At 68.7% G+C, this 111,969-nt stretch carries 111 protein-coding genes and 5 tRNA genes (2 of these 116 only partly in view); 84 read left to right on the plus strand and 32 right to left on the minus strand.

Annotated elements, in window-relative coordinates:
- From GGQ87_RS12640 to GGQ87_RS12720, 17 genes are all read left to right on the plus strand, one after another.
- Nucleotides 1–186, plus strand: partial view of a biotin--[acetyl-CoA-carboxylase] ligase gene (locus tag GGQ87_RS12640; protein ID WP_168048309.1) — the 3' end only. Its footprint begins 564 nt before the window's first position; only the last 186 of its 750 coding nucleotides appear in the window; the start codon falls outside the window, past its left edge; it ends in the stop codon at nt 184–186.
- Complete coding sequence (locus GGQ87_RS12645; protein ID WP_168049256.1) at nt 183–965, plus strand: type III pantothenate kinase; 783 nt, start codon at nt 183–185, stop codon at nt 963–965. Before GGQ87_RS12640 ends, GGQ87_RS12645 begins: the two co-directional genes overlap by 4 nt.
- Nucleotides 962–2,635 carry a ribonuclease J gene (locus GGQ87_RS12650; protein ID WP_168048311.1) on the plus strand — a complete coding sequence of 558 codons (1,674 nt, stop codon included), beginning with the start codon at nt 962–964 and terminating at the stop codon, nt 2,633–2,635. The genes GGQ87_RS12645 and GGQ87_RS12650 overlap by 4 nt, the downstream gene beginning before the upstream one ends.
- Before the next feature lie 54 nt (nt 2,636–2,689).
- Nucleotides 2,690–3,433 carry a UMP kinase gene (pyrH, locus tag GGQ87_RS12655; protein ID WP_168048313.1) on the plus strand — a complete coding sequence of 248 codons (744 nt, stop codon included), beginning with the start codon at nt 2,690–2,692 and terminating at the stop codon, nt 3,431–3,433.
- A gap of 28 nt (nt 3,434–3,461) precedes the next feature.
- Nucleotides 3,462–4,019, plus strand: coding sequence for a ribosome recycling factor (frr, locus tag GGQ87_RS12660; RefSeq protein WP_168048315.1), 558 nt, complete (start codon nt 3,462–3,464; stop codon nt 4,017–4,019).
- 32 nt (nt 4,020–4,051) lie between these two features.
- Nucleotides 4,052–4,807, plus strand: a complete 756-nt coding sequence (gene uppS / locus GGQ87_RS12665; protein ID WP_168048317.1) for a polyprenyl diphosphate synthase — start codon at nt 4,052–4,054, stop codon at nt 4,805–4,807.
- A complete protein-coding gene (locus GGQ87_RS12670) occupies nt 4,807–5,619 on the plus strand; it encodes a phosphatidate cytidylyltransferase (protein ID WP_168048319.1) in 813 nt (270 codons plus the stop codon). The genes uppS and GGQ87_RS12670 overlap by 1 nt, the downstream gene beginning before the upstream one ends.
- Entirely contained in the window at nt 5,619–6,815 is a 1,197-nt protein-coding gene (gene dxr, locus GGQ87_RS12675; RefSeq protein WP_168048321.1) for a 1-deoxy-D-xylulose-5-phosphate reductoisomerase, read from the plus strand. Before GGQ87_RS12670 ends, dxr begins: the two co-directional genes overlap by 1 nt.
- A 23-nt stretch (nt 6,816–6,838) precedes the next feature.
- Complete coding sequence (locus GGQ87_RS12680; RefSeq protein ID WP_168048323.1) at nt 6,839–8,053, plus strand: M50 family metallopeptidase; 1,215 nt, start codon at nt 6,839–6,841, stop codon at nt 8,051–8,053.
- 32 nt (nt 8,054–8,085) lie between these two features.
- Nucleotides 8,086–10,515 carry an outer membrane protein assembly factor BamA gene (bamA, locus tag GGQ87_RS12685; RefSeq protein ID WP_168048325.1) on the plus strand — a complete coding sequence of 810 codons (2,430 nt, stop codon included), beginning with the start codon at nt 8,086–8,088 and terminating at the stop codon, nt 10,513–10,515.
- Between the two features lie 34 nt (nt 10,516–10,549).
- Entirely contained in the window at nt 10,550–11,131 is a 582-nt protein-coding gene (locus tag GGQ87_RS12690) for an OmpH/Skp family outer membrane protein (RefSeq protein ID WP_168048327.1), read from the plus strand.
- 1 nt (nt 11,132) lies between these two features.
- On the plus strand, nt 11,133–12,161 hold the full coding sequence (lpxD, locus tag GGQ87_RS12695; protein WP_168048329.1) for a UDP-3-O-(3-hydroxymyristoyl)glucosamine N-acyltransferase: 1,029 nt from the start codon (nt 11,133–11,135) through the stop codon (nt 12,159–12,161).
- Nucleotides 12,158–12,637: a 3-hydroxyacyl-ACP dehydratase FabZ gene (gene fabZ / locus GGQ87_RS12700; RefSeq protein WP_168048331.1), complete on the plus strand. Its 480-nt coding sequence runs from the start codon at nt 12,158–12,160 to the stop codon at nt 12,635–12,637. The genes lpxD and fabZ overlap by 4 nt, the downstream gene beginning before the upstream one ends.
- Nucleotides 12,634–13,419, plus strand: a complete 786-nt coding sequence (gene lpxA, locus GGQ87_RS12705) for an acyl-ACP--UDP-N-acetylglucosamine O-acyltransferase (RefSeq protein WP_168048333.1) — start codon at nt 12,634–12,636, stop codon at nt 13,417–13,419. The genes fabZ and lpxA overlap by 4 nt, the downstream gene beginning before the upstream one ends.
- 13 nt (nt 13,420–13,432) lie before the next feature.
- Complete coding sequence (gene lpxI / locus GGQ87_RS12710) at nt 13,433–14,263, plus strand: UDP-2,3-diacylglucosamine diphosphatase (protein WP_168048335.1); 831 nt, start codon at nt 13,433–13,435, stop codon at nt 14,261–14,263.
- Nucleotides 14,260–15,423: a lipid-A-disaccharide synthase gene (lpxB, locus tag GGQ87_RS12715; protein WP_168048337.1), complete on the plus strand. Its 1,164-nt coding sequence runs from the start codon at nt 14,260–14,262 to the stop codon at nt 15,421–15,423. Before lpxI ends, lpxB begins: the two co-directional genes overlap by 4 nt.
- Before the next feature lie 115 nt (nt 15,424–15,538).
- Nucleotides 15,539–15,874: an EF-hand domain-containing protein gene (locus GGQ87_RS12720; RefSeq protein WP_168048339.1), complete on the plus strand. Its 336-nt coding sequence runs from the start codon at nt 15,539–15,541 to the stop codon at nt 15,872–15,874.
- Here GGQ87_RS12720 and lepB read toward each other — a convergent pair.
- The 3 genes from lepB to gltX form a co-directional block, all read right to left on the minus strand.
- Nucleotides 15,871–16,653: a signal peptidase I gene (gene lepB / locus GGQ87_RS12725; RefSeq protein ID WP_168048341.1), complete on the minus strand. Its 783-nt coding sequence runs from the start codon at nt 16,651–16,653 to the stop codon at nt 15,871–15,873. The genes GGQ87_RS12720 and lepB overlap by 4 nt on opposite strands.
- A 124-nt stretch (nt 16,654–16,777) precedes the next feature.
- Nucleotides 16,778–18,079, minus strand: coding sequence for a citrate synthase (gene gltA / locus GGQ87_RS12730; RefSeq protein ID WP_168048343.1), 1,302 nt, complete (start codon nt 18,077–18,079; stop codon nt 16,778–16,780).
- 65 nt (nt 18,080–18,144) lie between these two features.
- Nucleotides 18,145–19,569 (minus strand): glutamate--tRNA ligase, encoded by a 1,425-nt coding sequence (gene gltX / locus GGQ87_RS12735; protein WP_168048345.1) that lies wholly within the window; start codon nt 19,567–19,569, stop codon nt 18,145–18,147.
- On the opposite strand from gltX, the gene GGQ87_RS12740 reads away from it, so the two are divergent.
- Entirely contained in the window at nt 19,568–21,736 is a 2,169-nt protein-coding gene (locus GGQ87_RS12740) for a ComEC/Rec2 family competence protein (RefSeq protein WP_168048347.1), read from the plus strand. The two genes, gltX and GGQ87_RS12740, sit on opposite strands and share 2 nt — an antisense overlap.
- On the opposite strand, the gene lexA is transcribed toward GGQ87_RS12740, so the two are convergent.
- The 4 genes from lexA to GGQ87_RS12760 form a co-directional block, all read right to left on the minus strand.
- Entirely contained in the window at nt 21,717–22,409 is a 693-nt protein-coding gene (gene lexA / locus GGQ87_RS12745) for a transcriptional repressor LexA (protein ID WP_168048349.1), read from the minus strand. The genes GGQ87_RS12740 and lexA overlap by 20 nt on opposite strands.
- A gap of 112 nt (nt 22,410–22,521) precedes the next feature.
- The gene (trpC, locus tag GGQ87_RS12750) at nt 22,522–23,313 is read right to left on the minus strand and encodes an indole-3-glycerol phosphate synthase TrpC (RefSeq protein WP_168048351.1); all 792 of its coding nucleotides are present in this window, start codon (nt 23,311–23,313) and stop codon (nt 22,522–22,524) included.
- Nucleotides 23,310–24,344 carry an anthranilate phosphoribosyltransferase gene (trpD, locus tag GGQ87_RS12755; protein WP_168048353.1) on the minus strand — a complete coding sequence of 345 codons (1,035 nt, stop codon included), beginning with the start codon at nt 24,342–24,344 and terminating at the stop codon, nt 23,310–23,312. The genes trpC and trpD overlap by 4 nt, the downstream gene beginning before the upstream one ends.
- A gap of 1 nt (nt 24,345) precedes the next feature.
- Entirely contained in the window at nt 24,346–24,936 is a 591-nt protein-coding gene (locus GGQ87_RS12760) for an anthranilate synthase component II (protein ID WP_168048354.1), read from the minus strand.
- A gap of 103 nt (nt 24,937–25,039) precedes the next feature.
- Between GGQ87_RS12760 and GGQ87_RS12765 the strand changes: the two genes are divergently transcribed.
- Nucleotides 25,040–25,234, plus strand: coding sequence for a peptidoglycan-binding protein (locus GGQ87_RS12765; protein ID WP_168047506.1), 195 nt, complete (start codon nt 25,040–25,042; stop codon nt 25,232–25,234).
- On the opposite strand, the gene trpE is transcribed toward GGQ87_RS12765, so the two are convergent.
- On the minus strand, nt 25,210–26,724 hold the full coding sequence (trpE, locus tag GGQ87_RS12770) for an anthranilate synthase component I (protein WP_168048356.1): 1,515 nt from the start codon (nt 26,722–26,724) through the stop codon (nt 25,210–25,212). The two genes, GGQ87_RS12765 and trpE, sit on opposite strands and share 25 nt — an antisense overlap.
- Entirely contained in the window at nt 26,721–28,634 is a 1,914-nt protein-coding gene (locus GGQ87_RS12775; RefSeq protein WP_168048358.1) for a peptidylprolyl isomerase, read from the minus strand. Before GGQ87_RS12775 ends, trpE begins: the two co-directional genes overlap by 4 nt.
- Nucleotides 28,635–28,776: 142 nt before the next feature.
- On the opposite strand from GGQ87_RS12775, the gene tpiA reads away from it, so the two are divergent.
- From tpiA to GGQ87_RS12795, 4 genes are all read left to right on the plus strand, one after another.
- Nucleotides 28,777–29,529, plus strand: a complete 753-nt coding sequence (tpiA, locus tag GGQ87_RS12780; RefSeq protein WP_168048360.1) for a triose-phosphate isomerase — start codon at nt 28,777–28,779, stop codon at nt 29,527–29,529.
- Between the two features lie 80 nt (nt 29,530–29,609).
- Nucleotides 29,610–30,038, plus strand: a complete 429-nt coding sequence (gene secG, locus GGQ87_RS12785; protein ID WP_168048362.1) for a preprotein translocase subunit SecG — start codon at nt 29,610–29,612, stop codon at nt 30,036–30,038.
- A gap of 89 nt (nt 30,039–30,127) precedes the next feature.
- A complete protein-coding gene (locus GGQ87_RS12790) occupies nt 30,128–31,780 on the plus strand; it encodes a CTP synthase (RefSeq protein WP_168048363.1) in 1,653 nt (550 codons plus the stop codon).
- A 197-nt stretch (nt 31,781–31,977) separates the two neighbouring features.
- The gene (locus tag GGQ87_RS12795) at nt 31,978–35,028 is read left to right on the plus strand and encodes a calcium-binding protein (protein ID WP_168048365.1); all 3,051 of its coding nucleotides are present in this window, start codon (nt 31,978–31,980) and stop codon (nt 35,026–35,028) included.
- A 239-nt stretch (nt 35,029–35,267) separates the two neighbouring features.
- Here GGQ87_RS12795 and GGQ87_RS12800 read toward each other — a convergent pair whose 3' ends face one another.
- From GGQ87_RS12800 to GGQ87_RS12815, 4 genes are all read right to left on the minus strand, one after another.
- A complete protein-coding gene (locus GGQ87_RS12800; protein ID WP_168048367.1) occupies nt 35,268–35,828 on the minus strand; it encodes a fasciclin domain-containing protein in 561 nt (186 codons plus the stop codon).
- Nucleotides 35,829–35,850: 22 nt separating this feature from the next.
- Nucleotides 35,851–36,840: a hypothetical protein gene (locus GGQ87_RS12805; RefSeq protein WP_168048369.1), complete on the minus strand. Its 990-nt coding sequence runs from the start codon at nt 36,838–36,840 to the stop codon at nt 35,851–35,853.
- Nucleotides 36,841–36,902: 62 nt separating this feature from the next.
- A complete protein-coding gene (locus tag GGQ87_RS12810) occupies nt 36,903–37,307 on the minus strand; it encodes a response regulator transcription factor (RefSeq protein ID WP_168048371.1) in 405 nt (134 codons plus the stop codon).
- 48 nt (nt 37,308–37,355) lie between these two features.
- Nucleotides 37,356–40,748, minus strand: a complete 3,393-nt coding sequence (locus GGQ87_RS12815) for an EAL domain-containing protein (RefSeq protein WP_168048373.1) — start codon at nt 40,746–40,748, stop codon at nt 37,356–37,358.
- Between the two features lie 127 nt (nt 40,749–40,875).
- Here GGQ87_RS12815 and GGQ87_RS15480 point away from each other — a divergent pair, with 127 nt between their 5' ends.
- Both GGQ87_RS15480 and GGQ87_RS12825 read left to right on the plus strand, forming a co-directional pair.
- A complete protein-coding gene (locus tag GGQ87_RS15480) occupies nt 40,876–41,307 on the plus strand; it encodes a response regulator (RefSeq protein WP_168048375.1) in 432 nt (143 codons plus the stop codon).
- A gap of 28 nt (nt 41,308–41,335) precedes the next feature.
- Nucleotides 41,336–41,749, plus strand: coding sequence for a hypothetical protein (locus tag GGQ87_RS12825; protein ID WP_168048377.1), 414 nt, complete (start codon nt 41,336–41,338; stop codon nt 41,747–41,749).
- A gap of 46 nt (nt 41,750–41,795) precedes the next feature.
- On the opposite strand, the gene GGQ87_RS12830 is transcribed toward GGQ87_RS12825, so the two are convergent.
- On the minus strand, nt 41,796–43,046 hold the full coding sequence (locus GGQ87_RS12830) for a pilus assembly protein TadG-related protein (protein WP_168048379.1): 1,251 nt from the start codon (nt 43,044–43,046) through the stop codon (nt 41,796–41,798).
- A gap of 300 nt (nt 43,047–43,346) precedes the next feature.
- A tRNA-Ser gene (locus tag GGQ87_RS12835) sits at nt 43,347–43,436 on the minus strand.
- Between the two features lie 69 nt (nt 43,437–43,505).
- Between GGQ87_RS12835 and GGQ87_RS12840 the strand changes: the two genes are divergently transcribed.
- The 5 genes from GGQ87_RS12840 to GGQ87_RS12860 are packed head-to-tail and all read left to right on the plus strand — an operon-like array spanning nt 43,506 to nt 47,620.
- Nucleotides 43,506–44,390 carry a septal ring lytic transglycosylase RlpA family protein gene (locus GGQ87_RS12840; protein WP_245161595.1) on the plus strand — a complete coding sequence of 295 codons (885 nt, stop codon included), beginning with the start codon at nt 43,506–43,508 and terminating at the stop codon, nt 44,388–44,390.
- Between the two features lie 38 nt (nt 44,391–44,428).
- The gene (gene tmk, locus GGQ87_RS12845) at nt 44,429–45,055 is read left to right on the plus strand and encodes a dTMP kinase (RefSeq protein WP_168048381.1); all 627 of its coding nucleotides are present in this window, start codon (nt 44,429–44,431) and stop codon (nt 45,053–45,055) included.
- Nucleotides 45,052–46,029, plus strand: a complete 978-nt coding sequence (locus GGQ87_RS12850) for a DNA polymerase III subunit delta' (RefSeq protein ID WP_168048383.1) — start codon at nt 45,052–45,054, stop codon at nt 46,027–46,029. Before tmk ends, GGQ87_RS12850 begins: the two co-directional genes overlap by 4 nt.
- Nucleotides 46,029–46,817 (plus strand): TatD family hydrolase, encoded by a 789-nt coding sequence (locus tag GGQ87_RS12855; RefSeq protein WP_168048385.1) that lies wholly within the window; start codon nt 46,029–46,031, stop codon nt 46,815–46,817. The genes GGQ87_RS12850 and GGQ87_RS12855 overlap by 1 nt, the downstream gene beginning before the upstream one ends.
- The gene (locus tag GGQ87_RS12860) at nt 46,814–47,620 is read left to right on the plus strand and encodes an MBL fold metallo-hydrolase (protein ID WP_168048387.1); all 807 of its coding nucleotides are present in this window, start codon (nt 46,814–46,816) and stop codon (nt 47,618–47,620) included. The genes GGQ87_RS12855 and GGQ87_RS12860 overlap by 4 nt, the downstream gene beginning before the upstream one ends.
- Nucleotides 47,621–47,901: 281 nt before the next feature.
- Here GGQ87_RS12860 and hemB read toward each other — a convergent pair whose 3' ends face one another.
- Complete coding sequence (gene hemB / locus GGQ87_RS12865) at nt 47,902–48,906, minus strand: porphobilinogen synthase (protein ID WP_168048389.1); 1,005 nt, start codon at nt 48,904–48,906, stop codon at nt 47,902–47,904.
- Between the two features lie 92 nt (nt 48,907–48,998).
- Between hemB and GGQ87_RS12870 the strand changes: the two genes are divergently transcribed.
- The 18 genes from GGQ87_RS12870 (at nt 48,999) to GGQ87_RS12950 (ending at nt 65,385) form a co-directional block, all read left to right on the plus strand.
- Nucleotides 48,999–50,138, plus strand: coding sequence for an isobutyryl-CoA dehydrogenase (locus GGQ87_RS12870; protein ID WP_168048391.1), 1,140 nt, complete (start codon nt 48,999–49,001; stop codon nt 50,136–50,138).
- Nucleotides 50,135–50,473, plus strand: a complete 339-nt coding sequence (locus GGQ87_RS12875; protein ID WP_168048393.1) for a DUF6968 family protein — start codon at nt 50,135–50,137, stop codon at nt 50,471–50,473. Before GGQ87_RS12870 ends, GGQ87_RS12875 begins: the two co-directional genes overlap by 4 nt.
- Complete coding sequence (locus tag GGQ87_RS12880; protein ID WP_168048395.1) at nt 50,470–51,522, plus strand: enoyl-CoA hydratase/isomerase family protein; 1,053 nt, start codon at nt 50,470–50,472, stop codon at nt 51,520–51,522. Before GGQ87_RS12875 ends, GGQ87_RS12880 begins: the two co-directional genes overlap by 4 nt.
- Before the next feature lie 64 nt (nt 51,523–51,586).
- The gene (locus tag GGQ87_RS12885) at nt 51,587–52,372 is read left to right on the plus strand and encodes a class I SAM-dependent methyltransferase (RefSeq protein WP_168048397.1); all 786 of its coding nucleotides are present in this window, start codon (nt 51,587–51,589) and stop codon (nt 52,370–52,372) included.
- Between the two features lie 25 nt (nt 52,373–52,397).
- On the plus strand, nt 52,398–53,159 hold the full coding sequence (locus tag GGQ87_RS12890) for a class I SAM-dependent methyltransferase (RefSeq protein WP_168048398.1): 762 nt from the start codon (nt 52,398–52,400) through the stop codon (nt 53,157–53,159).
- Between the two features lie 632 nt (nt 53,160–53,791).
- Complete coding sequence (gene mmsB, locus GGQ87_RS12895; RefSeq protein WP_342448389.1) at nt 53,792–54,733, plus strand: 3-hydroxyisobutyrate dehydrogenase; 942 nt, start codon at nt 53,792–53,794, stop codon at nt 54,731–54,733.
- 131 nt (nt 54,734–54,864) lie between these two features.
- The gene (gene hemA / locus GGQ87_RS12900) at nt 54,865–56,091 is read left to right on the plus strand and encodes a 5-aminolevulinate synthase (protein WP_168048401.1); all 1,227 of its coding nucleotides are present in this window, start codon (nt 54,865–54,867) and stop codon (nt 56,089–56,091) included.
- Between the two features lie 19 nt (nt 56,092–56,110).
- Entirely contained in the window at nt 56,111–56,266 is a 156-nt protein-coding gene (locus tag GGQ87_RS15690) for a DUF6898 family protein (RefSeq protein WP_425339289.1), read from the plus strand.
- 36 nt (nt 56,267–56,302) lie between these two features.
- On the plus strand, nt 56,303–57,616 hold the full coding sequence (gene glyA, locus GGQ87_RS12905) for a serine hydroxymethyltransferase (RefSeq protein WP_168048403.1): 1,314 nt from the start codon (nt 56,303–56,305) through the stop codon (nt 57,614–57,616).
- Nucleotides 57,617–57,623: 7 nt separating this feature from the next.
- Complete coding sequence (gene nrdR, locus GGQ87_RS12910) at nt 57,624–58,094, plus strand: transcriptional regulator NrdR (RefSeq protein WP_168048405.1); 471 nt, start codon at nt 57,624–57,626, stop codon at nt 58,092–58,094.
- Nucleotides 58,094–58,723, plus strand: coding sequence for a RibD family protein (locus GGQ87_RS12915; RefSeq protein ID WP_168048407.1), 630 nt, complete (start codon nt 58,094–58,096; stop codon nt 58,721–58,723). The genes nrdR and GGQ87_RS12915 overlap by 1 nt, the downstream gene beginning before the upstream one ends.
- Nucleotides 58,724–58,896: 173 nt before the next feature.
- Entirely contained in the window at nt 58,897–59,487 is a 591-nt protein-coding gene (locus GGQ87_RS12920) for a riboflavin synthase (protein ID WP_168048408.1), read from the plus strand.
- Nucleotides 59,487–60,620: a 3,4-dihydroxy-2-butanone-4-phosphate synthase gene (gene ribB / locus GGQ87_RS12925; protein WP_209282561.1), complete on the plus strand. Its 1,134-nt coding sequence runs from the start codon at nt 59,487–59,489 to the stop codon at nt 60,618–60,620. The genes GGQ87_RS12920 and ribB overlap by 1 nt, the downstream gene beginning before the upstream one ends.
- On the plus strand, nt 60,587–61,078 hold the full coding sequence (ribH, locus tag GGQ87_RS12930; protein WP_209282562.1) for a 6,7-dimethyl-8-ribityllumazine synthase: 492 nt from the start codon (nt 60,587–60,589) through the stop codon (nt 61,076–61,078). Before ribB ends, ribH begins: the two co-directional genes overlap by 34 nt.
- Entirely contained in the window at nt 61,075–61,602 is a 528-nt protein-coding gene (gene nusB, locus GGQ87_RS12935; protein WP_168048410.1) for a transcription antitermination factor NusB, read from the plus strand. The genes ribH and nusB overlap by 4 nt, the downstream gene beginning before the upstream one ends.
- Nucleotides 61,602–62,591 (plus strand): thiamine-phosphate kinase, encoded by a 990-nt coding sequence (gene thiL / locus GGQ87_RS12940; RefSeq protein WP_168048411.1) that lies wholly within the window; start codon nt 61,602–61,604, stop codon nt 62,589–62,591. The genes nusB and thiL overlap by 1 nt, the downstream gene beginning before the upstream one ends.
- 38 nt (nt 62,592–62,629) lie before the next feature.
- Nucleotides 62,630–63,052, plus strand: coding sequence for a hypothetical protein (locus tag GGQ87_RS12945; protein WP_168048413.1), 423 nt, complete (start codon nt 62,630–62,632; stop codon nt 63,050–63,052).
- Nucleotides 63,053–63,231: 179 nt separating this feature from the next.
- On the plus strand, nt 63,232–65,385 hold the full coding sequence (locus GGQ87_RS12950; RefSeq protein ID WP_168048414.1) for a sodium-translocating pyrophosphatase: 2,154 nt from the start codon (nt 63,232–63,234) through the stop codon (nt 65,383–65,385).
- A 105-nt stretch (nt 65,386–65,490) separates the two neighbouring features.
- On the opposite strand, the gene GGQ87_RS12955 is transcribed toward GGQ87_RS12950, so the two are convergent.
- Complete coding sequence (locus tag GGQ87_RS12955; RefSeq protein WP_168048416.1) at nt 65,491–65,967, minus strand: outer membrane protein assembly factor BamE; 477 nt, start codon at nt 65,965–65,967, stop codon at nt 65,491–65,493.
- A gap of 82 nt (nt 65,968–66,049) precedes the next feature.
- Here GGQ87_RS12955 and GGQ87_RS12960 point away from each other — a divergent pair, with 82 nt between their 5' ends.
- The 7 genes from GGQ87_RS12960 (at nt 66,050) to GGQ87_RS12990 (ending at nt 70,175) form a co-directional block, all read left to right on the plus strand.
- Nucleotides 66,050–66,583, plus strand: coding sequence for a ubiquinol-cytochrome C chaperone family protein (locus tag GGQ87_RS12960; protein ID WP_245161596.1), 534 nt, complete (start codon nt 66,050–66,052; stop codon nt 66,581–66,583).
- Nucleotides 66,580–67,092 (plus strand): YceD family protein, encoded by a 513-nt coding sequence (locus tag GGQ87_RS12965; protein WP_168048418.1) that lies wholly within the window; start codon nt 66,580–66,582, stop codon nt 67,090–67,092. Before GGQ87_RS12960 ends, GGQ87_RS12965 begins: the two co-directional genes overlap by 4 nt.
- A gap of 91 nt (nt 67,093–67,183) precedes the next feature.
- Nucleotides 67,184–68,257, plus strand: a complete 1,074-nt coding sequence (plsX, locus tag GGQ87_RS12970; RefSeq protein WP_168048420.1) for a phosphate acyltransferase PlsX — start codon at nt 67,184–67,186, stop codon at nt 68,255–68,257.
- Nucleotides 68,254–69,231, plus strand: a complete 978-nt coding sequence (locus tag GGQ87_RS12975) for a beta-ketoacyl-ACP synthase 3 (protein WP_168048422.1) — start codon at nt 68,254–68,256, stop codon at nt 69,229–69,231. Before plsX ends, GGQ87_RS12975 begins: the two co-directional genes overlap by 4 nt.
- A 75-nt stretch (nt 69,232–69,306) precedes the next feature.
- Entirely contained in the window at nt 69,307–69,615 is a 309-nt protein-coding gene (locus tag GGQ87_RS12980) for an integration host factor subunit alpha (RefSeq protein ID WP_168048424.1), read from the plus strand.
- 2 nt (nt 69,616–69,617) lie between these two features.
- Nucleotides 69,618–70,043 (plus strand): MerR family transcriptional regulator, encoded by a 426-nt coding sequence (locus tag GGQ87_RS12985; protein ID WP_168048426.1) that lies wholly within the window; start codon nt 69,618–69,620, stop codon nt 70,041–70,043.
- A gap of 55 nt (nt 70,044–70,098) precedes the next feature.
- A tRNA-Pro gene (locus GGQ87_RS12990) sits at nt 70,099–70,175 on the plus strand.
- A gap of 63 nt (nt 70,176–70,238) precedes the next feature.
- Here GGQ87_RS12990 and GGQ87_RS12995 read toward each other — a convergent pair.
- Both GGQ87_RS12995 and GGQ87_RS13000 read right to left on the minus strand, forming a co-directional pair.
- A complete protein-coding gene (locus GGQ87_RS12995) occupies nt 70,239–70,439 on the minus strand; it encodes a DUF2842 domain-containing protein (RefSeq protein WP_168048427.1) in 201 nt (66 codons plus the stop codon).
- Nucleotide 70,440: 1 nt separating this feature from the next.
- Nucleotides 70,441–70,692 (minus strand): transglycosylase, encoded by a 252-nt coding sequence (locus GGQ87_RS13000; protein ID WP_168048429.1) that lies wholly within the window; start codon nt 70,690–70,692, stop codon nt 70,441–70,443.
- A 136-nt stretch (nt 70,693–70,828) separates the two neighbouring features.
- Between GGQ87_RS13000 and GGQ87_RS13005 the strand changes: the two genes are divergently transcribed.
- Nucleotides 70,829–71,896, plus strand: coding sequence for a COX15/CtaA family protein (locus GGQ87_RS13005; RefSeq protein ID WP_168048431.1), 1,068 nt, complete (start codon nt 70,829–70,831; stop codon nt 71,894–71,896).
- Here GGQ87_RS13005 and GGQ87_RS13010 read toward each other — a convergent pair.
- Nucleotides 71,865–73,280, minus strand: coding sequence for an alkaline phosphatase PhoX (locus GGQ87_RS13010; protein ID WP_168048433.1), 1,416 nt, complete (start codon nt 73,278–73,280; stop codon nt 71,865–71,867). The genes GGQ87_RS13005 and GGQ87_RS13010 overlap by 32 nt on opposite strands.
- A gap of 767 nt (nt 73,281–74,047) precedes the next feature.
- Here GGQ87_RS13010 and rplM point away from each other — a divergent pair.
- The 5 genes from rplM to msrB all read left to right on the plus strand — a co-directional run bounded on the left by rplM (nt 74,048) and on the right by msrB (nt 76,853).
- Entirely contained in the window at nt 74,048–74,524 is a 477-nt protein-coding gene (gene rplM / locus GGQ87_RS13015; protein ID WP_168048435.1) for a 50S ribosomal protein L13, read from the plus strand.
- 2 nt (nt 74,525–74,526) lie between these two features.
- Nucleotides 74,527–75,051 carry a 30S ribosomal protein S9 gene (gene rpsI / locus GGQ87_RS13020; RefSeq protein ID WP_168048437.1) on the plus strand — a complete coding sequence of 175 codons (525 nt, stop codon included), beginning with the start codon at nt 74,527–74,529 and terminating at the stop codon, nt 75,049–75,051.
- A gap of 73 nt (nt 75,052–75,124) precedes the next feature.
- Complete coding sequence (locus GGQ87_RS13025) at nt 75,125–75,370, plus strand: hypothetical protein (RefSeq protein WP_168048439.1); 246 nt, start codon at nt 75,125–75,127, stop codon at nt 75,368–75,370.
- Nucleotides 75,367–76,296, plus strand: coding sequence for an N-acetyl-gamma-glutamyl-phosphate reductase (argC, locus tag GGQ87_RS13030; RefSeq protein WP_168048441.1), 930 nt, complete (start codon nt 75,367–75,369; stop codon nt 76,294–76,296). Before GGQ87_RS13025 ends, argC begins: the two co-directional genes overlap by 4 nt.
- A gap of 62 nt (nt 76,297–76,358) precedes the next feature.
- Nucleotides 76,359–76,853, plus strand: coding sequence for a peptide-methionine (R)-S-oxide reductase MsrB (gene msrB, locus GGQ87_RS13035; RefSeq protein ID WP_168048443.1), 495 nt, complete (start codon nt 76,359–76,361; stop codon nt 76,851–76,853).
- A 4-nt stretch (nt 76,854–76,857) separates the two neighbouring features.
- Here msrB and GGQ87_RS13040 read toward each other — a convergent pair whose 3' ends face one another.
- The gene (locus GGQ87_RS13040) at nt 76,858–77,229 is read right to left on the minus strand and encodes a hypothetical protein (RefSeq protein ID WP_168048445.1); all 372 of its coding nucleotides are present in this window, start codon (nt 77,227–77,229) and stop codon (nt 76,858–76,860) included.
- Nucleotides 77,226–79,211, minus strand: coding sequence for a class I poly(R)-hydroxyalkanoic acid synthase (gene phaC, locus GGQ87_RS13045; RefSeq protein ID WP_168048447.1), 1,986 nt, complete (start codon nt 79,209–79,211; stop codon nt 77,226–77,228). The genes GGQ87_RS13040 and phaC overlap by 4 nt, the downstream gene beginning before the upstream one ends.
- A 90-nt stretch (nt 79,212–79,301) precedes the next feature.
- Between phaC and GGQ87_RS13050 the strand changes: the two genes are divergently transcribed.
- The 11 genes from GGQ87_RS13050 to GGQ87_RS13100 all read left to right on the plus strand — a co-directional run bounded on the left by GGQ87_RS13050 (nt 79,302) and on the right by GGQ87_RS13100 (nt 86,368).
- Nucleotides 79,302–79,745 carry a hypothetical protein gene (locus tag GGQ87_RS13050; RefSeq protein WP_245161597.1) on the plus strand — a complete coding sequence of 148 codons (444 nt, stop codon included), beginning with the start codon at nt 79,302–79,304 and terminating at the stop codon, nt 79,743–79,745.
- Nucleotides 79,746–79,805: 60 nt separating this feature from the next.
- A complete protein-coding gene (gene glpX / locus GGQ87_RS13055; RefSeq protein ID WP_168048451.1) occupies nt 79,806–80,762 on the plus strand; it encodes a class II fructose-bisphosphatase in 957 nt (318 codons plus the stop codon).
- Nucleotides 80,762–82,570: a single-stranded-DNA-specific exonuclease RecJ gene (recJ, locus tag GGQ87_RS13060; RefSeq protein WP_209282564.1), complete on the plus strand. Its 1,809-nt coding sequence runs from the start codon at nt 80,762–80,764 to the stop codon at nt 82,568–82,570. Before glpX ends, recJ begins: the two co-directional genes overlap by 1 nt.
- 85 nt (nt 82,571–82,655) lie before the next feature.
- Nucleotides 82,656–82,730 (plus strand) — tRNA-Glu (locus GGQ87_RS13065).
- A 216-nt stretch (nt 82,731–82,946) separates the two neighbouring features.
- Nucleotides 82,947–83,507 carry a cold-shock protein gene (locus GGQ87_RS13070; protein ID WP_342448364.1) on the plus strand — a complete coding sequence of 187 codons (561 nt, stop codon included), beginning with the start codon at nt 82,947–82,949 and terminating at the stop codon, nt 83,505–83,507.
- Between the two features lie 109 nt (nt 83,508–83,616).
- A complete protein-coding gene (locus GGQ87_RS13075) occupies nt 83,617–84,090 on the plus strand; it encodes a DUF192 domain-containing protein (RefSeq protein WP_245161599.1) in 474 nt (157 codons plus the stop codon).
- A 56-nt stretch (nt 84,091–84,146) separates the two neighbouring features.
- Nucleotides 84,147–84,223: transfer RNA gene (locus GGQ87_RS13080), tRNA-Pro, on the plus strand.
- A 369-nt stretch (nt 84,224–84,592) separates the two neighbouring features.
- Entirely contained in the window at nt 84,593–84,898 is a 306-nt protein-coding gene (locus tag GGQ87_RS13085) for an ETC complex I subunit (protein ID WP_168048456.1), read from the plus strand.
- 94 nt (nt 84,899–84,992) lie between these two features.
- A tRNA-Arg gene (locus GGQ87_RS13090) sits at nt 84,993–85,069 on the plus strand.
- Nucleotides 85,070–85,114: 45 nt separating this feature from the next.
- A complete protein-coding gene (locus GGQ87_RS13095) occupies nt 85,115–85,888 on the plus strand; it encodes an exodeoxyribonuclease III (protein ID WP_168048458.1) in 774 nt (257 codons plus the stop codon).
- A gap of 3 nt (nt 85,889–85,891) precedes the next feature.
- Nucleotides 85,892–86,368, plus strand: a complete 477-nt coding sequence (locus tag GGQ87_RS13100; RefSeq protein WP_168048460.1) for a hypothetical protein — start codon at nt 85,892–85,894, stop codon at nt 86,366–86,368.
- On the opposite strand, the gene metC is transcribed toward GGQ87_RS13100, so the two are convergent.
- Nucleotides 86,358–87,530, minus strand: a complete 1,173-nt coding sequence (gene metC / locus GGQ87_RS13105; protein WP_168048462.1) for a cystathionine beta-lyase — start codon at nt 87,528–87,530, stop codon at nt 86,358–86,360. The genes GGQ87_RS13100 and metC overlap by 11 nt on opposite strands.
- Before the next feature lie 129 nt (nt 87,531–87,659).
- On the opposite strand from metC, the gene GGQ87_RS13110 reads away from it, so the two are divergent.
- Together GGQ87_RS13110 and GGQ87_RS13115 are read left to right on the plus strand one after the other, a co-directional pair.
- Entirely contained in the window at nt 87,660–88,730 is a 1,071-nt protein-coding gene (locus tag GGQ87_RS13110) for an amino acid ABC transporter substrate-binding protein (RefSeq protein ID WP_342448365.1), read from the plus strand.
- 30 nt (nt 88,731–88,760) lie between these two features.
- Nucleotides 88,761–90,071 carry a dicarboxylate/amino acid:cation symporter gene (locus GGQ87_RS13115; RefSeq protein ID WP_168048466.1) on the plus strand — a complete coding sequence of 437 codons (1,311 nt, stop codon included), beginning with the start codon at nt 88,761–88,763 and terminating at the stop codon, nt 90,069–90,071.
- On the opposite strand, the gene sseA is transcribed toward GGQ87_RS13115, so the two are convergent.
- Entirely contained in the window at nt 90,068–90,907 is an 840-nt protein-coding gene (gene sseA / locus GGQ87_RS13120) for a 3-mercaptopyruvate sulfurtransferase (protein ID WP_168048468.1), read from the minus strand. The genes GGQ87_RS13115 and sseA overlap by 4 nt on opposite strands.
- A 20-nt stretch (nt 90,908–90,927) precedes the next feature.
- Nucleotides 90,928–92,148 (minus strand): SAM-dependent methyltransferase, encoded by a 1,221-nt coding sequence (locus GGQ87_RS13125; RefSeq protein WP_168048470.1) that lies wholly within the window; start codon nt 92,146–92,148, stop codon nt 90,928–90,930.
- A gap of 173 nt (nt 92,149–92,321) precedes the next feature.
- Here GGQ87_RS13125 and kdsA point away from each other — a divergent pair, with 173 nt between their 5' ends.
- From kdsA to GGQ87_RS13145, 4 genes are read left to right on the plus strand one after another with little or no spacing between them, the layout of a single operon-like run.
- Nucleotides 92,322–93,185 (plus strand): 3-deoxy-8-phosphooctulonate synthase, encoded by an 864-nt coding sequence (gene kdsA / locus GGQ87_RS13130; protein ID WP_425339283.1) that lies wholly within the window; start codon nt 92,322–92,324, stop codon nt 93,183–93,185.
- Nucleotides 93,186–93,203: 18 nt separating this feature from the next.
- Nucleotides 93,204–94,658: a D-glycero-beta-D-manno-heptose 1-phosphate adenylyltransferase gene (gene rfaE2 / locus GGQ87_RS13135; RefSeq protein WP_168048472.1), complete on the plus strand. Its 1,455-nt coding sequence runs from the start codon at nt 93,204–93,206 to the stop codon at nt 94,656–94,658.
- Entirely contained in the window at nt 94,655–95,656 is a 1,002-nt protein-coding gene (gene rfaD, locus GGQ87_RS13140; protein WP_245161600.1) for an ADP-glyceromanno-heptose 6-epimerase, read from the plus strand. Before rfaE2 ends, rfaD begins: the two co-directional genes overlap by 4 nt.
- Nucleotides 95,653–96,756, plus strand: a complete 1,104-nt coding sequence (locus GGQ87_RS13145) for a DUF3089 domain-containing protein (protein WP_168048474.1) — start codon at nt 95,653–95,655, stop codon at nt 96,754–96,756. The genes rfaD and GGQ87_RS13145 overlap by 4 nt, the downstream gene beginning before the upstream one ends.
- Here GGQ87_RS13145 and recG read toward each other — a convergent pair.
- Nucleotides 96,753–98,840, minus strand: a complete 2,088-nt coding sequence (gene recG, locus GGQ87_RS13150) for an ATP-dependent DNA helicase RecG (RefSeq protein WP_168048476.1) — start codon at nt 98,838–98,840, stop codon at nt 96,753–96,755. The genes GGQ87_RS13145 and recG overlap by 4 nt on opposite strands.
- 133 nt (nt 98,841–98,973) lie before the next feature.
- Here recG and GGQ87_RS13155 point away from each other — a divergent pair, with 133 nt between their 5' ends.
- On the plus strand, nt 98,974–99,279 hold the full coding sequence (locus GGQ87_RS13155) for a succinate dehydrogenase assembly factor 2 (protein ID WP_168048478.1): 306 nt from the start codon (nt 98,974–98,976) through the stop codon (nt 99,277–99,279).
- On the plus strand, nt 99,279–102,731 hold the full coding sequence (gene mfd, locus GGQ87_RS13160; protein ID WP_168048480.1) for a transcription-repair coupling factor: 3,453 nt from the start codon (nt 99,279–99,281) through the stop codon (nt 102,729–102,731). Before GGQ87_RS13155 ends, mfd begins: the two co-directional genes overlap by 1 nt.
- Here mfd and GGQ87_RS13165 read toward each other — a convergent pair.
- The 3 genes from GGQ87_RS13165 to GGQ87_RS13175 are packed head-to-tail and all read right to left on the minus strand — an operon-like array spanning nt 102,728 to nt 105,426.
- On the minus strand, nt 102,728–103,468 hold the full coding sequence (locus tag GGQ87_RS13165) for an SRPBCC family protein (RefSeq protein WP_168048482.1): 741 nt from the start codon (nt 103,466–103,468) through the stop codon (nt 102,728–102,730). The two genes, mfd and GGQ87_RS13165, sit on opposite strands and share 4 nt — an antisense overlap.
- Before the next feature lie 5 nt (nt 103,469–103,473).
- Nucleotides 103,474–104,070 carry a winged helix-turn-helix domain-containing protein gene (locus GGQ87_RS13170; protein ID WP_168048484.1) on the minus strand — a complete coding sequence of 199 codons (597 nt, stop codon included), beginning with the start codon at nt 104,068–104,070 and terminating at the stop codon, nt 103,474–103,476.
- A 42-nt stretch (nt 104,071–104,112) separates the two neighbouring features.
- On the minus strand, nt 104,113–105,426 hold the full coding sequence (locus tag GGQ87_RS13175; protein WP_168048486.1) for a GGDEF domain-containing response regulator: 1,314 nt from the start codon (nt 105,424–105,426) through the stop codon (nt 104,113–104,115).
- A gap of 171 nt (nt 105,427–105,597) precedes the next feature.
- Between GGQ87_RS13175 and GGQ87_RS13180 the strand changes: the two genes are divergently transcribed.
- Nucleotides 105,598–106,539, plus strand: a complete 942-nt coding sequence (locus GGQ87_RS13180) for a YihY/virulence factor BrkB family protein (protein WP_168048488.1) — start codon at nt 105,598–105,600, stop codon at nt 106,537–106,539.
- Here the strand turns inward: GGQ87_RS13180 and GGQ87_RS13185 are convergent.
- Nucleotides 106,502–106,732, minus strand: a complete 231-nt coding sequence (locus tag GGQ87_RS13185; RefSeq protein WP_168048489.1) for a sulfurtransferase TusA family protein — start codon at nt 106,730–106,732, stop codon at nt 106,502–106,504. The genes GGQ87_RS13180 and GGQ87_RS13185 overlap by 38 nt on opposite strands.
- A complete protein-coding gene (locus tag GGQ87_RS13190; RefSeq protein WP_168048491.1) occupies nt 106,729–107,220 on the minus strand; it encodes a CinA family protein in 492 nt (163 codons plus the stop codon). Before GGQ87_RS13190 ends, GGQ87_RS13185 begins: the two co-directional genes overlap by 4 nt.
- Nucleotides 107,221–107,303: 83 nt before the next feature.
- On the opposite strand from GGQ87_RS13190, the gene GGQ87_RS13195 reads away from it, so the two are divergent.
- Nucleotides 107,304–109,634, plus strand: a complete 2,331-nt coding sequence (locus GGQ87_RS13195; RefSeq protein ID WP_168048493.1) for a fused MFS/spermidine synthase — start codon at nt 107,304–107,306, stop codon at nt 109,632–109,634.
- Nucleotide 109,635: 1 nt separating this feature from the next.
- On the opposite strand, the gene GGQ87_RS13200 is transcribed toward GGQ87_RS13195, so the two are convergent.
- Nucleotides 109,636–110,787 (minus strand): bifunctional 2-C-methyl-D-erythritol 4-phosphate cytidylyltransferase/2-C-methyl-D-erythritol 2,4-cyclodiphosphate synthase, encoded by a 1,152-nt coding sequence (locus GGQ87_RS13200; RefSeq protein ID WP_168048495.1) that lies wholly within the window; start codon nt 110,785–110,787, stop codon nt 109,636–109,638.
- A gap of 63 nt (nt 110,788–110,850) precedes the next feature.
- Here GGQ87_RS13200 and dusB point away from each other — a divergent pair, with 63 nt between their 5' ends.
- Both dusB and GGQ87_RS13210 read left to right on the plus strand, forming a co-directional pair.
- On the plus strand, nt 110,851–111,903 hold the full coding sequence (dusB, locus tag GGQ87_RS13205; protein WP_168048497.1) for a tRNA dihydrouridine synthase DusB: 1,053 nt from the start codon (nt 110,851–110,853) through the stop codon (nt 111,901–111,903).
- Nucleotides 111,900–111,969: the start of a sensor histidine kinase NtrY-like gene (locus GGQ87_RS13210; RefSeq protein ID WP_168048499.1), read on the plus strand. Its footprint extends 2,222 nt past the window's final position; only the first 70 of its 2,292 coding nucleotides appear in the window; its start codon is at nt 111,900–111,902; the stop codon falls past the right edge of the window. The genes dusB and GGQ87_RS13210 overlap by 4 nt, the downstream gene beginning before the upstream one ends.

Consider the following 111,969-nt stretch of genomic DNA (forward strand, 5'->3'; position numbering starts at 1 on the left):
ATCCTCGACGCATGGCAGGCGCGAACCGCGGGGCTGAACGGACCCGCCGTCGCCCGGCTGGGTCATGAGACGGTCGAGGGGCGGGCCGAGGGCGTGGCTCCTGACGGGGCGCTGAAGCTCAGGCTGGCTGACGGGACGCTGCGGCTGATCTCGGCCGGCGACGTATTCTTCGGGGAGGCGGCCTGATGCTTCTGGCGATCGAACAGGGCAACACCAATACGCTGTTCGCGGTCCACGACGGGGCTGAGTGGTCGGCGCAGTGGCGCACCGCGACCGAGGCCAGCCGCACGGCCGACGAATACGCCGTCTGGCTGAGCCAGTTGCTGACCATGCGGGGGCTGAGCATCGGTCAGCTGGACGGGTGCATCATTTCCAGTGTCGTGCCGCAGTCGATCTTCAACCTGCGCAACCTGTCGCGGCGCTATCTGAACGTCGAGCCGCTGGTCATCGGCGACAATGTCGATCTCGGCATCGCCGTGCGCATCACCAAGCCGAGCGAGGCGGGGGCCGACCGACTGGTCAACGCCATCGGGGCGCATCTGATCTATCCGGGCGACCTGATCATCATCGATAGCGGGACCGCCACCACCTTCGACGTGGTCGCCGCCGACGGCGCCTTCGAGGGCGGCGTGATCGCGCCGGGCATCAATCTCAGCCTGCAGGCGCTGCACGAGGCGGCGGCCATGCTGCCCCGCATCGCCATCCAGAGGCCCGACCGGGTGATCGGCAAGGACACCGTCTCCAACATGCAGTCCGGAGTCTTCTGGGGCTATGTCGCCCTGATCGAGGGCCTGGTCGCGCGCATCAAGGCGGAGTGGGGCAAGCCCATGACCGTCATCGGAACCGGCGGCGTCGCCTCGCTGTTCGAAGGCGCAACAGACTCGATCGACCGGTTTGATCCGGACCTGACTATCCGCGGCCTGCTCGAAATCTGGCGGCGGAATACCCACATCAAGGACATATGAAAAAGCAAACCACTGACGAGCTCGTCTTCCTGCCGCTGGGCGGGTCAGGCGAGATCGGGATGAATCTCAACCTTTACGGCTACGGACCCGAGGCCAACCGCGAATGGATCGTGGTCGACGTCGGCGTGACCTTTGGTGACCTGTCGACGCCCGGCGTGGACGTGATCGTGCCTGATCCCGCCTTCCTCGAGGGCGAGACGATCCGCGGCATCGTTCTGACCCACGCCCACGAGGACCACATCGGCGCCCTCGGCTGGCTGTGGAGCCGCATGAAGGCGCCGCTGTACGCCACGCCGTTCACCGCCTTCCTGATCCGCGAGAAGCTGCGCGAGGCGGGCATTCTGGGTCAGGTCGAGATCAACGAGATACCGCTAGGCGGCACAGTCGACCTCGGCCCGTTCACGGTCGACTTCATCACCATGACCCACTCCATCGCCGAGCCGAACGGCCTGGCGATCCGGACGCCTCTGGGCACGGTGCTGCACACCGGCGACTGGAAGATCGACGACGAGCCGATCGTCGGGCAGGTCACCGACGCCGGCGCCATCAACCGCCTCGGCGACGAGGGCGTGCTGGCCATGGTCTGCGATTCGACAAACGTCTTCGTCGAAGGCGTGGCGGGGTCGGAGGGCGACGTACGCGATCGGCTGAGCGAGCTGATCGGCTCGCTGAAGGGGCGGATCGCCGTCGGCTGTTTCGCCTCCAACGTCGCGCGCATGGACAGCGTCATCCGGGCGGCGGAAGCGGCCGGCCGCCGGGTGTCCCTCGCCGGCCGATCGATGCATCGCATCACCTCGGCGGCCAAGCATGTCGGCATGCTGCAGGACATCCAGCCTTTCCTGTCGGAAGGAGAGGCGCGGGTCTGGCCCGCCGACGAGATCCTCTACCTCTGCACCGGCAGCCAGGGCGAGGTTCGCGCGGCCCTCTCGCGGGTGGCCGAAGGCACTCATCCCTACATTTCGCTGAGCCGCGGCGATCACTGCATCTTCTCGTCGCGCGTCATACCGGGGAACGAGCTGTCGGTCGGCCGCCTCCAGGACAAGCTCTCCGACCGCGGGGTGCGCATCTACACCGAGAAGGATCACCCGGGCATCCACGTGTCCGGACATCCCTGCCGTGAGGAGCTGCGCCAGATGTACGCCTGGGCGCGTCCGCAGATCGCCGTCCCCACGCACGGCATGCGCCGCCATCTCGCCGAGCACGCTAACCTGGCCAAGGACCTCGGCGTGCCTGAGACGGTGACGCCCCGCAATGGCGACATGGTGCGTCTGGCGCCCGGGCCCGCGGCCATCATCGACGAGGTCCCGAGCGGCCGCCTCTACGTCGACGGCGGCCGGCTGGTCACCGAACAGGGCGAGGCCCTGCACGAGCGGCGTCACGCCTCGACCAATGGGGTGCTGATCGTCAGCTTCGCAATGGACAAGCGTGGCAAGATCGTCAGCGACATCGACGTCCGCGCCATCGGCCTGCCCGGCGACGCAGAGTCCCCGCTGGGTGATGCGCTCGACGATCTGGCCGAGCGCGCCGAGGCGGCGGTGATGAAGCTCAAGGGCGAGGCGCTGGAAGACGAGATGGTCATCGAGCAGGCGGTGTCCCGCGCGCTCAAGAAGGCCAGTCAGCAGATCTGGGATCGTCGTCCGATCGTCGAGACCATCATCCTCAGGCTTTGAACCCGTCGCCGGGCTTCCTATAAGGAGCCGATTCCTCCGCCCAAGGACTGCTCCATGCCCGATGCCTCGCCCGAGTTCCGCTACAAGCGCGTCCTGCTGAAGGTGTCGGGCGAGGTGCTGATGGGCGATCAGGCCTACGGCATCGATATGAAGACGGTCGCCGGCGTAGCCCAGGCCGTGGCCGATGTCGCGCGCGAGGGTGTCGAAATCTGCCTCGTCATCGGCGGCGGCAACATCTTCCGCGGTCTGTCCAAGGCGGCCGGTGACATGGATCGCGCCACGGCCGACTACATGGGCATGCTGGCTACGGTCATGAATGCTCTCGCCATGCAGGCCGCGCTGGAGAAGATCGGGGTCCAGACGCGGGTGCAGAGCGCCCTGACCATGAACGCTGTGGCTGAGCCCTATGTGCGTCGCAGGGCGCTGCGCCACCTCGAGAAGGGGCGGGTGGTGATCTTCGCCGCCGGCGTGGGCGCGCCATTCTTCACCACCGACTCGGGCGCCGCGCTGCGCGCCGCCGAAATGGGCTGCGACGCCCTGCTGAAGGGCACCAGCGTCGACGGCGTCTACACGGCCGACCCCAAGAAGGACGCCACGGCGACGCGCTACGACAGCCTGAGCTACCACGACGTGCTGGCGAAGGATCTGAAGGTCATGGACGCTTCGGCCATCGCCCTGATGCGCGATTCCGGCATTCCGATCGTTGTGTTCTCGATCCGCGAGGACGGCTCGCTGCGCAAGACCCTGACCGGCGAGGGGACCTTCACGGTCATCACGTCAAAAGCTAAATCAGCCTGACAAGCCATTCGAGAACGAGAGAAAACCCATGGCCAAGCCTGATCTGAAAACCTACCGCGACCGGATGGACAAGGCGGTCGCCGCCCTGCGGGAAGAGTTCTCCGGCCTGCGCACCGGCCGGGCCAACGCAGGCCTGCTGGAGCCGGTCCAGGTCGAGGCCTACGGCTCGATGTCGCCGCTGCACGCAGTGGCCGCCATCAGCGTGCCGGAGCCGCGTATGATCTCGGTCAGCGTCTGGGACAAGAGCATGGTCACGCCGGTCGAGAAGGCCATCCGCGCCGCCGGTCTCGGCCTCAACCCGATCGTCGACGGCCAGACCCTGCGCATTCCGGTACCGCCGCTGACGGAAGAGCGCCGCAAGGATCTGGCCAAGCTGGCGGGCAAATACGCCGAGCAGCAGAAGATCGCCGTGCGCAACGTCCGCCGCGACGCCAACGACGATCTGAAGAAGGCCGAAAAGGCCTCCGACATCAGCCAGGACGAGCAGAAGAAGATGGAAGCCGAGGTCCAGAAGGACACCGACGCGGCCATCAAGCGCATCGACGAGACCTTGAAGGCCAAGGAAGTTGAGATCATGCAGGTTTGACGGCGGGTTTTGCCGTAGGATACCCGCAGGTCATGCCCGTCGAACCCCTTGAGCACACGCCCGCGTCCGACGGGCCTCGCCACGTCGCCCTGATCATGGACGGCAACGGGCGCTGGGCGCAGGCGCGTGGGCTGCCGAGGGCGCTCGGCCACCGCGAGGGCGTTCAGGCGCTGAAGCGCACCGTGCAGGCGGCGCCGGCGCTGGGCATCAAGTGCCTGACCGTGTTCGGCTTTTCGACCGAGAATTGGCGCAGGCCCGCCGAAGAGGTGTCGGATCTGATGGGGCTGGTCCGCACCTACGTCGCCAGCGACCTCAGGAAACTGGAGCGCGAGGGCGTGCGTGTGCGAATCCTCGGACGCCGGGCGGGCCTGCCTGCCGACATCGCGCAGATCATCGAGCGCACCGAGGCGAGCACCGCCCACAACGACAGATTCCTGCTGCAGGTGGCCTTCAACTACGGTGGCCGGGCCGACATCGTCGACGCTGCGCAGCGCTACGCGGATCGGGTGAGGGCCGGGGAGGCCACGGGTCCGCTCGACGAGGAAACCCTGGGTCTGGGCCTGTCGACCGCGGGCGGACCGCCCGTCGACGTGATCGTGCGCACCTCGGGCGAGCAGCGGCTGTCGAACTTCCTGCTGTGGGAAGCCGCCTACGCCGAGTTCGTCTATCAGAACGTGCTCTGGCCGGACTACGGAGCCGAGGCCTTGGCCGACGTCGTCGAACAGTATCGCAATCGCGACAGGCGCTTCGGGGGACTCACGTCCGCTCCCGCGCTCGCGGCCGGCTGATGGCTATGCGCCCCGGCGAGATCGCCCTCAGGGCCGCGTCGGCCGTGGTGCTGGCTCCGGCGGCTGTTCTCGGCATCTGGGCCGGCGGCCTGTGGTTCCTGGGTTTGATGCTGCTGGCCTGCGCCCTGCTGGCGATCGAGTGGGCGATGATGAGCGCGGCCTCCGCGTGGCGGCTGATGGCCGGCGCCGTCGCCTTCGGCCTCTTCGCAGCGATGATCTCGGCCCATGTCGAGCAGCTGTCCCTCGCACTGGTGATGCTGGTGTTCTGCGCCGCGGCCGCGGGACTGTTCGCCCGAAGCCGGGGACAGGAGGCGCTCGACGCTTCGTACGGCGTTCTCTATCTCGGCTGGCCCGCCGTGCTGCTGATCTGGCTGCGGGACGGGACGGAGCCCAGCGGCCTCGCCTGGACGGTCTCCGCCTTCGTCATCGCCTGGGCGTCGGACATCATGGCCTATATGGTCGGCAGCCTCGTCGGTGGCCGCAAGCTGTGGCCCCGGTTCTCGCCCAACAAGACCTGGTCCGGCTTCATCGGCGGTCTGGCGGCCGGAACCATCGCCGGCGTGCTCTTGGCGACCTTCCTCGACATGGGCATCGGGCCGGTCTGGGGCGGCGTGCTCGGCCTGGCGGCGGCCTTGGCCACCATGGCGGGCGACCTGTGGGAGTCGGCTCTGAAGCGGCGCTACGGGGTCAAGGACGCAGGCAAGCTGATCCCCGGTCACGGCGGCCTGCTGGACCGGGTCGACGGGCTGATGTTCGCGGTGGTGGTCGTGGCCTGCGGGCGTCTGTTGTTCGTCCTGTTCGGGGCGGGCTGATGCTCCGCCGCCGTGTCACGGTTCTGGGCTCCACCGGATCGGTGGGAACCTCGACGCTCGAGTTGATGGATCAGGCCGAGGCGGCCGGAACCGGCGCTTTCCAGGTCGAGGCCCTGACCGGCGGCGCCAATATCGCACGACTGGCCGAACAGGCCCGGCGCTGGAAGCCGAAACTGGCGGTGACGGCCGACCCCTCCCGGCTCGGCGAGTTGCGGGAGGCCCTGTCGGGCACCGGCGTGGAGGCCGCTGCGGGGGAGGGAGCGGTCATCGAAGCCGCCACCCGTCCCGCCGACTGGGTCATGGCCGCCATCGTCGGCGCGGCCGGGCTCCGATCGGCCTGGGCCGCCGCCGGAACCGGCGCGACCCTGGCCCTCGCCAACAAGGAAAGTCTGGTCTGCTGCGGCCCGGCGCTGATCAAGCGGGTGCGGCGCTCCGGCGGGCGTCTGATCCCGGTCGATTCCGAGCATTCGGCGATCTTTCAGGTCTTCCCGCACAACGCCCCGCATCAGGTCCGCAAGCTGGTGCTGACGGCCTCGGGCGGGCCGTTCCGCCAGACGCCGCGCGAGGCGTTGTCCGACATCACGCCCGAACAGGCCGTGGCGCATCCGAACTGGAGCATGGGGGCCAAGATCTCGGTCGACAGCGCAACCATGGCCAACAAGGGTCTGGAGGCGATCGAGGCCGCCTATCTGTTCGACATGCCGGCCGAGCGCATCGACATCGTCGTGCACCCGGAATCGATCATTCACAGCCTGGTGGAATACGTCGACGGCTCGACGCTGGCGCAACTCGGCCTGCCGGACATGAAGACACCGATCGCCTGTGCCCTGGCCTGGCCTGACCGGATGGAGTGGCCCGCGCCCCGACTGGACCTCGCCGCGCTGGGGAGTCTGACCTTTGAAGCGCCGGACGAAAGGCGCTTCCCGGCGCTGAAACTCGCCCGGGAGGCCCTGCAGGCCGGCGGTTCGGCGCCCATCGTCTTCAACGCGGCCAACGAGGTGGCGGCGCTGGCGTTTCTTGACCGCCGACTGGGCTTTCTCAATATTGCCGCAGTCGTCGCCGACACCTTGTCGCGCGTGACGGCCTCGGGGGTGGATTCCGGTTCCAGCAACGCCTGCGATGCGGCCTTGGCCGTGGATTCGCAGGCGCGGCGTGAAGCGGAGTCGATCGTTCGGGGTCTGGCCGCGGCGGCCTGAACGGCGGAGGGTGACTTAACGGCATGACGGGCTTACTGGGCCAGGCGCTGCTCTCTCTCGTGGCGTTCCTGCTGGTGCTGACGTTCATCGTCACCATTCATGAACTGGGCCATTTCCTCGTGGCGCGGGCATTCGGCGTGAAGATCGACCGGTTCTCCGTCGGCTTTGGCAACACCATCGTCGGCCGGGTCGACCGGCGCGGCACCGAATGGCGCATCGCCTGGCTGCCGCTGGGCGGCTATGTGAAGTTCTCTGGCGATCTGGACGCCTCCAGCGTGCCGGATCAGGCTGGTCTGGCGGAACTTCGCCAGCGGGTGATCGCGGAGCACGGTCCGGGCGCGGAGCGCGACTATTTCCACTTCAAGCCGATCTGGCAGCGGGCGCTGATCGTCGCCGCGGGTCCGGCGGCGAACTTTCTGTTGTCGATGGTGCTGTTCACCCTGCTGTTCAGCGTCATCGGCGAGCAGGTTGTGGCGCCCCGCGTCGCGGCCGCTGTGCCCGGAAGTCCTGCAGCGGAGGCCGGTTTCCAGCCCCGCGACCTGGTCGTGGGCATCAACGGCAAGCCCATCGCAGACCGGCAAGACGTCACCCGCGTCGTCCTGATGAGCGCGGGCGACCCAATCCGCTTCACTGTCGACCGGGGCGGGCGCCTGTTGACCCTCACGGCCACGCCGGTGCGGCAGATCGTGGACGACGAGATTGCGGGCCGGGTTCGAATCGCACGGATCGGGCTGGACATGCAGCCCTTGCGTCAGGACTTCAGCTTCCGCCGCCTTAATCCGCTTGAGGCCTTCGGCAAGGGCGTCGAGACGATCGGCTCCACGGTCGGCACGACCGCGACCTACATCGGCCGCATCTTCATGGGCAAGGAATCCGGCGACCTGCTGAACGGCCCCATCGGCATCGCGAAGGCCGCCGGCGGGGTGACGCAGCAGGCCGTGGCCGCCAATCCCGACCCGGGCTGGATGGCCGCGAACCTCGCCCTCACATTTATCAGCTTCGCCGCCATAGTTTCGATCGGAATTGGCATTGTAAATCTGTTGCCGATCCCGGTCCTCGACGGGGGCCACCTGTTGTTCTACGGCTACGAAGCTGTGGCGCGCAGGCCAGTCCCCGCGCGCGTTCAGGAGGTCGGCTACCGGGTCGGTCTTGCTTTGCTGGCGGGATTGATGTTGTTCGCCACCTGGAACGACCTGCAGAAGCTGAGCCTGTTCAAATTCCTCGGCGGGCTCGCTTGATGAGCCGACGCCAGCCCCCGATGGTTTCCCGAATGATCCGACAAGACGCGTCCACCCTTCGTTTCGCCCGTGGCCTGAGCCCGAGCCTGCTCGCCCTCGCGGTGGCGGCCGGTCTGACCAGCCCGGCTATGGCCCAGACTGCGCCCGCGGCGGCTCCGACGCCGACGGTCGTCGTCCAGGATGCGCCGCAGGCGGCTCCGGCGGCCGAGCAGCAGCGGGTGGTGGTCAATCGCATTCTGGTGCGGGGCAACCAGCGCATCGACCAGACGACCGTCCTGTCCTATCTGCCGATCCAGCCGGGCGACACGGTCGACGCAGCCGTTCTCGACGTCGCGGTCCGCACCCTGACCCGCACCCAGCTGTTCGCCGACGTCCAGCTGGGCGTCCAGCCGAACGGCGACTTGGTCGTCGAGATCGTCGAGAACCCGATCATCAACCAGGTCGTGTTCGAGGGGAACGGCGCGATCGGCGAGGACAAGCTGCGCGAGGAGGTCACCCTCAGGCCCCGCGGCATCTACACCCGCGCTCGCGTGCAGGAAGATGTCGGCAAGATCGTCGAGCTGTATCGCCTGTCCGGCCGCATCTCGGCCACCGTCACGCCGAAGCTGGTCCAGCTGGAGCAGAACCGGGTCGATGTCGTCTTCGAGATCAACGAGGGCCCGGAAACCGGCGTCCGCACGATCACCTTCCTCGGCAACAGCGCCTTCTCGGACGGCGACCTCCAGGAGGTGATGGTCACCAAGCGCTCGCAGTGGTGGCAGTTCTTCAATTCGAACGACAACTACGACCCGAACCGGCTCGACTACGACCGGGAACAGCTGCGGAAATTCTACACCAACCGCGGCTATTACGATTTCCGCGTTCTGTCCGCGATCGCCGAACTGTCGCCTGACGACAGCGCCTTCGGCATCACCATCACCCTCGATGAGGGCGACCGGTATAATTTCGGCAAGGTCGACGTGGTCACCGAGAATGACCGTCTGAACCCGGAATTCCTCAAGCTGCTGCTGCCGATCCGCACCGGCCAGCTCTACGAGAGCGACAAGATCGAATCGGCGGTCGACGCCCTGACGTTCGCGGCCGGTTCGGCCGGCTACGCCTTCGTCGAGATCGAGCCGAGCTATCAGGCCAACCCGGAGACCGACACCGTCGACGTCACGTTCAACGTCAAGGAAGGCCAGCGCGTCTACGTCGACCGGATCAACGTGATCGGCAACACGCGCACGCTCGACAATGTCATCCGCCGCGAGATGATGCTGACCGAGGGCGACGCCTTCAACCGCACCCTGCTGGAGCGCTCGCGCAACAACCTGCGGGCCTTGGGCTTCTTCAAGGACGTCACGGTCGAGGAAGCCCGCGGTTCGGCGCCTGACCGCTCGGTCGTCAATGTGACGGTGACCGAGCAGCCGACCGGCGAGCTGTCCGTCGGCGCGGGCTTCAGTTCCGTCGACTCCTTCGTGGTCAACCTGGGTGTGACCGAGCGGAACTTCCGTGGTCGTGGCCAGAACGTCGTCGCGCGCGTCGAATGGGGTTCGCTGCGCCAGCAGATCGACTTCCGCTTCACCGAGCCGAAATTCCTCGGTCGCGACCTGCGAGCGGGCTTCGACGCCTTCCACTCGCGCTACGACCTCAGCGAATATTCGTCGTACGACTACCGCTCCACGGGCGGCGGCGTGCGTCTGTCCTACCCGCTGAACGCCTACACCCTGCTCAGCACCCGCTACTTCCTGAAGTCCGACGAGATCATCGTCCCGACGAACTTCTGCAACGGCGTGGCGGCCGGCGGCTCCAACGCGCTCTGCGATCAGGTCGGCTCATTCCTGAACTCGTCGGCGGGCTACACCCTGCTGGTCGACCGCCGGAACGATCCGGTCCGCCCGACGCGCGGCTGGACCGGCTCGCTGCGTCAGGACTTCGCGGGCATCGGCGGCGATGTGAACTATGTGAAGACTGAAGCGGACGTTTCCGCCTATTGGGGCATCACGCCGAACTGGGTGGTCACCGCAGCCGCCTCGACCGGCTACGTCTCCGGCTGGGGCGGGGATCCGGTGCGGATCAACGACCGCTTCTTCAAGGGCGGCAACAGCTTCCGCGGCTTCGAGACCGCCGGCATCGGCCCGCGCGACCTCGCCACCACGGACGCCCTCGGCGGCAATTTCTACGTCATCGGCACGCTCGAGCTGACCGTTCCGAACGGCCTGCCCGAGGAATACGGCATCCGCACCTCGCTGTTCACGGACGTGGGCACCGTGGGCGCGCTCGACGATCGCTACACCCTCAACCCGGACGGCACGCCCAGCACCCGGATCGTCGACGATCTGGAACTGCGCGCCTCGGCCGGCGTGAGCATCCACTGGCGGTCGCCGATGGGCCCGATCCGCTTCGACCTCAGCAAAATTCTCGGCAGCGAAGACTACGACAAGACCGAAACCTTCCGCTTCTCGACTTCAACCCAGTTCTAACAGACGGGCAGTTCGCCCGCTCAAAGGCATAACGATGAAAACCCTCGCTTTCGGCGCTTTCGCCCTCGCCATGCTGGCCGGTTCGGCCGCGGCGGCCCAGGACCAGGGCAATTTCGGTCCGGCCCTTCCGGGCGTCTGCTTCTACCACCACGACCGCGTGCTGGCCGTTTCGACCGCCGGCCAGTCGCTCATCTCCGGCATCCAGCGCATTCAGCAGGAAGTCGACACCGAGCTGCAGCCCCACGCCCAATACATCCAAGGCGAGGTTCAGGCGCTGCAGCAGGGCCGGACCACCATCCCGCAGGATCAACTGGCCCAGCGCGAGCAGGCCGTGAACCAGCGCATCCAGGATGCCCGCGCGCTGCAGCAGACCCGTGAAAACGAAGTCCGCTACACCCTGTCGGTGCAGCGGCAGACGATCGACCAGGCAGCCGACCCCATCATCATGGCGCTCTACACCGAGCGCGGCTGCGGCATCCTGCTGCGCGCCGAGACCGTGATGCGGGCCAACCCGCAGATGGACCTGACCGAGGCCGTGATCCAGCGCCTCAACGCCGCCCTGCCGACGCTGCCGGCCTTCTCGCGCATGGCGGTTCCGGCCCAGCCGGCCCAGTAACATGGGCCAAGGCCCCGACGCCCGGTTCTTCGAACGTCTGCCGGCCCTCACCGTCGGCGAACTCGCAGAACGCATCGGGGGCGAAGTCTCGCGCGGCGGAGATCGAAAGGTCTCCGCCGTCGCGCCTTTGGCGACCGCCGGCGAGGGCGACGTCGCCTTCCTCGGCGATCGCAAATTCCTCAGCGCGCTCGGCGACACGCGAGCGGGATGCGTCATCGTTCCGGCCTCCGCTGTCGAGGCCGCGCCCGCCGGCGCCTCCGTGATCGTCTCGGGAGAAGCACAGGCCGCCTGGGCCCGCGCTTCGCTCCAGTTCCACCGCGCCGTTTCCCTGACCCACTCCGCAGCGCCCGGCGACGTGGCCGAGGACGCCACGGTCGTGTTCGAGCCGGGGGTGGTGCTGGGCGTGGGCGCCCGCGTCGGGCGGGGCAGCCGCATCGGCGCTAACACGGTCATCGGTCCCGGCGTCCAGATCGGCCGGGACTGCCTCATCGGCTCCAATGTCAGCATCGGCTTTGCCCTGATCGGCGACCGCGTCCGCCTGCTGGCAGGGGCGCGGATCGGCGAGGCCGGCTTCGGCGCGGCCCGGTCGAGCACCGGGCCTGTGGACGTGCCGCAGCTGGGGCGGGTGATCCTGCAGGACGGGGTTAGCGTCGGCGCCAACAGCTGCATAGACCGCGGCGCCTACGACGACACCGTCATCGGCGAGAACACCAAGATCGATAATCTGGTCATGATCGGCCACAACTGCGTGATCGGCCGCAACTGCCTTATGGCCGCCAACACCGGCATTTCCGGCTCGGTCACTGTGGGCGACGGCGCCATTTTCGGTGGCAAGGCAGGCGTGGGCGACCATCTGAACATCGGCGAAGGCGCGCGGGTCGCGGCCGGCGCCGGGGTGCTGCAGGACATCCCGCCGGGTGAAACCTGGTCCGGATATCCGGCGAAACCCCTTCGACAGTTCTTGCGTGAAGCCGTCTGGCTCGCCAAACAGGCGTCCGGAAAGGCCAATGCAGGGAAAAGCCGGGAATGACTGACGAAGCGGGCGCGGGGGCGACCATCGACTATGCCGAGGTGATGCGACGACTGCCGCACCGGTACCCCTTCCTGCTGGTCGACAAGGCCGAGGATTTCGTGTCGGGGACCTCGATTACCGGCATCAAGAACGTCACGCACAACGAGCCCTACTTCCCGGGCCACTTCCCGATCGATCCGGTGATGCCCGGCGTGATGATCGTCGAAGCCATGGCCCAGACGGGCGCGCTGATGATGTCCAAGACCATGGACGTCGCCGTCGAGGGCAAGATCATCATGTTCATGTCCATCGACGGCGTCCGCTTCCGCAAACCCGCGCGACCCGGCGACCAGCTGCGAATGAAGGTGGTGGTGACGAAGCAGCGCGGCGACATCTTCAAATTCCGGGGCGAGACATTCATCGACGGCAAACTGGCCGCGGAGGCCGATTTCGCGGCCATGATGGTCACCGTCGACCAGCCGGTCACGCCGTGAGCATCCATCCCACCGCCATTGTCGACGCCGGCGCGCAGCTGGCCGACGGCGTTGAGATCGGGCCGTGGTGCACGGTCGGACCGGGTGTGACGCTGCAAGAAGGCGTGCGCCTGGTCAGCCATGTGGTGGTTCAGCAGGACACAGCGGTCGGCGCCCGCACCGTAATCCACCCCTTCTCGGTGATCGGCGGCGATCCGCAGCACGGCGGCTACAAGGGCGAGACGGTTACGCTGGAGATCGGCGCCGACAACCTGATCCGCGAGCACTGCACCTTCAACCGGGGCACGCCGCAGGGCGCGGGTGTGACCCGGATCGGCTCCAATGGACTGTTCATGACCGGCGCGCACATCGGCCATGACGCTGTCGTCGGCGACAACGTCGTCATGGCCAATAACGCCACCCTCGGCGGGCATGCGCGGATCGGGTCGAAAGTCTTTCTCGGCGGCCTGTGCGCCGTGCACCAGAACGGGCGGGTCGGGCAGGGCGCCATCGTCGGCGGGCTGGCGGCTGTCACACGCGACGTCATTCCCTACGGCTCGGCGTGGGGCAATCATGCTCGCCTGCACGGGCTCAACCTGGTCGGGCTGAAGCGGAAGGGCTATGGCAAGGACGCCATCCGCCGGCTGCTGGCCGCCTACCGCGATCTGTTCGAGGGGCAGGGCACCTTCGCCGAGCGTGTCGATGCGGTGGCGGCCGAATACGCCGAACTGCCCGAGATCATGGAAATCATCGCCTTCATCCGCGAGGACGGCAAACGTCCGCTTTGCCTGCCGGGCGAGTGAAGGGGTTGGGCGAATGAGCAAGCTGGGCCTGATCGCCGGGGGCGGGGCCCTGCCGCTGTCGGTCGCGGCCCGCTGCGAGGCCGAGGGACGGCCGGTATTCGTCGTCCGGCTGACCGGCTTCGCCGATCCGCATCTGGCGCGGTACCCTGGCATCGACGCCGGCATGGCCGAGATCGGACGGGTGCTGGCGGCGCTCAAGAAGGCCGGCTGCGACGCCGTCTGTTTCGCGGGCACCGTCAACCGGCCGGACTTCAAGAGCCTGAAGCCAGACTTCAAGGGCATGACCCTTCTGCCCGGCATCATCGCCGAGGCGGCCAAGGGGGACGACGCCCTGTTGCGCAAGATCCTTTCGGTGTTCGAAGGCGAGGGTTACGCCATCGAGGGTGCGGACGACGTGCTGGGCGGCGAGACCCTTCCCGCCGGCGCGCTGGGGGCGGTCACACCCACGCCGGAGCAGTTGCGAGACCTCAAGAAGGCTCTGCATGTCGCGGAAAAGGCAGGTGAACTCGATATCGGGCAAGGCGCCGTCGTATGCGACGGACTGGTGCTGGCGGTCGAGGCCCAAGAGGGTACCGACGCCATGCTGGCCCGCGTTGCCGGTCTGCCCGCCGACCTTCGGGGCTCGGCAGCCGATCGCAAAGGCGCACTCGGCAAGGCGCCCAAGCCGATCCAGGACCTGCGCGTGGATATGCCGGTAATGGGCGCACGGACCATCGAACTGGCTGCGGCGGCAGGCCTGGCGGGTGTTGGCGGCGTGGCCGGCCAGTTGATCCTGATCGACCACCCGGCGATCGTCGAAGCCGCCGACCGGCTGGGCCTGTTCGTCTGGGGCGAGACACGGTGAGCCGCCCGCTGAAGATCATGCTGGTGGCCGCCGAGGCCTCCGGCGACGCCTTGGGGGCCGGCTTGGCGCGGGCGCTGAGGGCGCGGCTGGGGTCCGACGTGACCTTCGTCGGGATTGGCGGGCCGAAGATGGCCGAGGAGGGCGTAGTCAGCCCGTTCGACATCGCCGACCTGTCGGTGCTGGGCTGGCTCGAGGGGCTCAAGGCCTATGGCGTGGTCAAGCGCCGCGTGGCCGACACGGTCGCGCTCGCGGTCACGGAACGCCCCGACGCGGTCGTCCTGATCGATAGCTGGGGCTTCACCATCCGGGTCGCCAAAGCGATCCGCGCGGCCCTGCCGGACGTCCCCCTGATCAAATACGTCGGGCCGCAGGTCTGGGCGTCTCGGCCGGGTCGTGCAAAGACCCTGGCCGGCTCCGTCGACCACCTGCTGGCCCTCTACGCCTTCGACGCGCCGTGGTTTGAGCGGGAGGGTTTGGCCACGACGGTCGTCGGCTCGCAGGCCCTCCATGTCGACATGGGCGGGGCCGACCCGGCCGCCTTCCGGGCTTCGCGCGGAATCGCCCAGGACGCTCCGCTGCTGCTGGTCCTGCCCGGCAGCCGACCGTCCGAGATCCGGCTGATTACGCCTGTCTACGAGGCCGCCGTCGCCCGGCTGAAACAGCAGGATCCCTCGCTGGAGGTCGCCGTGGTCGCCGCCGGCACCGTGGCGGACGACGTCACCGCCCGCGTCGCGGCATGGCCGTTCCGGGCGCACGTCGTCCCGGAATCCGAGAAATACTCGGCGATGATGGCGGCGACCGTCGCGCTGGCGACCAGTGGCACCGTCTCGACCGAACTGGCGCTGGCCGGCGCGCCGATGGTCATATCCTACCGCTTCCAGCCGCTCAGCTACGCGATCATGAAGCCGTTCTTCACCGGCAAATACGCGACCCTGTTCAACCACGCGGCGGACGAGGAGATCGCACGCGAGCTGATCCAGAACGACGCCACGCCCGAGAAGCTGGCGGCGGAGGTCGGGCGTCTGCTGGCCGATCCAGCCGCTCGCGCCGACCAGGCTACCCGACAGACCGCCGCGCTGGACCGGATGGGCCGGGAGGGCCGCGATCCCTCAGAGATCGCAGCGGAGTCGGTGCTCAGGGTGATCGCGGCGCGAGCCTGAGCCGCCGACCGTTACAAAGTCTCCATCCAAGGCGCGACCGGTTGGCTGGTGCGCCGGCATCCTTCATATTCAGTCGGGCCGTCACCTTCGCACGACGGCCCGAACGGACCGGATCATGACCAGCCAGCGCCCGCCGAAGAAGAGCGAGACCATCGAAGTCCGTTTGCCTTACGGAACGAAGACGGCCTTCATCGCCCGCTGCCGCGACGAGGGCCGCACCGTCAGCGACGCGGTGCGCGGCTTCATGGAGGCGGAGATCGGCGCGCGGCCTGCGCGCGCAAGTCGCCGGACCCGCCTGTTGCACGCCCTGGCCGCAGCCGTTGCCGGACTGGCGCTCGGCGCCGTCGCCGCGCCCTCGCTTGCGCAGGCGCCCGGCGGCTCGCGCGCGGCGTTCGACCGGCTCGATACCGATCACGACGGCGCGGTCAGCTTCGACGAATTCCGCCGCTAGCGCACAGGCTTGAAGAAACGGCCGGACTGCAGGTTCAGCCACGTCCACGGCTTGAACAGGCCGGCGCCCGGCTTCCATGACGCCACGATCACTTCGGCCCGGCCGACGATGTTCTCAGCCGGCAGCAGCCCGACGCCCATGTCGGCGGGCCAGCGGCTGTCCAGCGAGTTGTCCCGGTTGTCGCCCATCATGAAGTAGAAGCCCTCGGGCACGACATAGACGCCCGTATCGTCGCCCGGCAGGCCGGAGCCGCCGTCGTAGGTCACGTAGCTATCGCCCCCGGGAAGGCTCTCCCGAACGCGCAGCACCTGCCGGGACGGCTCGTCATGGTCCGTGGTGAGGTTCAGGGGCGTGCGGGGGATCACCCGACCGTTCACCGACACCGCCCCGCCGACGACCTGCACCCGGTCACCAGGCAGGCCGATCAGGCGCTTGACCCAGGTTTCCTGCGGATTGCTCGGCCGGCGGAAGACGACGACGTCGCCTCGCTCGGGCGAGCGTCCCAGCAACCGGCCGCCGGGCAGGGGCGGGTTGAAGGGCAGGGAGGCGCGGCTCCAGCCGTAGGCCCATTTGGACACCACCACATAGTCGCCCGTGACCAGGCCCGGCTCCATCGACGAAGAGGGGATGGTGAAGGGCTGCCACGCCACCGTCTGGATCACGGTGGCGGCGAGCAGGCCCAGCGCCACGACGCGCACGGTTTCGAACAGCTCCCGGGCGGCGCTGTTGCGGGCGGGGTTCGGTTCGCTCTGGACGGCGGTGTCGGCGGTTTCGATCATGCAGGCATCCGACGACGCCGGCGCTCCGGCTTCAACGCCGGACCTGTCAGGACAGGCGGAAAACGTGTCCGGACAAACAAAAACGCCGGGGCGAACCCCGGCGTTCTGCTTTTCAGGCTGCTGGTCAGCCGCGGTTCTGGATCGGCACGAAGTCGCGTTCGGTCGGGCCGGTGTAGAGCTGACGCGGGCGGCCGATCTTCTGGGTCGGGTCGCCGATCATTTCCTGCCACTGGGCGATCCAGCCGACGGTGCGGGCCAGCGAGAACAGCACGGTGAACATCGAGGTCGGGAAGCCCATCGCCGAGAGGGTGATGCCCGAATAGAAGTCGACGTTCGGGAACAGCTTGCGCTCGATGAAATACTCGTCGTTCAGCGCGATCCGCTCCAGTTCCTTGGCGACCTGGAACAGCGGATCGTTGGGATCACCGACGGCGGCCAGCACCTCGTCGGCGCTCTCCTTCATCACCTTGGCGCGCGGATCGTAGTTCTTGTAGACCCGGTGTCCGAAGCCCATCAGCTTGTATTTCTTGGCCTTCACGCCCTCGATGAACTCCGGGATCTTGTCCGGGGTGCCGATCTCCTTGAGCATGTTCAGCGCCTCCTCGTTGGCGCCGCCGTGCGACGGGCCCCACAGGCAGGCGATGCCGGCGGCGATACAGGCGAACGGATTGGCGCCCGACGAACCGGCCAGACGGACGGTCGAGGTCGAGGCGTTCTGCTCGTGGTCGGCATGCAGGATGAAGATGCGGTCCATGGCCTTGGCCAGAACCGGATTGACCTCATAGTCCTCGGCCGGAACCGCGAAGCACATGCGCAGGAAATTCTCGGCGTAGCTCAGGTCGTTGCGCGGCGAAACGAACGGCTGGCCGACGTGGTATTTGTAGGCGCGCGCGGCGATGGTCGGCATCTTGGCGATCAGCCGGATGGCCGAGATGTTGCGCTGGACCGGGTCATGGATGTCCAGGCTGTCGTGATAGAAGGCCGACAGGGCGCCGACCGTGCCGACCATGATCGCCATCGGGTGGGCGTCGCGGCGGAAGCCCTCGAAGAAGCGGTCGAACTGCGAATGCAGCATGGTGTGCATCGTGATCGAGCGCTCGAACGCCTCGTATTCCGACGCCGTCGGCAACTCGCCGTGCAGCAGCAGGTGGCAGACCTCGACGAAGTTCGACTTGGAGGCCAACTGGTCGATCGGGTAGCCGCGGTGAAGCAGGGTTCCGGCGTCGCCGTCGATGAAGGTCAGGCCGCTCTCGCAGGCCGCGGTCGAGGTGAAGCCCGGATCATAAGTGAAGGCGTCGGTCGCGCCGTACAGCTTGCGGATGTCGATCACATCGGGGCCGGTCGAGCCCGACAGCACCGGCAGTTCCACGGACTTTTCGCCGTAGGTGAGGGTTGCCGAGCCGGCGGGTTTGGCGAGTTCAGTCATGAAGGCCCCTTGATCCTGCCGCGGCCTCGAACCGGAAGGCGGCGGGTCGCGATGTGTTGTGGATGTCAGATAGTCTGTTGCAGCGCATCATTCAAACGCCCGAGGCTCTCTTCCCGGCCCAGCGCCGCCAACGTTTTCGCGATGTCGGGTGAGGCGGAGCCGCCGGTGAGCGCGGTGCGGGCCGCCGGGCCGATCTTGCCGAAGCCGACCGCCTCTTCCTCGGCGAAGATCTTGAGCTCGGCCTCAAGCGCGAACACGTCCCAGCTCTCGAACAATGACAGCCGGTCGCGCAGGCGGCCGATGCGTTCGCCGGACTCGCCCGCGAGCAATTCGCGGCCCTTGCCCTCCATGGCGAGCGGGCGCGGCTTGAGCACGAAGGCGGTCTGATCGGCCAGTTCCAGCGTCGTTTTCGCCCGATCCTTCACGAACGGCATGGCGCGCAGCAGGCGGGCTTCGTCGTCCGGGCCGAGCGCATGTTCGCGCGCCAGATGCACGTCCAGCGTCAGCTTGGCCAGCCGGTCGTCGTCGGCCATGCGGATCCAGTGGGCGTTGACGTGCGCCAGTTTGTCGAAGTCCAGCCGCGCCGGGGCCCGGCCTACGCCGGTCAGATCGAACCACTCGACAGCCTGCGCGTCCGAGAACAGTTCGTCGTCGCCGTGCGCCCAGCCCAGTCGGGCCAGATAGTTGCGCATGGCCTCGGGCAGATAGCCCATCTCGGCGTATTCATGCACCGCCTGCGCCCCGTGCCGCTTCGACAGCTTCGCGCCGTCGGGACCGTGGATCAGGGGGATGTGTGCGAACGTCGGCCGGGTCCAGCCCAGGGCGTCGTAGATCAGACTCTGTCGCGCGGCGTTGTTCAGGTGGTCGTCGCCGCGGATGACGTGGGTCACGCCCATGTCGTGGTCGTCCACCACCACCGCCAGATTGTAGGTCGGGGCGCCGTCGGACCGCAGGATCACCAGATCGTCCAGCGACGACGATTCCCACCGCACCGTCCCCTGCACCGCATCCTCGACCACGACCGGCGCATCGGCCGGGCGGCGGAAGCGCACCGTATGCGGCTTCGACAGGTCGTCGACGGTCGGGGTGCGGTCGCGCCAGGGGGACTCGAAGGTGCGGCCCTCGGCCTTGGCGGCGTCGCGCAGGGCGCCAGTCTCCTCGGCGGAGAGGAAATCACGGTAGGCGTGGCCGCTCTCGAGCAAAATATTCGCGACTTCGCGATGGCGGTCGGCGCGGGAGAACTGGAACACCGGTTCCTCGTCGGCGAACAGCCCCAGCCAGCTCAGACCGTCGAAGATCGCTTTCACGGCCTCGTCCGTGGACCGCTCGCGATCCGTGTCTTCAACCCGGACCAGGAACCGCCCGTTGTGTCGCCTGGCGTACAGCCAGTTGAAAAGTGCGGTGCGAGCGCCGCCTATGTGCAGGAAGCCGGTCGGCGAGGGGGCGAAGCGGGTGACGACTTCGGGGGCGGAGGCGGACGGGGAGGTCATGGCGGGCGTTATACCGCCCGCTACGCCTGTGCCCAGCCTCCGCGCGCGAGGCGCCGATTTTCTCCGCGCGCAGGTTCTGGCGCAGTCGCTGCGCTGGCGGCTGTGGGCGCCGGTGGCGCTGGGCGGCGGCTGCGGCGTCTACTTCTCGCTCAAGTCCGAGCCGGAGGCCTGGCCGCTGCTGGCCTTCGCTCTCCTCACGGCCGCAATCTGGCTGGGCGCGCGGCGGCTGAGGCTGGACCGCGTCTGGACCTTGCCGCTGATGCTGCTGGCCTGTTTCGCCCTGGGTCTGGCGGTGGCCAAGCTACGGACGGACGCCGTGACCGCGCCCATCGCGCCCGCTATGGACCAGCCGACCGTGGTCGAGGGCTGGGTGGTCGACGTTGACAGCCCCGGGGCGGCGGGGCCCCGGGTGGTCATCGCGCCCGTGCGTATCCGCGGCCTCGCGCCGGAAGACACGCCTGTGCGGCTGCGCGCCACCGTGCGGGGCGTTGCGCCCGAGCCCGGCGACGCCATACGGCTGTTCGCCATCCTCAATCCGCCTCCCGCGCCCGCCAGCCCCGGCGCCTACGACTTCGGCCGCACCGCCTTCTTCCAGGGCATGGGCGGCGTGGCTTTCGGGTTGGGCGAGACACGGCCCGCCTACCTGCCGAAGCCGCCCTGGCGACTGAGAGCCGAGATGGCGGTCAACGGCGTCCGCTTCGACCTCGCCAAGCGGATCGTGGCGCGGCAGGGCGAACGGGCGGGCGGGATCGCCGCCGCCATGACCACAGGGCACGAGGCATGGCTCGATCCCGATGATGTCGACACCATGCGGGACTCCGGCCTGGCGCACATCCTGTCGATCTCGGGTCTGCACATGGCGGTTGTCGGTGGGTTCGCCTTCTTCCTCGTGCGGCTGCTGGTGGCGGCGTGGCCTTGGCTGGCGTTGCGCGTGCCGGGGAAGAAGGTGGCTGCTTCGGCGGGTCTGATCGCGGTCTGGACCTATCTGGTGATCTCTGGCGCTCCGGCGCCGGCGGAGCGGGCTGCGATCACCGCCTCGATCGCCTTCGTCGCCGTCCTGATGGACCGGCAGGCCATCACCATGCACGCGCTGGCGGTCGCGGCGTTCGTCGTCCTGCTGCTTCAGCCCGAAGCCATCGTCACGCCCGGATTCCAGATGTCCTTCGCGGCGACTGCAGCTCTTGTGGCGCTGGTCGAGGCCTGGCCGGCGCGTCCCAAGGAAATCTCGGCCCCATGGCCGATCCTTCTGGTCCAGCGCATCGGCGCATGGATCGGTGCGGCCATCCTCGCAAGCCTGGTGGCGGGCGCCGCGACGGGGCCATTCGCCATGCAGCATTTCAACCGAACGGCCATGTACGGGCTGGCGGCCAATCTCGCCACGGCGCCGGTTTCCGATTTCCTGATCATGCCGGCGCTGGCGATAGGAGCGATGCTCGAGCCGCTGGGGCTGGGCGCGCCCTTCCTGTGGCTGGCGGCCAAGGGCATCGAACTGATGCTGGTGATCGGGACGTGGACCGCGAGCTTGCCGGGCGCGGTGCGGACGGTCGCCAGCGCGCCGGACTTCGTCCTGCCGGTCGCCTTCCTCGGCGTGCTGTTCTGCTGTCTGTGGCGAGGGCCGCTGCGCTGGCTGGGCCTGCCGTTCGCTGCCGCAGTGATGATCTGGCCTCGCGCGCCCACGCCCGATCTCTGGATCGGCGACGGCGGGACCAATGCGGCGTGGGTCGAGGCAGGGGAGGCGGTCGTGGCCCGGCCCGGCGTGCGTCAGTTTGCGGTCGATGTCTGGTCGCGGCGGCGGGGCCTGACGCCGACGGATCGCCTCGCGGAAGGTTGGACCTGCACCCGCTTCTCCTGCGCTCCCTCCGCGCCCGAAGCCGGACCGCTCGCCCTGTGGTGGGGGAAGCGCGCGCCATCCGCCGAGCAGATGGATGCCCTGTGCCGATCCGCCCCTACGGTCAGCATCCGGGCGCAGGTGACGGTTCTGCCCGCCTCATGCGAAGGGCGACTGGTGCTGGACGGCGTCGACTACGCCCGCGGTGGCGCGGTCGAGCTCTGGCGCGTGGGTCCAGCCGGCGAGAACCGCTGGCGCGCCGTTTGGTCAGCTCAGGTTCGCGGCGACCGGCCGTGGAGCCGCGTCGGCGATCCGGATGTCAGTGATAGCGGCGGATGAGCCCGACCAGCTTGCCCTGCACCTCGACCTGGTCCGGGCCGAAGATGCGGGTCTCATAGTTGCGGTTCGCCGGCTCCAAGGCGATCGAGCCGCCCTTCTTGCGCAGCCGCTTCAGCGTGGCTTCCTCGCCCTCGACCAGAGCCACGACGATGTCGCCGGATGAGGCCGTGTCGGCCGATTTGATGATGACCATGTCGCCGTTGAGGATGCCGGCCTCGATCATCGAGTCGCCCTCGATCTCGAGCAGGTAGTGCTCGCCGGCGCCCAGCATGGCCTCCGGCACCGGATAGCGGGCGGTCTCGTGCTCGATGGCGGCGATCGGCGTGCCGGCGGCGATCTTGCCCATCAGCGACAGTTCGCGGGTGTCGTTGGCTGGTTCGGCCGCATAGGCCCGTCCGCCGCCCTCGATGACGCCGGGAGTGAACCCCGCCCGTCCGCGCGGCGCGCCGGCCGTCGCCTGATCCGGCAGTTTGACGACCTCGAGCGCCCGCGCCCGATGCGCCAGCCGGCGGATGAAGCCCCGCTCCTCCAGCGCCGTGATCAGGCGGTGGATGCCGGATTTGGACGCCAGATCCAGCGCCTCCTTCATCTCGTCAAACGACGGGGAGACGCCTGTCTCCTTGATCCGTTCGTGGATGAACATCAGCAGTTCGTGCTGTTTGCGCGTGAGCATGGAAGACCTCGGAGACGAATCCCGTTGCGAGAACGCTAGCGGAACAAACCGCAAACGTCCACAAGGTGTTCCTGTGCTGTTCCGGTTAAGGTCCGGTTACCGTCGCGCTTGGCTACGCCAGCAACGTCCGCGTCGCCGCTTCCACGTCCGCCTGCCGCATCAGGCTCTCGCCGACCAGCACGGCCTGCGCATGCGCTGCCGAAACCCGCGCCACGTCGTCCGGCGTGAAGATGCCGCTCTCGGCCACCAGCAGGGCCCGCACCGGACTCAGCATGGCCAGCCGCTCGGTGACCTCCAGATCGACCTCGAACGTCCTCAGCGAGCGGTTGTTGATCCCGACGAGATCGCCGCCCAGCTTGCAGGCCCGCGCCATCTCGGCCTCGTCATGCGTCTCGATCAGGGCGTCCATGCCGAACCGCTTCGCCTCCGCCAGCAACTCGGCGGCGAGGGCGTCGTCGATCATGGCGAGGATGATCAGGATACAGTCGGCGCCCAGCCCCCGGCTTTCGGCCACCTGCCACGGGTCGACGAGGAAGTCCTTGCGCAGACAGGGCAGGGCGGTCGCCTCCCGCGCGGCGCCGAGGAAGGCGTCGTCGCCCTGGAAGCTGGGTCCGTCCGTCAGCACAGACAGGCACGACGCCCCGCCGCGCTCATAGGCCTTCGCCAGCACCGGCGGATCGAAGTCCTCGCGGATCAGCCCCTTGGACGGGCTGGCTTTCTTGATCTCGGCGATCAGGGCAGGGTGGCCCGTCTCCTCGACATGCCGTTCCAGTGCGGCCCGGAAGCCGCGCGGGGCCGAGGCCAGCCGCGCCCGCGCCTCGACGGCGTCCTGCGACAGCGCGGCCTTTCGCGCCGCCACGTCCTCGCGTTTGTAGGCGGCGATCCGCTCCAGCACGTCGGTCACGCGGTCTCTTCCTCGATCGGCGTATTGGTGGCTTCGACCAGCGCCGCAAGCGACGCCGAAGCCCGCCCGTCGTCAATCACGGCCGCCGCCAGCGCCGCGCCCTCGGCCAGATCGCCGGCGCGGTCGCCCACCACCAGCGCCGCGGCCGCGTTCAGCAGCACGATGTCCCGGTAGGCCCCGGCTGCCCCGTCGAGCAGGGCGCGCAGGGCGGTGGCGTTCTCCTCTGCGTCTCCACCGCGGATGTCGGCTATGTTGGCGCGGGGCAAACCGGCGTCCTCGGGCGAGACGGTGAACCGGCGCACGGCGCCGTCCCTCCACTCGGCCACCTCGGTCTCGCCCGTGGTGGTCAGTTCGTCGAGCCCCTGACCATGCACGGTCCAGGCGCGCTCGGCGCCCAACCGGCCCAGCACCTCGGCCAGGGGCTCCAGCAGGCGCGGATCATAGACCCCCATCACCTGCCGCTTCGCGGATGCGGGGTTGGACAGCGGGCCCAGCAGGTTGAACACGGTGCGGAAGCCGATCTCGGCCCGCACCGGACCGACGTGGCGCATCGCCCCGTGGTAGGCGGGGGCGAACAGGAAGGCGATGCCGGCCCGGTCCAGCGCCCGCAGCTGCTGCGCCGGCGTCGCCGCCAGATTGACCCCCAGCGCCGCCAGCACGTCCGACGATCCGGACTTCGAGCTCAGCGCCCGGTTGCCGTGCTTGGCCACCTTGAGCCCGGCTCCGGCCAGCACCAGCGCCGCCGCCGTCGAGATGTTGAAGGTGTGCTGTCCGTCGCCGCCGGTGCCGCAGGTGTCGATTACGTCGTACGGATGATCCAGCGTCAGCGCCGCCTCGCGCATCGCCCCGGCGAAGGCGGCGATCTCGCCCACCGTCTCGCCGCGGATACGCAGGGCGGTGACCGCCGCGGCGACCTGCGCCGGCGTCGGCTCGCCCCTCAGGCAGGCGGCGAAGAAGGCATGCGCCTCCTCGTCCGACAGCACGCGGCCGTCGACCAGCTTGGCCAGCAGGGGCTTGAACCCGTCCGCCACCTCAGACCATCGCCGTGCGTTTGATGTTGGCCAGGTCGAGGAAGTTGGCCAGCAGGTCGTGGCCGTGTTCGGTGGCGATCGATTCCGGGTGGAACTGCACGCCGTGGATCGGGCGGGTCTTGTGGGCCAGCCCCATGATCTCCCCGTCGGCGGTCCAGGCGGTGACCTCCAGCACGGCCGGCAGGGTCTCCCGTTTCACGGCCAGCGAATGGTAGCGCGTCGCCGTGAACGGGGAAGGCAGGCCCGCGAAGACGCTGCGGCCTTCGTGCTCGATCGGCGAGGTCTTTCCGTGCATCAGCGACTTGGCGCGGATCACGTCGCCCCCGAATGCCTGACCCATGGCCTGATGCCCGAGGCAGACGCCGAAGATCGGCATGTCCAGCGGCGCTGTGTCCAGCAGCGGCAGGCAGATGCCAGCCTCGTTCGGCGTGCACGGCCCGGGCGACAGCAGCAGCGCTTCGGGCTTCAGCGCCAGCGCCTCGGCGGCTGTCAGGTCGTCGTTGCGCACCACGCGCGTCTCGGCGCCCAGTTCCGCGAGGTAGTGGACCAGGTTCCAGGTGAAGCTGTCGTAGTTGTCGACGACGAGGATCATGCTTCGGCTTCTAGGCGGTGCGTGCGGCCGCGCCAAGCAGTCTGCGGGTAAGTCTTCGTTAACCACGATCGGGCGAACTGGGGCCTCCAGCGGAGGGGCTCGCATGGCCGACACCACCATCGAAAAGGCCCGCGGCCTTCTGACCGCTCCGGTTCGCCGGAACAGCGCCTGGGCGACCCTCGCCGCGGCCGCCTTGGCCGCCATGGCCGCGGTCATGATGGCGGGGGTGATGGTGCTCGGGCCGGGCGTGCGGTTCGACGAGACCGTGTCAGCTCAGCCGGCGTTCCCGAACGGATAGCGCCAGGCGTCCTCCGCGGCGCCCATCGGGGCCCGGGCCTTGGCCTTCGTCTCCGCATATTCGGCCGCCGGATCGCTGTCGGCGACCACGCCCGCGCCGGCCTGGACGTGGATCCGGCCGCGCGCGAACAGGGCGGTTCTCAGCACGATGCAGATGTCCGCCTCGCCCCCTGCCGAGATGTAGCCGACGCCGCCGCCGTAGCCGACGCCGCGTTTCTCGCTCTCCAGCTCGTCGATGATCTCCATGGCCCGCACCTTGGGTGCGCCCGACAGTGTGCCGGCGGGCAGGGCGGCCAGCAGCGTATCGACCGCGTCGAGCCTCGGATCGGCCTGACCCTGCACGTCGGAAACGATATGCATGACAGAGCTGTAGCGCTCGACCTTGAAGCTTTCCGTGACCTCCACCGTGCCCGGCGCAGCGACCCGGCCGACGTCATTCCGGCCCAGATCCAGCAGCATCAGATGCTCGGCCAGTTCCTTGGGATCGGCCAGCAGTTCGGCCTCCAGTGCGCGGTCCTGCTCGGGCGTCTCGCCGCGCGGGCGGGTGCCGGCCAACGGGCGGATGGTGACCCGGCCGTCCTTCAGCCGCACCAGAATCTCGGGGCTCGAACCGGCCAGCTGGAAGTCGCCGAAGTCGAGGAAGAACAGATAGGGCGACGGATTGCGCCGCCGCAGGGAGCGATAGAAGGCGAACGGATCGCCCGCCCAGGGCGCCGCGAAGCGGTGGCTCAAGACCACCTGGAAGATGTCGCCGGCGCCGATGTAGTCCTTGGCCCGCGCCACCATCGCGCCGAAACCGGCTTCGTCGACGGGCGAGCGGAAGTCCGGCGCCGCCTGTTCGACCGGCGCCGGAATGGCGGGCAGGGGCGCGCGTAGTTCCGCCTCGAAGACGTCCAGCCGGGCCGTCGCGGCGTCGAACGCGGTATCCGCCGCCATGCCGCTGTCGGGGAAGGCGGCGGAAACCAGCACGATCTCGTGCTTCACCGAATCGAAGATCGCCACCAGCGCCGGGCGGGTCAGCACGGCGTCGGGCAGGTCCAGAGGATCGGGGTTGGGTGCGCCGAGCGGCTCCAGCAGCCGCACCATGTCGTAGCCGAACACGCCGAAAAGGCCGGCGGCCATCGGCGGCAGGTCGCCCGGCAGGTCCAGCCGCGACGCGGCGATCAGGCTACGCAGCGACGCCAGCGGATCGCCGTGTTCCGGCTCATAGGCTTCGGCGGCCACCCCGGCGCCCCGGGCCAGCTCTGCCTTGCCGTCCCGACAGCGCCAGACGACGTCCGGCTCGCGGGTGATGATCGAATAGCGGCCGTTGACCGCGCCGCCCTCGACCGATTCCAGCAGGAAGGCATGGGTGCGGCCGTGCCCGACCTTGAGGAAGGCGGAGACCGGCGTCTCCAGATCGTCGATCAGCCGCCTGACCACCACCTGCGGCCGGCCTTGCGACCACCCGGCGGCGAAGGCGGCCCGCTCGGGGCCAGCGCCTGCGGTCATTGCCCCGCGGGTCGCGCCGGTGCGGCCGGCGCTTCCGGCAGCCCGAGGGCCTGACGCGCGAGCGCCTCGTCATAGGTGGCCTTCATGCGGTCAGCCGCGGCCGTTGCAGCCGTCGCGAACAGCGGGTCGCCGGTCGCGGCGCCCAGACGGGCCCGCCACTGCTGGGCCTCGTCGGCGGCCAGGGCTGCTGTCGGAGCGGTCACGCGGTCGACGCGGCCGACGACGATCCCGCCCTCCTGCGGCTGGTCGAAGACCTGCCCGGGGTTGGTGTTGAACAGCCCGCCGATCACGGCCTCGCCGACCTGCGCCACTGTCTGTTGGTCCTGCTTCAGACCCGTGCGGGTGGTCAGGGTGGCCCCGACCGAGGCGGCGACGGCGGCGATGTCCTCGCCGCCGCGCAGACGGGCCATGACCGCGTCGGACTTGGCGGTCAGCAAGCGGACGTTCTCGCGCGCGATCCACGCCCGGGTGACGGTGTCACGCACCGTGTTCAGCGCGGGCATGGCGGCGGGGAAGACCTCGTCCACCCGCACCACGAAATACTGGCCTTCGCCGAGGGCGGTCGGTTCGCTCGCCCGGCCCTTGGTCAGCTTCCACATGCCTTCCAGCACCTGGGCCGGAACATTGAGCTGCTGGCTCTGGCGGTTGCGACCCTCGCGGGTGACGGCGGGGATGGGGACGATCTGGGCGCCGACCTGACGGGCCGCCTCGTCCACGCTCTTGCCCGCGCGGCGGGCGGCGTCATAGGCCTCCACGCGGCGAGCGATCGCTCCCCGCATTTCCTGCCCCTTAAGCTCCTGCACGATCTGGTCGCGGACATCGGCCAGCGTCACTTCACGTCCGGGCGTGATGCTCGTGACGCGGGCGACGACGAAGCCGACCCGGGCCTGCACCGGAGCCGACACCTCGTTGAGGCCTAGGCCGAACACGGCCCCGGCGACCGCGGGGTCGCTGACCGCACTGCGCGGCGTGTCGGCGAAATCAGCCGGTCGCAGGTTGTTGGCCTGGCCTACAGCGGCCGGCGTCTGGCCTGCGCGCAGGGCCGCAGCGATCCGCTCGGCGGCGGCCAGGCTCGGGGCGGTCAGGGTGGTGAAGGTGCGGCGCTCCGGCAGGGACAGGGCGTCCTTGCGGAATTCGAAGCGGGCCTGAATCTTGTCCTCGCCAATCGCGATGTTCTGGTCCGCCGGATTGCTGAAGACGATCAGCGAACCGCTGCGCAGTTCCGGGACGCGCAGGCGGGCGGCGTTCTGGCTCATGAATGAGTTCAGCTGGGCATCCGTCGGCGCGGGCGCGGTTCCGGCCATCTGCTGGGTCAGGACGAACCAGCGGCCGTCGCGGGCCTGCTGGTTCAGGCTGGCGTAGACCGCGCCATAGATGCGCGGCGCGCGCAGCCCGGCCACCAGCGCCGTGCCGTAGTGAGCGCGGCTGTAGCCGTCACGGGCTTCCCGTTCCAGCAGCTCCGGCGTCATCTTCACCTCGGCCAGCTTGGACTGGTAGAGCGTTTCCGAGAACTGGTTGGTTACCGGGTCGAAGAAGGCGGGGATGGCCCGGATCTGGCGCAGGATCAGCTCGTTGCCCGGGCGGATGCCGGCCTTCCAGGCCCAGGCGAAGAAGCCGAGCTCCTGCGACTGGCTGCGGAGGACGCCGCCGAGATCGGTCTGCGCGAAGGCCTCTTCATAGGTGATGGCCCGGCCCTGCTGTTGCTGGATCTGCTCCAGCTGGCGGTCCATCGTCGCCCGGAACTCCTGCGGGCTCATGCCGCGGTCGCCGGCCGAGATCACCTTGGGCGCCTGAAGGCTGCCCAGAATGTCCGTCTGCGAGCCGCCGGTGACCAGCAGGCCCAGCGCGACGAGGACCAGCAGGCCCATCGCCCACTTCGATTTCGCGAAATTGCGGAACAGGGAGATCATGGGCGGACGGTCCTGGCGGATGGGCGGCGGCGATAGTCGCTTCGGCCTATAGGGGGTGACAGGGCGGGACGGCAAGACAATGGCGACGCCAGGCCACGTCCGATGGCTTGGCTTGGCGAAAACCTCCGCCTAGACAGGCGGAATGAAACAATCCGTGAAGCTGATCGCCGGCAACTGGAAGATGAACGGCCTGGCCGCCGATCTGAACGCAGTTGTCCAGGATCTGAAGGCCGCCCTTCAGACCGAACCCGCTGCTTGCCGTGTCGCCCTTTGCCCGCCTGCGACGCTGATCGGCCGGCTGGCCGACGCCGTCCGGGGCCACGCCATTGAGGTCGGCGGCCAGGACTGCCGCGCCGAGACCCACGGCGCCTACACCGGCGGCGTATCGGCGGAGATGCTGAAGGACGCGGGGGCCACCCTCGTCATCGTCGGCCATTCCGAGCGCCGCCAGGAATTCGGCGAATCCGACCTTCTGGTCTCCGCCAAGGCGGAGGCTGCGGTGGCCGCCGGCCTGTCTCCCATCATCTGTGTCGGCGAAACCCTGGAACAGCGTCAGGCGGGCAGGGCGGTCGAGGTCGTCCGCGAGCAGGTCATGAATTCTCTCCCTCACGCCGTCACAGGCCGGAACTTCGCCGTCGCCTATGAGCCTGTCTGGGCCATCGGAACGGGGCTGACCCCGACGCTGGAGCAGATCGAGGAAGTCCACCGCGCCGTCCGCGCCGCCATGCTCGAGCGGCTGGGCCTCGGCGGCGCCCCGGCGCCGATCCTCTACGGCGGCTCGGTCAAGCCGGACAACGCCCGGGATATACTCGCCGTCCCGGAAGTCGGCGGCGCGCTCGTCGGCGGCGCCTCGCTCAAGGCCGCCGATTTCCTGCCGATCATCCGGGCCGCCTGAGCCCGTTTGCTCCCGCTCCCCATCAATGTTAGACGCCGCCGCTTGATCGGCGCCGTCTCGCGCCACACATATCGGCTGCCATGCTCCAGACCATTCTCCTCGTCGCTATGATCCTCATCTCGGTCGCGCTCGCCGGCGTGATCCTGATCCAGCGCTCTGAAGGCGGCGCGCTCGGCATGGGCGGCGGCCCGTCGGGCTTCATGACGGCGCGCGGAGCCGGCAACCTGCTGACCGTCACCACCTGGTGGCTGGCTGGCGCCTTCTTCGCCTGCGCCATCGGCCTGACCATCGTCGGCAACATCGGCCGGGCGAGCCAGTCGATCGTCGACCGCGAGGCCATCGGCGAACTGGCAGCCCCGGCGACCACCGGCGGCGCGGCTCCGGCGGCCGATCCGGCCACAGCTCCGGCTCCGGCCCAGCAGGAAGGCCCGTCCCTGGACGACTTCCTCAGCTCGGCGCCCGCGGCCCAGCCGGCTCCGGCTCCCGCCCAGCCCGCTCCGGCGCAATAAGGATGGGCGGGGACCTTATCCCCGCCTTCCTCTCCCGCCCTCATAGTCTCCGCATTACGCCGCTCGAATCAGCGGTAGAGTGATCTCCCATGGCCCGTTACGTGTTCATCACCGGCGGCGTGGTTTCCTCATTGGGAAAAGGCCTCGCCTCCGCCGCTCTCGGCGCGCTGCTTCAGGCGCGCGGCTACAAGGTTCGGCTGCGTAAGCTCGACCCCTATCTGAACGTCGATCCGGGCACGATGAGCCCGTATCAGCACGGCGAGGTCTTCGTGACCGACGACGGGGCCGAGACCGATCTCGATCTCGGCCACTACGAGCGCTTCACCGGCGTGTCGGCCGCGAAGTCGGACAACATCACCACCGGCCGCATCTATTCGACCATCCTCGAAAAGGAGCGGCGGGGCGACTATCTGGGCGCTACGGTTCAGGTCATTCCGCACGTCACGGACCAGATCAAATCCTTCTGCCTGACGCCCGCCCTGACCGATGACGGCGAGGATGTGGACTTCGTGCTGGTCGAGATCGGCGGCACCGTCGGCGACATCGAGGGCCTGCCGTTCTTCGAGGCCATCCGCCAGTTGGGACAGGACCTGCCGCGTGGGCAGTCCTGCTTCGTCCACCTGACCCTGCTGCCCTTCATCAAGACCGCCGGCGAGATGAAGACCAAACCCACGCAGCACTCGGTCAAGGAGTTGCGCTCGATCGGCATCCAGCCCGACATCCTGCTTTGCCGCTGCGAATTCCCGATCCCGCCCGAGGAAAAGCGCAAGATCGGCCTGTTCTGCAACGTCCGTGAAAGCGGCGTCATCCAGGCGATGGACTCCAGCGACATCTACGCCGTGCCGCTCGACTATCACCGCGAGGGTCTCGACGCAGAGGTTCTGGCTCACTTCGGCATCACCGACGCGCCGTCGCCCGACCTGTCGATGTGGCAGGAGATCGCCCGTCGCCGCCTGCAGCCCGACGGCGAGGTCACCGTGGCCGTGGTCGGAAAATACACGGTCCTCAAGGACGCCTACAAATCCCTGATCGAGGCGCTGCATCACGGCGGCGTCGCCAATAACGTCAAGGTCAACATCGACTGGGTCGAGGCCGAGACCTTCGAGGGCGACCGCGAGGCCTGCGATGCCCGCCTGCAGTCGGCCCATGCCATTCTCGTCCCCGGCGGCTTCGGCGAGCGGGGCTCCGAGGGCAAGATCGAGGCGGCCCGCTTCGCCCGCGAGCGCAAGATCCCCTATTTCGGCATCTGCTTCGGCATGCAGATGGCCGTGATCGAGGCGGCGCGAAATCTCGCCGGCTTCCCGAAGGCGTCCTCGACGGAGTTCGGGCCCACGTCGGAGCCGGTCGTCGGCCTGATGACCGAATGGACCCAGGGCAACCAGCGCGTCCTGCGCCAGCAGGGCGGCGACATGGGCGGCACCATGCGCCTCGGCGCCTATGACTCGACCCTCAAGCCGGGTTCGAAGATCGCGCAGATGTATGGCTCGTCGAGCATCAGCGAGCGCCATCGCCACCGCTACGAGGTCAACATCAACTATCGCGAGGCCATCGAGCAGAAGGGCGGCCTGACCTTCGCCGGTCTGTCTCCCGACGGCGTCCTGCCTGAAACAGTCGAGCGCGAAGACCATCCATGGTTCATCGGCGTGCAGTATCACCCGGAATTGAAGAGCCGTCCGTTCGCCCCCCATCCCCTGTTCGCCGGCTTCATCGAGGCCGCCGTGGAGCAGAGCCGGCTGGTCTAGGCGAGCCGCAGCCTGACTCGGGCCGCGGTGGGCGGGCATGGTTCCGCCGGGGAGGTTGAGCCGGGTGATACAACACGTAGCAGGCGAACTCCGGCAGCCAGGTTAACGAAAGTTGCATCGCGTGGGCCAGGGTGTTCAATGGCGGGCATCAGCACGCCGCAGGCCTCGCCGCGGCCCAGAGGCCTGGAGTACGTCCGATGCCGACCTATACCGGAACCAACGCAGCCGAAACCATCAGCGGATCCGCGGGCGATGACCTGATCGACGGCCTGCGCGGCGATGACACGCTCTTCGGCCTCGAAGGCCAGGACGTATTCACCTATCGCACGGGCATGGGCTTCGCGAGCGCCGGCGATGGCGACGGCGCGGACGTGATCGACGGCGGGGCCGACGCAGATCACGTGAACGTCTTCGGGGACATTCTGCAGACCTTCCGCAGCCAGACGGGCATCACGGCGCTGCCGAGCTACACCCTGACGGCGGCCGGCGCCGACGCCCTGTTCACCATCGACCAGACCTTCGACCCCTACGGGTCCGCGCCTCCGGTGCCTGCCACCCGGGTGGTGACGACCCGGGGGGTGGAATCCATCAGCTTCAACTTCACCCACAGCCCGCCGCTGCCGACGCAGACGGTGCAGGGCGTGTCGGAAACCAGCTACTCGACCGATGATGTCCTGACGATCGGCAACCTCTCGGGTACGTCCCTGACGGGCCAGATCGATTTCGACGGGGGAGATGGGAACGACACCCTGAATGCCTCCGCCGCCATCAATCGCATCGTGGCCTTGGGCGATGTCGGCGCGGATATCCTGACGACCGGTTCGGGCAACGACGATCTGTCTGGCGGCGCCGGCAATGACATCCTGATCGGCGGCGCCGGCGACAACGTGCTGTCGGGCGGCTCGGGAGTCGACACGGTCAACTACTCGGCGGCAGGCCAGGCGGTGCACGTCGATCTCAACGACGGCGTGGCCAGCAGCAATGGCATGGGCGGTGTGGATACCCTGTCCGGCATCGAGAACCTGTTCGGCACGGCGTTCAACGACGTGCTGATCGGAGAGGCGTCCAACAACCGTCTCATCGGCGGCCTCGGCAGTGACTATCTGATCGGCCTGGACGGCAACGACTATCTGGACGGCGGGACCGGAGCCGCCAACGCGCTCCAGGGCGGCATGGGCGACGACACCTACATCGTCTCGGCGGTCGGCGACACGGTGACCGAGTTCGCGGGGCAGGGGATCGACGAGGTCCAAACGGCGCTTTCCACCCTCACCCTGGCGGCCAACGTCGAGCGGCTGCGCTACACCGGGTCGGGCGCCTTCACGGGGCACGGCAATGCGACGGCCAACATCATCGTCGGCGGCGATCTGGTCGACAGCCTGTACGGCGAGGCCGGTGACGACTCCCTGTACGGCGGCCTCGGCTCGGACCAGTTCTATGGCGGCGCCGGCAACGACTATTTCGACGGCGGTACGGGGTCCAGCAATACGGCCAACTATTCGCTGGCCGCGGCGGGGACCTACGTCAATCTGACCAACCAGCAGGCCTCGAACGACGGCGACGGCGGGGTCGACACCTTCGTGAACATTCAGGTCGTGGTCGGCTCGGCCTTCAACGATGTTCTGATCGGCGACAGCCTTGGCAACATCCTCACGGGCGGTCTGGGGACGGATGTGCTTGTCGGTCTCGCCGGCAATGACATCCTCGTCGGCGGGACGGGCGCAGCCAACCAGATGCAGGGCGGTCTCGGCGACGACACCTATCGCGTGTCGGTGGCGGGCGACTCTCTGATCGAAAACGCCAACGAAGGCGTCGATACCGTCGAAACGACCGTGCAGACCTACACGCTCAAGACCAATTTCGAGAACCTTCGCTTCACCGGGGTCGGATCCTTCACCGGCACGGGCAACAGCGCGGATAACTTTATCGTCGGCGGTCTGTCCAACGATGTGATCTATGGCCTCGCGGGCAACGACATCCTGAGCGGCAATGACGGCGAAGACATGCTGTTCGGCGCCGAGGGTAATGACAACATCACCGGTGGAGCCGGGAACGACACCCTGGTCGGCGCCGACGGCGACGACATCCTCAGGGGCGGCGAGGGCGCGGATGTCATGATCGGGGGCGCCGGCAATGACAGCTTCGACGGCGAAGGAGCGCAGTTCGACGTTGTGCTTGATATCGCCGATTACAGCGCCGGGACCTCGGGCCTGACCCTGAGGGTCAATGGCACGAACAACGACGGACAGGGCGGTGTCGACACCCTCGTCAACATGGAAGGTCTGATCGGAACGGCCTTCAACGACACGCTCATCGGCGACCAGGCCAGCAACTTCCTGTCGGGTGGCCTCGGCACGGACCTGCTATTGGGACAGGCCGGAGACGACATCCTGATCGGCGGCTCGGGTCTGGCCAACCAGATGCAGGGCGGGACCGGTGATGACCGCTTCGTCGTATCGGTCGCCGGCGACAGCCTGGTCGAGTTCGCCGGCGAGGGGACCGACACCGTCGAAACGACGCTCTCGGCCTACACGCTAAAGACCAATTTCGAGGGGCTGACCTATACGGGCGCGGGCTCGTTCACCGGAACCGGCAGCTCGGACAACAATACCATCACCGGCGGAACGGGCGCCGACACTCTCCTTGGCATGGGAGGTAATGACACCCTCGTCGGGGGCGCGGGCGCAGCCAACCAGCTACGTGGCGGCCTCGGCGACGATCGCTATCTCGTGTCCGTCGCGGGCGATGTTCTGGTCGAACTGGCGGGAGAGGGTACCGACACCGTCCAGACCACCCTGTCGACCTATACGCTCCAGGCGAACATCGAGAACCTGCTCAACGGTAGCGCATCCTCGACCTTCACCGGCACGGGCAACGGTCTGGACAACGCCATGACAGGCAGCGGCGGCGCCGACACCCTGATCGGTCTGGGCGGAAACGACACGCTTACCGGCGCTGGTGGTTTCGATACGGCGGTCTTCTCCGGCCTGATGGGAGAATATACGGTTCAGGCCGTCAACGGGCACTACGTGGTCACGGATACGGTCGCGGGCCGTGACGGCGTCGACACCCTCTTCGGCATCGAGCAAATCCGCTTCGGCAACGGCGATGTCCTGGACCTGACCGCGCCCGCGGCTCCCGCCTTCATTCCGGAAGCTTTGCTGGAAGCGCCGCGCGGACCCATGGCTCCTGTCGACGATGTCTTCCTTACCGTGCACGACCCGGCGGCGGCCTGGAACGGCTTCTAGGGGCGCTCTGATCTCGACGGCCGCGGCGGCTCCAGCCCTTCAAAGGGCCGCCGCTGCCGGCAGCGGACGCAGACCTGCGTACCCGGCTGACTGCGGCTGTCGACGAACATGTGACCCTTCCAGGCGCAGCGTAGCGAGTCGAACATCGTTGGCCTCCGGCCCCGGCCAGCCCTTTATGATCCTCTTCCATGCTGCAGTGCAAGATCGCCGTTTCGCGACCGCTAAGAGCCGTCCGCCGATCAGCTCGCGTCGGGTCGGACAAGCAGGGCGTCGACGGGCTGCAGGACACCGTTGGTCGCTACATTCTCCGCGCCGGTCAGTCGTGCGCGGGCGCCGCTTTCCGACGCGACCGTGATGGCTTCGCCGTCGCGGGTGAAGGTCAGCAGGGTATTGGCCATCGACCGCATCTGCACGCTTCCATCCGCGTCGCGCTCGATCGCAGCCGCGATGTCACGCCGGGTCAGCGCCCCCGGAACGATATGGGCGCGAAGCAGGGCTGCGCTCTGCGCGCGTAGCGACGGGTCGGTGAAGTCGCCCGTTCCGGCCGCAGTGAAGGCGGCGTCGGCTGGCGCGAACACGGTATAGGGGCCGACCCCGTCCAGCACGCTGGTCAGGCCGGCGTTCCTGACCGCCGCGCCGAGGGCGCCGTAGCCGTCCGCATTCTGCAACGTCGCTGCGAGCGTGCGGTCGGAGGGCTGCGTTTCCGCAGTCGCGTCTCCGGCGGCTTTTTCCTCGCCGCCACAGGCGGCCAGCAGGATAACGGCGAGGGGCGTCAGCGCCCGGCGCATGATGGTCCGCATATCGGTGTCTCCTGCCGTGGGATCAGGTCAGCAGCTGGATGGCCGCCTGGACCAGCTGGGTGGTCGGATCGACCTGATAGACGTAGCCGTCGTTGTACCGGTACCAGCTGTCCGCGGTGTCGACGTACTGGTCCCGATAGGCATAGGGCACGTTGTAGACGTCATAGCCGGCGGGCATCTGCTGACCCACGTTGATCGGCTGGCCCGTCAGAAGGGCGACGACCTGCGTGATCGCCTGCGTTCGCGGATCGACTCCGTACAGCGCTCCATTGGCGTAGCGGTAGTCGTAGGGGTCATTCAGCCCGTAATAGCTGGTGTAGTACTGCGGGACCGGCTGATACGAATACTGGGTCGGCCATACCGCGCCGGGGGCCAGGGCGCCGCCCAGCACGGGCAGCCACCCCATCACCGAGCCGCCACGGTCGACCCGGTACAGGTAGCCGTCGTCATAGCGGTATTGTTCGTCGGTATTGCGCCGGGCCCAGAGGTAGTCGTAGCGGGCGCGGGCGATCTGACGCGCTTGTCCCGGCGGCAAGCAACCGTTGCCCTTTTTGGCCAGCCCCGGCGGGCAGCCGGTGACCAGTCCCCGGTCCGGCTCGATCCGGAACACGGTGATTGGGCTGCGGTCATCGCGGCGATCGACGGTCCTTACGACCTCCCGCTCGATGCGAACCGGGCCGCGGTCCTCGCGTCTATGGTCATCGCGTCTGCGGTCGTCGTTGCGCCGTTCAGCGACGCGGGCTTCCACCCGCGCGACCGGGGCGATGACCGCGCGAGCCTCGCCGCCGCGTCCGCGCGCGCCGTTGTCGTCGTGTCCGCGGCCGCGACCGTTTCCGCCGCCACCAGAGCGGTCGGGTCCGCGATCCTCGTTCCGCGCAGCCTGTCGGCCACCGCCATGGTCGTCCTTGGCATGGTCTCCGCCGTGCCCGCGGCCATGGTCCTGCGCCAGCGCAATCTGGGGAGCCGACAGCGCGACGATCAGGGCGGCCGCGGCGGGAATGATCTTGTTCATCGGAAGCCTCACTTTCGAGGCTGTTTCAACGTCCGGAACCCGACACTGTTCCGGGAGCGGGGTCAGCCCTGCTGCACGAAGGGGCTGTCGACGCGGGTGTCGCGGCTGAGCAGACGGGCCACCGCAGCTCCGAATGTGGAGAAGCTCAGCGGCTTGGCGAGGCTGTCGTCCGCCCCGAACAAACGCGCCGTCTTCAGCAGGTCGTCTGCACCGCCGCGGCCGCCGGAGGAGATGGCGAGGATCTTCACAGAGGGATATCGCCGACGCAGTTCGATGATCGTCTCCAGCCCGTCCATATTGGGCATCAGCATGTCCAGGACGACCAGATCCGCCCGCGTGACTTCCAGCACCTTGAGCGCCTCGACCCCGTCCCCTGCGTGCACGACGGTATGCCCGTCCGCGCTCAGCAGCTCGCCCGCTATCAGCTGAATGGTGGGATCGTCGTCGACGATTACGATGTTGGCCATAAGGGTTACCGGTTCTGACGTCGTATCAATCAAGCAAACTGGGGGGTCTCAAGCCGCGCGGACAGCAGGCGTGGGCAGGTCGTCGAAGTTGACCGGCCGGCTGTACACATAGCCTTGTATCATATGCACGCCGGCGGTTCGCAGGAACTTGACCTGATCGTGATGTTCGACGCCTTCGCACACGATCTGCATGCCCAGCGACCGCCCGACGGAGATAACCGCGTGGATGATCGCGGCGGAGGCGGTGTCGTCAAGGCACCGCTCCACGAAGCTGCGGTCGATCTTGAGCGTCGAGAAGCGCAGCTCACGCAGCGCATGCAGACTGGTGTAGCCTGCGCCGAAATCATCGAGCGCCACCCCGACCCCCAGCTCTGCCAAGCGCGTGATCGTCGGCCGCGCCTGTTCGATGTCGAGGATGGCGGTCTCCGTCACCTCGACCTCGAGACGGTCCAGCGGGAAGCCATTCCGGGCGCCGGCCGCGCGGACCCGGTCGGCGAACTCCGGCTTCTGGAACTCGCCGGCGGACGCGTTGATCGATAGCCGGACATCGGGCCGTTGGCCCACTACCTGCATCGCCCGATCCAGCACGAAGTCGGTCAGGATCTCGATGACGCCCGCGCCCTCCAGCTCGGGGACGAAGACGTCGGGCCGCTTGATCTCGCCCGATGCGGTCGTCCAGCGGATCAGGGCTTCCACCTTGCCCGCGAACTCGCCGGTGCGGTCCATCATCGGCTGATATACGAGATCGAGTTCGCCGCCGGCGATCGCGGCGCGCAGGTCTTCCCCGGCGTCGACAGTGTTTTCGGCCGGGGCCGCCTCTGATTGCGGTTCCCGCAAGGCGCTGATGGTGCGCAGCAGCAGCGAGCCCAGCTGCTCCGGCGCGCCGGGGACGAGGGCGCCGGCCCGGGCGGACGCCTCGATGGCGCTCGCCGCTTCCGCCACGGCGCGCGCGCCGAGGCTCAGGCTCATCGACTTCAGGGCATGTGCGGCGCGGGCGACGTCGTCCGCGTTTCCGGTGTTCCAGGCCTCGGAAAGCTCCGCCAGCCGTTGCGGAGCATGCTCTTCGTAGAGCGCCTTCACGCGCATCACGAAGTCCGCCTTGCCGGTCGCGGCCATGCGCTCGAGATCGGCGGCGACGGCGGGGTCGAACAGATCGTCCGCAGCCGCCTTTGCCTGCACAGGCGTCGCGCCCACGACCCCGTCTGCAATGGCCTCGCTCACCTCGTCGGCCGTCGTCATATACTGCGGGCAGTGCTCGCGCAGCGGGTGCGTCAGGTCCTTCAGGGTGAAGGGTTTGTGGATCACGCCATCCATGTCGGCCGCGCGCCATGCGTCGGCCGCGGTGCCGATCACATGCGCCGTCAGGGCCAGGATCACCGCCCGCGGCCGACCCTCCGCCCGCTCTTCCTCGCGGATACGCACCGTCGCCTCGAACCCGTCGAGAACGGGCATGGAGCCGTCCATCAGCACAACGTCGAACGTCTCCCGCCGCAGCGCCTCGACCGCCTGCAGACCGTCCTCAGCGAAGGCGACATCCACGCCGAGCTGCTCCAGCGCCTGCGCCGCCACCTCGCGGTTGACCTCCGAATCGTCGACCACCAGCACCCGCGCGCCGGGGAAGCGCACCATCGTTCCGGCCACGTGAGCGGGCCCGGTCTGCACCGGCGCCTCGCCGGCCAGCATCCGCGTCAGCGCCTGGATCAGTTCGGCCCGGCGCAGCGGGACAGGGAGGACCCAGCCCTCGCCGTCGCTCGCCATTCCGGCGACCGACAGCACAACGCCCTGCGCGCCCGTCGAGACGAGAGTCGCGCTCGCCCGACCCGGCTCAGCGATCGCCACGCCGAGCGCGTCCGCATAGAGCCGGATCGCCTCCGCCGTCTGGGCTCCCGGTCCGCCGATGGCGATACCCCAGTCCGGCGCGAAGGCGGGCAGGGCGGGCGCGTCTCCGGCAGCCTGCATCGGCGCAACGAAGCCGAAGCTCGATCCCACGCCTTCCGTGCTCGCCAACTTCCACTCGCCGCCCATGGTCCGCACCAGCCGGTCGCAGATGGCGAGCCCCAGCCCCGTGCCGCCGTGTTTGCGCGTCGTGCTCTGGTCCGCCTGAGAGAAGGCCTCGAACAGCTTGGGCAGCTTGTCCGCGGGAATGCCGGGGCCGGTATCGACGATGCTGAACGCGATCTCGCCTTCGCCCGCCGGCTCGATGCGGATCAGGACCCCGCCCGTCTCGGTGAATTTGATCGCGTTATTGACCAGATTGCTGATCACCTGCCGCAGCCGCGTCGGGTCGGCCCGGACCGCGCTGATGCGGGGATCGACATAGACGGCGATATCCAGCGACTTCTCGGCCGCCCGCTCGGCGAACAGGGTGGCCACGTCCTCGGCCAGTTCCGACAGATCGACGTCGAGCAGTTCCAGCTCCAGCTTGCCCGCCTCGATCTTCGAGAAGTCGAGGATGTCGTTGATGATCGAGATCAGCGACTGGCCCGACTTGGCGATCACATGCGCCTGCCGCCGCTGCCGGGCCGTCAGGTCCGAGTTGGCCAGCAGTTCGCTCAGCGCGAGAATGCCGTTCATCGGCGTGCGGATTTCGTGGCTCATCACCGCGAGGAAGTCGGACTTGGCGGCGTTGGCCGACTCGGCCGCCAGCTTGGCGACGTTCAGCTCCGACGTGCGCTCCGCCACCTGTGTCTCCAGCCCGGCGACGTGATCGGCGATGCGCGCGTCGCGCTCCCGCAGCCCGCCCAGCATGGCCTTGAGCCCCTCGACCAGATCCCCGACCTCGCCATCCGCCTGCACGTCGGGATCGGCCGAGAAATCCTCCGCGTCCCGCACGTCGTTGGCGAAGGCCGCGAGCCGCACGATCGGCTCACTGATCCGCCGCGCCAGCCGCAGGGCGATCAGCAAGCCGGCGAGGGCCGCGATAACCGAACCCAGAAGCGCCACGAGCACGGACCCCAGGACACGGTCCCTGAGGCCCGGCGTCTTGGCCAGAAGGGTGATCTGTCCGACCGTTTCGCCCTGACTGACCACGGGCGCCGTGACGTGCAGGGTGCCGGTCGTCAGCACGGACCAGACGGAGGGGTGCTCGCCGTATGTCACCTTGGCGTCCGACGTCAGCCGCACCCCGCCGCCGGTCTCGGCCAGCAGGCGGCCGTCCGCGGTCTCGATCCGGCCGTAGGTCACAGTCGGCATCTGGGCGATGGCGCGCAGGGCGTTGAAGGCTTCTCCCGGCTGCCCTTCCCGAACCGATCCGGACGCCAGCGAGCCGATCACCTTGGCCGTCTGGGTCAGCCGGTCAGTCTCCAGGGCCGTCTGGCGGCGCGCATCGGTCCAGCCCATCAGGGGGGCCGTGACGACGCAGGTCGTGGCCAGGGCGGCGAGCACCAGGCCGACCAGTTTGCGGCGTATTGAGCCGCCTTTTCTGCGGGACGTGTCAGCCACCAACCACATCACCCGAAACCCGGAAAACTCTCAACCTATACTGTCCCTTAATGACTCCCGGCTTAACAAGGGCAGGTGTCGGGGGACATGGCGGGGGTTCCGGACGAACTCTCCATTGGAGGTCCCGGTGAGTGGTTTCTTTTACGTCCTGGAGGACGAGGCGCGGATTCTGTTCGTCGACGACGATCCGATCCTCCGCGCCTTCGCGCAGGTGAACCTTGCGGCGCCGACGACGCAGGTCGATCTGGCGCAGGACGGGGCCGAGGCGCTGCGGATGCTTGCTGGCGGCCGCTACGATCTGGTTCTGCTCGATCTGGAAATGCCCGGCCTCGACGGCTTCGAGACGCTTTCGCGTATTCGCGCCGATCCGAAACTCAAAGACACAACGGTCATCGTTCAGACCGGCCGCGAGGATGTCGAGGCGATCGACCGCTGCTTCCATCTCGGCGCGACGTCCTTCGTGCAGAAGCCGCTGAACTGGCGTCTGCTCGCCTATCAGATCCGCTACGTCCTGCGCGCCGAACGGGGTCTCCCCGGCGTGCGGCCGGCGGCGGCATGACACACAGGCTCATCAGCGGGAGGAAATGATGGCCATCGAAGCGGAAGTGCTGGCGGACCGGCACGAGAAGGAGACGATCCTGACCGACCGTCGGGGCTCACCCGATCGTCGCGGCCGCGACCGCCGCAAACCGGGCAGCCGGATCAACCAGCACGCGCCGATGAAGTCACCGCTGCTCCGCGTCGGTCTCAGCGGTTTCGGGGTCATGGTCACCGTGGTGTTGATCACCCTGATCTACAGCGAGGTCGCCGACATCGCCCTGCCGTACGTGACCCTGGCCTTCGAGGCGTCAGCACTGGCCGTCTCGATCATTGTCGTCGCGCTCGGATGTCTGGAGCAGCGGCTGACCGAGATTCGGCTGGAACTGATGATGATGAACGGCGGGCGGCGTCAGAGCGAGGATCGTCGCCGCGGTTCCCGGCGCGGCGACGGCGCCCAATAAACCCTGTGCACCGGACGGCGGGTGACGCCGCCCGGGCCGCGGTTCCCTAGTCGACCAGACGCGAACCCCCGGCGCGCGGCCCGACCCCGCGGGGCACCGGCACATCGCTGACGTCGTAGTTTGCGTTGATGAACAGCGAGGGCGAACCCTTCAGCTGCAGTTGCTTGGCGACGATCACGGTCCAGGCGCTGTCCCGCGCGATATCCGACCGGCCTTCGACGATCAGGGTCGCGGCGGGAACGTAGATGACGCCGAGCAGGCTCTCCACATGGTCGGCCGAGATGAAGAAGTTGCTGACGTTGTCGCGCGTCGCGCCCATGACGATGCCCGCATAGGCCCCGGACTTGCGTCCGTTCAGCGAGACCTTCGCCTGTTCCTTGAAGTCGAAGCTGGAGCCGCGGTCGAAGAACAGGACCACGTCGTCGCCTTCCAGCCGGGCTTCGCCCTCCACGACCAGCCGGCCGCCAAGGAAGAAATGTTCGCCGCGGTCGAGGATCAGCCGCGCCGTCCCCGACGCCTGAATGCCCCCGCAGTGCTTGCCGGCGGCGATGTAGTGCGTTCCGGACGAGACCATGACGGGCCGGAGCAGGTCCGCAGCCGTGCACAGGAGCCGCCCCGTCTGGCTAAGATCCATGGTCGCGAACGGATCGGTGATCTGGGCCGCGCCGGTGCCGGGCGAGGGGCTGATGGACCCTTGCGCCGAGGTCACGCTCTGAACCGCCGAGGCGGCGATGCTGCCGCCCTCGACGATGATGTCACGGTTCGAGTGGACCATACACGCCGGCGCGTTCATGCGCCCGGTGTCCTTCACGTTCAGCACCTTCGAACCCGACGCGCCGGTCACCAGCACGCACAGTGGCACCATGCCCATCGACGTCGCCGTGGATCGTGCATTGATCTTCCAGCCGCCCGGCGGCAGCAGATTGCCGAAGAAGGACGGCCGGTTCGCCGCAAGGGTTACCTGAATTGCGCGCTGCCCCTGCACATCGACGATGTCGTAGGACGGGGTCACCGTCGGCGCCTGGGCCCACTCCTGCAGATGCGACTGCACATAGGCGCGCGCCCGCTCCTTGGCGTTCGAGCCGTCGGTCGCCAGACCGAGATCGCTGGCCGCGGCCAAGGCGGCGCTGTCGGCGATATCCTGCAGCTGGACGTGCGTGGACTGGACGTTGGTCAGATCGACCGCACCGGCTCCGAGCATGACCACGCCGGGCAGCACGAGGGCCGCCTTGAGGGCGATCCCGCCCCGGTCATCCCGTCCGAATCTGCCCAGTTGCCTGAGCAGGGACGCGGCCAAACTCGTAGTCCCAAGCACTGCTACCCCCAGCGTTCCCGCTGACAATCCCCCGGCAGGGCTGTCAACCTACACTGGCCGAAGTTAAGCGGACGTGAGTTTATTTATGTAGGGTGGCGGACACAGCCGTTTGCTGGCGAAACCTGTCCTGCATCCTTACGGACTGCTCAAAGGCCGACCAAAATCGATTCCAGAATAGCGCCGGGACAACGCGAGGGCCCCGCCAATACGGCAAAGCCTCAAGGTTATGGCAAAGCTTGTCTTCGATTGGCCGTCTGTGACCGGAACCGTTGCGTCGCCCCGTGGCGGACAGGGTGGGATTCGAACCCACGGTAGGCTCACACCTACGGCGGTTTTCAAGACCGCTGCCTTAAACCACTCGGCCACCTGTCCGTGTCCCGCGAGCGGACCCGCCGCATAGCGCCAAACGCCTCGTTAACCAAAGCGGAAATGTCTGCCGTCATGTTCGACGCCATCAAGGGCGGGGCCATGGCTGCGAAACTTCTCAAGGGACTCATCGTTGCCGGGCTGACGTCGCTGCTGGCGGCCTGCGCCGGCGGAGCCCGCCCGGACGTCGGTGGCCTCCCGGTCGTAACCGATCCCGCCCCGATCGTCTCCGGCACCATGCGCCCCTATCAGGTGCGCGGCCGCTGGTATCGGCCTGCGGAACAGCCGAACTACGACGAGACCGGCATGGCCTCCTGGTACGGCGACCAGTTCAACGGCCGGCCGACAGCCACCGGCGAGCGGTTCGACATGAACGCCCTGACGGCGGCCCACAAGACGCTCCCGCTGCCCGGTCTGGTCGAGGTGACCAACCTCGCCAACGGCCGCCGCGTCGTGGTCCGCGTCAATGACCGCGGCCCGTTCGTCGATGGCCGCATCATCGACCTGTCGCGCGGCGCCGCCGACGCCTTGGACCTCCGCCGCGCCGGGGTTGGAGAGGTGAGGGTGCGTTATCTCGGCCCAGCACCGCGTCTCGGCGGCGGTCAGGTGCTTCAGTACGCCGAGGCGCCTGCGCGGCCGGAGTCGGGCCCGAGGCCCTATCAGCCGTCATCCCCGCCGCCTTCGCCCGCGTCTGCGGAACCCGTCCGCGTCGCTGATTCGCCGCCGCCGCCCGCGCTGGTGCGCTCAGGTGTCTGGGTGCAGGCGGGCCTGTGGGCCGACCCTCGTCAGGCTCGCCGCGCCGCCGACAACCTCGGCGGCAGCGCCACGGTCGAGGAGGCTTCGCCCGGTCAGTTCAGGGTCCTCGTCGGCCCTTGGCCGGACAATGGAACGGCCGAGCGCTCCCGCCGCGCTGTGGTCTCGCGAGGTTATCCCGAAGCGACGACGATTTCAGGCGGCTAGACCCTTGCGAACCCGACCGGCGCCGCCATTGTGCGCCGGTGACCCAGGGCAGATTCATCACCTTCGAAGGCGGGGAGGGGACCGGCAAGTCGACGCAGGTCGCCCGCCTGGTCGAACGCCTGCGTGCGCGTGATCTTGAGGTCGTCCAGACCCGCGAGCCCGGCGGCTCCGACGGCGCCGAGGATATCCGCAACATCGCCCTCAATGGCGACGCGGGCCGCTGGTCGCCGATGACCGAGACCCTGCTGATGTTCGCCGCCCGCTCCGACCATCTGGAGCGCACCATCCGCCCGGCGCTGGAGGCGGGCCGCTGGGTGGTCTGCGACCGCTTCGCCGATTCCAGCCGCGCCTATCAGGGCGCGGGCGGCGGTACGCCCGCCGCCTTCATCGAAAGCCTCGACGCCGCCATCGTCGGCGCCACCCAGCCGGACCTGACGCTGGTCTTCGACCTGCCCGTCGAGGTGGGTCTGGAGCGCGCCTTCGGCCGGGGCCTGTTCGAGACGCGGTTCGAGTCCAAGGGGCTGGAGTTCCACGAAAGACTGCGGGCCGGCTTCCGCGATGTCGCCGCCGCCCATCCGGAGCGCTGCGTCATCATCGACGCCGAGGGCGATCAGGACACGGTGGAGGCCCGCGTCTGGGCCGCCGTCGAGGGCCGGCTGCTGTGAGCGAGCACCCGCGCGACCGCTTTGACCTGATCCCCGACGCCGCCGCCGAGGCCGCCTTCCTCGACGCTGTCGACAAGGGCCGCCTGCACCACGCCTGGCTGCTGTGTGGGGTCGAGGGCTCCGGCAAGGCCAGCTTCGCCTATCGCGCCGCCCGCCGCCTGCTGGGCGCCACGCCGGATCCGTCGCGTGGCCTGCTCGGGACCCGCCCCGACGACGCCGTCGCCCGTCTGATCACCGCCCAGTCCCATCCGGACCTGCTGATCCTGGAACGCGCCGTCGAGGGCGGCAAGACGAAGAAATCCATCTCGGTCGACCAGGCCCGCGACCTGCCCGAGTTCTTCTCCAAGAGCCCGTCGCAGGCCAGGTATCGCGTCGCCATCATCGATGCCGCCGACGACCTGAACCTCAATGCCGCCAACGCCTTGCTGAAGGTTCTTGAGGAGCCGCCGGAACGCGGCGTGCTCTTCCTCGTCACCCATGCGCCCGGCCGCCTGCTGGCCACCATCCGCTCCCGCTGCCGCCGTCTGGCCTTCCCGGTCTGGCCGCCGCATGCGCTGGAGGAACTGGTCCGCAACCGCACCGGCGTCCCCTCCGCCGAGGCCGCCCGCATCGCCGCCATGGCCTCGGGCTCGCCCGGTCAGGCGCTGGCGCTCGCCTCCGGAGCCACGCTGGAGGCCGACCAACTGGCCCAGTCCTGGGTCGCCGCCGACGCCGTCGACCGCGCCGAAGCCATGGCTGTCGCCGACAAATTCCGCGGCGCCGAGGGGCAGGAGCGGTTCGAGACCCTGATGGACCGGCTGATCGCCGCCGTGAAGGTCCGCGCGCTCGAGGAAGGCAAGTCCGGCGCCCGCTGGGCCGAGCTGTGGGAGCGGCTGTCGGAACTTCCCGACCGCGCCGCCGCCATCAATCTTGACCGCGCCGACGTGCTGGCCGGGGCGCTCGCCGACCTGCAGCGGACCAAGGCCCGCGCCTGATGCTGATCGACAGCCACGTCAACCTGCACGCCGCCCAGTTCGACGGGGACCGCGACGCCGTCATCGCCCGCGCTCGCGAGGCCGGCGTCGGCCTGATGGTCGAGATTTCCGACAAGCTCTCGACGTTCGAGGCGACCCACGGCCTCGCCATGGCCCACGACGACATCTGGGCCACCGTCGGCGTCCATCCGCACGAGGCGAAGGACTACGCCGACCTGACCGCCGACCGACTGGTCGAGCTCGCCGGACGGCCGAAGATCGTCGGCATCGGCGAATGCGGCCTCGACTTCCACTACGACCTCAGCCCCCGCGATATTCAGGCCGCCGTCTTCCGCCAGCATATCGATGCCGCGCGCCGCACCGGCCTGCCGCTGGTCGTCCACACCCGCGAGGCCGACGACGTCATGGCCGAGATCCTCGCCGAGCAACAGGCAAGGGCGCCGTTCCGCTTCCTGATGCACTGCTACACCAGTGGGCCGGAACTGGCGGAAAAGGCGGCGGAACTGGGCGCGTGGTTCTCCGTTTCCGGCATCGCCACCTTCAAGGCCGCCTCGGACGTCCGCCAGATCATCGCCGCCATGCCCGCCGACCGCATCATCGTCGAAACCGACTGCCCCTACCTCGCCCCCGTGCCGCACAGAGGCCGCCGCAACGAGCCGGCCTACGTCGGTCACGTGCTCGACAAGCTGGCGGAGATCCGCGGCTGGTCCCGCGACGAGGCGGAGGCCCGCACGACCGACGCCTTCTTCGCCCTGTTCGACCGCATCCCGAGGCCGGACGGAGCATGAGCGCCGCGGCGGGCGAGCTCGAGGTCGTCATCCTCGGCTGCGGCTCGTCCGGCGGCGTGCCGCGCGGCGACGGCGACTGGGGCGACTGCGATCCCGCCGAGCCGAAGAACCGCCGCACCCGCTGCTCCGCCCTGATCCGCCGCCACGGGCCGGATGGGATCACCAGCGTCCTGATCGACACCTCGCCCGACCTGCGCCAACAGATGCTGTCGGCAGGCGTGAAGCACGTCGACGCCGTCCTCTATACCCACGATCACGCCGACCAGACCCACGGCGTCGACGACCTGCGCGTCTTCGCCATGCGCACCCGCCGCCGCATCCCGGCCTTCATGGACCCGCCGACACACGCCGCCATGCGCGAGCGGTTCCGCTATATTTTCGACAGCGTCGAGGGCTATCCGGCGATCCTCGACGCCCATCCCTTGCCCCCGCACGGCCAGAGTTGGTCCGTCGACGGCCCAGGCGGCCCACTCCCGGTCGTCACCTTCGACCAGGCCCACGGCCCCATCCGCTCCGTCGGCTACCGCGTCGGCGGCATCGCCTATTCGAGCGACGTCTCCGACCTAGACGACGCGGCCATCGAGGCGTTGCGCGGCTGCGACCTCTGGATCGTTGACGCCCTCCGCTGGACCCCGCACCCGACCCACGCCCACGTCGACAAGACCCTCGACTGGATTGCCCGGGCCGGGGTGAAGAAGGCGGTTCTCACGAACCTACACATCGACCTCGACTACAACGTTCTCAGGGCCGCGGTTCCGCCGAACGTCGATGTCGCCTATGACGGCTGGAACACGAGGCTGTAGGGGCAGGCGGATGTCGGTGGAGAAACGCGGGCGAACCTCGACGAAGTTGCCGTCACTGCTGGTGGTGCTGTGCGTTGCCGCGTGCGCCGGAGCCGTCTTCGCCGTTCAGTGGTTCGCAGACAGGCCCACGGCGCAGGAAGAGGCCGACGCGCGGACGGTCGCGGAGTCGCGCGCACGGCTTGAGCGTGAACAGGCCGCGGAGGGACTTGTGCCCGCCCCGTCCTCCGTTGGGCCACCGTTGGCGCCGCCGCCGGTCCCGCGCTGATCGGAGCCGCTCTGGATCAGCCCTGCAGCAGCCGCGCCGCCTGTGGTGCGAAATAGCTCAGCACCCCCGCGCAGCCCGCCCGCTTGAAGGCGTGCAGGCTCTCCAGAATGGCCCGCTCCTCGTCCAGCCAGCCATTCGCCATCGCCGCCCGCATCATCGAATACTCGCCCGACACCTGATAGGCGAAGGTCGGCACCCGGAACGTCTCCGACACCCGCCGGACGATGTCGAGATACAGCATCCCCGGCTTGACCATGACCGCGTCGGCGCCCTCGGAGATGTCCATCGCCACCTCGCGCAGCGCCTCGTCCGAGTTGGCGTAGTCCATTTGATAGGTCTTCTTGTCGCCGGTCAGCGCCTTGGCCGAGCCCACCGCGTCCCGGTACGGCCCGTAGAATGCCGAGGCGTATTTGGCCGCGTAGGACAGGATCATCACGTCGGACATGCCGTTGGCCTCCAGCGCCTCGCGAATCGCCTGCACCCGGCCGTCCATCATGTCGGACGGCGCCACGATGTCGGCCCCGGCGTGGGCGTGGATGAAAGCCTGTTCCGCCAGCCGCTCCAGCGTCGCGTCGTTGACGATCCGGCCGTCCTCGACGATCCCGTCGTGGCCGTGGTCGGTGTAGCAGTCCAGCGCCACGTCGGTCATGACGCCGATCTCGGGCGCCGCGTCCTTGATCGCCTTGATGCACTCGGGGACCAGCCCGTCGGGATCGGTCGCCCCCGTACCGACGCCATCCTTTATGGCCCCGTCCACATTGGGGAACAGCGCCACCGCCGGGATGCCCAGATCGCGCGCCTCGACCGCCGCCGCCGCCGCCGCCTTCGGCCTCAACCGGAACACGCCCGGCATGGAGGCGACCGCCACCCGCTCGTCTGCTCCGTCATGCACGATCAGCGGCCACACCAGATCGGCCGGCGTCAGCGTCGTCTCCGCCACGAGCCTCCGCACCCACGGCTGGCTGCGCAGCCGGCGGGGACGGGCATACGGAAAGGCGGCGGGCGCGAACGGCTGGGTCATGGCGGGGCTTATAGACGAAGCCTCGCCGTCGGGGAGAGGGTTCAGTTTGTCGCCGGTTCGGCTAGAAGCGCCCAAAGACTCGAGGAAACACCATGGACTTCGCCCTCACCGACGACCAGCGCGCCATCCAGGACGCCGCCCGCGCCTTCGCCGACGCCGAACTGGCCCCGCACAGCGCCGAATGGGACGAGACCAAACATTTCCCCGTCGATGTGATGAAGCACGCCGCCGAGATGGGCTTCTGCGGCATCTACACGGGCGAGGAGCATGGCGGCATGGCGCTGGGCCGGGTCGAGGCCGCGGTGATCTTCGAGGAACTGTCGCGCGGCGACGTCTCCACCGCCGCCTTCATCTCGATCCACAACATGGCCACGTGGATGATCGACAAATTCGGCTCGAACGACCTGCGTGCCCGCTACGTGCCGCGTCTGGTCTCGATGGAGCTGATCGCCAGCTACTGCCTGACCGAGCCCGGCTCCGGCTCCGACGCCGCCGGCCTGCGCACCACGGCCCGTCTCGATGGTGATCACTACGTCCTGAACGGCTCGAAAGCCTTCATCTCCGGCGCCGGAACCTCCGACGTCTATGTCGTCATGGCCCGCACCGGCGTCGACGGCCCCAAGGGGATCTCCACCTTCGTCGTCGAGAAGGACGCGCCCGGCCTCAGCTTCGGCGCGCAGGAGAAGAAGATGGGCTGGAACTCCCAGCCCACGGCGATCGTCTCCTTCGACGACTGCCGCATCCCCGCCGCGAACCTGCTCGGCAAGGAAGGCGACGGCTTCCGCTACGCCATGATGGGGCTCGACGGCGGCCGCCTGAACATCGCCGCCTGCTCGCTGGGCGGCGCCCGCCTCGCCCTCGAGACCTCGCTCGAATACGTCGCCACCCGCAAGCAGTTCGGCAAGCCCATCGCCGACTTCCAGAACACCCAGTTCAAGCTCGCCGACATGGCCACCCAGCTCGACGCCTGCCGGCTGATGGTGATGCGCGGCGCCTGGGCGATGGACACCAACCATCCCGACAAGACCAAATGGTGCGCCATGGCCAAGCGGATGGCCACCGACGCCTGCTTCCAGATCGCCGACGAGGCCCTCCAGCTTCACGGCGGCTACGGCTACCTCAAGGACTATCCGCTTGAGCGCATCGTCCGCGACCTCCGCGTCCACCGCATCCTCGAAGGCACCAACGAGATCATGCGCGTGATTACGGCCCGCGAAATGATGCGGCAGTGACCAGCGGCTCTCCTGTCGTCTGCGAACGCATTTTTCAGCAGATCATCGACGGCAAGACTCATCGGTTCCGGGTTGTGTGGATGCCTCCTGTGCCGGCGGCCATCGATTGGGCCTGCGAGTTTGTCATCGAGTGGCCGTCCCGACCGTGGCGTAGCCGCAGGTCTTCTGGCGTAGACTCGGCGCAGGCGCTCCTGTTGGCGATGAAATCGGTATCGGGCGAGCTCTACGATGCCGAGCCGCCCGTATTCTGGCATGAGCCGGACGACATCTTGGACCTTCCGATTCTGGAGGAGGTCAGGGACCTCGAAGCTGCGCGTACCAAAGGCCGTATATGAACTCCGAATCCGAAGTCTTCGCCCGCGTCCAGTCCGGTGTCGGCCGCCTGACCCTGAACCGACCGAAGGCCCTGCATGCGTTGAACCGCGCCATGTGCGAGGCCATGACCGGGGCGCTGCTGGCCTGGCGCGACGACGACGCGGTGAAATCCATCCTGATCGACCACGACGGCGAGCGCGGCTTCTGCGCCGGCGGCGACATCCGCATGATCGCTGAGAGCGGGGCAGGGGACGCTTCGGAGGCCCGGGCCTTCTTCGACACCGAATACAAGCTCAACCACCTGCTGTTCGACTACCCCAAGCCGGTCACCGCCATCGTCGACGGCATCGTCATGGGGGGCGGCGTCGGCATCTCGGAGCCCGCCGACGTCCGCATCGCCACCGAGCGCACTACCTACGCCATGCCCGAGACCGGCATCGGTCTGTTCCCCGACGTCGGCGGCGGCTGGTTCCTGCCGCGCCTGCCGGGCCAGACCGGCGTCTGGCTGGCCCTGACCGGCGCCCGGCTCAAGGCCGCTGACACGGTCTTCCTCGGCATCCACACCCACTTTCTGCCGTCCGACGCGCTGGAGGCTTTCCGCGCCATCCTCGCCGCCGATCCGGCTCATCCGATCGATGTGGCCGACGGTCTGGAGACCGATGCCGGCGATCCGCCGATCGAGCCGCACCTGCCCGCCATCGAACGCCTGTTCGCCTTCGACACGGTCGAGGAAATCTTCGCCGCCCTGGAAGCCGACAGCTCCGACTGGGCCTTGGCTCAGCTCGCGACCCTGAAGACCAAATCGCCCCAGTCGCTCAAGGTCACCCTGCGCCAGCTCCGCACGGGCGCCGGCCTCGTCTCCTTCGCCGAGAACATGGCCATGGAATATGCGCTCGGCGGCCGCGTCGTCCGCACCCACGACTTCCAGGAAGGCGTCCGCGCCGTGATCGTCGACAAGGACAACACCCCCAACTGGTCGCCCGCGAACCTCGCCAGCGTGTCTGACGCCGAACTCGACCGCCTGTTCGCGCCGCTGCCTGCGGAAGAGGAGTGGCGACCGCTGGACTGACGGGGGGACTTGCCATCGTCGCCAAACCAGAGCTTGGCTGTCGCCGCTGGTTCAGGAGACGATCATGCTCAAGCCGTCCATTCTCGCCCTCGCCGCCGCGCTCGCCCTGTCGGCCTGCGGTTCCGACCCTTACGCCGGCCGCGAGGACCGGATGGCGAACCGCACCTATGCGGGGATGCGGCTGGCCGACATTCACCACTCGGCTATCGTGGATCCGCTGCGCCCCACTGACGAGGTGGCTCGCGACGAGTTCCGCCACCCTGACCGGATGCTCGCCTTCGCCATGCTGGAGCCGGGTGACAAGATCGCCGACATCCGCCCCGGCGCCGGCTATTTCACCCGCCTGTTCGCCCGCACCGTCGGGGAGAGCGGGAAGGTCTACGCCTTCGTGCCCAACCGCACCGCCGAGCGCGAGAACCCGCGCGCCGACGCCCTCGTGACCGCCTACCCCAATGTCGTCCGGGTCAACGGGACGCTCGACGCCATGAGCTTCCCCGAGCCGCTCGACGTCATCTGGATGAGCCAGGAATACCACGACTTCCACATCCCCGGCTTCAACACCGACGTCCCGACCATGAACCGCGCCATCTATGCGGCGCTGAAGCCGGGCGGCTATTTCATCGTCGTCGACCACTCGGGCCGCGCCGGCACCGGCCACACCGAGGTCGGAACCCTGCACCGCATCGAGGGCGCTTCCCTGCGCGCCGAGGTCGAGGCCGCCGGCTTCGTCTTCGACGGCGAATCCACGGCCCTCGCCAACCCCGCGGACGACCGCACGGTCAACGTCTTCGAAGAGGTCATCCGCGGCCGCACCGACCAGTTCGTCTACCGTTTCCGCAAGCCGGGCTGAGCCCGCCCAACGCAGGAGAACCGTGATGCGTCGTTCCGTGATCGTGGCCGCTTCGGCCCTGCTGGTTCTGTCGTCCGCCGGCTGCGCCGGCTGGCCCTCCATGGCGCCCGCCCCGTCTTCCTATGCGGCGGCCCTGTCGGACTCCATTCGTCCGGCCGAGGACCGCGCCCGTGACGAGGCCCGTCATACCGCCGAGACGCTGGCCTTCGCCCGCGTCCGTCCGGGTCAGAAGATCGCCGACATGATCATCGGCGGCGGCTATTTCACCCGCGTCTTCTCCGCCGCCGTCGGGTCCCAGGGCCATGTCACGGCCTGGCAGCCGGCCGAGTTCATCGGCTTTCAGGCCAGCTACGGCGAGAGCCTGACCGCCGTCGACGCCCTGCCCAATGTCGACGCCATCCGCTCGCCGATCGGGGCGCCCGAGTTCCCGTCCGGGCTCGATCTCGTCTTTACCGCCCAGAACTATCACGACCTGCACCTCGCGCCGTTCCCCGCGGACGTCGCGTCGCGCGTCAACGTCGCCGTGTTCCGGGCGCTCAAGCCGGGCGGCCTCTACGTCATCGTCGACCACCACGCTTTGGCGGGCTCCGGCCTCGCCGGCGCCGACACCCTGCACCGCATCGACATCGAGGCGGTCAAGCGCGAGGTCACGGCCGCCGGCTTCGTCCTCAACGACCAGAGCGACCTCCTCGCCGACGCCGCCGACCCTCGCACCGCCAGCGTCTTCGACCCCTCGATCCGCGGCAAGACCAGCCAGTTCATGCTCAGGTTCCGCAAGCCGGGGTAGGGCAGGGCGCCCCCCGTCTCCTCCCCGTTCGCTCTTCGCGAATGGGGAGGGGGACCACCCGCAGGGTGGTGGAGGGGTCCGAAGACACAACGGTCGTGCGCTGCACTTCACCCCTCCACCGCTTCGCGGTCCCCCTCCCCATCGCTTCGCGACAGGGAGGAGACGGAACCGCCATGACGCTGTGCTTACAATCCGGGTTTCTATAGTCGGATAGCGGAGAAAACTTCCCGTCTTTCCAGACACATCCCCTTTTCTCAAACCAATCTTCCATCCGCATAAGTCGGCCGGCGCATAATGCGCTCCGTCCCGTCGCAGGGGAGGCGCAGAGGCCTTGCGTCCTTTGGCGGCGGGATGTGGAGAAGCGGGTTCAGGGGCGAGGGGGATACTCGTCCGGTCCGGGGATCGGCTGCGCAAGGCCGACCCGCCCGCCGGAGGCGCTGCGGTAAGGCGATAACACCGCCACCCGACGCAAGCTTCCGCTCACTCTCCGCGCGGAGCGTCTGACTGCGTCGAAACGGTATTTCCATCTGAACTCCGGGCGCAGGCCCGGCGCTCCGCACGCCTTCCCGACTCCGGCCTCACCCGCCGCAAGACGCGAACCCGTGTCTGGCGCACAGCCCGACGAGTCGCTAATCCCGGCGCAAACAGAAACTCAGGGAGACGACGCCATGACCCAGACCATCGCCTTTATCGGCCTCGGCAACATGGGCGGGGGCATGGCCGCCAATCAGGCCAAGGCCGGTCACACGGTGCTGGCCTTCGACCTGTCGAAGGATGCGCTGGACCGCGCCGCCTCCCACGGCTGCACCCCGGTCGCCTCGGTCGCCGAGGCCGTGAAGGACGCCGACGTCGTCATCACCATGCTGCCCGCCGGCCCGCACGTGCTGAAGGTCTATTCGGAGCAGATCATCGGCGCCGCGCCGACCTCGGCCCTGCTGCTCGACTGCTCGACGATCGACGTGGACACCGCCCGCAAGGTCGCCGGTCTGGCGAAGGACGCCGGCTACGCCTTCGCCGATGCGCCCGTCTCGGGTGGCACCATGGCCGCCGACGCCGGCACCCTGGCGTTCATGGTCGGCTGCGACGAGCCGGAGTTCGCCCGCATCGAGGCGGCGCTTGAGCCCATGAGCCGCGCCACCTTCCGCGCCGGCGATCACGGGGCGGGGCAGGCGGCCAAGATCTGCAACAACATGATCCTCGGCATCACCATGCTGGGCACCTGCGAGGCCATCGGCCTGGCCGAGAAGCTGGGGCTCGACCCGGTCAAGATGTTCGACATCGTCGCCAAGTCGTCGGGTCAGAGCTGGTCGACCACCACCTACTATCCGTGGCCCGGCCCCGTCCCGACCGCGCCGTCCAACCGCAACTATGACGGCGGATTCGCCGCGGCCATGATGCTCAAGGACCTGAAACTGGCCCAGGACGCCGCCGCCAAATCCGGCGCCTCGACGCCCCTGGGGGCCCAGACCGAGGCCCTGTTCCAGATGTTCAACGGCCTCGGCTACGGCGGCCGCGACTTCTCCGCCATCCTGCAGATGCTCCGCGGCAAGCTGGATGAGCTGCCGAAAGGCTAGAGCGGCACGAACTCACCTGAGAACCGTTATCAATTAGAAGGTTGCGACGATTTAACAGCCCCGGCTGATAGACTTTCGCCCGTCCGCGGCGCAAAACCCGGCCATCCAGAACGATCAGACGAGCCGCAGGTTTGTTCGACTACAAGGCCGCATTCGAAACCGCCGTTGAGCAGGTCAAGAGCGAGGGGCGCTACCGCGTCTTCGCCGACCTGAAGCGCGTGCGCGGCCAGTTCCCCAAGGCCATCCGCCGCCGCGCCGACGGCTCGGAGCAGGACGTCGTCGTCTGGTGTTCGAACGACTACCTCGGCATGGGCCAGCACCCCGTCGTGCTTGAGGCCATGCAGGCCGAGATCGATGAAGTCGGCGCCGGCGCCGGCGGCACCCGCAACATCTCCGGCACGACCCGCTCGGCCGTCGACCTCGAGGCCGAGCTGGCCAGCTGGCACCAGAAGGAAGCCGCGCTTCTCTTCACCTCCGGCTACGTCGCCAACGAGGCCACCCTGACGACCCTGCAGCGCATCCTGCCGGGGCTGATCGTCTTCTCCGATTCGCTGAACCACGCCTCGATGATCGCCGGCATCCGCAACGGCGGCTGCGAGCGGCACATCTACGCCCACAACGACCTCGAACATCTCGAAGCCCTGCTGCAGGCCGCGCCCGTCGATGCGCCCAAGCTGATCGCCTTCGAGAGCGTCTATTCCATGGACGGCGACATCGCCGACCTCGCGGGCACCATCTCTCTGGCGAAGAAATACGGCGCCATGACCTATCTCGACGAGGTCCACGCGGTCGGCCTCTACGGCCCGACCGGCGCGGGCGTCGCCGAGCGGGACGGCCTGCTGGACGGCATCGACATCGTCGAATGCACCCTCGGCAAGGCCATCGGCGTCATGGGCGGCTACATCGCCGCCGACGCCGTGATCGTCGACGCCGTGCGCAGCTGGGCCTCGGGCTTCATCTTCACCACCAGCCTTCCTCCTGCCTTGACGGCAGGGGCTTTGGCCTCGGTCCGCCACCTCAAGACCCACCCGGAACTGCGCGACGCCCATCAGGAGCGCGCCGCCACCCTCAAGGCCCGCTTCGCCGCCGCCGGCATCCCGGTCATGGACAGCGTCAGCCATATCGTCCCGGTCTTCGTCGGCGACCCGGTCCACACCAAGATGATCTCGGACATGCTGCTCGAGGATCACGGCGTCTACGTCCAGCCGATCAACTACCCCACCGTGCCCAAGGGCACCGAGCGCCTGCGCTTCACGCCGTCGCCGAACCACACCGACGCGATGATGGACGATCTCGTCCGCGCCATGGACGCCCTGTGGACCCACTGCAACGTGGCGCGCCTCCCTGCCGTCGCCTGATCCCGAGCTGGGCGAGGTCATCCTCGAACTGACCCGCAACGGGGCCTATCTGAAATGCTCGGCGATCCACGTCGCCACCGGCCGCGAGGTCTCGGCCATGGGCCCCATCAACGAGCCTGAAGGCCTCAAGCGCATCGCCGTCGCCAAGCTGAAACGGGCGTTGGCCGCCCGCTGACCACTAGATGTTGTGGTTACTGTCCCCCGGGCCTAAATGGTTCGCCGCCAATTCCGGGGACCCGCAGTGACCGCCTTCACCCACGACGCCTATTTCTCGAAGTCTCTCGCTGACGCCGATCCCGACATCTTCGGCGGCATCCAGGGCGAGCTGCGCCGTCAGCAGGAACAGATCGAGCTGATCGCGTCCGAGAACATCGTCTCCAGGGCGGTGCTGGAGGCCCAGGGCTCGGTCCTCACCAACAAATACGCCGAGGGCTATCCGGGCCGCCGCTACTACGGCGGCTGCGAATACGTCGACGTCACCGAGGATCTGGCGCGTAGCCGGGCCAAGCAACTCTTCAACTGCGCCTTCGCCAACGTCCAGCCGCACTCCGGCGCCCAAGCCAATCAGGCCGTCTTCCAGGCCTTGCTGCAGCCCGGCGACACCTTCCTCGGCATGGACCTGGCCGCCGGCGGCCACCTGACCCACGGCTCGCCCGCCAACCAGTCCGGCAAGTGGTTCCGGCCCGTGACCTACAAGGTCCGCGAGGAAGACCACCTGATCGACTACGACCACGTCGCCCAGATGGCCGAGCAGGAAAAGCCCAAGCTGATCCTCGCCGGCGCCAGCGCCTACAGCCGGCACATCGACTTCAAACGCTTCCGCGAAATCGCCGACAGCGTTGGGGCCTACCTCATGGTCGACATGGCCCACTACGCCGGCCTGATCGCCGGCGGCGTCTATCCCGACCCGCTGCCCCATGCCCACGTCGTCACCACCACCACCCACAAGACCCTGCGCGGCCCGCGCGGCGGCATGGTGCTGTCGAATGACATCGAGCTGGGCAAGAAGATCAACTCGGCCGTCTTCCCCGGCCTGCAGGGCGGTCCGCTGGAACACGTCATCGCCGCTAAGGCCGTGGCCTTCGGCGAAGCGCTGAAGCCCGAGTTCAAGGCCTACGCCCGTCAGGTCGTGAGCAACGCCCAGGCGCTCGCCGCCGTGCTGGTCGAGCGCGGCGCCGCCATCGTTTCGGGCGGAACCGACAGCCATCTGATGCTGGTCGACCTGCGGCCCAAGGGCGTCACCGGCAAGGCGACCGAGGCGGCCCTCGAACACGCCCTGATGACCTGCAACAAGAATGGCGTGCCGTTCGACACCGCGCCCTTCACCGTGACGTCGGGCGTCCGTCTCGGAACCCCGGCCGGCACCACCCGCGGCTTCGGCGTCGCCGAGTTCCAGCAGGTCGGCCACTGGATCGCCGACGTGATCGATTCAATGAACGGCACGGACGAGGCCGACGCCGCCGTGTCGCAGCGGGTCGCCGGCGAGGTGCGCGAACTGACGCGCGCCTTCCCGATCTACGGATGATCCGCCGATGAAATGCCCCTTCTGCGGAAATCAGGACACTCAGGTGAAGGACAGCCGCCCGTCCGACGACGGCGCCGCCATCCGTCGCCGCCGGTCCTGCCCGCAGTGCAGCGGGCGTTTCACCACCTTCGAGCGGGTCCAGCTGCGCGAGCTGATGATCCTCAAGCGCAACGGTCGCCGCACGCCCTTCGACCGCGACAAGCTGGAGCGCTCTCTGAACGTCGCCCTGCGCAAGCGGCCGGTGCAGGCCGAGCAGGTCGAACAACTGGTCAGCCGGATCACCCGCCAGCTCGAAAGCCTCGGCGAGACGGAGATCCCGTCCTCGACGGTCGGTGACTTCATCATGAAGGCGCTGAAGTCGGTCGATGAGGTCGCCTACGTCCGCTACGCCTCGGTCTACAAGGACTTCCGCCACACCGGCGACTTCGCCCGCTTCCTCGGCGACGAAGGTCTGGACGACGAGTCCGGCCGCAACTGATGCGCCCCACGGTCACCCTGAAACTGGCGACCTCCCTCGACGGGCGGATCGCCACGTCGACCGGCGAGTCGAAATGGATCACCGGCGAGGCCGCCCGGCTTGAAGGTCATCGCCTGCGCGCCGCCCATGACGCCATTCTGGTCGGCGTCGAGACCGTTCTCGCCGACGACCCCGAACTGACCGCCCGCCTGCCGGGCCGCCCGGTCGACCAGCCCCTGCGCATCGTCCTCGACAGCCGGCTGCGCACACCGGCCACGGCAAAGGTGGCGAGGGGCGACAGCCTGATCCTGACGGTTTCGGCGCCCACACCTATCGGCGACGCGAGGGTCGAACAGGTCGAGGCGCTCGACGGTCGTCCAAGCCCTGCGGCCGCGCTGGCCTCTATCCGCCGCAAGGGCCCCGCGTCTGTCCTGATTGAGGGCGGTGGCCGTGTCGCGGCGTCTTTCCTGCGGGCGGGCCTCGTGGACCGGATCGAATGGTTCCGCGCCCCGATCCTGCTGGGCGGCGAGGGAATGCCGTGCGTCGCGGCCCTCGCGCTTGCAAAGCTGTCCGACGCCCCCACGTTCCGGCGTCTGTCCGCCGACCCCGTCGGCGACGACCTCTGGGAACGGTATGATGCGATCCGCTAGCCCGCGCCGGCCTGCGACCGGTTTTGACGCATCGGCATGCGAAGGTGCGTTCGAACGGCCGGAGGGGTTTTCTCCGGGCTTTCCGGACTCTTCGGACGCTTTGGACCGTATTTTTGGGGTTTATACCCGGGTAGAACTCCCCGTTGGCGCTTCATCAGCCGGGAGAGCCTGAGATGTTCACCGGCATCGTCACCGACATCGGCCGCGTCCGCTCGGTCCGTCAAACCGAGCGTGATCGCCGCTACGAGATCGAGACCGCATGGGACACGGCGGGCATTGATCTCGGGGCTTCCATCAGCCACGCCGGCTGCTGCCTGACCGTCACGGAGAAGGCCCCCGGCTGGTTCGCCGTCGAAGTCTCCGGCGAGACGCTGTCGAAGACCAGTCTCGGCGACTGGACCGAAGGTCACCGCGTCAACCTGGAGCGCGCCGCGAAGCTCGGCGACGAGCTCGGAGGCCACATCGTCTCCGGCCACGTCGACGGCCTCGGCCGGGTCGTGGCCATCGAGCCGGAGGGCGGCTCCCACCGCGTCCACATCGAGGTCCCGGCGCCGCTACACCGCTTCATCGCTCCCAAGGGCTCCATCACCGTCGATGGCGTCTCCCTGACCGTGAACGCCGTCGAAGGCCAGCGCTTCGAGGTCAACATCATCCCGCACACCTGGCAGGCCACGACGCTCGGGCGTCTGAATCCCGGCAATGCGGTCAATCTCGAGATCGACATGCTGGCGCGATACCTCGCGCGGTGGCAGGAGACGGCCTGATGCAATTGGCGGCCAACATGAACGACAGCCCGATCAGCCCGATCGAGGACATCCTCGAGGACGCCCGCAACGGCAAGCCCTACATCCTCGTCGACGCCGAGGATCGCGAGAACGAGGGCGACATCATCATTCCGGCCCAGTTCGCCACGCCGGACCAGATCAACTTCATGGCCCGCCACGCGCGCGGCCTGATCTGTCTCGCCATCACCGGCGAGCGCGCCCGCCAGCTGCGCCTGCCGCCGATGGCCGCCGAGAACCGCACCTCCATGGGCACCGCCTTCACCGTCTCGATCGAGGCGAGGGAAGGGGTCACGACCGGCATCTCCGCTGCTGACCGCGCCCGCACTGTCCAGGTCGCCTCCGACCCGACCAAGGGCGCCGACGACATCGTCTCGCCGGGGCACGTCTTCCCGCTGGTCGCCCGTGACGGCGGCGTGCTGGTCCGCACCGGCCACACCGAGGCGGCGGTCGACATTTCACGCATGGCCGGGCTGACGCCCGCCGGCGTGATCTGCGAGATCATGAACGACGACGGCTCGATGGCGCGGATGCCCGACCTGATCGCCTTCGCCCAACTGCACGGCCTCAAGATCGGCACCATCGCCGACCTGATCGCCTATCGCCGCCGCACCGAACGCTACGTCGAGCGGGTCATGGATACGCCGTTCGAGAGCGTCCACGGCGGTCCGTTCCGCCTGATGCTCTACCGGAACACCATCGAGGGCCATGAGCATGTCGCCCTGGTCCACGGCAAGATCGAGCCGGGCAAGCCGACGCTCGTTCGCATGCATCAGGTCGACTTCGCCGCCGATCTGCTCGGCCACGTCGAGTCGCGCCAGAACTACATCCCCCAAGCCCTCCAGACCGTCAGCCGTCACGACGGCGCCGGCGTCACGGTCTTCCTGCGCGATCCCGACCTGCACGGCCTCGCCGAGCGGCTGGCCGGCGTAGAGAAGCCGGTCGCGGTCGACCGCTCGATCCGAAACTATGGGGTCGGGGCCCAGATCCTGCTGGATCTCGGCGTGCGCGACATGATCGTGATGAGCTCGACCCGCCCCAATCCCACCGCGCTGGAAGGCTACGGCCTGCGCATCGTCGGTTGGCGCGACATGGACGGAGAAGACCAATCGTAAGCGAACCCTACCGCGTCCTCATCGTCGAGGCGCGCTTCTACGACGACCTCGCCGACGCCCTTCTCGAAGGGGCGAAGGACGCCCTGCGCGCACAGGGTGCCGAGTTCGATGTCGTCTCGGTCCCGGGCGCGCTCGAAATCCCGACGGCCATCGCCTTGGCCGAAGAGGCCGGCCGCTTCCCGACCGCGCCGCGTTACGACGGCTACGTGGCCCTCGGCTGCGTCATCCGCGGCGAGACCTACCATTTCGAGATCGTCGCCGATCAGTCGGCGGCGGGCATTCGCAACCTCGGCCTCAAGGGCGTGGTCATCGGTAACGGCATCCTGACGACCGAGGACGAGGATCAGGCATGGGCCCGCGCCCGCCTCAGCGAGGGCGACAAGGGTGGCGGTGCGGCCCGCGCCTGTCTCGATCTGATTGCCTTGCGCAAGCGGCTGCGCGTAGGACTGGCCTCGTGACCGAACCCGCCAGCCTCAAGTCCGTGCTCGAGCAACTCGCCGAAGCTGAAAAGCAGCGCACCGAGCCGCAGCTGTCCAGCAAGCAGCGCCGCGCCCGCACCGTCGCGCGCCTCGCCGCCGTACAGGCCCTCTACCAGATGGAACTGGCCGGGGAGGGCGTCGAAACCGTCATCACCGAATTCTCGAACCATCGCTTCGACGCCGACATCGAGGGTGAGCCGCTCGCGGAGGCCGACGAGGCCTGGTTCGCCGAGATCGTTCGCGGCGTGGTCGGCGGTCAGAGGGACATCGACACGGCCGTCAAGGCGCGGCTCGCCTCGAACTGGCGGCTTGAGCGGCTCGATTCCACCCTGCGCGCCCTGTTGCGCGCCGGCGCCTGGGAGCTGCGCGAGCGTCAGGACGTGCCGAAGGAGATCGTGATCGACGAATACGTCGAGCTGGCCAAGGCCTTCTTCGACGACGCCGAGGCCAAGTTCGTCAACGCCGCGCTCGACGGCGTGGCTCGGGACGCCCGCGGCTCCTGATGCCGGCCGTCGATGTCGCCGGTGAGTTCGAAACCATCCGGCGGCTGTTCGCGCCGCTCGCCCATCCCGAATGGGGCCGCGGCCTCAAGGACGACGTCGCCGTTGTCCCCTCGAAGCCCGGCCACGATCTTGTTCTGACCAAGGACGCCATCGTCGAGGGCGTTCACTTCCTCCCGACCGACCGGCTCGACACGGTGGCGAAGAAGCTGCTGCGCGTGAACCTTTCGGACATGGCGGCCAAGGGCGCGGAGGCCTTCGGCTATCTGCTGGCCTGCCACTGGTCCGAGCGTTGCGGCTGGCCCGAGCGTATGACCTTCGTCGACGGCCTCCGGGTCGATCAGAAGGCGTTCGGCGTCGCCCTGCTCGGCGGCGACACCGTCGTCACCCCGGGGCCCGCGAGCTTCTCCATGACGCTGCTGGGCTGGACGCCCAAGGGTCGCACCGTCGCTCGCGCCGGAGCCCGCGTCGGCGATCTGGTCTTCGTCACCGGCTTCATCGGCGACGGCTGGCTCGGCCTGCAAGGCGCGCAGGACAAGCTCTCGCTCGAACCGGATCGCATCGCCGCCCTGGTTGAGCAGTACCGCACCCCCGCGCCGCGGGTCGAGTTCGCTCCTACAATCCGGGATTTCGCCAGCGCCTCGATCGACGTGTCCGACGGCCTGATCGCCGACCTCGGCCACATGGCCGAAGCGTCCGGCGTGCGGATGGAGATCGATCTGGAACTCACGCCCCGCTCCGCCGCCGGACAGGCGTGGTTCGACGGCCGTGTCGACGAGCAGGCGGCGCTGGAAAAGCTCGTCACCGGCGGCGACGACTATGAGATCGCCTTCACCGCACGCGCTGCGGACGAAGCGGTCCTGCGGCGCGAGGCGGAGAAACGCCACCTTCGCCTGAGCCGCATCGGCCGCGTGACGGCGGGGCAGGGGGTCGTAGCGCGTTTCGCGGGCCAGCCGGTTCAAATCGACCGCCCAGGCTTCACCCACGGCTGACAACGAAATCTCAAGGCCTGGCGGGCCATCTTGGGCCCATGCGCCGCCGTGACCTGATCGCCGTCTCCGTCGCCCTGCCGACCATCGCAGCGGCTACTATGGCGCGTGCGAGCGACACGCCGGCGGCTGGAGCCAGTCTCAGCATCGCCGGGGTCGGCCTGCCGATCATCTCCGGCGGCCGGGTCCGCAACTACGTCTTCGTCTCCTTGCGCCTGCACCTCGGCGGTTCGGCGACACCCGAATCGATGCGCCCGAAAGAGGCCTATCTGCGCGACGCCCTCGTCCGTGCGGGTCACCGAACGCCCTTCGTCGTCGCCGAGGACTGGACTCGCGTCGACGCCGCCGCCCTGTCCGCCAGCCTCATGCGATCGGCCGCCACCATCGCCGGTCGTGGGGCCGTCACCCGCGTCGAGGTCGTCAGCCAGGCGCCGCGCCGGCGCACCGGCCTCGGCCAAGGCTGAACTTCGTTCACCAACCCTGTTGCGTCACACCGACGCATTTGGCACGTTTCCGCCGCATTTCCCCAAGGACGCAGCTTCGCGTCCGGTGCGCACGGGGGGACCGGAAGGCGGACAGAGGCGAAAACGCCCGCCGCGCCAAGGGTCCGGGCGCCTCTAGAAACACAGGGTTTGGAAACGCCATGAGTAACTATCTGTGGCTGGTCATCGCCGCAGGCGCGCTGGGGGTCCTCTACGGACTGATCCAGACCGCCTCGTTGATGAAGGCCTCGACCGGCAACGACAAGATGCGCGAGATCGCCGCCGCGATCCAGGAAGGCGCCTCGGCCTATCTGCGGCGGCAGTACATGACCATCGGCATGGTGGGCGTCGTCATCCTGATCGCCGCTTATTTCCTGATCGGTCCGTGGGCCGCCATCGGCTTCGTGATCGGTGCGGTCCTGTCGGGTCTGGCCGGCTTCGCGGGCATGCTCATCTCGGTGCGCGCCAACGTGCGCACGGCGCAAGCTGCGTCCGAGAGCCTGTCCAAGGGTCTGGACCTGGCGTTCCGCTCAGGCGCCATCACCGGCATGTTCGTCGCCGGCGGCGCCCTGCTCGGCGTGGCGGGCTACTATGCCTTCCTGACCGAAGGCATGGGCTTCGAGAGCACCAGCCGCGATGTCATCGATGGCCTCGTCGCCCTGGGCTTCGGCGCTTCGCTGATCTCCATCTTCGCACGTCTCGGCGGCGGCATCTTCACCAAGGGCGCCGACGTGGGCGGCGACATGGTGGGCAAGGTCGAGGCCGGCATTCCGGAGGATGACCCGCGCAACGCTGCGACCATCGCCGACAACGTGGGCGACAACGTCGGCGACTGCGCCGGCATGGCCGCCGACCTGTTCGAAACCTATGCGGTGACCACGGTCGCGACCATGGTGCTGGCTGCGATCTTCTTCCGCACCCAGCCCTACGTCGAAACCATGATGCTGCTGCCGCTGGCGATCTGCGGCGTCTGCATCGTCACCTCGATCATCGGCAGCTTCTTCGTGCGTCTGGGCAAGAAGCAGAACATCATGGGCGCCCTGTATCAGGGCCTGATCGTCACCGGCGTCCTCTCCGTCGGCGCCCTGTACCTCGTCATCAGCCAGTTGCTGCCGGACAACGCTGTCGTCACCCCCGGCGGCGGCGATCCGATCACCGCCATGAACCTGTTCTGGTCCGGCCTCGTCGGCCTCGCCGTCACGGCCGCGATCGTGGTGATCACCGAATACTACACCGGGTCCAACTTCCGCCCGGTCCGCTCGGTCGCCAACGCCTCGGTGTCCGGTCACGGCACCAACGTCATTCAGGGTCTGGCTGTCTCCCTCGAGGCGACCGCCCTGCCGGCGCTGACGATCATCGTCGGCATCATCGCCAGCTATCAGCTGGCGGGCCTGTTCGGCATCGCCATCGCCACCACGACCATGCTCGGAGTCGCCGGTATGATCGTGGCGCTGGACGCCTTCGGTCCCGTCACCGACAACGCGGGCGGCATCGCTGAGATGGCGGGTCTTCCTTCGGAAGTCCGTCACTCGACCGACGCCCTCGACGCCGTGGGCAACACCACCAAGGCCGTGACCAAGGGCTATGCCATCGGTTCGGCCGGCCTCGGCGCCCTGGTGCTGTTCGCCGCCTACACCTCCGACCTGCAGTATTTCTCGGCCAACGCCGAGATGTATCCCTTCTTCGCCAACATGGGTTCGATCGCCTTTGATCTGACCAATCCCTACGTCGTTGTCGGCCTGCTGTTCGGCGGCCTGCTGCCGTTCCTGTTCGGGGGCATGTCGATGATGGCGGTCGGACGCGCGGCCGAGTCAGTCGTGGCCGAGGTCCGTCGCCAGTTCCGCGAAAACCCGGGCATCATGACCTATGAGGTCAAGCCGGAGTACGGCCGGGCCGTCGACATCCTGACCAAGGCGGCGATCCGCGAGATGATTGTGCCGTCGCTTCTGCCGGTGCTGTCGCCGATCGTGCTGTTCGTGGCCATCCTGTTCCTGTCGGACAAGGCGGACGCGTTCGCCGCGCTCGGCGCCATGCTCATGGGTGTGATCGTGACCGGCCTGTTCGTGGCCATCTCGATGACGTCGGGCGGCGGCGCGTGGGACAACGCCAAGAAGGTCATTGAAGAGGGCTTCACCGACAAGAACGGCGTCGTCCACGGCAAGGGCTCCGAGGCGCACAAGGCTGCGGTGACCGGCGATACGGTCGGGGATCCCTACAAGGACACCTCCGGCCCGGCGGTGAACCCGATGATCAAGATCACCAACATCGTGGCCCTGCTGCTGCTGGCGGTTCTGGCCAGCGGCAAGATCGGCTGATCCGGTGTGGCCGCGTCCTACGGGACGCGGCCATGGCCAATCGAAAGACGCCCCGGAGAGCGATCTCCGGGGCGTTTCCGTTCTGCAGCGATGCGCGATGCTGACCTAGTCGGGGCGGCGCTGGCCGGGTTCGTTCTCGTCAGTGCGGGGCAGTTGGCCGCGGCCGACGTTGCCGAGAAGCTGTTCGAGGATGGTCAGCTGGCGGCCCCGGGTCGGCGTCTCGCGCCCGCTCATGGCGATCTGCTGGCCGTCATCGAGGCCGAGGGTGCGGACATCGGCGACCTGGCCGGCGTCGTTGAAGGTGATCTCGGTAACGGTCCGCTGGGTCACCTGCGGCCGGTTGTAGGTGTATTTCTCGGTGACCTGGCTGATGTAGTACCAGATGTTGTCACGCTCGAAGGTCGAGGTCGTGGAGGGCGTGCCCAGCTTGGTCAGCACGGTCTGTTTGGTGTCGGTGCCCGCCACGATGTCGGCCGGCTTGGCGTCGATCGCCTGGAAGCCGTTCTGGCCCACGACGGGAGCGCAGGCCGCGGTCAGCGCGGCGGCCGAAAGAGCGGCGAGAAGGAGCTTGGTACGGAGCATGGACGGCGCCTGCGAGAGAACAAGGTCTTTGACCTAACCGGACCCGAGCCTTAGTTCAACGGCGCGGCGGAAAAGGGGCCGCATGATCATGCTTCAGAATCTGTTCCGAACCCGACCCCGCGAGCGCCTCGGCGAGCCGCTGTATGAACTGGCGGTCCGCCAGGCCCGCGATCCGGGCTTCTACACGACGCTGGGCGTCGCCGACCGGATCGACGCCCGCTTCGAGCTCTACACCCTTCATGTCCTGCTCCTCATCATGCGGCTGAGGGACGAGGGCGAGCGCGGCGCTGAAATCGCGCAGGGTCTGTTCGACACCTATGTTTCGGCCCTCGACCATGCACTTCGGGAGCTCGGCGTCGGCGACATCACAGTAGGGAAGAAGATGCGCAAGCTGGGCGAGGCCCTGTATGGCCGGATGACAGCCTATGCGCCGCCGCTCAGGGCCGGCGCGCGTGACGCCCTGGCTGCCGGACTCTCGCGCAACGTCTTTGAAAGCGACGACCCCGCAGCCGGGCAGGCTCTGGCCACATATGCACTGGAAAGCCGGTCGCGGCTGGCGGCGCAGGACTTCGCCGATGTCATCGCGCGACCCCACTGGGCAGAGGTCACGGCATGAGCGGCGTGGAACTGCCTTACAGCGAACCGGTGCGCCTGCATCAGGTCGGGACTGGAGTGACCCGGACGCTTGAGCCTGACGCGGCCGCGCGGGCGCGGATCGCAAAGGCGCTGGACCTCACCTCGCTGGACGCCTTTGTGGCCGAGATGAGCCTCGCCCCGTCGCCCGTGGGCTGGCGACTGACTGGCCGGGTCAAGGCCAGTCTCGCCCAGACCTGCGGAATCACTCTGGAGCCCCTGCCGCTCGAGGTGGAAGCGCCCTTCACTATCTCGCTGGCCGAGGCGGTGGACGAGGATTCCGAGGAGATCGTCATCACTCTCGACGACGAATCGCCAGACCTGGTCGAAGGTGGTCAGGTTGACCTGGGGCAGTACGCCGTCGAGCAGCTGGCGCTGCTGCTGGACCCCTTCCCGCGCAAGCCGGGCGCGGAGTTCGTCCAGCCGCCGGAGCCCACGGAAATCTCGCCCTTCGCCGTGCTGAAGCAACTGCGGCCGTCCGACGAAGGTTGACGCAGGGGCGGCGCGGTTGCATCCCCCCGGTGCGGCGCTATCGTCGCCACAGACAAGCGCCGGGCTGACGGCGCGACGGAGTCGAAACGGCTTGTCTTCCCCAGTTCTGATTTCGCTCGACGCCATGGGCGGGGATCATGGCCCGCCGGTCGTGGTGGCGGGGGTCCGCGACTATCGCAAACGCCACGGTGGGGACGGCGTGCGCTTCCTGCTGCATGGCGACGAGATGGCCATTCGCGCCGAGCTGGCGAAATGCGCGCTCGGCGAGGACGTCTGCGAGGTGCGGCACACCGACAAGGTGGTCGCCATGGACGAAAAGCCTGCCCAGGCCATGCGCCGCGGCAAGGGTTCCAGCCTGTGGAACGCGATCGAGGCGGTGAAAGCGGGCGAGGCCGGGGCGGTCGTATCCGCCGGCAACACCGGCGCCCTGATGGCCATTTCGAAGCTGATCCTGCGGATGTCGGCTCACGGCCTCGAGCGGCCCGCCATTGTCGCCAGCTGGCCGACGCTGAAGGGCGTCACGGCGGTGCTGGACGTGGGCGCCAACATTGAGAGTGACGCTGAACAGCTGGTCGAGTTCGCCATCATGGGCGAGGCCTTCCACGCCGCGGTGCACGGTGGCGGCCGGGCGAGCATCGGCCTGCTGAACGTCGGCTCCGAGGACATGAAGGGCCACGAGGAGGTCCGCGAGGCCGCGCGGATCCTGCGCGAAGGCGGACTGGGTCTCGACTACAAGGGTTTCGTGGAGGGCGACGACATCGCCAAGGGCACCGTGGACGTCGTGGTCACGGACGGATTCACCGGCAACATCGCCCTGAAGACGGCCGAGGGTGTGGCCCGGTTCATCTCCGCCTTGATGAAGGAGGCACTGACCTCCAGCGTGCCGGCCAAGGCGGGGGCGCTGCTGGCCATGCCGGCGCTGCGGCGGATGCGCCAGAAGATCGATCCGAGCGCCGTCAACGGCGGGCCACTACTGGGTCTGAACGGCATCGTGGTCAAAAGCCACGGCGGCGCGGATGCGAAGGGGTACGGCAACGCCATCCGCATCGCTGTCGATCTGGCCCGGAGCGACTATCTGCATAAGGTCAGCGAGAGTCTGAACCGCCTGACCGTCGTGCTTGAACAGCCGGCCGCCGACCTCGCGGCCATGGAGGCTTCCCAGTGAGCGTCATTCGCAGCGCCGTGACCGGCGTCGGCTCGTTTCTGCCGGAACAGGTCGTGACCAACGCCGATCTGGCGAAGATCGTCGACACCTCGGATGAGTGGATCGTCGAGCGCACCGGCATCCGCCAGCGGCACCGCGCCCGCGACGACCAGCCAACCAGCGATCTGGCTGTCGAGGCCTCCAGGCGGGCCCTGCGCGACGCCGGCCGCAGCGTCGAGGACGTCGACCTGATCGTGGTGGCGACAACGACGCCGGACATGACCTTCCCGTCCGTGGCGTCGATCGTGCAGCGCAAGATGGGCGTGCCGACCTGCATCGCCTTCGATGTGCAGGCGGTCTGCTCGGGCTTCGTCTACGCCCTGAGCGTCGCCGACGGCTTCGTGGCGCGGGGCATGGCGAAATGTGCGCTGGTCATTGGGGCCGAGGAGATGACCCGGCTGATGGACTGGACCGATCGGTCCACCTGCGTCCTGTTCGGCGACGGCGCGGGGGCCGTGGTGGTCGAGCCGCGCGAAGGGCAGGGGACCAAGTCCGACATGGGCCTGCTGGGGTTCGCTCTGCGCTGCGACGGGGCCAAGACGGACCTTCTCTATGTCGACGGCGGCCCGGCGACGACCGGATCGGTCGGGCATCTGCGGATGGCGGGCAATCAGGTCTTCCGCCATGCCGTGGTCAACATCGCCGAAGCGATCACCGCCTGCTGCGCGGTCGCGGGTATTGAGATCGCCGACGTCGACTGGTTCGTGCCGCACCAGGCCAACCAGCGGATCATCAAGGGCGTCGGCGACCGGCTGGGGCTGGACGAGAACAAGGTCATCTCGACCGTGGCGATGCACGCCAACACCTCGGCGGCCTCGATCCCGCTGGCGCTGGACGCAGCCATCCAGGACGGCCGGATCAAGCGCGGCGACCTTGTTCTGGCCGAGGCCATGGGCGGCGGTCTGACATGGGGCGCCTGCGCCTTTCGCCTGTAGGGCGCAATTCGCCTTTCCATTTGAAGGCGCTTGCTCTTTTATGGGCCGGACTGACTTTTCGAGGGGAGCGGACGATTGGCTCAGCACCAGACCCTGACGCGGGCGGACCTGTGTGAGGCGGTCCACGAGGAGGTCGGCCTGTCGCGCCAGGAGTGTTCGGCGCTGGTCGAGCGGACCCTCGAACTGATCATCGAATCGCTCGAGCGCGGGGAAACGGTGAAGCTGTCGGGCTTCGGCGTGTTCCAGGTCCGCGAGAAGCGAGCCCGGATGGGCCGCAATCCCAAGACCGGCGAACCGGCGGCGATCCATCCGCGCCGGGTCATCAGCTTCCGCGCCTCGCAGATCATGAAGGGCCGGGTTCACGACGCTGTCGTGCCCGCCTGATCGTGGCCAAGAGCCCGAACGCCTTTCGCACCATTTCGGAAGCCGCCGACGAGATCGGCGCGCCGCAGCATGTGCTGCGCTTCTGGGAGACGAAGTTTCCCTTCATCACGCCGCTGAAGCGGGCCGGCGGGCGGCGCTTCTACCGCCCGCAGGACGTGGTGCTGCTGAAGGCCGTCAAGCGGCTGCTGCACGAGGATGGACTGACCATCAAAGGCGTCCAGCGCCTGCACCGCGAGCAGGGCATCAAGCGGCTGGCGGCCTGGGGGGATCCGGACGGCCTGGTGACGTTCGAGCCCGATGGCGCGGCTGAAGCGGCGCCCGTGCAACCGGCGCCGACGGGCGCTTCATCGGTCCGGCTGCGTCAGGTCCTGGCCGAACTGGAGGGGGCGCGGGCGCGGCTCGAGGCCGTTCTTTCGCGATCCGCCTGACGTCTCGTTTTTGGGTTTGCGGGGGGACGGCGCCCCGTCTATAGGGAGCGCCTCTCGGAGCGTGGCGCAGCCTGGTAGCGCACTTGACTGGGGGTCAAGGGGTCGCAGGTTCGAATCCTGTCGCTCCGACCATCTTCCGCAATGAAGACGGTTGGTTGAAGGGGTCGCTTTCGGGCGGCCCCTTTGCAATTCGGCTCAGTCCCGCGGACGCTCAGCCCATTTGATCAGCGGATAGAGGGGCACGGCCCAGCCGATGCCGGCGACGGCGAAGACCAGCAGGTCGATGACCGGTCCCGGCGGCAGGACGCCACGCAGGGCGATGGCGCCCCAGATCCAGAAGACGAGGAAGGCCAGCAGGCCCAGCATGGCGATGAAGCGGCGGGTCCGCGGCCCCATGTCAGCGCTTGGTCCGGAACAGGAAGAAGGTGGCGAGGGCGATGGCCGAGGCGGCCAGCGACCAGGCGACCCAGGTCCAGCCATCCATGGTCGAGACGCCGAACACCCGGACGGCCAGGAACCAGCCGGCGACGGCGGCCACGCCGGAGACCAGCGAGGTCGCGAACAGGCCGCGGCGACCCGTCAGCAGATCGGCTGTCCAGGCCAGGACGAAGGCGCCGAGGACGGCGATGACGATGTCCGCGTACTGCAACCGCGTTCTCCTGACCTGCGACGCTCCGGCGTCCAAAAGCGACTCGATCTCGCCTTCGTGGGCGGGCATACCGCTCAGTCGGGCGTCGGACCAGCGGCGCGCCGTCCAGTGTAACGGTCGGGATAGCGGGCGTCGAATGAAGCGTTTCATCGGGGGGGATCAGAGCCGGGCCGTGGCCATATGGCTGTTCGTCACGGCGGCGCTGGTGTTCGCCATGGTCGTGGTCGGCGGCGTGACGCGGCTGACCGGATCGGGCCTGTCGATCACCGAATGGAAGCCGATCATGGGGGCGATTCCGCCGATGAATGCGGCCGACTGGGCCGAGGCATTCGCGAAATACAAGGCGATCCCGCAGTATGAGCAGGTCAACGCCGGCATGACGCTGGGCGAGTTCAAGGGCATCTTCTTCTGGGAGTGGCTGCACAGGCTGCTGGGCCGATTGATCGGCGCCGCGTTCGCCCTGCCGTTCCTTGTCTTCCTGCTGTTCCGCAAGATCCCGCGGCGGCTGATCTGGCGGTGCGCGGCGCTGCTGGCGCTGGGGGGGCTGCAGGGGCTGATCGGCTGGTGGATGGTGTCCAGCGGGCTGAGCGAGCGGGTCGATGTGGCGCCGGAGCGGCTGGCGACGCATCTGGGACTGGCGCTGCTGATCTTCATGGGGCTGATCTGGACCGGGCTGGAGGCCTGGAACGGCGAGGAGCATTCGCGGCATCCGGTGGGCTGGAGCCGGGGCGCGGCGACCCTGCTGGGCGCGGTGTTCGTCCAGTGCCTGCTGGGCGGACTGGTGGCGGGGGCCAAGGCCGGCTTCGTCTATACCGACTGGCCGATGATGAACGGGGCGGTGCTGCCGCCGGTCGAGTGGGGCAAGGGCGCGCTGGCCTTCCTGCACGATCAGGGGCTGGTGCAGTTCGATCACCGGATCATGGCCTATGGCCTGCTGATCGGCGGGACGATCTATGCGGTGCAGGCGTGGCGCTGGCGGTTGGCGGAGGGGCTGGGTGTCTCCGCCTTCGTGCTGGCCACCGTGCTGTGGCTGCAGGCGGCGCTGGGTGTCGTGACCCTGATCAACGCCGTGCCGCTGTGGCTCGGCGCCCTGCATCAGGCGGGAGCGGCGCTGGTGCTGGCGACCGCGACGGTGAACCTGTGGCTGGTCCGCCGGTCTCAGCCGCGGTTGTTCATGTCCGGACCGAGGTCCAGGGTCCTCTGATCGCGAAGGTCACGCCCGGGTACATGACGTTGACGAACAGGACCTGTCCGTCGGGCGAGAAGCAGGCGCCGGCGAACTCGGAATTGCCGCTGAAGACGTTGCGGGCGATCGTGTAGAGCTTGCCCTCGGGGGTGACGCCCTTGAGGTGGTTTTTGGTCACGTCCGAATAGTTGTCCTCGCAGACGACCAGATGGCCCCAAGGCGCGACGGCGATGTTGTCGCCCATGTTCAGGGTCCGCTCGTCGGCGCTTTCGACGAACAGCTGGATGCGGCCGGGGCGGTGGGCCTCGCCGCGGCGGCCCTCGTCGGCCGAGGGGATGTAGCGGAGGATCTGGCCACGCTTCAGAGGACCGCCCGAGGTGGCGGTCATGTAGAGCTCGCCGTCGCCCCAGACGATCCCTTCGCCGCGGGCGACGAGCGCGGCGCCGTCGGCGTGGCCCCGCATGCGCAGGTCGGCGTTGGGCGATTCGACGTCCTCGAGATCGATCCAGACGACCTCGCGCCAGTCGCCGAGGGCCCATTCGCGGGCCCCGTCCTGATTTCGCGTGTCGCCGCCGGGTTTGCCCTTCAGGGCCATGGCCTGCAGGCGGCCGCCGTCGATCAGGCGGCCGGGCGTGGTCGGGAGGAAGCGGTAGAACAGGCCGTCGTTCTTGTCCTCGGTCAGATAGACGATGCCGGTGCGGGGATCGACGCAGACGGCCTCGTGATCGAACCGGCCCATGGCCTTGAGCGGGACCGGGTCGACCAGGCCGGTGGCGGCGGCCGGGACCTCGAAGATGAAGCCGTGGGACTTGGTCACGTCGCCGTTGGCGGGCGTCAGCTCCGTCTCCTCGCACGTCAGCCAGCTGCCCCAGGGCGTACGGCCGCCGCAGCAGTTGGTCGAGGTGCCGGCCAGCGACAGGTGTTGGCGTACCGTGCGGCGGCTCTCGAGATCATAGACGAGGGTTGTGGTGCCGCCGGGCAGGACGCGACCGTCCTTGTAGGTGTCATAGCTCTTCGTCGGATCGAGCAGGCCGATCCGCTCCTGATGGAAGCCCCCCGGGCCGAGGTTGCGATGTAAGCCGCTGGAGCCCTTGAGCTCGTGATTGACGACGAGGGCGACCTTGCCGCCGCCGAGATCGAAACAGCCCATGCCGTCGGGCTGGCCGGGGACGTAGAGGCCGTCGGCCATGGTGTCGCCGGTCTGGGAGATGACCTGGTAGGTGAAGCCCTCGGGCAGGTCGAGGAAGCGCTCGGGGTCCTGGATCAGGGGTCCGTAGCCGTGGACTTCGTTGAGGTAGGTTTCCTCGGTCGCGGCGGCCTGGGCCTCAACGTTGCGGGCGAAGCCGGAGAAGGCGAGGGCGGCGGCGGAGCCGGTGAGAAGGTGGCGGCGCTGCAGACGCATGGGAATCTCCGTGGGGAGGGTGTTATGGCCGTCCGGGCGGCGGAGGTCATCATGGTTCTGTGACGCGGGGCGGGAGTTTTCACCGCACGACGAGGCGGTCGGCCGAGCGCAGATCGAGGCGGGTTTTACCCGGGTATAAATCGGGAAAATTGGCTTCAAAGCGTCCGTAGAGTCCGAAGAGTCGGGTTTGCTGTTCAAAGTGCGCTGGGCGGACACCTGTGGCGGCGTCTGCGGATCGGGTTGTCAAAGACCGGCGGCGGAAACGAACGCGGGCATTATACGGCCGCGGGATAGCGTGCGCGGAAGATCGGGTCGAGAAAAGGCGATGTCGTTGAACTCGCAGGCGTTTGGCCGCGCTATCCGACTATAGAAACGCGGATTGTAGGCACAGCGTCATGGCCTCGCCCCGGCTTTCGTCATCCTCCGGCAAGGCGCTTCGGCGCCGCGAACGGGGGACCCAGCGGCGCGCGCCAGCGCGACCCTGCCGGGAGCGCGCTGATCACAGCCTGCCTGAACAGATCGCCTTCGGCGCCGCTGGGTCCCCCGGTCTCGCTGCGCTCGCCGGGAGATGACGAAGGAGGAGATAGACACGGTTAGTATGGTATTTTAATACCGCTTCCAGATTGCTCAATAAATACCGTTATATAGCCGCACCTGCGCCCCACAACCCGCATTGACCTTCCCTGCCGGTTCCTCTATCAGCGCGCCTTCCGCTCAGCCCGGTCACGGGAGGGGCACTCCGTTCGTCTCCCCCAGGAACCCTCGTCATGCTGAAGAGCACCACGGCTTCGCTGAAGCCGGCCGAGGTCACGAAGAAGTGGATCCATATCGACGCCGAAGGCGTCGTCGTGGGCCGTCTCGCGACCTTTATCGCCAACCGTCTGCGCGGCAAGCACCGCGGCGACTACACCCCGCACGTCGATTGCGGCGACTACGTCGTCGTCACCAACGTCGACAAGGTGGTGTTCACCGGCAAGAAGAACACCGACAAGATCTACTACCGTCACACCGGCCACCCGGGCGGCGTCAAGCAGACCACCCCGGAGAAGGTGCTGAACGGCCGCTTCCCCGAGCGCGTGCTCGAGAAGGCCGTTGAGCGCATGCTGCCCAAGGAAAGCCCGCTGGCCCGCAAGCAGATGACGCACCTGCGTCTGTTCGCCGGCGCCGCGCACACCCACGAAGCCCAGTCGCCCGAGACGATCGACTTCAAGTCGGCTTCTCCCAAGAACACCCGGAGCGTCTGAGCATGACCGACGTCACCAACGAAACCGCCGTTGCCGAAACCGCGCCGACCGAAACCCTGACGGGCTTCGACGCCCTCAAGGGCATGCAGACCCCCGGCGTGGGTGAAGAGCACCCGGTCTACGTCCAGAAGCTGGACGCCCAGGGCCGCGCCTATTCAACCGGCAAGCGCAAGAACGCCATCGCCCGCGTGTGGATCAAGCCGGGCACCGGCAAGATCACCATCAACGGCAAGGATCAGATGCAGTATTTCGCCCGCGAAATCCTGCGCATGATGATCGCCCAGCCGCTGGAAGTGACCGACCGCGCCACCCAGTTCGACGTCGACTGCACGGTCGAGGGTTCCGGCCTGTCCGGCCAGGCCGGCGCCATCCGCCACGGCCTGTCGCACGCCCTGACGCACTATGAGCCGGCGCTGCGCCCGGTCCTGAAGCCGCACGGCTTCCTGACCCGCGACGCCCGCGTCGTCGAGCGCAAGAAGTACGGCCGCGCCAAGGCCCGCAAGTCCTTCCAGTTCTCGAAGCGCTAAGCGGATCGCGAAAGCGGTTATGGATTGGGGGCGCTTCGGGAAACCGGAGCGCCCTTTTTCTTTGGAGGCTCGTATGCCGCTCGGCCTTGCCCTGATCTTCGGCGCCACGATCTGCGGACTGATCGTCGCTTGTGGCGGCTTCTGGTTGATACGAACCCTCAGGACCGGCGAGTTCGGAGTCTCGGGCCCCGGACTAGCGCCATCCATTCGCCGGGTGCGTCAGCCGGTGAAGTTCTGGCTCGCCGTCGCAGTCCTGGGCGGCTTCCTCGTTTTCCCGCTGGCTGTCGTTCTGTTTGTCGTCTCACAGGTGTTCGCATGACCCACACCATCTTCATCGACGGCGAGGCCGGGACCACAGGGCTGGAGATCCGCGAACGGCTGGAAGCCCGAGCAGATCTGGAGCTGATCCTGCTGGGCGACCGGCGGCGCGACGTGGAGGCCCGGCGGGAGTCGCTGAACAGCGCAGATGCCGTGATCCTGTGCCTGCCTGACGACGCGGCGCGGGAAGCCGTGGCTATGATCGAGAACCCCCGGGTGCGGGTGATCGACGCCTCGACCGCCTATCGGGTCGATCCGGCCTGGACCTACGGGTTTGCCGAGATGGCGCCGGGGCAGCGGGAGAAGATCGCCGGTGCGACGCGGGTGTCGAACCCGGGCTGCTATCCGACGGGGTTCATCGGGTTGGTCCGGCCGCTGGTCAGCGCGGGGATCATCCCGGCGGGCTGGCCGGTGACGGTCAATGCGGTGTCTGGATACTCCGGCGGCGGCAAGGCCATGATCGCCGAGTTCGAGGCGGGCGCGGAGCCGTTCCGGGCCTATGGCCTGACGCTGAAGCACAAGCATGTGCCGGAGATGACGAAGCACACCGGGCTGGAGCGGCCGGTGCTGTTCGCGCCGGCGGTCGGCGCCTATCGCCAGGGCATGCTGGTCGAGGTGCCGCTGCATCTGGGAGCCCTGCCGGGCTCGCCGTCGGTCGAGGTGGTGCATGGGGCGCTGGCCGAGGCCTATGCGGACGCGCGGTTCGTCGAGGTGGCGGAGCTGGAGGCGACCGAGGCCATGACCGGGATCGATCCGGAGGGGCTGAACGGGACCAACCGGATGCGGCTGCATGTGTTCGGCGACCGGTCGGGGGAGCAGGTCCGGCTGGTCGCCCTGTTGGACAACCTCGGCAAGGGGGCGTCGGGCGCGGCGGTGCAGAACCTGAACCTGATGCTCGGGCTCAACGAGGGCGCCGGGCTGGGCTGACCCTTTCGCCGCAGGTGAGACGGGATTGAAAACCGCCGGCGGGTTTCCGACGTATCACCGTCATGACCCAGCTTTCCCGCCGACACCTGATGCTGACCGCCGGCGCGGTCGCCGTGAGCGCCTGTACGCCGGGACCCGCGGATGCATCGGAAGCGCAATACGCCAGTTCGCCGTTCCGGCGGCTGACCGACGCCCAGTGGCGGGCGCGACTGCCGGCGGCCAGCTATCAGACGCTGCGGCATGCAGCGACGGAGCGCCCGGGGACCAGTCCGCTGAACGACGAGCACCGGCGCGGAACCTTCGTCTGCCGGGGCTGCGACCTGCCGCTGTTCCGGTCGCAGTGGAAGTTCGACAGCGGGACTGGCTGGCCGAGCTTCTATGACGCCATCGCCTCCAATATCGGCACCAAGACCGACTTCGAGATCGGCATCCCGCGCACCGAATACCACTGCGCCCGTTGCCTGGGGCATCAGGGGCATATCTTCGACGACGGGCCGCGGCCGACCGGCAAGCGCTACTGCAACAACGGCGTGGCGCTGAAGTTCGTCGCCGCCTGAGGGCTCAGGAGGCCTTGATGGCCGACTCGAGGGTGACGCCGAACCAGACGGCGGCGATGATCACCAGCAGTCCATAGTCGTGGCCCGGCCAGAAGACCGGAATGGCCGCGGCGAGGACGACCGCCATGGGGAAGATGCCGGCCCAGACGGCCGTGCCGGGACTGTCGCGATGGATCATCGGCGGTCGCGGCTTGATGCGCATCATCTTGAGGAGCGGCGGGTTCAGCAGCACGAAGCCGATCGAACAGGCGGCCGCCAGCACCAGATTGCGCGCCAGCTGCACCGAGGCGCCGTAGAAGCTGGTCGTGACGACCACGAGGATCAGCGCCAAGCCGGTCGAGAGCGCCAGCAGGAGATTGGGTTCGAGGCGCTTCAAGACTTCACCTTCACATAGGAGCCGGGGGCCGGTTCGATCGCGGGCAGAGGGCCCTTGTTCGGATCACGGGCGGGAATCCAGTCGCCGGAGCGGGCGTGGAGCCATTCGGCCCAGTGGTTCCACCAGCTGCCGGGATGTTCCTCCGCGCCCGCCTGCCATTCGCCGAGCGTGTCGGGCAGGGCCGGGTTGATCCAGTGCTGATACTTCTTCGCCGACGGCGGATTGACCACGCCGGCGATATGGCCGGACCCGGCGAGGGTCAGGGTGACGTCGGCGTTCCGGAAAGCCCGGGCCGAGCGATAGACCGAATTCATCGGCGCGATGTGGTCCTCGCGGCTGGCCTGGAAGTAGAGGGGGATGCGGATCTTGGACAGGTCGGCGTGGATGCCGCCGATCTCGAACTGGCCCTGCGACAGGGCGTTCTGGCCGTACATGGAGCGCAGATAGTCCATGTGGAGCTTCTTGGGCATGCGCGTCTGGTCGGCGTTCCAGAACAGCAGGTCGAAGGCGGGCGGGTCCTTGCCCATCAGATAGTTGGACACGAAGAAGGACCAGATCAGGTCGTTGGCGCGCAGGGCGTTGAAGGTGTCGGCCATGGCCGCGCCCGGCAGGACGCCGCCGGCCGCGTCCATCTGCTGCTCGATCTCGTTCAGCCAGTGGTCGTCGGTGAACAGCAGCAGGTCGCCGGCCTCGGCGAAGTCGTGCTGGGCGGCGAAGAAGGTGTTGGCGGTGACGCGGTCGTCGCCGTGTTCGGCCATATGGGCCAGGGCCGCGCCCATCAGCGTGCCGCCGATGCAGTAGCCGACGGTGTTGATGTGGTCGGCCCGCGACTGCTCCAGCGCCTTTTCGACGGCGCGGTAGATGCCCTTCTGCAGATAGTCGTCGAAGCCGTAGCCCGCCTTGTCGACATCCGGATTGACCCAGGAGCAGACGAAGACGGTGAAGCCCTGGCTCGACAGCCAGCGGATCATCGAGTTCTCGGGCTGCAGGTCCAGGATGTAGAATTTGTTGATCCAGGGCGGGAAGATCAGCAAGGGCGTGGCCCGCTGCTTGTCGGTGGCGGGGTCGAACTGGATTAGCTCGAACAGCTCGTCGCGCCAGACGACCTGGCCGGGGGCGGTGGCGACGTTCACCCCGACCTCGAAGCGGCCGTAGTCGGCCTGGCTGATCTTCAGCTTGCCGGCGCCGCGCTCCATGTCGGCGGCGAAATTCTGCATCCCCTTCACCAGCGATTCGCCGTTCGTCTCGGCCAGCGCCTTGAGGGCGACCGGGTTGGAGGCGAGGAAGTTGGAAGGGGAGAAGGCGTCGGTCAGCAGTTTGGTGAAGAACTCGGCGCGGCGTTTGGTGCGGGGGTCGATGTCCTCGACGCTGGAGACGAGGCCGTTCATCCAGTCGGCCGTGGCCAGATAGGACTGGCGCATGACGTCGAACATGGGGTTCTCTGACCAGGCGGGGTCCTTGAAGCGCTTGTCCTTCGAGGGCGGGGCGGAGACCTCTTCTCCGGCGGCGCGGCGGGTCGTGGAGGCCCACAGGTCCATATAGCGGTTGAACAGGTCGGCCTGGGCGGCGAACAGCTTGTCCGGGCGGGAGGCGAGGCCGGTCATCACCTGGGTCATGGCCGGGCCGACGTTGAACGGGTCGGGCGACAGGGCGGCGGGGCGGTCGGCCTGCGCCAGCGCGGCCTCGGCGATGGCCGACTGGGCGGTCATGGCGGCCTTGGCCAGATTCAGCGACAGGGTCTCGATCATCTGCCGCTGCTCTTCGCCGGGGAAGGCGAAGGCGGGGCCGGGCGATGGCTCCGTCGATTGCGGCGGTTCGGGAGCGGGCCCGGGCGCCGCAGCGGGGGCGGGCTGTTCGGCGGCGGCGGCCTTGGCGGCGCGGGGACGCGGCGGCTTGGCCGAGGTGGGGCGGCCCGACTTGCGGGCCGGGCGCGGGGCGTCGGCGGCGGGAACCGGAGGCGGAGTGGTCGGACGCTTGGCCATTCAGAAGCTCCGGGAGACGTCAGGATCGGTCGCAGGGCGCGGCTGTCGCCCTTCCGCCCGCCGCCATCATGGCATATGACCGGCCCTGACATGAACGCGCCGATACGGAAATTCGCAGCGGTTCTTACCGCCGCCGTCGCCACGGGCGGTCTGACGGCCTGCGTGGGCGCGTTCAACCCCGAGACGGACCCGACCTCGCCGGTCGCGCCGCGGGTTCAGGCGCTGGTCGATGCGAATCGCGAATACCCGCGCTGGGCCGATTTCCCGAAGTCGCTGGAGCCGGAACCGGAGCCGGCGCAGATCGCGGCGCAGGTGAACACCCTGCGGGTGACGGGCGGCGCGCTGACGGGCGAGGTGTCCCGCATCGAGTGGACGCTGAACGAGGACCCGGCGGCGTTCGCTCAAGGGGTGCAGGCGCGGATCGACGCCACGCCCGTCGCGCCGGTGACGCAGGAAACCGCGGCCGAGATCGAAGAGTTCGCACGGCGCACCCGCGAGCGCGGACGGGCGCCGCCGCCGGTTCCGCGCCGCTAAACCACACCAAAGGTCGCCGGGACGACAGAATCCCGGGATCATCGTCTCAGGAGAACGCCCATGGCCGCTTCGGCCCCCTACGCCTCCACGCTGGCCGCAGACGCCGCGCGGGTCACCGAACTGGCCGCCATCGCCAGCTACGCCCAGATCGGCCGCGGCGACGAGAAACAGGCCGACCAACTGGCCGTCGACGCCATGCGGACGGCCCTGAACGCGCTGGATATCGACGGCAAGATCGTCATCGGCGAGGGCGAGCGCGACGAGGCGCCGATGCTCTACATCGGCGAGAAGGTCGGCACCGGCAAAGGCCCGGCCATCGACATCGCGCTGGACCCGCTGGAAGGCACGACGCTAACGGCCAAGGCCATGGCCAACGCCCTGTGCGTGCTGTCGATGTCGGCGAGCGGCGGCATGCTGCATGCCCCCGACACATACATGGACAAGATCGCCATCGGGCCGGGCTATGCGCCGGGCACCGTCGATCTGGACATGAAGCCTCAGGACAACGTGCGATCGCTGGCCTCGGCCAAGGGCGTCGATCCGCGCGACATCACCGTCTGCGTCATGGACCGGCCGCGCCACGCCGAGCTGATCGCCGCCCTGCGCGAGGTCGGGGCCAAGGTGGTGCTGATCACCGACGGGGACGTGGCCGGCGTGATCCACACGGCCGAGCCTGAGACCGGCATCGACCTGTATCTGGGATCGGGCGGCGCGCCGGAGGGCGTGCTGGCGGCGTCGGCGCTGAAATGCGTCGGCGGCCATTTCCAGGGCCGTCTGATCTTCCGCAACGACGATGAGAGGGCCCGGGCCGAGCGCACAGGCGTCAAGGATTTCGACCGGAAGTACGATCTGCACGAACTGGTATCGAAAGACGCGGTGTTCGCCGCCACGGGCGTGACCAAGGGCGCGATGCTGGACGGCGTGCTGGTGCGAGACGGCTTTGTCACGACCCATACGCTGGTGATGGATTCCTCGACCCGGACAATCCAGCGCATCCACACGCGACGGCCTCTCTGATGGCCGACGGGGGGACGATCCCAGGGCCTGCCTTCCTGGGCGTTTCCCGTTCGCTGTCCGGGCGCGTCTGGCGGCAGAGGCCGGCCGAGGCGGGGCTGATCCGCGCCCATATGCAGGCGCTGAACCTCGAGGAGCCGCTGGCGCGGGCGCTGGCGGCGCGCGGTGTGCGGGCCGATCAGGGCGCGGACTTCCTTACGCCGACGCTGAAGGCGCTGTTTCCCGATCCGTCGAGCTTCATGGACATGGACGCGGCGGCGGAGGCGATCCTCGACGCCCTGCAGGCAGGGACTTCGATCCATGTGTTCGCCGACTACGACGTGGACGGCGCGTCGAGCGCAGCCCTGCTGGTGCGCTGGTTCCGGGCCATGGGCGCGGATCTGCCGATCTATGTGCCGGACCGGGTGACGGAGGGATACGGGCCGAGCGCGCGGGCGTTCGACACGCTCAAGGCTTCGGGCGCTGATCTGGTCATCACAGTCGACTGCGGAGCGGCCGCCAACGAGGCCGTCGCCCATGCGGCGGCGATCGGGCTGAAGGTCGTCGTGATCGACCACCATATGATGCGCGAGCATCCGCCGGTCTGCGCCGCCGTGGTCAATCCGAACCGGCCGGGCTGCAACTCGGGGCAGGGCAATCTGGCGGCGGCCGGGGTGGTGTTCGTACTGCTGGCCGCGCTGAACCGCGAGGCGCGGCGGCGGGGGATGTTCGAGGGCCGCGAGCAGCCGGATATCCGGCAGTGGCTGGATCTGGCGGCCATGGGGGCGATCTGCGACGTCACCGGCCTGACGGGGTTCAACCGGGCGCTGACCAGCCTCGGGCTGCGCGTCATGTCGGACTGGGGCAATCCGGGCCTGAGGGCGCTGCTGGCCGCGGCGGGGAGCGAGCCGGGACCGGCCAAGAGCAATCATGCGGGCTTCATCCTCGGGCCGCGGATCAACGCCGGCGGGCGAATCGGCAAGTCGGACCTCGGCGCGCGGCTGCTGTCGACCGACGACCCGGACGAGGCGCGGGAACTGGCGCAGGAACTGGACGCCCTCAACATCGCCCGGCGCGAGGTCGAGCGGCAGGTGACCGAGCAGGCGACCCGGATCGTCGAAGCCTCAGGCGCCCACGCCGACGGCTCGGCCGTGGTGGTGATCGAGGGCGACGAGTGGCACCCGGGCGTCGTCGGGATCGTGGCCGGGCGGCTGCGGGAGCGCTGGCGCAAGCCCGTGGTGGTCATCGGGGTCGATGCCGTGAACGGAATCGGCAAGGGCTCCGGCCGGTCCCAGCCGGGCATGAACCTTGGCCGTGCGGTGCAGGCGGCCTGGGAGGCCGGCGTGCTGATGGCCGGGGGCGGCCACGCCATGGCCGCGGGGCTGACGGTCCGGGCGGACGGCATCGGCCAGCTGCGCGACTTTCTCAACGAGCGGATGGCCGGAGAGCAGGCGGCGGCGGAGGCGCTGGACGGGGTTGAGATCGACGCCCTGATCGATCCGGGTGCGGCGAGCCGGGCGCTGTTCGAACAATTCGAGCAGCTGGCGCCGTTCGGACCGGCGAATCCGGAACCTCTGTTCGCCCTGGAGCATGTGGCGGTGCGCGAGCCGGTGGCGATGACCGGCGGCCATGTGCGCTGCCGGCTGGTCGGGGCCGACGGGGCCTCGGTCAAGGCGATCGCCTGGCGCTGCGCCGACCTGCCGTCGGGCAAGGCGCTGATGAGCGGGCAGGGCGGTCTGAGCGTCGCCGGCCGGCTGAAGGCGGACGACTGGAACGGGCGGCGGGGCGTGCAGTTGGAGATCGAGGACGTCGCCGATCCGCGGATGGCGTAAACCTCGACCGTCCGGTCGTTTTTCTACGGCAAAGCCGCTTGCACCCTTCGGAATCGGCGGCTATATCGCCGCTTCCCCGCGCCGCGGTCCCTTCGTCTATCGGTTAGGACGTCAGGTTTTCAACCTGAAAAGAGGGGTTCGACTCCCCTAGGGACTGCCAGCGCGGGGGCTTCATTCCCCCACATCGTCAGCCGAACCCGCGACCCTCGTTGAGGCCTGTGCGGGCCTTGCCGCGTCTGTGCAGACGACGCTTGCAGGCATCAGTTGCAAGAAATGTTCGCTCCGGCGCGAGAAATGGACATTTTTGCCTTTTCGGCCATTCACAGAACCGTGTTAAACAAGCCTGTCCGCACGGATCGCGGACAGGGGGAAGACTGTGTCGGACTACGAGGGCGTGGAGACGGTCGAGACGGTGCGCATCGCCGGCCGGGTGAAATGGTTCGATCCCGGCAAGGGGTACGGCTTCATCGTGCCCGATGACGCCAGCCTGACCGACATGAAGGACGTGCTGCTGCACATCTCGAGCCTGCGCGACAGCGGTCGCGACACGGCGGCCGAGGGCGCGCCGATCACCTGCGACTGCGCTCGCCGGCCCAAGGGCTGGCAGGTTACCGAGGTTCACGACCTGGGCGAGGGCGATCCCGAGGCCGCGCTGGCGCCGCGCCGGGGCGCGTTCGACGGACTGCGCCGCGACAGCCGGGTTCAGGCGCCGGTCGAAGGCGGCGGCGTAATGGAGATGGCCGTCGTCAAATGGTTCAACCGCACCAAGGGCTATGGCTTCGTGGTTCGCGACGGCGCCCCGGGCGACATCTTCGTCCATGTCGAGACGCTGCGGCGCTGCGGCCTGGATGATCTGCTGCCCGGCGAGGCGGTGTCAGTGCGGTTCGCCGAGGGACCCAAGGGCCTCGTGGTCGCGGAAATCCGGCCGACGGCCTGATCGGCCTCCCCATCCAACGCGACCGGCTGTAAGCTGCAGCCGCGCGGCGACTTGCCGGGCATGCGCCGATCGGCGCAATCTGCGGTGAAACGGTCCTGAGGGTGCAATGATGTTGGTTCGTCGTGGGTTTCTGGCCGGCCTGACCGGTCTGGTGCTGCTGGCCGGATGCGCGGGCGCGGGAACGGCCCAGGGGCCCAACGGCGAGCCGATGGAGGCGCTGACCGTGGTCACCTCGACCGGCGAGCATGACTTCCTGGTCGAGATCGCCGACGACGATATGGAGCGCCAGCGCGGCCTGATGCACCGCGAGCCGCTGGCCGACGATCGCGGCATGCTGTTCGAGTTCCCGGATGTGGCCGAGCGTGGCTTCTGGATGCACAACACGCCCAGCCCGCTGGACATCATCTACATCGACTCCTACGGCCGCATCGTCTCGATCGCGAAGAACGCCACGCCGAACTCGGACGCCGTGCTTCCGTCGAACGGACCCGCGGCGGGGGTGCTGGAAATTCGCGGCGGACGGGCCGATCAGATCGGCGCCAAGCCCGGCGACCGCATCCGTCACCCCTTCTTCGCGCAATAGACGCCTTCGCGCGTTGCCGTGCGCGCGGGCGCGTGGCAAAGACCGCCGCTCTGGATCGGGGTGTAGCGCAGCCTGGTAGCGCATCTGCTTTGGGAGCAGAGGGTCGGAGGTTCGAATCCTCTCGCCCCGACCAGAATGAACCGGTGGCGGTGGCGGGCCGTCAGGCCCGGAAGCGCGCCGCCGAAAACCACCTCATGAACAGGCGATAGACGAAGCCGCCTCGCTGTTCCCGGCCGGCCACGCGCGCGCGGCGGCCGCGGCCCTTGTACTCGTCTGCAATCACAGGATGTCCTCCCAACCCGCGCTGTGAACAGCGTGGCCGTGGATTGGTTCCTGTGTCCGATGGCCGACAGAGGTGGTCGGCAGAGTTCCGACGCGCAATCCAGAGACGCATGGAACGGCCGACCCGCGCGCCGGGTTCGCAGGCGGCTGTCTTGATCAACGGCCGGAAGGCTTCTAGAGCCGGACGGTCCGGCGACGGCCGGTCAGAAGAGGTTCGTCCATGCTCGCCCGCATCTATCGCCCCGCCCGGAACGCCATGCAGTCGGGCAAGGCCAATACCAGACACTGGCGGCTGGAGTTCGAGCCGGCGTCGGCGCGCACCATCGACCCGCTGATGGGCTGGACCAGCTCGGCGGACATGAACGGCCAGGTGCGGCTCGACTTCGATTCGAAGGAAGAGGCGATCGCCTACGCCGAGCGCTACGGTATTCCGTTCCGCCTGCAGGAGCCGCATGAGCCGCCGGTGATCATCAAGGCCTATGCCGACAATTTCGCCACCAACCGCAAGGTCTCGTGGACGCACTGAGTCCCAAGGGGCGCTAACGCTCGCGCCGCGGGCGCTCGCTGCTTGAGCGGCGGGGTTTGCGCCCGTACCGCGCCGCGCTACTTGCCTTGGAAAGGCGCCCATAGCTCAACCGGATAGAGCACCCGCCTTCTAAGCGGACGGTTGCAGGTTCGAGTCCTGCTGGGCGCGCCACGGTTCGGCACGGCAACCTGCCTTGACCGGAGCCGTTGTGGGCGGGTGAGGATCGCCACCTTCAACATCAACGGGATCAACACCCGGCTCGCGAATCTGCTCGCGTGGCTGGAGGAGGCGAAGCCCGACGTCGTCTGCCTGCAGGAGCTGAAAGCGACGGACGCGCAGTTTCCGGCGAAGGCGATCGAGGCGGCCGGCTATCACGCCATCTGGCAGGGCGAGCATCGCTGGAACGGCGTGGCCATCCTCTCGAGGGACGCGGAACCCGTCCTGACGCGGCGCGGGCTGCCGGGCGATGCGAAAGATGTGCAGAGCCGGTATCTGGAGGCGGCGGTGGACGGGGTGCTGATCGCGTCGCTGTATCTGCCGAACGGCAATCCGCAGCCGGGGCCGAAGTTCGACTACAAGCTGGCGTGGATGGAGCGGCTGAACGCCCATGCGGCGGGGCTGCTGGAAACGGGCGCGCCCGTGGTGCTGGCCGGGGACTACAATGTCGTGCCGACCGAAGCTGACATCTACAACAGCCGCTCGTGGAAGAAGGACGCCCTGTTGCAGCCGGAGAGCCGGGCGGCGTTCGCGCGCCTGCTGGAGCAGGGCTGGACGGACGCGCTGAGGGAGCGGTACCCGGCCGATCCGCCGCCCTGGACCTTCTGGCAGTATTTCCGGCAGGCGTGGGAGCGGGACGCCGGGCTGCGGATCGACCATCTGCTGCTGAGCCCCGCGGCGGCGGAGCGGCTGACCGACGCCGGCGTGGACCGGGAGGTGCGCGGGCGTGAGCGGGCCAGCGACCACGCGCCGACATGGATCGAGCTGGACTGAGCCATGGCGCGGCAACTGAAGGTGTTCTGCTATTCGGACGGCTTTCATTCGTGGACGGTGGCGGCGTCGTCGCGGGCCAAGGCGCTGGAGGCGTGGGGCGTCAAACGCGACCTGTTCAAGGACGGGTCGGCGCGGGAGATCGACGTCGGCCCGGACCGCGCGGCGGCGCTGGCCTCGCCCGGCGAGCTGATCGAGCGCGGCCTGTCGGTCGATATCGGCAAGGTGGAGCGGACGAAGGCGCCGAAGGCGAAGGCCAAGGCGGAGAAGCCCAAGTCGGATGCGAAGGCGCGGGCGCGGGTGGAGGGGCTGGAGGCCGAGCTGGCCGCGCTGGACGAGGCGCAGGCGGATGAACGGGCGGCGCTGGAGGCCGAGCGGGAGGCGCTGGAGCGGCGGGAGCGGGAGGTGGCGCGCCGGCAGACGCGGGACCGCGATGCGCTGAAGACGAAGCTCAAGGCGGCGCGGGCGAAGCTCAGCGGATAGCGGCTGTCCAGGCGGCAAGGCCCCGCTCGAGGTCGGCGATCAGGTCGGCCGGGTCCTCGAGGCCGACATGCAGGCGGAGCAGTTCGCCGACGAGCTGCGGCGGGGCGCGGCGGAAGGCGAGCTGGCCGGTCTCATGGGTGATCAGGCTCTCGAACCCGCCCCAGGAATAGCCGAGACCGAACAGCTCCAGCGCCGACATCAGGGCATGAGCGGAGGCTTCGGAGCCGCCGTTCATGGCCAGGCCCAAGATGGAGGCCGCGCCGGTGTAGTCACGGCGCCAGAGGTCGTGGCCGGTCGCGTCGGGCAGGGCCGGATAGAGGACCTGCGCGACCTCGGGACGGGTCTGAAGCCACTCCGCCACCGCGAGGGCGGAGCGGGCCTGTTCGGCGTAGCGCAGCGGCAGGGTGCGGATGCCCCGGAGCGCCAGCCAGGCGTCGTCGGGCGAGACGCGCCAGCCGAGGTCCTCGATGGTCTCGGCGATCTGGCGGGCGATGGCGGGGTCAGCCGCGGCGATGGAGCCCATCAGCAGGTCGGAGTGGCCGCCGACGTATTTGGTCACCGCCTGGACGCTGACGTCGACGCCATGGGCGAGGGGACGGAAGGCGAGGCCGGCGGCCCAGGTGTTGTCCATGACGGTGAGCACGCCCCGCTCGCGACAGGCGGCGGCGAGGGCGGGGACATCGACCAGTTCGAAGGTCAGGGAGGCGGGCGACTCGATCAGCAGCAGGCGCGTGCGCCCGGTCATCGCGGCGAGGATGTCTTCGACGGAGGCGTCGGGGGCGTGGAAGGCCGTGGCCATGCCGCGCGCCTTGAGGTGGCGATTGAGGAAGCGGCGGCTGGGGCCGTAGAGGGCGTCGGTGGCGAGGACCTCGTCGCCGGGGCGGAGCAGGGCGGTCAGGGGCACGGTGACGGCGGCGAGGCCGGAGGGGACCAGCCAGGCGTCGGCGGCGCCTTCGAGATCGGCGAGGGCGGCGCGGAGCTGGCGGGCGGCGGACAGATCCTCGATGCCGTAGACCGCGCCGGCCGTCTCGTCCCGTATGTCGCCGGGCCGGTCGTTGAGCAGCGTCGAGGCGCGCTCGACCGGCGGGCTGACGGGACGGCGGGCGGCGCCGCGGCGGGTGGCGGAAGCGATCAGGCGGGTGCGGTCGGAACGGTCGGACATACGGGCCGGTCGAGGGTTGCGGTTCAGCCGTCAAAGGCCTCTAAAGCTGGCGGGGGCGCAAGGTCTGGAATCGCTCGGGCGAGGAACAGGATGCGGACACAGGTGGTGCGGAGGGCCGGCGCGACGGCCGTGGCGTTGGTCCTCGGGCTGACGGCGGCGGCGTGCGGCGGCGGCGATCGCGACAGCGACAGCAACGCCGCCGAGCCCGTCGTGACGGCCACCGAGGCCCCTGAATTCTCCAGCCCGACCCTGCAGGCCATCAAGCGGCGGGGGCGGCTGAACTGCGGCGTGCATGAGGGACTGGTCGGGTTCGCCTACACCGACAACCGGGGCGAATGGCGCGGCTTCGACGTAGACTTCTGCCGGGCGCTGGCCGCGGCGGTTCTGGGCGATCCCGACAAGGTGCGGTTCGTGCCGCTGACGTCGAGCCAGCGGTTCGACGCGCTACGCGGGGGCCGGGTCGACGTGCTGTGGCGGGCGACGTCGTGGACCCTGTCGCGTGAGGTGACCGAGGGCGTGCGCTTCGCCGGGGTCAACTATTACGACGGGCAGGGCTTTCTGGTGCGGCGGTCGCTGGATCTGGCCAGCGCGGCCGAGTTGAACGGGGCGAGGATCTGCGTGCAGCGGGCGACGACGTCGGAGCTGAACGTGTCCGACTTCTTCCGCTCGCGCGGCATCGAATACCGCCCCGTGGTCATGGCCAACGAAGAGGCGGCGCGGAACGCCTATGCGCGCGAGGACTGCGACGCCTTCAGCGCGGACATCTCGGCCCTGGCGGCGGCGCGGACCCTGCTGTCCAATCCCGAGCAGCACGCCATCCTGCCCGACGTGATTTCCAAGGAGGCGTTGGGGCCGGCGGTGAAGCGTGGCGACGAGTCCTGGACCTCGATCGTACGCTGGACGCTGAACGCCCTGACGCTGGCGGAGGAACTGGGCGTCACCGCCGACAACGCCGACACGATGGCGCAGGAATCGCGCAGTCCGCAGATTCGGCGCCTGCTGGGGGTCGAGGGCGACTTCGGCCCGGCTATGGGGTTGTCGAAGGACTGGGCGAAGAACGCCATTGAAGCCACGGGCAACTATGGTGAAATCTTCGATCGCAACATCGGCCCCGATTCATCGCTCGACCTGGCGCGGGGCCTCAACGCACAATGGAACGCTCGGCCGGGCGGCCTGATCTACGCCCTGCCGATCCGGTAACGACACATCGGCCGCGCGCCGGGGGGAAGCATGGAAACGACGAAACGCGGCGGGATCCCGCTCTATCTGTGGATGCTGCTGGGCTTTGTGGTCGGTCTGGGCGGCGGGCTCTACGTCAACCTGACCGGACAGGTCGTCCAGCCCTGGGCGATGGATATCATCCAGGCGGCGGGGCAAATCTTCCTGCGTCTGCTGTTCATGCTGGTCCTGCCGCTGCTGTTCGCGGCCCTCGCGGTCGGCGTGGCCGAGATGGGCGACCTGAAGTCGCTGGGCCGGGTCGGCTTGAAGACGCTGGCCTTCACCATCCTGGTGTCCGCCATCGCCGTGGGCATCGGCCTGGGCATGGTCAACCTGTTCCAGCCGGGCGCCGGCGTGGATCGCGAACTGGCCGCCCAACTGCTGGCGCAGGGCGCCGAGGGCGCATCGGCGATCGTCGGCAACGCGCCCAAGTCGATCGAGGCGGGCAAGTTCTTCCTCGACATGATCCCCTCGAACGTCGTCACCGCGGCGTCCGAGAACCAGATCCTGCCGGTCATGATCTTCGCCCTGATCTTCGGCATCGGCATGGTGATGGCCAAGAGCCCCGCCACGGATCGTCTGCAGGAGACCCTGCAGGGCCTGCTCGAAGTGATGATGAAGCTGATCAACCTCGTCATCAAACTGGCCCCCATCGCCATCGCCTGCCTGATGTTCAACCTCGCGGCCGTGTTCGGCTGGGACCTGCTTCTGCGACTCGGGGCCTATGCGGCCGTGGCCATCGGCGCGATGGCGATCCACATGTTCATCGTCTATCCGCTGCTGGTCTGGACCTTCGGCGGCATGAATCCGCTGAAGTTCGCCAACGGCGTGCGCGAGCCCTTCGTGGTGGCCTTCTCGACCGCCTCATCCAACGCCACCCTGCCGATCGCCATCAAGGCGGCGGAAGAGAAGCTGATGCTGCCGCGGCGCATCTCGCGCTTCGTGCTGACCGTCGGCGCCACGGCGAACCAGAACGGCACCGCCCTGTTCGAAGGCGTGACGGTGCTGTTCCTGGCGCAGTTCTTCGGCGTCGATCTGAGCCTCGGCCAGCAGCTGGTGGTGATGCTGGTCTGCATCCTCGGCGGCATCGGCACGGCCGGGGTTCCCGCGGGCTCCCTGCCCGTCATCGCCCTGATCCTGACCATGGTGGGGGTGCCGGCGGAGGGGATCGGCCTGATCCTGGGCGTGGACCGCTTCCTCGACATGTGCCGGACCACGCTGAACGTCACCGGCGATCTGGTGGCGGCCACCGTAGTGTCGCGCGGAGAGACCGACGCGATCATTCCGGCGGGCGAGCCGGAGCCGGTCGCGCCGGGGGCCTAGGGTCCGCTGACGACTGGTGTGTCCGCGCGCCCGCCCCACTCGGCCCAGCTGCCGTCGTAGAGGCGCGACGGGCGGCCGAGAACGGCGAGGCCTAGGCTGAGGATGGCGGCGGTGACGCCGGAGCCGCAGCTGGTCACGACCGGCCGGTCCGGGTCCACCCCGGCCGCGCGGAAGGCGGCCTCCAGTTCGGCGGGCGGCTTCATCGTGCCGTCGGCGTTCAGGAGGGCGGGGAAGGGCAGGTTGAGTGCGCCGGGCATGTGGCCGGAGCGAAGCCCCGCGCGGGGCTCGGGCGCGCGGCCTTCGAAGCGATCGGCGGCGCGCGCGTCCAAGACCTGTGCGGCGCCGGCGAGAGCCTCCCGCACGACTTGCAGACTGGCGAGCGTTTCAGGATCGAGACGGGCGTCGAAGGTTGCAGGCTCGACCGGTCCAGCCGCGCCACTCTCGACAGGTCGGCCCTCGGCGAGCCATTTGGGCAGGCCGCCGTCCAGCACCTGCACCCGCCGCGCGCCCATGGCGCGGAACATCCACCACGCACGGGCCGACGAGCGGATGCCGAGGGTGTCGTAGACGACGATGTGGTCTGTCTCGCCCAGACCCAGAGAACCCATGCGGACGGCGAAGGCCTCTGCCGACGGCAGCATGTGCGGTAGATCGCTGTCCGGGTCGGAGCTGGCCTCGAGATCGAAGAAGACCGCCCCCGGAATACGGCCCACTTCGAAGTCCGGCCGCCCGTCGCGGCCGTCCAGATGCCAGCTGGCGTCCACGGGGCGCAGGTCTGGCTCGCCCAACCGGGCAGCGAGGTCAGCGGTGGAGATCAGCGGCGGGAGATCGGACATGCCGCCACTCTAGAGCCGTCTCAGGCGCGGGAAAGACCGAGCTGGATCACGTCGGTGCGGCCGATGCGGAAGCCGGCCTCGCAATAGGCGAGATAGAAGCGCCAGAGGCGGCGGAAGCGCTCGTCGAAGCCGTTAGCGGCGCGGATGCCGTCCCAGGCCGCCTGGAAGCGTTCGTCCCACAGGCGGAGCGTGTCGGCGTAGTCCTGACCGAAACGATCGACCGTGCGCCAACTGAGACCGGCGGCGGTGACGACCGGCTGAAGCGCCCGCTCGGACGGCAGCATGCCCCCCGGGAAGATGTACTTCTGGATGAAGTCCGTCCGGCGGCGGTAGCCTTCGAAGACGGCGTCTTCGATGGTGATGATCTGCAGGCCGGCGCGGCCGCCGGGCTCCAGCACGTCGTGGATCTTGCCGAAATAGGCGGGCCAGTACTCCTCGCCGACGGCCTCGAACATCTCGATGGAGGCGACGCGGTCGAAGCGGCCCGTCACGTCGCGGTAGTCGATCAGCTGGATATCAGCCTTTTCCGACAGACCGGCGTTGAACAGGCGTTGCCGCGCGAAGTCGAACTGCTCGCGCGAGATGGTGATGCCGGTGACGCGGGCGCCGACCTCCCGAGCAGCGAACTCGGCGAAACCGCCCCAGCCGCAGCCGATCTCGAGCACCGACTGGCCCCGTCGCAGATCCATCGAGCGAGCGAGGGCGGCGTATTTCTCGCGCTGGGCGGCCTCCAGCGTCATGTCGAGCCGGCTGAACCGGGCCGACGAATAGGTCATCGAGGGGTCGAGCCAGGCGGCGTAGAAGGCGTTGCCGATGTCGTAGTGCGCATGGATGTTCTTGCGCGAGCCCGAGCGGCTGTTGCGGTTCATCCGGTGGGACAGCCAGTGGACCGCCTTCATGACCGGATGGCCGCCCGTCAGGCGGCGGAAATTGTCCTGGTTGCGGGCCAGGGCCTCGATCAGCACGGCGAGGTTGGGCGTGTCCCATTCGCCGGCCATATAGCCCTCGGCGAAACCGATATCGCCCGAGGCGAAGACGCGGCCGGCGAAGCGGTAGTTGTGGACGTCGAATGTCGCGGCGGGGCCGGGCTCGGTCCCCTCCAGCACATGTCGGGCCCCGCCGGGAAGCAGAACGGTCAGGCGGCCGAAGGTCCAGTTTGAGGCCAGCAGGCGCAACAGCAGGCCGGGCCCGCGCGGCAGGCGGGCTGCGGCCTCTTCACGGTCGACGGTCACCGTGGTCATACGGTGAAGGTGGGGTCGGTTGAAGCAAAACGTCAATCCCCCGCCACCTCCCGGCCGGTGGTCTTGGCGTCCGGGGGCGTGTAGCTTGCCAAGCCGAGGGTCCGACGCCACCTGATCGCCTTACAGGCGCCGCAAGGGCGGGCCCAGCCGCAGTCATTTCCGGGAATCGCGCCGTGTCCAAACCGAATGCCATCATCGACATCAATGACGGGCTGCAGCGCCCGGTGAGCATCGGCGGCGGTCAGCGCATCGTCTTCATCGCCGGTCCCTGCCAGCTGGAGAGCCGCGAGCACGCGCTGGAGATGGCGCATGCGCTGAAGGAGATCGGTGAGCGGCTGAACGTCGGCATCATCTACAAGACCAGCTTCGACAAGGCGAACCGCACCTCGGCGACCGCCGCGCGCGGGTTCGGCCTGGAAGGCTCGCTGCCGATCTTCGCGGAAATCCGGGAGGTCACGGGCCTGCCGGTGCTGACCGACGTCCATACCGAGGAGCATTGCCGCATCGCCGCCCAGGCGGTGGACGTGCTGCAGATTCCCGCCTTCCTGAGCCGCCAGACCGACCTGCTGCTGGCCGCCGCGGCGACCGGCAAGACCATCAACGTCAAGAAGGGTCAGTTCCTCGCGCCCTGGGACATGAAGAACGTCATCGCCAAGATCACCGGCGCCGGCAATCCGAACGTCATGGCCTGCGAGCGCGGCGCCAGCTTCGGCTACAACACCCTAGTCAGCGACATGCGGGCCCTGCCGGTGCTGCGCGAGATCGGCTGCCCGGTCGTGTTCGACGCGACGCACAGCGTGCAGCAGCCGGGCGGGCAGGGCACGTCCTCGGGCGGACAGCGGGAGTTCGTGCCGGTGCTGGCGCGGGCCGCCGTCGCCGTCGGCGTCGACGCGGTGTTCATGGAAACGCACCAGGACCCGGACCACGCGCCGTCGGACGGGCCGAACATGGTGCCGCTCAGCCAGTTTGAAGCCCTCGCGGCCGATCTCATTGCCTATGACGACCTGACCAAGGCGCGGATGGCGAAGGCCGCGTGAATCCGATACGCCATGGCCATGGCTGAACGGACACTCGATCTCGGCGGATTGCAGGCCCTGCTGGAGCGGGTGCGCGGGCTGAAGGTCGCCTGCGTCGGCGACCTGATGCTGGACCGCTACGTCTATGGCGAGGTCAGCCGGATCTCGCCGGAAGCGCCGATTCCCGTGCTGCGGACGCGGCGCACGACCGCCATGCCCGGCGGCGTCGGCAATGTGGCGCGAAACGTGGCGGCGCTGGGCGGGGTGGCGCGGCTGGGCGCCGTCGCCGGACGGGATGCGGCCGGAGACGAGCTGGCGGCGCTGATCGCGGCGGAAACGGGGATCGAGGACGCCGTCGAACGGCGCGCCGGAGCGGCCACCATCGTCAAGACGCGCTTCGTGGCGGCCGGGCAGCAGTTGCTGCGGCTCGACGAGGAAGACGGGACGCTTCAGGGCGAAGAAAGTGACGCGTTTGCAGGAACTTCCGTCTATCTGTTGTCGGATTACGCCAAGGGAGTCGTCAGCGATCGGGTGATCGGTCAGGCGCTGAAGGCGGCGCGGGCCAGCGGGGCGCCAGTCGTGGTGGACCCCAAGGGGCGGGACTTCGCCCGTTATGGCGCGGTCGATCTGATCAAGCCCAACGCCAGCGAACTGGCCGGGGCGACGGGCCTGCCGGTGGAGACCGACGCCGAGATCGAGGCGGCGCTGCACGAGCTGCTGAACACGACCACGGCGAAGGCGCTGGTGGTGACCCGGGCCGGCAAGGGCATGAGCCTGATGCGGCGCGGCGAGGCCGCGCGGCATTTCCCGGGGCGGGCGCGAGAGGTGTTCGACGTCTCGGGCGCCGGGGACACCGGTCTGGCGGCGCTGGGGCTGGCGCTGGGCGCGGGCGCCTCGCTGGAGACGGCGGTCGAGTTCGCCATACTCGCCTCGGGCGTGGTGGTGGGCAAGGCAGGCACGGCCGTCGTTACGCCGGCCGAGCTGATCGACGCCGAGATGAGCCAGCATGCCGCGGGCGCCCACGCCAAGGTGATGCCGCTCGAGGAACTGGCGCATGTGGTCGAGGGCTGGAAGCGGCAGGGGCTGAGGGTCGGCTTCACCAACGGCTGTTTCGACATCCTGCACCGCGGCCACGTGGCCTATCTGGCGCAGGCGCGATCGTGGTGCGACCGGCTGGTGGTGGCGCTGAACACGGACGCGTCCGTCAGGCGGCTGAAGGGCGAGGGGCGGCCGATCAACGATCTGGACAGCCGGGCTGTCGTGATCGGCGGGCTGCAGAGCGTCGACCGGGTCACGAGCTTCGACGAGCCGACGCCGCTGACGCTGATCGAGCGGCTGCGGCCCGACGTGCTGATCAAGGGCGCGGACTATACGCGAGAAGGCGTGGTCGGCGGCGATCTGGTCGAGAGCTGGGGCGGCGAGGTCCGCCTGGCGACGTTCGAGGACGGCTATTCAACGACGAAGACGATCGAGAAGATGAAGGACGAGCGATGAGCCGGCGGATGATCGTGGTCACCGGCGGGGCCGGCTTCATCGGATCGAACATCGTCGCCCGGCTGTGCGCCGAGGACCGGCGCGACGTGGTCGTCTGCGACCGGCTCGAAGACGCGTCCCTGGGCAAGTGGAAGAACATCGCCAAACACCCGATCGCCGACTTCTGGCAACCCGAGGAGCTGTTCGAACAGCTGGAGCGGCACGCCGAACGGATCGAGGCCGTGGTCCACATGGGCGCCATCTCCTCGACGACCGAAGCGGATGCGGACCTGATCATCCGCACCAACTTCACCCTGTCGCGGGATATCTGGGACTGGTGCGCGCTGCGGGACGCCCAGATGGTCTACGCCTCGTCAGCGGCGACCTATGGCGACGGCGAACGGGGGTTCGAGGACGATGACAGTCTTGAGGGACTGGCTTCGCTCAGGCCGCTAAATGCCTACGGATATTCGAAAATGCTGTTCGACCAGTATGCGGCGCGGCAGTCGGATCGGGGCCAGTCCCCGAGCCAGTGGGCGGGGCTGAAATTCTTCAACGTCTATGGGCCGAACGAGTACCACAAGGGCGGCATGAAGTCGGTCGTGGCGCAGATCTGGCCCAGGGTAGCGTCCGGCGAGCCCGTGACGCTGTTCCGCTCGCATAATCCCAACTACCCCGACGGCGGGCAGCTGCGCGACTTCGTCTTCGTCGACGATGTGGTCGACATCGTCGACTGGCTGCTGGAGACGCCGGCGGTGTCGGGCGTGTTCAACGCCGGCTCGGGACAGGCGCGGTCCTTCCTCGATCTGGCCAACGCCACCTTCGCGGCGGCGGGCAAGGAGGCGCGGGTCGAATACATCGACACCCCCGAGAGCATCCGCGACAAATACCAGTATTTCACCGAAGCCCGGATGGAGCGGGTGCGCGCCGCGGGCTTCGGAGGGCAGTCGACGCCGCTGGAAGAAGGCGTCTGCCGCTATGTGCAGGACTTCCTGGCCACGGCGGACCCGTATCGATGAAGGGGCCGAAGCTGACCGCCCGGCAATGGACCGGCTGGATCGGCTTCGCGCTGGTCTTCCTGCTGACCGCCGCCTCGGCGGTGTGGCGCGGGGACATCCTCAGGGCCGGGCTGGACCCGCAGGTGCCGTTCCAGACCTATGAGCCGCCGCCCGCGCCCGACTATTCCAGGGCCGCGGCCTGGGCGATGAGCGAGGCGCGGGCGCCCGATGCCGGGCCGGCGGCGGTCTTCTTCGTTCACTCGACCACCTACGACGGGGGACGCGAATGGAACGGCCCGATCGGCGACGCCAAGGCTGACGCATATCTGAAGCGGGTGGTGCTGCCCAATTACGCCGGGCCGTTCGCGCGGCTGGGGGCGGTCAGCGCGCCCCGCTACCGGCAGGGCAGCCTCTATACGCGTCTGACCCTGCGCGAGGATGCGCGGGAGGCGCGGGCCTTCGCCTGGCAGGATGTGGCCGGGGCGTTCGATGCCTGGATCGCCCGTCACCCGGACGGGCCGATCGTGCTCGCGGGCGTGGAGCAGGGCGGCGAACTGGTCGAACGGCTCGTCCGCGAGCGGGTGCAGGGCGATCCGGCGTTGAGGGGCCGGCTGGTCGCGGCCTATCTGCTCGACGCGGTTACTCCGGCCGACAGTCTGTCGCCTGAGGTACCTGCCTGTTCCCGACGGAACCAGACCGGCTGCGTGGTCGGCTACTCCGCCGTCAGCGAGGGCAATGACGGCGCGGCGCGGCGGCGGCTGAGGCGGGCGCTGGTCTGGGACGACCGTGGGCGACTGGTCGAACTCGGCGAGCGTCCCGCCCTGTGCGTCAATCCCGTCACCGGCACGACATCCACGACGCCGGTCGAGGCCCGGCTGAACCGCGGCGCGACCAACGCCACCGGTCTGGAGTGGGGGGCGCATCCGGCGCTTCTGGCGCGCGAGATCGGCACACAGTGCCGCGACGGCCTCCTGCGCCATACAGAGCCGAGCTCGGAATCCTTCCGGCAGGCGGGTAGTTGGGCGGACAGAAGAAAGTCGCGGCCTTACAATCTGTTCTACGGCGACATTGAAGCCGATGCGCAGGCGCGGCTGACGGCCTGGCAGTCCGCCCGGCGCTAGTCGATGCCCGGCCGGTCATTGCGCCAGTCGAACAGCGCCTCCAGCACCCGCACCGCCTCGCCGCGGGGGGAGGTCAGGTCGGGATCGCGGCCCAGCACCAGACGGGCGTCGTCTGCGGCGGCCAGCATCAGCTCCCGGTGACGGATCGGATCGGCGAAGCGGTAGGCGGGGAAACCGCTCTGCTTCAGGCCCAGGGGGTCGCCGCCGCCGCGCAGGCGGAAATCCTCCTCGGCGATCTCGAAGCCGTCCTCGGTGCGTCGCAGCGTCTCCAGCCGGATGCGGGCCGTCTCGCCGAGACCGTCGTCTCCGCCGCCGTAGAGCAGGAGACAGGCGCTGGCGGCCGTTCCGCGTCCAACCCGTCCGCGCAGCTGGTGCAGCTGGGCCAGGCCGAAGCGGTCGGCGTGCTCAATCACCATGATGGAGGCGTTGGGCACGTCGACGCCGACCTCGACCACGGTCGTGGCGACCAGCAGTGGCGTGCGCCCGTCGGCGAAATCGGCCATGACGGCCTCGCGGTCCGCTCCGGGCATCTGCCCATGGGCCAAGCCGACCTCGACGCCAAGGATGCGGCGCAGGTCGGCGGCGCGGGCTTCGGCGGCGGCCAAGTCGGACGCCTCGCTTTCGGCGACCAGCGGACAGATCCAGTAGGCCTGCGCCCCGCTGTCGAGCGCGGCCTTGAGACGTTTGGCGACCTCGCCGATCCGGGCCTGCGGGACGACGGCGGTTGTCACCGGCGTGCGGCCCGGCGGCTTTTCGGTGAGGCGCGACACCTCGAGCTCGCCGTACTGGGTCAGCTCCAGCGTGCGCGGAATGGGCGTGGCCGACATGGTCAGCAGGTGGACGCCGCCGGTCCGGGGGTCTCCCTTGGCCTGCAGGCGCTGGCGCTCGTTGACGCCGAAACGGTGCTGCTCATCGATCACGGCCAGCGCCAGCCGGTCGAAGCGGACCGCATCCTGGAACAGGGCGTGGGTGCCCATGGCCACCCGTGCTTCTCCGGACGCGAGGGCGGCAAGGCGGGCGCGGCGCTCGGCCGGGGTGTCGCGGCCAGTCAGCAGAATCGTCGGAACGCCGGCGGCGTCCAGCATCGGCGCAAGCCGCTGCCAGTGTTGGCGGGCGAGGATTTCCGTCGGGGCCATAAGCGCCGACTGGAAGCCGGAGGCGGCGGCGTCGGCGAGCGCCAGGGCCGCGACGGCGGTCTTGCCGGAGCCGACGTCGCCTTGCAGCAGCCGGCCCATCTGTTCCCCCGAGGCGAGGTCGCGGCGGATCTCCGCGATGGCCTGCGTCTGAGCCCTGGTCAGGGTGAAAGGCAGGGCCGCCAGCACGCGTTCCGAGGCGTCGCCGGGATGGATCACCGGCGCCGGTGTGATCTGACGGGCGCGGCGGCGGCGGGCCAGTGCGAGCTGGTGGGCGAACAGTTCGTCGTAGGCGAGCCGCTGGCGGACCGGGGCGTCCGGCTGGAGATCGGGCTCCGCGGCTGGTGCATGCAGGGCGGCAAGCGCGGCGCGCCAGCCGGGCCAGCGCTGCTTCGCCAGCCAGGCGGGGTCCTGCCACTCGGGAAGTTCGGGCGCGTGTTCCATCGCGCCCTGCACCAGTTTGCGGATGATGCGCGAGGTCAGGCCCTGGGTCGCGGGATAGACGGGCTCGACGCCCGCGATGTCGTCGGCTTGGGCCGGGGTGAAGACGTCCGGATGGACGATCTGCACCTCATTGTTGAAGCGCTCGACCTTGCCGGAGACCAGTCGCCGCTCGCCCTTGGGCAGCAGCCGGCTGATGTTCTGCGCCGAACCGCCGAACCAGATCAGGTGGACGAAGCCTTCGGCATCCGACGCGCGGACCTTGATCGGCGCGCCGGGTTTTGCGGGCACGATCAGCCGGTCGACGATGACGTCGAAGACGCCGACCATGCCCTCGGTCGCCGTCGTGGCGGTCATCGGCCGGCGCACGATCAGGCCGGACGGCGACAGGAACAGCAGGTCGCGCACCAGCGGCCCGGCCAGCTTCTGCACCAGCGGCAGCACCTTGGGCCCCACGCCCTTCAGGGTGGAGACCTCGGCGAACAGGGGAAAGAGACTCGGCGGCCGCATCCGCGACAGCATAGCTGGCGGAACGGGCTGTGGAACGCTATCTCACGCGCTTCATTGAAGAGCCCTGTCGCTCGCTGCGCGGCGGCTCGCTGCTTGAGGCGCTTCTCACCATCTCCAACGGGCAAGGAAGCTTGTGGCCGATACCGACGCACGTCTGAAAGAGAGATTGGGCCGTATCGGCTTCCGGGCGTGGCGCCGCGGATTCCGCGAGGCGGACCTCGTGCTGGGCCCGTTCGTCGATCAGGTCGGCCCGACGCTGGACGATGCTGAACTGGATTCACTGGAGGCTCTGCTGGCGCAGGACGACGATCACCGACTCTATGCCTGGATCATCGGCACGGAGCCGACGCCGACCGAGCACGACACGCCCGTGCTGGCGAAGATCCGCGCCTTCATGGCCGAGCATGTCGCCGCCGCCGTCGCCGAGGGGGCCGGCTGATGGACGCCATGGTGAAACGCGACGACCGCGAGCTGGGCGGCGCACCGGAGGGGCTCGACGCCCTGACCGTGGCGGAGCGGCTCAAGACGGAGGGCGGCCTCGGGCTGTTCGTCGCCCGCGACTACGCCCGGATGGGCGAGTTCGTGCAGGCGTTCCGGTTCTTCGCTGACAACATTGAAGTCGTGGAGTTTCCCGCGTGGGACTGCCTGCCCTACGACCGCTTGAGCCCGACATCGTCGGTGTCGGCTGAGCGGATGGCGGCGCTGACGCGACTGGCCCAGCGCCTGCCGGACGACAGCAAGCCCCTGCTGGTGGTGACGACTGTCAGCGCGGCCATGCAGCGGACGCCGCCGCGCGAGGTGACCTGCGGGGCCGGGTTTGAAACGACTGTGGGGCTCGATCTCGATACGGCGGCGCTCGAGCGATACTTCGCGGCCAACGGCTATATGCGCGCTTCCACCGTGTCGGAGCGCGGCGAGTTCGCGGTGCGCGGCGGGGTCATCGACGTCTATCCTCCCGGTTTCGAGGAGCCGGTCCGGCTGGACATGTTCGGCTCGGAGCTGGAGTCGGTCCGCACCTTCGATCCGGCGACGCAACGCTCGACGGGTCAGCTGCGTGACGTGTCACTGGCTCCGGTGTCGGAGGCGCTGCTCGACCCCGAAAGCATCTCCCGGTTCCGCACGGGCTATCTTGAACTGTTCGGAGCGGCGGGAGACGACCCGCTCTACACCGCGATCAGCGAGGGCGCGCGGCGGCAGGGCATGGAGCACTGGCTGCCGCTGTTCTACGAGCGGCTGGAGACGCTGTTCGACTATCTGCCCGATGAAGCCCGGCTGTTCCTGGACAACCAGGTCGAGGCGGCGCGGGCCGAGCGCTGGACCCTGACGAAGGACGCCTACGACGCCCGGCGCGACGCGGCGATGGGCAAGGGCGGCGCCGCCTATCGCGCCCTGCCGCCTGAGCGGCTCTATCTGCCGGAGAACGACTGGAACAGCGCCTTGGCGGGCCGCTGGGTGCGACGCCTGTCACCTTTCACCGTTCCGGGCGAGAACGCCGGCGGACGGTTGGGCCGCAGCTTCGCGGCCGAGCGGGCGCAGGACAGCGTCAATCTGTTCGAGGCGGTGGCGCGGCATGCCGAGGCGGTGAAGACCGCCGGCAAGCGGGTGCTGTTCGCGTCCTGGACGGAAGGCTCGTCGGAGCGGCTGGCCTCGATGCTGGCCGACCATGGGCTGGAACATGTGGTGGCGGTCCGCGACTGGGCCGATGTCCAGACCGCGCCGAAGGACATCTATCTGCGCGGCGTGCTGCCCGTGGAGCACGGCTTCGAGACCGACGACATCGCCGTCGTCTCCGAGACCGACATCCTCGGCGACCGGCTGGCCCGGCCCAAGAAGAAGCGTCGGGCGTCGAACTTCCTCGCAGAGGCCTCGGCCCTGACGACCGGCGATCTGGTGGTCCACCTCGACCACGGCATCGGCCGGTACGAGGGGCTGAAGACGCTGGAGATCCAGGAGGCGCCGCACGACTGCCTGGAGCTGCTCTACGCGGGCGAGTCCAAGCTGTATCTGCCGGTAGAAAACATCGATCTGCTGACGCGCTACGGCACCGAGGCGGACGGGGTTCAACTGGACCGGCTGGGCGGGGCCGGATGGCAGGCGCGCAAGGCCAAGGCGAAGCAGCGTCTGCGCGACATGGCCGAGGGGCTGATCGCCCTGGCGGCCAAGCGCTCCCTGCGCACCTCCGACGCCATCACGCCGCCGCACGGGCTGTTCGACGAGTTCTGCGCCCGCTTCCCCTACGACGAGACCGACGACCAGCTGGCCGCCATCGGCGACGTGCTGGAGGATCTCGGCAAGGGCACGCCGATGGATCGCCTGATCTGCGGAGATGTCGGCTTCGGCAAGACCGAGGTGGCGCTGCGGGCGGCCTTCGTGGTGGCGATGAGCGGTCAGCAGGTGGCGGTCGTCTGCCCGACGACCCTGCTGGCCCGCCAGCATTTCAAGACCTTCAGCGAGCGGTTCGCCGGCTGGCCGATCAAGGTCCGCCACCTGTCGCGGATGGTGACGGCCAAGGATGCATCGGAGACGCGGGCGGGGCTGAAGGACGGCAGCTTTGAGATCGTCGTCGGCACCCATGCGGTGCTGAGCGAGCAGGTGGGCTTCAAGGACCTCGGCCTGGTGATCGTCGACGAGGAGCAGCACTTCGGCGTCAAGCACAAGGAGAAGCTGAAGTCCCTGCGGGCCGACGTTCACCTGCTGACCCTGACGGCCACGCCGATCCCGCGCACGCTGCAGATGGCGCTGTCGGGCATCCGCGAGATGTCGATCATCGCCACGCCGCCGGTCGATCGTCTGGCCGTGCGCACCTATGTGACGCCATGGGACCCGGTGCTGGTACGCGAGGCCCTGCTGCGCGAGAAATATCGCGGCGGGCAGGCCTATTATGTCGTGCCGCGCCTGAGCGATCTGCCCGACATCGAGAAATTCCTGCGCGAGCAGGTGCCCGAGATCAAGTTCGTGGTCGGGCACGGCCAGATGTCGCCGACCCAGCTGGAAGACGTGATGAGCGCCTTCTACGACGGCAGCTACGACCTGCTGCTGTCGACCACCATCGTTGAGTCCGGACTTGATGTTCCGACGGCCAACACATTGATCGTGCACAAGGCCGACATGTTCGGCCTGGCGCAGCTGCACCAGATCCGGGGCCGGATCGGGCGGGCCAAGGCGCGGGCCTTCGCCTATCTGACCACGCCGCCCGAGAAGCCGATGAGCCTGTCGGCCGAGCGGCGGCTGCAGGTGCTGCAGTCGCTGGACAATCTGGGGGCCGGCTTCCAGCTGGCCAGCCACGACCTCGATCAGCGCGGCGGAGGCAATCTGCTGGGCGACGAGCAGTCGGGCCACATCCGCGAGGTCGGGGTCGAGCTGTACCAGCAGATGCTGGAGGACGCGGTCGCCGAACTGCGGCAGGCCGGCGAGGGCGGAGGCGTGGTCGACCGGGGCTGGTCGCCGGCCATCAACGTCGGCGCCGCGGTGCTGATCCCGGAAGAGTATGTGCCGGACCTGAACGTGCGGCTGAGCCTGTATCGCCGCCTGTCGGACGCGGAAAACAACGAGAGCCGTGAGGCGCTGGCCGCCGAGCTGATCGACCGGTTCGGACCGCTGCCGGACGAGGCCAAGCAGCTGCTGCGCATCGTCGGCATCAAGGCCAACTGCAAGACGGCCTGTATCGAGCGGATCGACATCGGGCCCAAGGGCGCCGTGCTGACGCTGCGCGACAACAGCTTCCCCAATCCGCAGGGGCTGGTCGGGCTGATCCAGAAGAACCACGCCTTCTGGAAGATCCGGCCGGACCAGAAGATCGTGGTCAAGGGCGACTGGGACACGCCGGAGGACCGGCTGAAGGTCGCCGAGCGGATCACGGCCGATCTGGCGCGTGTGGCGGGCGCCGCCTAGCAGCCCGGGGCGACGGTCTCGAACCGCTCGTCCCACCAGGCCTGCCAGCGCGCCTGCAGTTCGGCCAGCGCGCCCTCCGACAGGCCATAGGTGGTCAGGGTGAGCATGGTCGAGCCGGTCGGCTTCTTCTCGCTGCCGGGCTGATCGACCACGACCAGCAGGCCGTCACCCCAGGCGTCGACGGTGACGCCCAACTGGTGACGCGCCGTGAACCAGACCTGCCCCGCGGAGGTGTCGGGCCCGACCTGCCCCGCCCATGGCTCCCCCGCGGCGGGCGCGGCGTCGAGGCCCAGCAGCGAGCGACCGAGCCGGTCCGCGCGCGGCGGGCCCGAGAAGAAGATCGTGCGGCGCCGCTGATCCGGATGACGGGCGAAGGCGAAGGCCAGTTGCCAGGTGAAGGACACCCAGCCCTCGATCATGCCGTCGAAGACATCGGACCAGTCGCCGGCGGGGGCGGAACGGACCACGCGCACGACGCTGGCGTCGCCCCGCGCCTCGACCTCGTAGCGGTCGTTGACGCCCGGGAAGCTGACCACGCGGCGCGCGTCGTCGGCCACGGCGTTGGCGACGAAGATGTAGTCGATTTCGTCGTCGAGGGAATCCGTCTCCCAGCCGAACCAGTCCTTGATCTTCTTCGGATCGCGGAGAGCGGCCCAGACGGCGTCGGCCGGGGCGGGGACGGTGACCTCGACGAGGACGTGGTCTTCCATGGGCTTGTCGGCTGCGGCGTCGGTCATGGTGGTCAGTTCCTCGTCAGGGCGGCTTTGGCCACGGCCGGGTGGGCGGCGGCGGTGAGACGGTAGCGGCGCCCGGAGGCGGCCGAGTATTTGCGCGCGAGGGCGGCGACCGCCTCGGCCACCTCCTCCGTGAAGGCGTCGAAGTCGGCGGGCGTGGCGAAACTGACGTCGGCCTCGACCGTCAGGGTCAACAGGCGGGCGCCCTCGGCCTCGGCCGCCTGCCGCATCCGGGCGACGTCGCGGACCATGGCGGAGGCGGTGGAGATCAGGTGATCGGCGGCATGCCGGTCCTGCGCCTCGACGGCGTCGGGGGCGGGCGGCGACTGCAGCAGGGCAGGGTCGAGTACATACTGCCCCGCGGCCACGAACAGACGTTCGGTGAAGCCGCGCTTCTTCCGTTCGCCGGCGAGGCGGACGAGGCCGGCGGTTTCGAGCGCCCGCAGATGATGGCCGATCTTCTGGCGCGGCATGTCGAGCTGCTCGGCCAGACCGGCGGCGGAGGCGGGCTCCACGAGGGCCGCCAGAATGCGCCGGCGGATCGGCGCCATCGCCAGCAGGGCGGTGTCGAGATCATCGAGCAGGGCTGAGGGACGCGCCGTCATGGCCCGAACCTGCATTAGACAGCTAGAATTGTCAAATGGGCGTCAGAGGGAAGGCCGGATGTCCCTCGAAGCGCGTTCCAGCACGGCGGCCGGCGATTCGCCGGGGCCGACTTCCGCCACGCCCACCTCGAACTCGACCACGAAGGGCGACCGGTCGACGCCGGCGTCGAAGGCGGTGCAGCCGATCACGGCGGCGATGCGGTCAGCCGCGACGCGGCCGGAGGGACCGCGGGTGGCGGGCAGGGCGAGGGCGAAGACGTCGGCCGACAGGCGCGCGGCGGTGTCCTCGGTGCGGATCAGGCGCGAGACCATGGCGCCGATCTGGGGGAGGGCGCGGTCCAGCCAGCCGCCGTTACGTGCCTGGTGCACGGCGGGCGTTTCCGCCACGCGCAGCACGACGACGGAGAGGGGACGCCGGCGCAGGCGGGCGCCCTCGGCGACGCGCGCGAGGTGGCTTGCGAACAGTTCGGGCGTGAACAGGCCGGTGGCGGGATCCGTCAGGCCCGAGCCGCGGGCGCTCTCCAGCGCCTTGCGGATGGCGACGTGCCGGCGGTGATGCCGCGCCAGGGCGACGATCCGTTCGGCGGTCTCTTCCTCGGGCGTGTCGGCGGCGGCGACGTCGGCGAAGCCACGGTTGTAGAGCTCCGACAGGTTTATTTCGCCCGATCCACGCAGATAGAGGACGGCGGGGATGTGATAGAGCCGCGTGTTCCGCTTCATGCCCGAGGCGATGGACAGGGCGGGGGCGTGGTCCTCGGCGCCCCAGAGCACGGCGGCGTCGAACGGGCGCTCGTGCAGATAGTCGAAGGCGGTGTAGGGGGTCGGCGCGGCCACGACCTCGCAGCCCCGATCCGACAGGGCGTTGGACAGGGCGAGGAAGTGCCGATCCGGCTTGCCGGCGGCGAGCACGCGCAGCGGCGCGGGGTCTTCGTCGGTCGAGGGCAGGGGCTCGCCGCGAGCGGCGAAGGTCGCTTCCCGAAGCGACACCTCCTCCTCGGCGATGGCGGCGCGGACGAGGTTCTCGAGACGCAGGGCGGCCTGGGCGGCGTGAGGCGGTCCGGACATGGCGATGTCGGCGACGCCCACGGGCCAGTCGACGGCCTCCGGCCCAATGGCCATGACCGGCAGCTTGCGTGGCGACACCGTCTGCCGAAGCGCGGCGATCCCGTCGACCGCGCCGGGCATCCGCGCGTCGACGATGACGGTTTCCAGCGGCCAGTCGATCAGAACCTGAACCGCGCCGGCCAGCGAGCGCGCCGTGACTGTGCGCCAGCCCAGCGCGTCCAGTCCCTGGCACAGGGACCCGATCAGGTCGTCATCGGGCGCGACGACCAGAATGCGCGGATCGGAAGTCAAGGCGATGTCTCCAGCAGCCCCCCACCCGGGCCGCGCTCTCAAGCCGGCGGACCATAGCGAGGGTCGCCGCCGCGAGGCAACCGGCGCGGCCATCCTTTCCCCAGCCTCGAATTACGGTAAAGGAACGGCATCCGAGGCTGACGGGGCAGGGGTTTGCAGGCGAAGACGGATATGACGGAGGCGGTGCGCTGGGCGAGACCGGCGCTGTGGGGGCGTCTGGCGGTCAAGGCGTTCACGCGCAGCTGGGGCCGCGACGTGATGCTCTATACGGGCGGCGTGTCCTTCTTCGCCCTGCTGGCGGTGTTTCCGGCCATCGCCATCCTGATCGGGTTCTACAAGGCCGTGCTGTCGATCGGTCAGGTTAGCGAACAGGCGGCCGCCCTCGCCGACGTCATGCCGCACGCGGCGCGCGCCATATTCATGACCGAGATCGACCGGCTGGCCAACGCCTCGGCCCGGACCGTGTCGGCCCAGAGCGGCTTCGCCCTGATCATCGGCGGTTATGCGGCGCATCGTGGATTCAAGGCCTTGCTGGCGGGTCTGAACCTGATCCATGACGAGACCGAGCCGCACGGGTTCCTGAAATTCAACCTGCTGGCCTTCTTCGTCGCCCTGTTCGCCTTCGCCCTGTTCACGATCGTTTCGGGCGCCGTGGTGACCTCGCGCCTGCTGGAGCACACCGGCCCCGGCGCGGTGGCGGAGCCCGGCGGCATCGGCGCGGCCTTCGTGGGCCTGTGGCCGGCGCTGGGCCTCGCTGTCGGCCTGACCTCGCTCTACCGCTACGCCATGTCCCACCGGACGCCGGTGGCGTGGTTCCCCGCGATCGTCGGCGGGGTGGTGGCGACGGTGATGTCGACCATCTCGTCCTGGCTGTGCGCCATCTATGTCGAGCAGATCGCTCCTCTGGGCGCGACCTACGGCTCGGTCGGCGCCATCGTCGTGCTGCTCATCTGGCTGTCGTGGAACGTCAACGCCATCTTCTACGGCGGGGCCTTCGCCACCGAGATGGAAATCCTGCAGCGGTCCAGCGGCGCGCCGGAGCTCGAGCCCGCCGATCCCTTGCCGGAATCGGTCGTCAGCCTGTCCGAGCGGCGGGCGTCTCGACGGCGATAGTCAGGACGCCATCGCTCTCCTCGATCGAGAGCACCCGTCCCCCCATCCCGGCCAGTAGATGCGGCACGTCGATGCGCGCCATCGGATCGGTCGCCAGCAGGGTCAGGCGCGCGCCCGGTTCCGCCGAGCGCATGGCCTTCTGCAGTCTGAGGCTGGGCGTCGGGCAGCGATGTCCCCGGGCGTCGACGATCATGCTGCGATCCGGTTGAGCAGAAGCGTCAGGGCCACGCGGACGCTGGCCAGCCTGACGCCCTCGCGGCCGATGTCGCCGAAGCGGCGCTCGACATGAATCAGCCCGGCCGGTCCCGCCGCCGCGAAATGCACGAGGCCGACGGGTTTGTCAGGCGAGCCGCCGCCGGGTCCCGCAATGCCGGTCACCGCGACCGACACCCGCGCCGCCGAGCGGGCGACGGCGCCCTCGGCCATGGCGCGCGCCACCGGCTCCGAAACCGCGCCGTGACTTTCGATCAAGGCGCCGGGTACGCCAAGCAGATCGGCCTTGGCGGCGTTGCTGTAGGTGACGAAGCCGCGATCGACGACGGCGGACGACCCGGCCACGCCCGTCAGGGCGCCGCTGACGAGACCGCCGGTGCAGCTCTCGGCCGTGGCGACCTTCAGACCGCGGGCCGTGGCGGCCCGGATAACCTCACGGGCGAGGCTGTCGATGTCGTCGGGAAACATGAAGCGGGGCCTTCCGAAGCGGCTGCGAGTCGGTCCAGTGTGGCGCGATGCGCCCGGAGACGGCGCCAGCATACGGGGCGGGCATGAGCGACACCACTGGCGAGTCCGGTCTCGGGTCGGGCGTCACGACAGATCCGGCGCGGCCCGCGGACCGGCTGACGCCGCTGCTGTTTGCGCTGGCGATCTTCACCTCGGCCTCGCTGGTGTTCGTGGTCCAGCCCATGGTGACCAAGCTGGTCCTGCCGATGCTGGGCGGATCTCCGGCGGTCTGGAACACGGCCATGGTGTTCTTCCAGGCGGCGCTGCTCGGCGGCTACCTTTACGCCCACCTGCTGCAGCAGGTCGGATCGATCAAGCTACAGGTGGCCATCCATCTGGTGCTGCTGCTGATTGCTGCCCTGTTCCTGCCGCTGCACATCAACGGCTGGCTCGGCGATCCCGACCCGAACGCGCCGATCGGCTGGCTGCTCGCCACCCTGGCCCTGTCCGTGGGCGCGCCGTTCGCGGTCCTGTCCGCGACCGCGCCCCTGTTGCAGGCTTGGTTCGCGCGGGTGCGGGCGGGCTATCCCGACGGGAAGAACCCCTACGTCCTCTATGCGGCGTCGAACCTCGGCAGCTTCCTTGCCCTGCTGTCCTATCCCGTACTGATCGAGCCGCTGACCACCCTGACCGGACAGCGCGGCTGGTTCGGCTGGAGCGGCGGCTATGTGATCTTCGTGCTGATGGTGGCTACGCTCGCCTTCGTGGTCTGGCGCAGGCGTCTGGACCGCGAGGCCGAACCGGCGCAGCTGGCGTCGACCGCCCCGATCCCGTGGCGCGAGAAGGGGATTCTGGTCCTCCTCGCCGCCGCGCCGTCCAGCCTGATGATGGGGGTGACCACCCATCTGTCGACCGATGTGGCCTCCGCGCCCTTCCTGTGGGTCATTCCGCTGGCGCTGTATCTCCTGACCTTCGTCATCGCCTTCCAGGCCCGGCCGTGGATCCCGCTGCCGATCACCCTGCCGATACAGGGCGCGATCGGGGCGGTGTGCGTGCTGCTGGTCGCCTTCCGCACCCTGGAATGGCCGATCGCCTTCACGGTGCACATCCTCGCCTTCTTCTTCGCCGCCCTGATGTGCCACCAGACGCTGGCGGCTCGGCGCCCGCCGCCTGACCGTCTGACCGAATTCTACCTGCTGCTCTCGGTCGGCGGGGTCGTCGGCGGAGCGTTCACGGCGCTGCTGGCTCCCGTGATCTTCAACATGGTCTGGGAGTATCCTCTGGTGCTGGTGCTGGTCGGCCTTGCCCGGCCATGGGGCAAGGGACCGCTGCGCGCGGAAGAGAAGGGCGCGCTGGTCGCCGCGGCCGTGTTCGCGCTGCTGCCCGTGCTGCTGTCGGCCTGGCTGACCTATGACGACGCCGCGCGCGCGAAATTCTACGACATCTCCCCGTTCGGCGTGGACCAGCTGGCGCTGTGGATTCTCGGCCCGGTGGCGATCTGCGCCTTCCTGCTGAGGGACCGCGCGCTGGCCTTCGTCGGCATACTGGCGATGATCGCCCTGTCGTCCCAGTACGTCGTCCGCATCTACGACTGGAGCTATTCGGAGCGCAGCTTCTTCGGCGTGATGCGGGTGGCGAAGATCAACGACCAACGGATGGGCGGCGACGTTCACGTCCTGATGCACGGCACCACCCTGCACGGAGCGCAGGCCCGCGACGCCCGCTTCGACTGCGAGCCGACCCTCTATTACCACCCGATGACGCCGATCGGGCAGGCCGCGACGATCGTGGGGGCGCGGGGACCGGCGAACATCGGCGTGGTCGGTCAGGGCTCGGGCGCCATGGCGGCATACAAGCGGGCCGGGGACACCCTGACCTTCTTCGAGATCGACCCGATGGTGGACCGGATGTCGCGCGATCCGCGCTGGTTCACCTACATCTCGAACTGCGCCGCGGGCGAAATCCGGACGGTGCTGGGCGACGCACGGCTGACGCTGAACCGGGAGCGGCCCGGATCGTACGACCTGCTGATCATCGACGCCTTCTCTTCCGACGCGGTGCCGACGCACCTGCTCACGGTCGAGGCCATCGAAGGCTATCTGAAGCTCCTGAAGCCCAACGGCGTGGTGCTGCTGCACCTGTCGAACCGCAACCTCGACATCACCTTGCCGGCTATCGCCGCGGCGAAGACCCTGGGCAAGCCGAGCCTGCACAACCTGTACCAGGAAAGAAGCGGCGCCATGCCGGACATGGCCATCGCCTCCACGGAGGCGCTGGTCATCTCGCCCACCGAGCAGGGACTGGCCGACTTCCGGGCCAATCCGGACTGGTCGGCGTCGCCTGAGACGACGGTGCGGCCCTGGACCGACGACTATGTGAACCTGTTCGGCTCGCTGTGGCGCGCCTTCCGCCCACCGCCGGAGCGGCCGTACTAGGTCAGGCCTGCAGGTCGATCGTCGCGATCGCCTGGGCGGCGAGGCCCTCGCCGCGGCCGGTGAAGCCCATGGCCTCGGTCGTGGTGGCCTTGACGCTGACGGCGTCGAGCGGGAGCGACAGCAGGGCGGCGAGCCGTTCCCGCATCGCCTGACGGTGCGGCTTCACCTTGGGCCGCTCGCAGATCAAGGTGACGTCGACATTGATCAGCCGGCCGCCGCGCGCGTGCAGCCGCTCGACAGCGTGCGCGAGAAAGCGGTCCGACGAGGCGCCCTTCCACTGCGGATCGGTCGGCGGGAAGTGATCGCCGATGTCGCCGTCGCCCATGGCGCCCAGAACCGCGTCGGTCAGCGCGTGCAGGCCCGCGTCCGCGTCGGAATGGCCGATCAGGGTCTGGTCGTGGGCGATCTCGACACCGCACAGCCAGACGGAGGATCCCGGCCCCCAGCGGTGGGCGTCGAAGCCCTGGCCGACACGGATCTGATGCGGGATCAGGGCCTCGGCCATGGCGAAATCCTCCGGGAAGGTCAGTTTCATGAGGCGGGGATCGCCCTCGACAAGGCGCACCCTGCCGCCGGCGCGCTGGACGACGGTGGCTTCATCGGTCGCGGCTTCGTCGGCGGGCCAGGCGGCATAGGCGTCGACAATGGTTCGATACCGGAACGCCTGAGGTGTCTGGGCGCGCCAGAGGCCGTCACGCTCGACCGGATCGGCCATGAGGCCATCGGCTCCGCGACGCAGACTGTCGGCGACGGCGAGGGCGGGGAGGGCGCCGTCCGCGTCCGCGAGCGCCTCCAGCGTCCGCGTGATGACCGCGGCGGACAGCAGCGGGCGCGCGGCGTCGTGCACGAGCACCGGCCGCTCGCCGGGGCCGCCGAGGATCGCCAGACCGCTCTTCACTGAGTCGGCCCGGGTCGGGCCGCCCTGCGCCAGCCGCCAGCCGGAAAGACCCGACAAGGCCTCCGCCGCCTCGGCGTCTGCGCCCGGCGGGACCACGACCACGAGGTCCTCGGCGCCCGCCGTCAGCAGCGCCTCCACCGACCAGCGGATCACCGGCTTGCCGCCCAGCATCCGCCACTGCTTGGCCCCGCCGGCGCGGGAGCCTGAGCCGGCGGCGACCACGATGGCGGCGAAGGCGGGAAGGGGTGAAGTCATCCCGGCCTTCTAATCGCCGCCGTCGTGCTTGACGAGAGGAGCTTGAGCGGCGGTAAGGAGCCGATGGCTGCAGGCATTCAGATCGGCGATGTGTGGGTGCCCGGACGGGTGCTGACCGCGCCCATGACCGGCATCACCGACCTGCCGTTCCGGCGGCTCGCCAGCCGTCTGGGCGCCGCCTATGTCGCCACCGAGATGGTCGCGGCAGCCGAACTGGCGCGGGCGCGGCCGGACGTGGTTCGTCGCGCCGCCGTCGGCGAGGGCCTGCCCCTGACGGTGATCCAGCTGGTCGGGCGCGATCCCGCCTCCATGGCCGAGGGCGCGCGGATGGCCGAGCGGGCCGGGGCTGACATCATCGACCTGAATTTCGGCTGCCCGGCCAAGGAGGTCACGGGCGCGGCCTGCGGCTCGGCTCTGATGCGGACGCCGGACCTGGCCTGTCGCCTGATGGAGGCGGCGGTGAACGCCACCAGCCGCCCTGTCACGGTCAAGATGCGGCTGGGCTGGGACGACGCCAGCCGCAATGCGCCGGAGCTGGCGCGGCGGGCCGAGGGGTTGGGCGTCAAGGCGGTGACGGTGCACGGGCGGACGCGGCAGCAGTTCTACACGGGCGTCGCGGACTGGACGGCGGTCGGCGAGGTCAAGGCGGCCGTGACCGTGCCGGTGATCGTCAACGGCGACATCGTCACGGCGGCCGATGCACGGGATGCGCTCGCCCGGTCTGGTGCGGACGCGCTGATGCTTGGGCGTGGCGTCTACGGGCGGCCGTGGCTCGCCGCGCATCTGGAGCGCGCACTGGCGGACGGAACCGTGCTGGAAGAGCCCGACGCGGAGGCTCGGCTGGCGATCGTGGTGGAGCATCTGCAGGCGTCGGTGGCCTTCTACGGCCTGCCGCTGGGGCTGAAGATGTTCCGCAAACACCTCGGCTGGTATGTCGAGCAGGCGCCGTGGCCGGCGGATCCTCTGGACCGGCGGGCGGCCAAGGCCCGGCTGTGCCGGCTCGACGAGCCGGACCAGGTCGAGCCGGCGCTGGCCGAGCTCTGGCGGCCAGTGACGCTTTCAGGCAACTCCGTTGTTGATATTGAGCCACAGTTCGCCGAAGCTGGAGCGGCATGACGGACACGCCCTCCTCGGCAGCCGAACCCGACGCCGCCCCGCCAAGGGGACCGGCGCGCTGGTTCG

Source organism: Brevundimonas alba (assembly GCF_011927945.1).
In the GTDB taxonomy this organism is placed as follows: domain Bacteria; phylum Pseudomonadota; class Alphaproteobacteria; order Caulobacterales; family Caulobacteraceae; genus Brevundimonas; species Brevundimonas alba.

Bases quoted from the DNA above. Each gene is read 5' to 3' on its own strand.
- bamA (WP_168048325.1), top strand. From the start codon at position 8,086: ATGATCCGACAAGACGCGTCCACCCTTCGTTTCGCCCGTGGCCTGAGC.
- GGQ87_RS12690 (WP_168048327.1), top strand. From the start codon at position 10,550: ATGAAAACCCTCGCTTTCGGCGCTTTCGCCCTCGCCATGCTGGCCGGT.
- GGQ87_RS13185 (WP_168048489.1), bottom strand. From the start codon at position 106,732: ATGATCGTCGACGCCCGGGGACATCGCTGCCCGACGCCCAGCCTCAGA.
- mfd (WP_168048480.1), top strand. From the start codon at position 99,279: ATGGACGCCATGGTGAAACGCGACGACCGCGAGCTGGGCGGCGCACCG.
- glpX (WP_168048451.1), top strand. From the start codon at position 79,806: ATGGCCGCTTCGGCCCCCTACGCCTCCACGCTGGCCGCAGACGCCGCG.
- GGQ87_RS12800 (WP_168048367.1), bottom strand. From the start codon at position 35,828: ATGCGGACCATCATGCGCCGGGCGCTGACGCCCCTCGCCGTTATCCTG.
- GGQ87_RS12760 (WP_168048354.1), bottom strand. From the start codon at position 24,936: ATGATCCTCGTCGTCGACAACTACGACAGCTTCACCTGGAACCTGGTC.
- GGQ87_RS12805 (WP_168048369.1), bottom strand. From the start codon at position 36,840: ATGAACAAGATCATTCCCGCCGCGGCCGCCCTGATCGTCGCGCTGTCG.
- GGQ87_RS12720 (WP_168048339.1), top strand. From the start codon at position 15,539: ATGACCAGCCAGCGCCCGCCGAAGAAGAGCGAGACCATCGAAGTCCGT.
- GGQ87_RS12795 (WP_168048365.1), top strand. From the start codon at position 31,978: ATGCCGACCTATACCGGAACCAACGCAGCCGAAACCATCAGCGGATCC.
- rfaE2 (WP_168048472.1), top strand. From the start codon at position 93,204: ATGGCTGAACGGACACTCGATCTCGGCGGATTGCAGGCCCTGCTGGAG.
- GGQ87_RS12740 (WP_168048347.1), top strand. From the start codon at position 19,568: ATGGCGGGCGTTATACCGCCCGCTACGCCTGTGCCCAGCCTCCGCGCG.
- fabZ (WP_168048331.1), top strand. From the start codon at position 12,158: ATGACTGACGAAGCGGGCGCGGGGGCGACCATCGACTATGCCGAGGTG.
- glyA (WP_168048403.1), top strand. From the start codon at position 56,303: ATGGTTCGCCGCCAATTCCGGGGACCCGCAGTGACCGCCTTCACCCAC.
- lexA (WP_168048349.1), bottom strand. From the start codon at position 22,409: ATGCTCACGCGCAAACAGCACGAACTGCTGATGTTCATCCACGAACGG.
- GGQ87_RS12890 (WP_168048398.1), top strand. From the start codon at position 52,398: ATGCGTCGTTCCGTGATCGTGGCCGCTTCGGCCCTGCTGGTTCTGTCG.
- GGQ87_RS12855 (WP_168048385.1), top strand. From the start codon at position 46,029: ATGCTGATCGACAGCCACGTCAACCTGCACGCCGCCCAGTTCGACGGG.
- gltA (WP_168048343.1), bottom strand. From the start codon at position 18,079: ATGACTGAACTCGCCAAACCCGCCGGCTCGGCAACCCTCACCTACGGC.
- GGQ87_RS12880 (WP_168048395.1), top strand. From the start codon at position 50,470: ATGAACTCCGAATCCGAAGTCTTCGCCCGCGTCCAGTCCGGTGTCGGC.
- ribB (WP_209282561.1), top strand. From the start codon at position 59,487: ATGCAATTGGCGGCCAACATGAACGACAGCCCGATCAGCCCGATCGAG.
- recG (WP_168048476.1), bottom strand. From the start codon at position 98,840: ATGCGGCCGCCGAGTCTCTTTCCCCTGTTCGCCGAGGTCTCCACCCTG.
- GGQ87_RS12950 (WP_168048414.1), top strand. From the start codon at position 63,232: ATGAGTAACTATCTGTGGCTGGTCATCGCCGCAGGCGCGCTGGGGGTC.
- pyrH (WP_168048313.1), top strand. From the start codon at position 2,690: ATGCCCGATGCCTCGCCCGAGTTCCGCTACAAGCGCGTCCTGCTGAAG.
- GGQ87_RS13165 (WP_168048482.1), bottom strand. From the start codon at position 103,468: ATGACCGACGCCGCAGCCGACAAGCCCATGGAAGACCACGTCCTCGTC.
- dxr (WP_168048321.1), top strand. From the start codon at position 5,619: ATGCTCCGCCGCCGTGTCACGGTTCTGGGCTCCACCGGATCGGTGGGA.
- GGQ87_RS12870 (WP_168048391.1), top strand. From the start codon at position 48,999: ATGGACTTCGCCCTCACCGACGACCAGCGCGCCATCCAGGACGCCGCC.
- GGQ87_RS13075 (WP_245161599.1), top strand. From the start codon at position 83,617: ATGTTGGTTCGTCGTGGGTTTCTGGCCGGCCTGACCGGTCTGGTGCTG.
- GGQ87_RS13115 (WP_168048466.1), top strand. From the start codon at position 88,761: ATGGAAACGACGAAACGCGGCGGGATCCCGCTCTATCTGTGGATGCTG.
- GGQ87_RS12765 (WP_168047506.1), top strand. From the start codon at position 25,040: ATGGCCGACACCACCATCGAAAAGGCCCGCGGCCTTCTGACCGCTCCG.
- msrB (WP_168048443.1), top strand. From the start codon at position 76,359: ATGACCCAGCTTTCCCGCCGACACCTGATGCTGACCGCCGGCGCGGTC.
- argC (WP_168048441.1), top strand. From the start codon at position 75,367: ATGACCCACACCATCTTCATCGACGGCGAGGCCGGGACCACAGGGCTG.
- trpE (WP_168048356.1), bottom strand. From the start codon at position 26,724: ATGACCGCAGGCGCTGGCCCCGAGCGGGCCGCCTTCGCCGCCGGGTGG.
- GGQ87_RS13190 (WP_168048491.1), bottom strand. From the start codon at position 107,220: ATGTTTCCCGACGACATCGACAGCCTCGCCCGTGAGGTTATCCGGGCC.
- lepB (WP_168048341.1), bottom strand. From the start codon at position 16,653: ATGATCGAAACCGCCGACACCGCCGTCCAGAGCGAACCGAACCCCGCC.
- GGQ87_RS13100 (WP_168048460.1), top strand. From the start codon at position 85,892: ATGGCGCGGCAACTGAAGGTGTTCTGCTATTCGGACGGCTTTCATTCG.
- GGQ87_RS13125 (WP_168048470.1), bottom strand. From the start codon at position 92,148: ATGACCACGGTGACCGTCGACCGTGAAGAGGCCGCAGCCCGCCTGCCG.
- secG (WP_168048362.1), top strand. From the start codon at position 29,610: ATGCTCCAGACCATTCTCCTCGTCGCTATGATCCTCATCTCGGTCGCG.
- rfaD (WP_245161600.1), top strand. From the start codon at position 94,655: ATGAGCCGGCGGATGATCGTGGTCACCGGCGGGGCCGGCTTCATCGGA.
- nrdR (WP_168048405.1), top strand. From the start codon at position 57,624: ATGAAATGCCCCTTCTGCGGAAATCAGGACACTCAGGTGAAGGACAGC.
- GGQ87_RS12915 (WP_168048407.1), top strand. From the start codon at position 58,094: ATGCGCCCCACGGTCACCCTGAAACTGGCGACCTCCCTCGACGGGCGG.
- gltX (WP_168048345.1), bottom strand. From the start codon at position 19,569: ATGACCTCCCCGTCCGCCTCCGCCCCCGAAGTCGTCACCCGCTTCGCC.
- GGQ87_RS12680 (WP_168048323.1), top strand. From the start codon at position 6,839: ATGACGGGCTTACTGGGCCAGGCGCTGCTCTCTCTCGTGGCGTTCCTG.
- GGQ87_RS12945 (WP_168048413.1), top strand. From the start codon at position 62,630: ATGCGCCGCCGTGACCTGATCGCCGTCTCCGTCGCCCTGCCGACCATC.
- GGQ87_RS12960 (WP_245161596.1), top strand. From the start codon at position 66,050: ATGATCATGCTTCAGAATCTGTTCCGAACCCGACCCCGCGAGCGCCTC.
- dusB (WP_168048497.1), top strand. From the start codon at position 110,851: ATGGCTGCAGGCATTCAGATCGGCGATGTGTGGGTGCCCGGACGGGTG.
- GGQ87_RS12885 (WP_168048397.1), top strand. From the start codon at position 51,587: ATGCTCAAGCCGTCCATTCTCGCCCTCGCCGCCGCGCTCGCCCTGTCG.
- GGQ87_RS13005 (WP_168048431.1), top strand. From the start codon at position 70,829: ATGAAGCGTTTCATCGGGGGGGATCAGAGCCGGGCCGTGGCCATATGG.
- sseA (WP_168048468.1), bottom strand. From the start codon at position 90,907: ATGTCCGATCTCCCGCCGCTGATCTCCACCGCTGACCTCGCTGCCCGG.
- GGQ87_RS12825 (WP_168048377.1), top strand. From the start codon at position 41,336: ATGGCCATCGAAGCGGAAGTGCTGGCGGACCGGCACGAGAAGGAGACG.
- metC (WP_168048462.1), bottom strand. From the start codon at position 87,530: ATGTCCGACCGTTCCGACCGCACCCGCCTGATCGCTTCCGCCACCCGC.
- rpsI (WP_168048437.1), top strand. From the start codon at position 74,527: ATGACCGACGTCACCAACGAAACCGCCGTTGCCGAAACCGCGCCGACC.
- GGQ87_RS13025 (WP_168048439.1), top strand. From the start codon at position 75,125: ATGCCGCTCGGCCTTGCCCTGATCTTCGGCGCCACGATCTGCGGACTG.
- GGQ87_RS12840 (WP_245161595.1), top strand. From the start codon at position 43,506: ATGTTCGACGCCATCAAGGGCGGGGCCATGGCTGCGAAACTTCTCAAG.
- frr (WP_168048315.1), top strand. From the start codon at position 3,462: ATGGCCAAGCCTGATCTGAAAACCTACCGCGACCGGATGGACAAGGCG.
- GGQ87_RS13195 (WP_168048493.1), top strand. From the start codon at position 107,304: ATGAGCGACACCACTGGCGAGTCCGGTCTCGGGTCGGGCGTCACGACA.
- GGQ87_RS13145 (WP_168048474.1), top strand. From the start codon at position 95,653: ATGAAGGGGCCGAAGCTGACCGCCCGGCAATGGACCGGCTGGATCGGC.
- phaC (WP_168048447.1), bottom strand. From the start codon at position 79,211: ATGGCCAAGCGTCCGACCACTCCGCCTCCGGTTCCCGCCGCCGACGCC.
- thiL (WP_168048411.1), top strand. From the start codon at position 61,602: ATGCCGGCCGTCGATGTCGCCGGTGAGTTCGAAACCATCCGGCGGCTG.
- GGQ87_RS12995 (WP_168048427.1), bottom strand. From the start codon at position 70,439: ATGGGGCCGCGGACCCGCCGCTTCATCGCCATGCTGGGCCTGCTGGCC.
- lpxD (WP_168048329.1), top strand. From the start codon at position 11,133: ATGGGCCAAGGCCCCGACGCCCGGTTCTTCGAACGTCTGCCGGCCCTC.
- GGQ87_RS12965 (WP_168048418.1), top strand. From the start codon at position 66,580: ATGAGCGGCGTGGAACTGCCTTACAGCGAACCGGTGCGCCTGCATCAG.
- GGQ87_RS12775 (WP_168048358.1), bottom strand. From the start codon at position 28,634: ATGATCTCCCTGTTCCGCAATTTCGCGAAATCGAAGTGGGCGATGGGC.
- GGQ87_RS13010 (WP_168048433.1), bottom strand. From the start codon at position 73,280: ATGCGTCTGCAGCGCCGCCACCTTCTCACCGGCTCCGCCGCCGCCCTC.
- GGQ87_RS12860 (WP_168048387.1), top strand. From the start codon at position 46,814: ATGAGCGCCGCGGCGGGCGAGCTCGAGGTCGTCATCCTCGGCTGCGGC.
- GGQ87_RS12810 (WP_168048371.1), bottom strand. From the start codon at position 37,307: ATGGCCAACATCGTAATCGTCGACGACGATCCCACCATTCAGCTGATA.
- GGQ87_RS12790 (WP_168048363.1), top strand. From the start codon at position 30,128: ATGGCCCGTTACGTGTTCATCACCGGCGGCGTGGTTTCCTCATTGGGA.
- GGQ87_RS12650 (WP_168048311.1), top strand. From the start codon at position 962: ATGAAAAAGCAAACCACTGACGAGCTCGTCTTCCTGCCGCTGGGCGGG.
- GGQ87_RS13180 (WP_168048488.1), top strand. From the start codon at position 105,598: ATGACGGAGGCGGTGCGCTGGGCGAGACCGGCGCTGTGGGGGCGTCTG.
- recJ (WP_209282564.1), top strand. From the start codon at position 80,762: ATGGCCGACGGGGGGACGATCCCAGGGCCTGCCTTCCTGGGCGTTTCC.
- GGQ87_RS12955 (WP_168048416.1), bottom strand. From the start codon at position 65,967: ATGCTCCGTACCAAGCTCCTTCTCGCCGCTCTTTCGGCCGCCGCGCTG.
- uppS (WP_168048317.1), top strand. From the start codon at position 4,052: ATGCCCGTCGAACCCCTTGAGCACACGCCCGCGTCCGACGGGCCTCGC.
- GGQ87_RS13085 (WP_168048456.1), top strand. From the start codon at position 84,593: ATGCTCGCCCGCATCTATCGCCCCGCCCGGAACGCCATGCAGTCGGGC.
- GGQ87_RS12920 (WP_168048408.1), top strand. From the start codon at position 58,897: ATGTTCACCGGCATCGTCACCGACATCGGCCGCGTCCGCTCGGTCCGT.
- GGQ87_RS13170 (WP_168048484.1), bottom strand. From the start codon at position 104,070: ATGACGGCGCGTCCCTCAGCCCTGCTCGATGATCTCGACACCGCCCTG.
- rplM (WP_168048435.1), top strand. From the start codon at position 74,048: ATGCTGAAGAGCACCACGGCTTCGCTGAAGCCGGCCGAGGTCACGAAG.
- GGQ87_RS13200 (WP_168048495.1), bottom strand. From the start codon at position 110,787: ATGACTTCACCCCTTCCCGCCTTCGCCGCCATCGTGGTCGCCGCCGGC.
- GGQ87_RS12670 (WP_168048319.1), top strand. From the start codon at position 4,807: ATGGCTATGCGCCCCGGCGAGATCGCCCTCAGGGCCGCGTCGGCCGTG.
- GGQ87_RS13050 (WP_245161597.1), top strand. From the start codon at position 79,302: ATGAACGCGCCGATACGGAAATTCGCAGCGGTTCTTACCGCCGCCGTC.
- hemB (WP_168048389.1), bottom strand. From the start codon at position 48,906: ATGACCCAGCCGTTCGCGCCCGCCGCCTTTCCGTATGCCCGTCCCCGC.
- lpxI (WP_168048335.1), top strand. From the start codon at position 13,433: ATGAGCAAGCTGGGCCTGATCGCCGGGGGCGGGGCCCTGCCGCTGTCG.
- tpiA (WP_168048360.1), top strand. From the start codon at position 28,777: ATGAAACAATCCGTGAAGCTGATCGCCGGCAACTGGAAGATGAACGGC.